We start from the raw sequence: 115343 nt of genomic DNA on the forward strand, positions 1-115343 counted from the left end.
CGTGCAACCTCGTCAGCACTGGCCCAGCGAGGAAGACCGCCCACAGCCAAACCGGCCACGGCAGCACCGAGTACATTACGACGGGATAGATAGAAAGATTCAGGCGTAATGTCCGACTCATGGCAGTCGGACGTTTTGGGGACTTTGATCAGCATGGCTACTCCGCAGCATTGGAGAACAGATGCACCAACAGACTGCGGAGTATGAGGGAAATTACATCACTCGGCGTTTTTGTGCCGACGAAGACGCAACAGATACTGAACCGGGCCCGAGGCTGCATAGCCGAGGAACACCAGCAACAGAATGCGCGGCGGATCACTGAAGACCACGGCAAACACCAGCACGACGGCCAGGATCGCTACAAAAGGAACGCGCCCTTTCAAGTCCAGCTCCTTAAAGCTGTTGTACTTGATGTTGCTGACCATCAGCATGCCGGCCGCCGCTACCATCAACGCCACCAGGAACGACATCTTGGAGCCCTGGATGCCGTAATCACTGAACGCCCAGACAATCCCCGCGACCACACCGGCAGCCGCCGGACTCGCCAGGCCAATGAAGTAGCGTTTGTCCGCTGTACCAACTTGAGTGTTGAACCGCGCCAGGCGCAACGCCGCGCCCGCGACATAGATGAAGGCAACCATCCAGCCGACCTTGCCCATGTCACCCAACGCCCAACCGAACGCCAGCAACGCCGGCGCCACACCAAAGGCAACCATGTCCGACAGCGAGTCGTACTCGGCACCGAAGGCGCTCTGGGTATTGGTCATGCGCGCAACGCGGCCGTCGAGACCGTCAAGCACCATGGCCACGAAAATGGCGATGGCAGCAAACGCAAAGTACTTGCTCGCACCGACCGAGTCACCGGCGCTCAAGGCAGCCTGGGCACTCATCGAGTTGATGATGGAATAGAACCCTGCGAACAGGTTCGCAGTAGTGAACAGATTCGGCAGAAGATAGATACCACGATGCCGGACTTTACGACCTTCAGCGTCATGCCCTTCTTCGATGTGCTCATCGATGGGCAGCAGACTTTCGGCGTCAGGAGCCTGGTTTGGCTCTTCGGGACGTTCGCTCATGGACATTACCTTGCAACAGGGTGGAAAGTTTCGACAGGTGTCTGGGACGACGGTTCGGCCGCAAACGATGCAGCTTTATACCAGAACCGGCGATCCAAACGAAAAAACGCGGCCTAGGCCGCGTTTTCCGTACAAGACAGCGACTTAGTTTTTGGCTTTGTCGACGATCTTGTTGGCACCGATCCACGGCATCATGGAGCGCAGTTGCTCGCCGATGATTTCGATACCGTGAGCGGCGTTGTTACGACGCTTGGCGGTCATCGAAGGATAGCCGGTCGCGCCTTCGCTGATGAACATCTTGGCGTATTCGCCGTCCTGAATACGTTTCAGGGCGTTGCGCATAGCCTGACGGGATTCGGCGTTGATGACTTCCGGGCCGGTCACGTACTCGCCGTATTCAGCGTTGTTGGAGATCGAGTAGTTCATGTTGGCGATGCCGCCTTCGTACATGAGGTCAACGATCAGCTTCAGTTCGTGCAGGCATTCGAAGTAGGCCATTTCCGGCGCGTAGCCAGCTTCAACCAGGGTTTCGAAACCGGCTTTTACCAGCTCAACGGTACCACCACACAGAACGGCTTGTTCGCCGAACAGGTCGGTTTCGGTCTCGTCCTTGAAGGTGGTTTCGATGATGCCGGTACGACCGCCACCAACGCCAGCAGCGTAGGACAGTGCAACGTTCTTGGCGTTGCCCGACGCATCCTGGTAGATAGCGATCAGGTCAGGGATACCGCCGCCTTTGACGAACTCGGAACGCACGGTGTGACCCGGTGCTTTCGGCGCGATCATGATCACGTCGAGGTCGGAACGCGGAACAACCTGGTTGTAGTGGATCGCGAAGCCGTGGGAGAAGGCCAGGGTGGCGCCTTTCTTGATGTTCGGCTCGATTTCGTTCTTGTACAAAGCAGACTGGAACTCGTCCGGGGTCAGGATCATGACCAGGTCGGCAGCAGCAACAGCGGAAGCAACGTCAGTCACTTTCAGGCCGTGGGCTTCGGCCTTGGCAACAGTGGCCGAACCTTTACGCAGGCCGACGGTAACGTCAACGCCGGAGTCTTTCAGGTTGCACGCTTGAGCGTGACCCTGGGAACCGTAACCGATGATGGCAACTTTCTTGCCCTGGATGATCGACAGGTCGCAGTCTTTTTCGTAATAAACTTTCATGAAATTCCCCTATATATCCAGGCCGTTCAGGCCATTCGCTAATTTGGTTTAGATGCTGAGTACTTTGTCGCCGCGAGCAATACCGGTTACGCCGCTACGGACGGTTTCCAGGATCGACGCAGTGCCGATGGACTGAATGAAGCTGTCGAGCTTGTCGCTGGTACCGGTCAGTTGAACGGTATACACGCTGGCGCTGACATCGACGATCTGCCCACGGTAAATATCGGTAGTGCGCTTGATCTCGGCGCGCTGGGCGCCGGTGGCCTTGACCTTGACCAGCATCAGTTCGCGCTCGATGTGAGCACTCTCCGACAGGTCGACCAATTTGACCACTTCGATCAGTTTGTTCAGGTTCTTGGTGATCTGCTCGATCACTTCGTCATGACCAACAGTGGTCAACGTCAGTCGCGACAGAGTCGGGTCTTCGGTCGGGGCCACGGTCAGGCTTTCGATGTTGTAGTTGCGCTGCGAGAACAGGCCGACTACGCGAGACAGAGCGCCGGGTTCGTTTTCCAGAAGCAAGGAAATAATGTGCCGCATGATTAAGTACGCTCCGTCTTGCTCAGCCACATATCGCGCATGGAGCCGTCTTTGATCTGCATCGGGTAGACGTGCTCGCTGGTGTCGACCGAAACATCGATGATCACCAGACGATCCTTCATGGCGAACGCCTCTTCCATCTTCGTCTTCAAATCTTTCGATTCGGTGATGCGCACGCCGACGTGACCATAGGCCTCTGCCAACTTGACAAAATCAGGCAACGATTCCATGTAGGAATGCGAGTGACGGCTGCCGTAGCTCATGTCTTGCCACTGGCGAACCATCCCCAGAACACCGTTGTTCAGGATGACGATTTTCACCGGCAAGCCATATTGCAGACAGGTGGACAGTTCCTGGATGTTCATCTGGATGCTGCCCTCACCCGTTACACAGACGACGTCGGCATCCGGGAAGCTCAACTTGATGCCCATGGCCGCCGGAAAACCGAAGCCCATGGTGCCCAGTCCGCCGGAGTTGATCCAACGGTTCGGCTTGTTGAACCTGTAGTACTGCGCGGCGAACATCTGGTGCTGGCCCACGTCCGATGCGACATAGGCATCGCCCTTGGTCACTTCGCACAGGGTTTCGATCACGGTCTGCGGCTTGATGACGCTGCCGTCGCCCTTGTCGTAAGGGAACAGGCCGCGATCACCGCGCCACTCATCCACCTGCTTCCACCAACTGGCCACGGACTCCTTGTTCGGGGTCTCGCCGATTTCCTTGAGGATCGCGACCATTTCGGTCAGGACACTCTCCACCGGACCGACGATAGGCACGTCGGCCTTGATGGTCTTGGAAATCGAAGCCGGGTCGATGTCGATGTGGATGATCTTGGCATTCGGGCAGAACTTCGCCGGGCCGTTGATCACGCGGTCATCGAAACGCGCACCGACGGCGAGGATCACGTCCGCATGGTGCATCGCCAGGTTGGCGGTGTAGCTGCCGTGCATGCCGAGCATGCCGATGAACTGACGGTCGGTGCCAGGGTAGGCACCCAGGCCCATCAGGGTATTAGTCACTGGCAGGTTGAGCATCTTCGCCAATTCGGTCAGCGGCGCGGAGCCACCACCGAGGATCACGCCGCCGCCGGCGTACATCACCGGACGCTTGGCCGCCAGGAGCATTTCGGCTGCCTTGCGGATTTGCCCGGAGTGACCGCGAACGGCCGGGCTGTAGGAACGCAGCTTGGCTTTTTTCGGGAAGACGTATTCGAACTTCTCGGCCGGGTTGGTCATGTCTTTCGGGATATCGACCACGACCGGGCCCGGACGACCGGATTGCGCCAGGTAGAACGCTTTCTTCATGACTTCCGGGATTTCCGAAGCGTGCTTGATCATGAAGCTGTGCTTCACAATCGGCCGGGAGATACCGATCATGTCGGTTTCCTGGAACGCGTCGGTACCTACCATGGTGCTAGGCACCTGGCCGGAAATGACCACCATTGGAATGGAGTCCATATAGGCGGTGGCGATCCCGGTGATGGCGTTTGTTGCGCCAGGACCGGAAGTCACCAGTACCACGCCGGCTTTACCGGTGGCACGGGCATAGCCGTCAGCCATATGGGTCGCCGCTTGTTCGTGACGAACCAGGATGTGGGTCACTTCCGGTTCTTTGAACAGGGCATCGTAGACATGAAGAAGAGCACCACCCGGGTACCCGTAGATATATTTGACGCCTTCGTCACGCAAAAAGCGGACGAGCATCTCACCGCCAGATAAAAGCTCCACGTTGTTCACCTCTAAAACGCCAGAATACCGTCCACTCACAAGAGGACGGGTCTTAATAGGTTTACTTCTCGGCAGAGCATGAGCGACGGTGGTCGCCGACTACGTCAGCACTGACTGAGCAAGTATTGGGATCGTCCCAAGTGTTGCGGGCCTTTCCCACCCAGCGCGAGGTAACGCGTTGCGGGTGTAACAGGTCGGCGCGGGTATGCGCCTCATGATCTACCGAGTGGGTCTGCTTCTGGCAGTCCCTCTACAGCGGACTTTGGATTCTTCTGTTTCGTCCCCTGCAAGTCAAGTCGTCTATGTGCTTTATTGTGAGTAAGCACATGAGAACGCAAGAAAAAACCCGTAAACCGCGTGTGTGTTAGCTTCAATTGCGCAACTTTTGACAAGGAAATGGCATGCGTACCTTCTTCTTCACCGCCGGTCTGCTGATCGTCCTGAGCCCTTTGTGCATGGCCGCGCAGATTTACAAGTGGGTCGACGCCCAGGGCGTGACTCACTTCGATGCCCAGCCGCCCCAAGACCAGCAAGCGACCACCGTGGTGACGCCCGCCCCGTCCACCGGCAAATCGCCCGCGCCGGAACGCAGCAATGTGCTGGGTGATCAACAGGCCATCGATAAGAACGTGAAAAAGCAGGTCGCCGAGCAGCAGGCCCAGCTCAAGGTGTTCTGTGAGCAGGCACGAACCAACCTTGCCAAACTGCAGAACAATCCGCGACTACGGGAAGAAATTGACGGTGAGATGCGCCGCCTGACTGACCAGACGCGTCAGGAGCGCATGACCGAAGCACAGAAACAAATCGCCGATAACTGCCAATAGAAACCTGTAGGAGCGAAGCTTGCTCGCGAAGGCGGCATAACATCCAACAAATGTGCTGAATGTTATGCAGCCTTCGCGAGCAAGCTTCGCGCCTACACGGGGACGGTGTCAGCGGGAGGCGGTGATCAGCAGGTCGAACTCTTTGAGTAAGACCTGAAGCTGCCGATCCTTGCCCTGGACATTGCGCGCGGCGAAGACCATCTCGGCCATCTCCTGAATGCCCGACGCATTGGGCAAAGGCAGATCCTGTTCGAGGATCGCCTTCATGCGCGGCAGGAAGATCCATTGCAGCCATTGCTCGAAGTCCAGGGTGTCGACCGAAAACGGCTCGACACTGGACAACGCTTCAGCACTCGGCGAAACCTCGTCCCACCAGCCCTGAATCCGCAGCTCACGCTCGATCAGCAGCAACTGCTCGGCAATCTTTGGGAAACGTGCATCCATCACAGCGAAACCTTGGCCTTCTGACGGGCCAGTGCGGCGCCGGCGGAGTCGCCCTGTTTCTCACGAGCCTGAGCGATCAGTTCCCACAGGCTGGCTTGAAGGTCCGGACGGCCATTGGCGAACGTCAGACCACGCCGGGCAAACTGCTCGGCCTGCGGCGCGTCGCCTTGGGCCATGCGCACCTGCGCCAGGCGATAAAGCACTTGCGGCTCACGGGGTGCAACACGCTGGGCACGCTCCAAGCTCGAAGACGCGCCGTTAAGGTCGCCACCGGACTGTTGCTGTTGCGCGGTGGTCAGCAACGCCAACACGGGACCGTCCAGTTGCTCGTCGGCAGACAAACCACCGCCGGTACTGGCGGATGGAATCCCGGTCGGCGCCGACGGCATGCTGTAGCTGCCTTGATTGATCGGCGCGGACTGGACCGGCGACGTATCAATCGGACCCGGGGTAATCGGGCCAGGCGTGATCGGCGAAGTGCTGATCGGTGCCGAGCTCACGGCGCCACCACCTGGCACCATCACTACCACGCCGGTATCACCTTGCGGGATCGCCTGAGGCTGGCCTTGTGCAGGACGTTTCACAGTCGTCTGGCGGAAACCACCATTCGCCTGAATCCGTTCACTGTTCGACACCGCGCTGCCGGAATCCACAACCGGGATCGAACCGCGCTGTACGGAGGAACAACCGCTGAGCAAAGCTACGGCGGTAACCGCTGGAATCAACCACTTGTTCACGTGAAACCCTCTTTGCTTAATTCATCCAGCCCTTGACCCAATCCATCACCGTTTCGCCGGAAGCAGGGGTTTCCCCACCGCAAGCGGCGCCGGGAGGCGGTTCGCTGCCGCGAATATACGGCATCTGCACCGCACCTGGGCAGTTGGCGTCAGAGCCTTGCCCGGTGCGCGAATCAACCCAGGCCTGGACGATGTTGTCTGGCTGCGGCATGTCCAACGGCAGCGGGTCAGCCTTGCGCATGAAACTGGTCCAGACCTGCAACGCGCCGGTGGCACCGGTGAACGGTGTCTTGCCGTTATCGTCGCGCCCCAGCCAGACCACCGCCAGCAAATCCTGGCTGAAACCGGCGAACCAGCTGTCACGGGAATCGTTACTGGTCCCGGTCTTGCCCGCCAGCGTCAGGGTTTTCGGCAGCACGTTGTAGACCGAGCTGCCGGTACCTTCACGCATGACCCGCTGCATCGCGCTCTGGATCAGGAAAATAGACGCCGGATCGAACCGCTGCTGAATCTGGAACGGATAACGCTTCAGTGGCTCGCCCTCGGCCGTCAGCACGCTGCGAATCCCGCGCATCGGCGTATTGAAACCGCCATTGGCCAGGGTCTGGTACATGGTCGCCACTTCCATCGGCGTCAGGCCACCCGCCCCCAACAGCATCGACGGGAACGCCGGAAACTCACGAGTCACGCCCAGCCGCGCCAGGGTCTTGAGGACATTCGGCACGCCCAGTTCCAACCCGAGACGCGCCGTCGACAAGTTGTAGGAATGCGCCAGCCCTTGATACAGGAACACCGTGCCATGGGAGCGGCGATCATAGTTCTGCGGTTTCCAGACCTGACCGTCCGCGCCCTTCACCGAGAAGGGTTCGTCCGACAGCCAACTGGTCAAGCTGTACTGGCTTGGCTTCTCAAGTGCGGTCAGGTACACCGCCGGCTTGATCAACGAGCCGATCGGCCGCACCGCGTCCAGCGCCCGGTTGAAACCGGCAAAACTCGCCTGGCGACTGCCGATCATGGCCTGGACTTCGCCGGTTTCCGGGTTGGTCACGACCATGGCCGCTTCGACGTCATCCGAACCCTTGCGTCCGGCCAGGCGTTTAAAGGTGTCGTTGACCGACGCTTCGGCTTTCATCTGCAGGATCGGGTCGAAACTGGTGAAGATCCGCAGGCCTTCTTCGGTCAAGTCTTCGTCGCGATAGTCTTCGCGCAGTTGACGTTTAACCAGATCGATAAAGCCCGGGAACGAGCTGTCAGCCAGTTTGCCGCGAGTGGTCACGCCCAACGGCATGGCCTTCGCCGCAGCAACTTGCTCGGCCGTGGCAACGCCCTGTTGCTCAAGCACATCGAGTACCAGGTTGCGCCGCTCCAGCGCACGCTCAGGATTGCGGCGCGGGTTGTAATAGGACGGCCCCTTGACCATGCCCACCAGCAAGGCGACTTGATGCAGTTTCAACTCGGACAACGGCTGGCCGAAGAAGAACTGACTGGCCAGACCAAAACCGTGCACGGCGCGCTGGCCATCCTGACCGACGAATACTTCATTGAGGTAAGCCTCAAGAATTTCCCGTTTGTCGTAATGCAGTTCCAGCAACATCGCCATCATGGCTTCGGTGAGCTTGCGGGTCAGGCTGCGTTCGCTGGTCAGGTAGAAGTTCTTGACCAATTGTTGCGTCAGCGTACTGCCACCCTGGGTCATCTTGCCGCCAGAGGTGTTGACGTAGACGGCCCGGGCAATCGACTTCGGCGATACGCCCCAGTGGTGATAGAAGTCCCGGTCCTCAACGGCAACCAGGGTTTCCAGCAGGTACGGCGGAACCTGATCGATCTTGATCAGGATGCGGTCTTCGAGGTTTTTCGGGTAAATCCCGCCGATCATCAGCGGCTCAAGGCGCACCACGGACAGCTTCGAACCGTTGGTCGCCGAGAGTTCGGCCACATAGTCGCCGGAGAACCGAACCCGCACGGGCTGGGGCTTCTCCATGCCTTCATAGAACTGGAAGCCGCGGGTATTCAGGTCGACGGTATTGCCGTTGACCGCCGCAGCGCCGGGGCCGTTGCTCACGGCTTCGCGTCGATAGCCCAAGGCATCGAGTTCGGTGAGGAAGTCGTCCTTGCTCAGCTTCTGGCCGGTAAACAGCTCAAGCGGGCGGGCGTACACCTTGGCCGGAATGGTCCAGCGCTTGCCGGAGAACTTCTCCTGGACAATCGCGTCGAGGTAAACCGCGAACCCGGCGAGCACGACGAGGCCGACCAGGCTGAGTTTAATGGCCCAGCTCAACCACGGGCTAAGGCCCTTGGAAGGTGGTTTTTTTTTGCTGCGAGGGGATCGAGTACGAGTCATGGCGGCGGATTATACGCACTTTATTCATACTCAACAGGCGCTCGCCGAGGTTTGCGTCAGCCGGACTTGCGGCCATAATGGCGGCCGTGAATTTTCCCCAGACTCTGAAGGATCGCCTGTGAGCCAGTCCCTGATCGCCGCCCTGCAAAACCCGGCCCTCTACCCGCATCCCGTCGAAGGGTTCCGGGTCATCGAGACTCATATCTCCTGGGTCATCCTCACGGGTCCCTTTGCTTATAAAGTGAAGAAACCGGTGAATTTCGGCTTCCTCGACTTCACCAGCCTCGATGCGCGTGAACATTTCTGCGGCGAAGAGCTGCGCCTGAACCAGCGTCTGACTAACGATTTGTATCTGGAAGTGTTGCCAATTACCGGTAGCGTCGAAGCCCCGCAACTGGGCGGTGACGGCCCGGTCGTCGATTTCGCCCTGAAAATGCGCCAGTTCCCGCAAAGCCAGTTGCTCAGCACCCTGCAAGCCAACGGTGAACTGACCACTGCGCACATCGATGAGATGGCCGCGCAAATCGCGCAATTCCACCTCACCGCGCCGAAAGTACCGGCCGAACACGAAGCCGGCACCCCGGACGCCGTGATGGCACCAGTGCGCCAAAACTTCGAGCAGATTCGTCCGTTCCTCAGCGACAAGGCCGACCTGCTGCAACTCGACGCCCTGCAAGCCTGGGCCGAAAGCAGCTTCGAACGCCTGAAGCCGCTGTTTGCCCAACGCAAGTCCGAAGGCTTCATCCGCGAATGCCATGGTGACATTCACCTGGGCAACGCCACCGTGATCGACGACAAGGTCGTGATCTTCGACTGCATCGAATTCAACGAGCCGTTCCGCTTCACCGACGTCTATGCCGACACTGGCTTCCTGGCGATGGACTTGGAAGATCGCGGCCTGAAAAGCCTGGCGCGCCGTTTTATCAGTCAATACCTGGAACTGACCGGCGATTACCAGGGCCTTGAGCTGCTGAACTTCTATAAAGCCTACCGCGCATTGGTTCGCGCCAAGGTCAGCCTGTTCAGCATGCCGGCCGAGGCCGATCCAGTGCAGCGCGCCACCACGCTGCGCCAGTACCGCAACTACGCCAACCTGGCGGAAAGCTACAGCACCATTCCTTCGCGTTTCCTGGCCATCACCCACGGTGTTTCCGCGGTCGGCAAGAGCCGCGTGGCCATGCGTCTGGTGGAAGCACTGGGCGCCGTGCGCCTGCGCTCGGATGTGGAACGCAAACGCCTGTTCGGCGAGCAAACCGTGCAGAACGATCCCCATGCCGGCATCTATAGCGCTGACGCCAGCGCTGCGACCTACACCCGCCTGCATGACATCGCCTCGGTAATCCTGCGCGCCGGTTTCCCGGTGGTGATCGATGCCACCTATCTCAAGCGTGACCAGCGTGACGGCGCGGCGAAAATTGCCGAAGCCACCGGTGCACCGTTCCTGATTCTGGACTGCAATGCGCCGCAAGCCGTGATCGAAACCTGGCTGGCCCTGCGTCAGGCAGATAAAACGGATCCGTCCGACGCCAACCTGGCCGTTATCGCCGACCAGCAAGCCAGTCGCGAAGCGCTGACGCCCGCCGAGATTCTCTGCAGCAAGCGCGTTCAGACCAATGAAAGCGGGACCCTCGACACGGTGGTGGCGCAGATTCGCCAACGCATGCCAGGCCTGTAAGAAACTATTTCAGCCGTGGAGCCTTCGCCGGCTTCACGGCTGTCAAATAGTGGCACTATACTGGCGTCATAAAACCAACAGGTGATGTGACATGAGCCAGCCGAAACTTCTCGACACCCCGCTTTATGCCTTGCTGCACAAAGATGACATCACAGGTTTCAACAAGGAACGCCCGGTGGACGGCCCGATCGACATGGTCGGTGGCGACTTCCGAGGTCTCGACCTGCGTGAGTTGAATGCCGATGGCGTCGACTTTACCGATGCGTACTTCCGTTCCGCCGACCTGCGCGGTATCGACTTTCGCAATGCGTCCCTGGAAGGTGCGAGCCTGGCCCATGCGCAGATCTCCGGCGCTTACTTTCCGCCAGAGCTGAGTGCCGACGAGATCCTGATGTCGATGAACTTCGGTACACGCCTGCGTTACCGCACCCGCTAAAAACGACCGTCACCTGACAAGTCCAGCGCTCTCGCCTTGCGCTGGACGCCGCGCGTTATCTGCCGTAATCACTGCTTCCCTGCACCTTCTCCTACTGCGTCCGCAGACCATTCTTGCGCGCCAAGCGCTTTCCTCTTAGAAGCTTTTGCCTCGAAACCGACCAAACAATCACGCTTTTCCTACTGATGGCTACACTCCTCAAAGGCTCGCCCACGCACCGTTCGGCTGTCGCAAGGAGGCTTGATGAATGATGAACTGCAACACCTGAAGAATCTTGGCAAGACGTCGGCACAGTGGCTGCATGCCGTGGGCATCCACAGCGCCTCGGACTTGCGTCGCCTGGGGGCGGTCGATGCTTATCGGGCCGTGCGCACACGCGGGTTCCGGGCGTCGAAGGTGTTGCTGTATGCAATCGAAGGCGCCCTGATGGACGTGCACTGGAACGACATTCCCGCTGAACGCAAGGAAGCCTTGAACAAACAACTGGAAGCCATCTCTTCACGCCACAAGAATTGAACAGGCGCCATCGCCATGTATCTGCTCGGGGAACAACCGGTTTACGCCGACACGCTGATCAATCGACTGCAAAACATGCCCGCGCGGTTGCTGGAGGGGTTATCACCCTGCGGCCCGGCGCTGGAGTTTGCTGCCGTCGACGACCTCGCGACGCTGCTGCCCGGCAATCAGCTGTTTTTGCTCGACAACGGCCTGTTACATGGCTGCGTCGACCATCGCCCCTTGTTCTATTTGCATGAAGGCGATCTGGTTGGTCTGCGCCAGGATGTTGCGCTGCCGCATTGCCGCTTGCGCAGCGATGGCCCGCTGTCCTTGATGCCTTATCTGCGCGTCGAGGTGTTTCAGCATATTTATGCCGAGCCGCAGCGCTCGGAGCTATTGCTGCAATACCTGGTCGGCCAGACCGCCCTGCTGTACGACGCGGTCGCCCGCCTGAAACAACCCGAGTACCGCAGCACCCACGGCTTTCAGCGCGTGCCCAGCGGCGAAGTGCTGATCCGGCAGGGCGATGAGGCCGACCATGTGTTCGTCATCATCGAAGGCCACGCAGAAGCATTTGTCGACGGCCATAAAGTCGGCGATGTGCCCAAGGATGAGATTTTCGGCGCCATGGCGGTGTTCACCGGCGAGAAACGCAACGCCAGCGTGATCACCAATGAACCTTGCACATTGATGCTGATTCCCAAGGACCAGTTTCTGAGCCTGACGCAAAACAATCCGAAGATCGCCCACAGCCTGATCGAGAGCATGGCGCGGCGCATTGATCTGTTGAACAAGCAGGTCACCCAACTGAGCGCAGTTAAAGCTTCAGGCTGAAGCCCAATGATTTCGGGGCCTACAGGCTAATTTGGAATAAATGAGAAATCAGCGGTTGACTTGGTAATGAGAATCGCTATGATTATCACAACTGGTCGCGAGACTGGTCGATATTCTGAAAAGCCCTTGGTTCGGACTCTCAGATTATCTCCTCATCAGGCTAATCACGGTTATTTGACCCGGCTCTTGCCGGGTCTTTTTTTGCCTGTGGAAAAGTGCTTACTGGCTCATCTGCTTGCGCATCTCTGCGCAATAATCCGGCGTCGGCATGGCAGGTGTGTACCAGACGTAATCGGCCATGCCCGCCGTGACCTCACTGCCCTGCTGCGCCAGCATCAACACCGTGGGGGCTTCGGATTCGCCCAGGTCCAGCACATGCAGCGGCACGCCGACATCCTTGCGCGCATGGTAGGCACCGGCCAACAGCATTGACGGTGCGGGTGCCGCGATCAGCAGCTCGGCGATGCGTCGGTCACGCTGCTGCTGCACCGCCAGCATCGCCGGCATTTGCGATTGGGGCAGCAGGCCGCAATGGGAGCCGCTGATTTGCTCCAGCAGCTCTTTCTTGACCGATGGGGCATTGCTGCGCGAACCGCTCACGGCCGTAGGCTGGGTGTAGAAACCCCGAACTTCGCTGTTGTCGAGGTTGGCCGCCAGCAATGGATAAGGCTGGCCGAGGACGAAACGCACAATCGGCCCGTACATTTCCCAATCCCAGCCCGATGGCCAGGCCAATGCGCCGGGCAGGTCAGTTGGAAGCGTCGAGGCATGGCGTGCGTTATCAACGCGCGGTTGTTGATCGGGCGTGAGCATCTCCAGCAGCAGGCTGCCTTGAGGCCGCTGCTGCCCCAGCGCCTGGAGCAACCACAATTGCAGTTGATGGTGATCGCGGTTGTCGTGCTGTTCACCAACAATCAGCCGTGACGGCTTGGCCAAGCGTATGACCAGTTCTTGCGCCGTCAACGACTGACCGCTGCGTAAATCGCGGATATCCCCGGTGATCGGTGGCGGCGCCGCCACATGCTGACAAGCACTCAGCAACAACGCCGCCAGCAGCAGAATCCCTCGCATGTTCTCACCTCGATGAATGACTCAGCGGGCGATGATCAGCGGATGCCCACGCTCCGGGTGCGGTTGCACCAGCACTTCCAGGCCGAACACCGCTTTGAGCGGTTCCGGCCGCAGCACCTGCTCCGGTGTATCCAACGCCACCGGGCGCCCGCCTTCGAGCAGCAAGATGCGGTCACAATAACGCGCCGCCAGATTCAGATCATGCAGGATCACCAACACCGCCGCACCGCGATCAGCAAATTCGCGCACCGCTTGCAACGTGGTGTGTTGATGCAGCGGATCAAGCATCGAAGTCGGCTCATCCAACAGCAGCGTCTGCCCCACCTCCCCCGGCCAGAGTTGCGCCAGCACCCGCGCCAGATGCACCCTCTGACGTTCGCCACCGGACAGCGCCAGATAACTGCGACCGCTCAGATGCCCGGCATCGGCGGCGCCCAATGCCGCGGCGATGATTTCATCATCGCGCACCCGGCCACTCTGATAAGGCAAGCGGCCCATGCCGACCACTTCCTCGACGCGAAAGGCGAAGTCCAGGGTCGACACTTGCGGTAACACTGCCAGTCGTTGGGCACGCTGGATACCGGTGCAGTGCCGCAACTCCTGTTGGTCGAGCCAGACACGCCCCTCATCCGGATGCAGTTCACCGCACAAAGCGCCGAGCAACGTACTCTTGCCGGCGCCGTTCGGTCCCAGCACACCAAGGACTTCGCCCGGTTTGAGTTCGAGATTGATGTCCGCCAGCACGGTTTTGCTGCCGCGACGGATCGACAGATTTTCCGTGCGCAGCATCAGGCAGGCCTCCTGAGCAGCAGGAACAGGAAGAACGGCGCGCCAATGAACGCTGTGACGATACCGATCGGCAATTCGGCCGGCGCCAGGGCCAGGCGCGCCACCAGATCGGCGAACAACAGCAGACTCGCACCGGCCAACACTGAGGCCGGCAGCAACACTCGATGATCAGGCCCGGCCAGCAGCCGCACCAGATGCGGCACCACCAACCCGACAAACCCGATCATCCCCGCCGCCGCCACCGCTGCGCCGACACCCAACGCGGTGCAAAACACCAGTTCACGCTTGAGCCCTTCGACATCAATGCCCAAGTGACCCGCTTCCGATTCCCCGAGCAGCAACGCATTCAAAGCGTTGGCCCGGCGCGGCAACCACAGTGCCACCCCGACCGTGACCAGCAGCAACGGCCAGAGCCGCGCATAACTGGCGCCATTGAGACTGCCCAGGTTCCAGAACGTCAGCGTGCGCAGGGTCGCGTCGTCCGCCAGATACGTGAACAAACCCACGGCCGAGCCGGCCAATGCAGTCAGTGCGATCCCGGCCAGCAACATGGTTGCGACATTGGTTTGCCCATTGCGCCGCCCCAGTCGGTACACCAGCGCCGTCACACCGAGGCCACCGAGAAATGCACACAACGATAAAAGATAAGGCCCGAACGCCTCCGGCAAACCGCCAAACGCCGAGCCGCCGACAATCGCAATCGCCGCGCCCAACGCCGCACCACTGGACACCCCGACCAACCCCGGATCCGCCAATGGGTTGCGAAACAAACCCTGCATCGCGACGCCTGACAACGCCAACACACCGCCGACCGCCAAACCCAGCAGAGTTCGCGGCAGACGAATCTGCCCAAGAATCAATTCAGCCTGCTCCAACCCATCCGGGGCAATCGGCACACCGAGCAGCCGCAACGCCGCGCGCAAGGTGTCGAGCAGCGGCAGGCTCACGGGCCCAAGGGCCAGCGACAACCAGATCGCCAGCAAACACAGCAGGCTCAAGCCAATAAACAGTGTGCGAGGTTTAACCAGCGTGGTCATTGGCCATTCGCGCCGGGATAGAAACCGTCAGACAGTTTTTTCAGCGCCTCGGGCAAGCGCGGCCCCAGACCGCCCACCAACAAGGTCGGATCAAGCTCCATGACCCGTCCGTCCTTGGCTGCACGGGTCGAGGACAGGATCGGATTTTCCTTGAACAACGCCGCACGGGCCGCGTCGCCGGTCAGTGCACGATCGGCGAACACCAGCACTTCGGGATTCAGACTGGCCAGGGATTCATTGGAAAACGGTTTGTAGCCGGTATGGGTCGCCAGGTTGTGGCCGCCGGCCTGTTGCAGCAGCCAATCGGCGGCGGTGTCCTTGCCGGCGATCATCGGCTTGCCGCCCATATGGCCGAGCAACAACAGCACGCCTGGCGCCTTCTGCTTGAGCTGCGCCTCGCTGACCCGCGCCTTCTGCTGATCCAGTTGCTGGTGATACGTCTGCAAAGCTTTCGAAGCCTGATCTTCCGCGCCAAGCAGCTTGCCCAGATGCTCCAGGTTACTTTGCAGCGCCGGCAAATCCGGCTGGGCCGAGAACAATTCAACCTGAACGCCAGCACTGCGAATCTGCGACAGCACCGGCGGCGGCCCCATTTCCTCGGTGCCGACCAGTATCTGCGGGCGCAGGCTCAAGACGCCTTCGGCCGACAATTGCCGCTGATAGCCGATGCTCGGCAACGCCTTGAGGGATTCGGGATGCTGGCTGGTGGTATCGACGCCGACCAGTTTCGACTCACCGCCCAACGCACTCACCCACTCCGTCAAGGCGCCACCGGCACTGACCCAACGTTGCGGCAATTCGACGGCGCTGGCCTCGTGACTGACCAGCAGTCCGACACACAGCGCGACAACGCGGGTACTCAGGCGCATAAACAGCTTCCTTGAAGGGTTTTCCCGGGCATCCGGCGGACAGGCCAAGTATCCTCGGCAGACCGCACGCGCCCCATGGGCGGGTGGCCATTTGATAATTGTTTGCATTTGCGCGTCAAGCCCGGACATATCTCGTCACGCGCCGCGACACTAGAGGATAGACATGAAGTTTCTTTGCCAAGGCTCAGAATTGGCCGACGCCAGCAGTCGCGGTTTCGACATCGACGGCCAGAAGCTCTTCGCCGTGCGCCGGGCGGGTCAGGTTTACGTCTATATCAACCGCTGCCCGCACCGGGGCGTCGGCCTGGAATGGAAGCCCGACCAGTTCCTGGACCCCAGCAACAGCCTGATCCAGTGCGCCACCCACGGCGCACTGTTTCTGATAGAGGACGGCGAATGCGTCGCCGGCCCCTGCGCCGGGCAATCCCTGACCGCTGTCGACTGCCGCGAAGACGCGCAAGGGATCTGGGTCAGCCTTTAACCGTTGAGCAGCACGTCCAGACGTCGATCCACCACCATCCCTTCGTGGCTAAGTTGCACGCCATAAGCCAGCACCTCAACGCCGCACGCCACCGCCTCACGCAATGCGGCGGCGTAGGCCGAATCGATTTCTTCTGCAGGACGCACGGCCTCGATACCGCTGAGATTGACGCAATACAACTGCACCGCACGAATCCCGTCCCGCGCCAGATGCGCCAGTTCCCGTAAATGCTTGGCCCCGCGCTGGGTCACCGCATCGGGAAACGCCGCCACCGCTGTCCCGTCATAACCCAGGGTGACGCTTTTGACTTCCACGTACGCCGGCCCGCTCGGGTAATCGAGGCGAAAATCGATACGGCTGCTTTCCTGACCGTAGGCCACTTCCCGTTTCAGTTCGGTAAAGCCGTTCAGCTCGCTGATCACACCTGCGCGCAGCGCTTCTTCGATCAAACCGTTGGCGCGCCCGGTGTTCACGCAAAACAGCCGGCCTTGCGGGGTTTCGCCGATTTCCCAGGTGCCGGGCAACTTACGCTTGGGGTCGTTGGAACGACTGAACCAGACCTTCCCGCCCTCGACCTGACAATTAAGCATCGAGCCAGTATTAGGGCAGTGAATAGTCAGCAACTCGCCGGTAACGGTTTCGATGTCGGCGAGAAAACGCTTGTAACGGCGGATCAAACGACCTTCTTCGAGGGGAGGATGAAAACGCATCAGCCTTGCCAGCTCTTCAAGCCGCGCGCGATGCGCTCCACCGCTTCTTGCAAGCGCGGCAGGCTTTGGGTGTAGGCAAACCGCACGTGATGCCCGGCCTGATACCGCCCGAAGTCCAGGCCCGGGGTGATCGCCACATGCTCGGTTTCGAGGAAGTGTCGGCAGAACGCGAAGGCATCGCCGCCGAATTGGCTGATATCGGCGTACAAGTAGAACGCGCCTTCAGGTTCCACGGCGATACCGAAACCGAGTTCACGCAGGGCCGGCAGCAGGAAATCGCGACGACGACCGAATTCGGCGCGACGCTCTTCCAGGATGGCGATGGTGGCGGGCTCGAAGCAGGCCAGCGCGGCGTGCTGGGCCATGCTCGGCGCGCTGATGTAGAGGTTTTGCGCGAGTTTTTCCAATTCGCCGACCGCCGCTTCCGGCGCCACCAGCCAGCCGAGGCGCCAACCGGTCATGCCGAAATACTTGGAAAAACTATTCAGGACGAAGGCGCTGTCATCGACTTCCAGCACACTGGCCGCGTCAGTGCCGTAGGTCAGGCCGTGGTAAATCTCGTCGACCACCAGATGGCCGTGGCGCTGCTTGATCGCCGCCGACAGCCCGGCCAGCTCATCGCGGGTCAGGATGGTCCCGGTCGGATTGGCTGGCGAGGCCACCAGGGCGCCGACGCTGTCGTGATCCCAATGCCGCGCCACCAGGTCCGGGGTCAGTTGATAGCGCACGTCCGGGCCGACCGGCACCAGCTGCGCCGCGCCTTCCACCAGGCGCAGGAAGTGTCGGTTACACGGGTAGCCAGGGTCCGCCAGCAGCCAGTGTTTGCCGGGGTCGACTAGCAAGGCGCTGGCCAGCAACAATGCACCGGAACCGCCCGGCGTCACCAGAATTCGCTGTGGATCAATGTTCAGCCCGTACCGCTGCTGGTAAAAGCCGGAAATGGCCTCGCGCAGTTCAGGAATGCCCCGGGCCGCTGTGTAACGGGTCTTGCCCGCAGTCAGCGCAGCCTGGCCGGCCTGGATGATCGGCTCGGCGGTGGTGAAGTCCGGTTCGCCGATCTCCAGGTGAATCACATCGTGGCCGGCGGCTTGCAGTTCATTGGCCCGCGCCAGCAGCGCCATGACATGGAATGGTTCGATCGCACGACTGCGCGCACTGTAGGACTGAGCCATTAGCCTTCCTTCAACGGGGAAAAGAATCGATTCTACCTATCCGCTGGAACGAGGGAGAACCTAAAGCGGTCAGAGCCGTATAACCGGGGCTGCAAACGACTCAAGCGAGTGTCTCAGCTTTGACTAAAATCAATATTTGATCAGGCCTCCAACACCACCAGACAAGGCTTTGCAATCATTTGCAAGCACCCTGGGCCACTACCTCGACATCCGGGAGTAGCGCGGCCCGTTTTGATCTGGTAAGTTCGCCCGCTTGCAGCCGCAGGGCCGGCAGGTGTCGGTGATGGAGCAATCCTGCGCAATGGATTACAAGAGTAGAGGCGGTCCATTTCATGCCCACCCAAGCAAAGCAGCAAAACCAGTCGATCAGCGGCTTCGAACCCTACGTAGAAGTAAAGGGCGAGGAGTACATGGGCAAGCCCATGCGCGCTCACTTCACCAAGATCCTGAATAAGTGGAAACAGGACTTGATGCAGGAAGTCGACCGTACGGTTGATCACATGAAAGACGAAGCGGCCAACTTCCCTGACCCGGCAGATCGTGCCAGCCAGGAAGAAGAATTCAGCCTTGAATTGCGCGCCCGCGACCGTGAGCGCAAGTTGATCAAGAAGATCGACAAGACGCTGCAATTGATCGAAGACGAAGAATATGGCTGGTGCGAGTCCTGCGGCGTCGAGATTGGCGTCAAGCGACTGGAAGCCCGCCCTACCGCCGACATGTGCGTTGACTGCAAGACCCTGGCGGAAATCAAGGAAAAGCAAGTCGGCAAGTAATCTCGACTTGAATTAAAAACGGAGCGTGCGAACGCTCCGTTTTTGTTTCTGACATTTGCTGGCGCCTATGGCGAATTCGAAATCGCTTTCGCGAGCAAGCTTCGCTCCTACACAGGCTTGCGCCGCCCTTTGTAGGAGCGAAGCTTGCTCGCGAAGGCGGCTTCAAGCCGTGCCCAAAACGATTGAACAGCCTAATATCGGCCCTTATGACTGCCTCCGCCCCCTACATCGGCCGCTTCGCCCCCACGCCCAGCGGCCACCTGCACTTCGGTTCGCTGGTCGCCGCGCTGGCCTCGTACCTCGACGCCCGCTCCGTGGGGGGGCGCTGGCTGATGCGCATGGAAGACCTCGACCCGCCCCGGGAAGAACCTGGCGCTCAGGCTGCGATTCTCAACGCGCTGGAAAGCTACGGTTTCGAGTGGGACGGCGAGCTGGTGCGCCAGAGCGATCGTCACGACGCCTACGCCGAAGTGCTCAATCGCCTGTTCAATCATGGCCTGGCCTACGCCTGCACCTGTTCGCGCAAACAACTGGAGCCGTATCACGGCATTTACCCGGGCCTGTGCCGCAATGCCGGGCATGGCACCGAAGACGCCGCGATTCGCCTGCGCGTGCCGGAGCTGGAATATCACTTTATCGACCGGGTACAAGGCGAATTCCGTCAGCACTTGGGCCGGGAGGTCGGCGATTTCGTGATTCGTCGCCGCGACGGGCTCTACGCCTATCAATTGGCCGTGGTCCTCGATGACGCCTGGCAGGGCATCACCGATATCGTGCGCGGCGCCGACTTGCTCGACTCCACGCCACGCCAGCTCTATCTGCAAGAACTGCTCGGCCTGCGCCAACCGCGCTACCTGCATGTGCCGCTGATTATCCAGCCCGATGGCAACAAGCTCGGAAAATCCTACCGTTCGCCGCCGTTGGCGGAAGATCAGGCCACGCCGCTGTTGCTGCGGGCCTTGCGGGCGCTGGGGCAGAATCCGGGGGCTGAACTGGCCTACGCCACGCCCCGGGAAGTGCTGGATTGGGGCATTGCCCACTGGGATGCGGCACAGATCCCGCGCACACTGACCCTGCCCGAAGCGCAACTGCAGTGATGGCACTTGCAGTCGCGCTGCCATCCGTTACCATCGCCGCACGTTTTCGGGCACGCGCATAAAAAAGAGAGGCCGGGATGTACATCTATCGCTTGGTCCTGCTTTTGGTAGTGGGGATTTACCTGTTCTCCCCGGCCATCATGGATTGGTGGATCGACGCCACGGGTGCCTGGTATCGGCCGTATCTGCTCTGGTTGATCCTGATTGTCGTGACCTTCATCCTGCAGAGCCAAAAAGATGCCGATGAGCTTTAGCCTGACCCAGATGATCCTGATCAGCGCCGCGTACCTGGCGGTGCTGTTCGGCGTCGCCTGGATCAGCGAACGGGGCATGATCCCGCGCGCGATCATTCGCCACCCGCTGACCTACACCCTGTCGCTGGGGGTTTACGCCAGTGCCTGGGCGTTCTACGGCACGGTCGGCCTGGCCTATCAGTACGGCTACGGCTTTCTCTCCAGCTATCTAGGTGTCTCCGGTGCATTCCTGCTGGCGCCGGTGTTGCTGTACCCGATCCTGAAAATCACCCGCACCTATCAACTGTCGTCGCTGGCGGACTTGTTCGCCTTCCGCTTCCGCAGCACCTGGGCCGGCGCGCTGACCACGATTTTCATGCTGATCGGCGTGCTGCCGCTGCTGGCGTTGCAGATTCAAGCGGTGGCCGACTCCATCGGCATCCTCACCCGCGAACCGGTGCAGCACCGCGTGGCCCTGAGCTTCTGCGCGCTGATTACCCTGTTCACGATTTTCTTCGGCTCTCGGCACATTGCGACGCGGGAGAAACACGAAGGCCTGGTGTTCGCGATTGCCTTTGAATCGGTAATCAAGCTGATCGCCATCGGCGGCGTTGGCCTGTACGCGTTGTATGGTGTGTTCGATGGCCCGCAACAGCTGGAACTGTGGCTGCTGCAAAACCAGACCGCCCTCGCCGCCCTGCACACGCCGCTGCAGGAAGGCCCGTGGCGCACGTTGTTGCTGGTGTTCTTCGCCTCGGCGATCGTGATGCCGCACATGTACCACATGACCTTTACCGAAAACCTCAACCCGCGCTCGCTGGTCAGTGCGAGCTGGGGCTTGCCGCTGTTCCTGTTGCTGATGAGTCTGGCGGTGCCGCTGATTCTCTGGGCCGGGCTGAAACTCGGCGCCACGACGAATCCGGAATACTTCACGCTGGGCATCGGCATCGCCGCCAACAACAAGGCGTTGGCGCTATTGGCCTATGTCGGCGGTTTGTCGGCGGCCAGCGGCTTGATCATCGTCACCACCCTGGCGCTGTCCGGGATGGCGCTCAACCATTTGGTGCTGCCGCTGTATCAGCCGCCGGCCGAAGGCAATATCTACCGTTGGCTGAAGTGGACCCGCCGGGCGCTGATCGTCGCGATCATCATGGCCGGCTACGGCTTCTACCTGCTGCTGGGCGCCGAGCAAGACCTGGCCAACCTCGGCATCGTCGCTTTCGTCGCCACCCTGCAATTCTTGCCGGGCGTTCTTTCGGTCCTGTACTGGCCGACCGCCAACCGTCGCGGCTTCATCGCCGGTTTGCTCGCCGGGATCCTGGTGTGGATGGTGACCATGTTGATGCCGCTGGTGGGCAATCTGCAGGGTTTCTACATTCCGCTGCTGAACATGATCTACGTGCTCGACGACACCAGTTGGCACATGGCGGCGATTGCCTCGCTGGCCGCCAACGTGCTGATGTTCACCCTGATCTCGCTGTTCACCAACGCCAGCCCGGAAGAGGCCAGCGCCGCCGAAGCGTGTGCGGTGGACAACGTCCGTCGCCCGCAACGCCGGGAACTGCACGCCGCCTCGCCCCAGGAATTCGCCACCCAACTGGCCAAACCCCTGGGCGCCAAGGCTGCACAGAAGGAAGTCGAACAAGCCCTGCGCGATCTCTATCTGCCCTTCGACGAGCGCCGGCCGTATGCCTTGCGTCGTTTGCGTGACCGCATCGAAGCCAACCTCTCCGGCCTGATGGGACCGAGCGTCGCCCAGGACATGGTGGAAACCTTCCTGCCTTATAAGGCCGGCGGCGAAAACTATGTGACCGAAGACATTCACTTCATCGAAAGCCGTCTCGAGGATTACCACTCGCGCCTTACCGGCCTGGCGGCTGAACTCGATGCCCTGCGCCGTTACCACCGCCAGACCTTGCAGGAACTGCCGATGGGCGTCTGCTCCCTGGCCAAGGATCAAGAGATCCTGATGTGGAACAAAGCCATGGAAGAGCTGACCGGGATCGCCGCGCAGCGCGTGGTCGGTTCGCGCCTGAGCACCATTGGCGATCCGTGGAAAGAATTGCTCCAAGGCTTTATCAACCTGCCCGACGAGCACTTGCACAAACAGCACCTGGCCCTCGATGGCCAGACCCGTTGGCTGAACCTGCACAAAGCGGCCATCGATGAACCGCTGGCGCCGGGCAACAGCGGCCTGGTGTTGCTGGTGGAAGACCTGACCGAAACCCAGATGCTCGAAGACAAACTGGTGCACTCCGAGCGCCTGGCGAGCATTGGCCGGTTGGCGGCGGGCGTGGCCCATGAAATCGGCAACCCGATCACCGGCATCGCCTGCCTGGCGCAGAACCTGCGCGAAGAGCGCGAGGAAGATGCCGAGCTAACGGAAATCAGCGGACAGATTCTGGAGCAGACCAAACGCGTGTCGCGCATCGTCCAGTCGTTGATGAGCTTCGCCCACGCCGGTAGTCATCAGCACAGCGACGAGCCCGTCTGTCTGGCGGAAGTGGCCCAGGATGCCATCGGCTTGCTGGCCCTGAACCGGCGCAATTTCGAAGTCCAGTTCTATAACCTGTGCGACCCCGATCACTGGGTCGAAGGCGATCCCCAGCGGCTGGCCCAGGTGTTGATCAACCTGCTCTCCAACGCCCGCGACGCCTCACCGCCGCACAGTGCGGTACGGGTCAAAAGCGAAGCCGGCGAACACACGGTCGACCTGATCGTGGAAGACGAAGGCAGCGGTATTCCGAAGAACATCATGGATAGATTGTTCGAACCTTTCTTCACCACCAAGGATCCTGGCGAAGGCACCGGTCTGGGCCTTGCACTGGTCTATTCCATCGTTGAAGAGCATTATGGACAAATCACCATCGACAGCCCGGCTGATGTTCAAAGCCAACGCGGTACCCGTATCCGGGTGACTTTGCCGCGTCATGTCGAAGCGACGTCCGCTGTGAACTGAGACCGTCGAGAGTATCGAATCAATGCCGCACATTTTGATCGTCGAAGACGAAACAATTATCCGCTCCGCCTTGCGCCGTCTGCTGGAACGTAATCAGTACCAGGTCAGCGAAGCCGGATCCGTGCAGGAAGCACAAGAGCGTTTCAGCATTCCCTCGTTTGACCTGATCGTCAGTGACCTGCGCCTGCCTGGCGCACCGGGCACTGAACTGATCAAGCTCGGTCAGGGCACTCCGGTGCTGATCATGACCAGCTACGCCAGCCTGCGTTCGGCCGTCGATTCCATGAAGATGGGCGCGGTGGATTACATCGCCAAGCCTTTCGATCACGATGAGATGCTCCAGGCCGTTGCGCGCATCCTGCGTGATCGCCAGTCGTCCCCCGCCGCTGGTGAACCCGTGGTCGGCAAAGCTGCCAATGGCGCGGCGAAACCGGGCGTCGATAACAGCAATGGCGAGATCGGCATCATCGGCTCCTGTCCGCCGATGCAAGACCTGTACAGCAAGATCCGCAAAGTCGCCCCCACCGATTCCAATGTCCTGATCCAGGGCGAGTCCGGTACTGGTAAAGAACTGGTGGCCCGCGCCCTGCACAATCTGTCGAAACGCGCCAAGGCGCCGATGATTTCGGTGAACTGCGCGGCCATCCCGGAAAGCCTGATCGAGTCCGAACTGTTCGGCCACGAAAAAGGTGCGTTCACTGGCGCCAGCGCCGGGCGTGCCGGGCTGGTGGAAGCGGCGGACGGCGGCACCCTGTTCCTCGATGAAATCGGCGAACTGCCCCTCGAAGCCCAGGCCCGCCTGCTGCGCGTGTTGCAGGAAGGTGAAATCCGCCGGGTCGGTTCGGTGCAGTCGCAGAAGGTCGATGTGCGCCTGATCGCCGCCACCCACCGGGACCTCAAGAGCTTGGCGAAGATCGGCCAGTTCCGTGAAGACCTTTATTACCGTCTGCACGTGATTGCCCTGAAACTGCCGGCCCTGCGCGAGCGCGGTGCCGACGTCAACGAAATCGCCGAGGCCTTCCTGAAGCGGCAGAGCGCGCGAGTCAACCGCACCGATCTGAAGTTTGCCCCGGATGCCGAGCAGGCAATTCGTCACTACACCTGGCCGGGGAACGTGCGCGAACTGGAAAACGCGGTCGAACGCGCGGTGATCCTGTGCGAGAGCCCGGAAATCTCCGCCGAGTTGCTGGGCATCGACATCGAACTGAGCGATCTGGGCGATGACGATTTCATTGGGCTGCCCCCACAACAGGGCAACGCCGCCGGTAACAACAGCCATGAGCCGACCGAAGACCTGTCGCTGGAAGACTACTTCCAGCACTTCGTCCTCGAGCATCAGGACCACATGACCGAAACCGAACTGGCCCGCAAACTCGGGGTCAGCCGCAAATGCCTGTGGGAACGGCGCCAGCGCCTGGGCATTCCACGGCGCAAGACCGGTGTCGCCAGCGAGAGCTGAACGTCACCTGTCAGGTGTGCGGGTAACACGTGATTGTGTGAAAAAACTGTTACCCCAGTCTTTTCACGTAACAGAAGCCGGGGCTTACGGTAACGAAGCCCCGGTTTTTTTTGGCCCCGAAAAACCTTGTTACCTGGCCTAACCCCTTGTTTTGCTGGGCTTCACAAAAGTTGGCACGCACCCTGCTATATGTTTAGTACAAGAACAATAACAAGCAATGCACAAGACAATAAAAATAAGACGAATCGACTCACGCACAATAAAAACAAGACGGCGAGAGGCGCAGCTAACTGATTCTTTTGGAGAGGCGTTGTATTTGGGGCTTGCCCCACGACCAGGCCGAGAACAACAAAAACTGTCCTAAGACAGAGCCTGAACTGGTTGGATCGCAAGATCACTGCAACACAGCGACCAAAGCAATCCGTTTGCTCTTGGCTCCCGATTGGGAGGGTCATGAAGGAAAAACTTCATGACGAGGGCACTTAACAAAAACAAAAAGCCCGAAACCAATAATAAAAATAGAGCATGCAACTACTTCTTGGGGAGCTTCGGCTCCCCTTGTAGTTTCTGCGATTTGATAAAAACGCCCCAAGCGCCCGTCGCTGGCAGCTTAAAGCTTGCGGCTTACAGCTCATATTTGCTGTGTCCTACACCATCCCCCGACTAAATGCTAGAATCCCGGCCCATCATGCGGTCATTCTTCGTTATGGCCGAACATTCCTTCAAACAGTGCATCCCATGCTGAAGAAGCTGTTCCAGTCATTCCGTTCTCCCAAGCGTCATACGCAACACATCCGCAGCACGCCTGAAGTGCTTAACAGCGGCCAACATTCGCTGCAGAAGGCGCAATTCAGCCGTTACGCGGTGAATATCGTCGAACGCCTGCAGAACGCCGGTTACCAGGCTTACCTGGTCGGCGGTTGTGTGCGTGACATGATGCTCGGCATCACGCCGAAGGATTTCGACGTCGCTACCAGTGCCACCCCTGAACAAGTCAGGGCCGAATTCCGCAATGCGCGGATCATCGGTCGTCGCTTCAAACTGGTGCACATCCACTTCGGTCGCGAAATCATTGAAGTCGCGACGTTCCGCGCCAATCACCCGCAAAACGATGAAGAGGAAGACAGCAACCAGTCTTCCCGCAACGAGAGCGGGCGCATCCTGCGTGACAACGTCTACGGCACCCTGGAAGAAGACGCGCAACGCCGCGACTTCACCATCAACGCCTTGTATTACGATCCGGTCAGCGAGCGCATTCTCGACTACGCCAACGGCGTACACGACATCCGCAATCACCTGATCCGCCTGATCGGCGATCCAAAGCAACGCTATCAGGAAGACCCGGTACGGATGCTGCGGGCCGTGCGTTTCGCCGCCAAGTTGAATTTCGGTATCGAAAAACACAGCGCCGCGCCGATCCGCGACCTGGCGCCGATGCTGCGCGAGATTCCGTCAGCACGCCTGTTCGAAGAAGTGCTCAAGCTGTTCCTCTCCGGCCATGCCGCAGACACTTTCGAGATGCTGGTCGACTTGCAGCTGTTCGATCCCCTGTTCCCGGCGAGTGCCGAGGCGTTGGAATACAACCCGACGTACACGCACACGCTGATCAGTGAAGCGCTGATCAACACCGACCTGCGGATCAAGCAGAACAAACCGGTGACCCCGGCGTTCCTGTTTGCAGCCTTGTTGTGGCCTGCCCTGCCGGCTCGTGTGTTGCGTCTGCAAGAGCGTGGCATGCCGCCAATCCCTGCGATGCAGGAAGCGGCCCACGAGCTGATCGCCGAACAGTGCCAGCGCATCGCAATCCCGAAACGCTTCACCATGCCGATCCGCGAGATCTGGGACATGCAGGAGCGTCTGCCACGTCGCAGCGGCAAACGCGCCGACCTGTTGCTCGACAACCCACGGTTCCGTGCCGGTTACGACTTCCTGCTGTTGCGCGAAAGCGCCGGCGAGCAGACCGATGGCCTGGGCGAATGGTGGACCGACTATCAGGACGCCAACGACAGCGAACGTCGCGACATGATCCGCGACCTCAGCGGCAAGGATGAAGGCACCGGCGCCCCGCGCAAGCGTCGTCGCAGCGGTGGCGCCAAGCGCAAACGCACGGCCGGCGCCCCGAGCACCACGGGCGAGTAAGTCATGGAACGCATCTACATCGGCATGGGCAGCAATCTGGCTGACCCCGCCGAACAGTTGCGCAGCGCCGTCGAGGCGCTGGCGCGGTTGCCGAAAACCGAACTGGTCGGCGTCTCCGCGTTTTACCAAAGCGATTCGCTGCTGCCCGGCCAACCCCGCTACACCAACGCCGTCGCCGCCCTCGACAGTGACCTCGCGCCACTGGAACTGCTCGATGCGCTGCAAGCCATCGAGAACGAACAGGGCCGCGAACGTCTTGAACGTTGGGGGCCACGCACGCTGGACCTCGACATCGTGTTGTTCGGTGATCGCCTGATCGACGAGCCTCGGCTCAAGGTGCCGCATTACCACCTGCAGGAACGTGCCTTCGTGCTGTATCCGCTGGCCGAACTGGCGCCTGTGGATTTGCGCCTGGCGGATGGCCGGACTCTCAGCGAATTGCTCGCCGCCTGCCCGTTCATCGGGTTGGAGCGCCTTTCCCAAAACTGACGCAAATCCCCCGTAGGAGCAAAGCTTGCTCGCGATTGCGGCCTGACATTCAGCCCCCAGGCCGACTGACCGAACGCCATCGCGAGCACGCTTTGCTCCTGCAAGCGTCTATTTCCCCCGGTAACACCCCCACCGTAACAACGCGGTAACACACACAATTGACTTCCCGAGTCCTCCTCACGACTATAGGCGTCCCGCTGCCGCCAACGCGGCGCTAAAGGGCGCAATCCAGGCCTTATAAGCACGACAAAAGACCGTGCGCCTGAGTAAATGAAGAATCACGCGCGTTACTCGCAGTAGTTTCCATAGCGCCTGAACGAGGATTTTTTACATGCCAGCCATCACCCTGACCACGCTCCAGAGCCTCAAGCAGAAAGGTGAAAAAATCACCATGCTGACCTGCTATGACGCGACCTTTGCCCACGCCTGCAACGAGGCCGGTGTTGAAGTGCTGCTGGTGGGCGACTCCCTCGGCATGGTTCTGCAAGGTCACGACAGCACCCTGCCCGTTACCACCGCGGAAATGGCCTACCACGTGGCCTCCGTTAAACGCGGCAACAGCGACGCCCTGATCCTCGCCGACCTGCCGTTCATGGCCAACGCCACCCTCGATCAGACCATGATCAACAGCGCCACGTTGATGCAGGCCGGCGCGCACATGATCAAGGTTGAAGGCGCCCTGTGGCTGGCGGACTCGATCCGCCTGCTGGCCGAACGTGGTGTGCCGGTGTGCGCGCACATGGGCCTGACCCCACAAGCGGTCAACATCCTGGGCGGCTACAAAGTCCAGGGTCGTAGCGAAAACCAGGCCCGGCAGATGCGCGCCGACGCCATCGCCCTGGAACAGGCCGGTGCTTCCATGCTGCTGCTCGAATGCGTACCGAGCGAGTTGGCGCTTGAAATCACTCAGGCCGTGGGCATTCCGGTGATCGGCATTGGCGCTGGCAGCGGCACCGACGGCCAGGTCCTGGTGCTGCACGACATGCTCGGCCTGTCCATCACTGGGCGCGTGCCGAAGTTCGTGAAGAACTTCATGAATGGCCAGGCCAGCATTCACGCAGCCTTGAGCGCTTATGTCGCTGAAGTCAAAGCCGTCTCTTTCCCAGGTATCGAACACGGATTCTCTGCATGAACACCGTCAAAACCGTCCGCGAACTGCGGGCTGCCATCGCCCGTGCCCGCGGTGAAGGCAAGCGAATCGCCTTCGTCCCGACCATGGGCAACCTGCACAGCGGCCACGTCGCGCTGATTACCAAAGCCGCGCAACGGGCGGATTTCGTGGTCGCGAGCATCTTCGTCAACCCGCTGCAATTCGGCGCCGGCGAAGACCTCGACAAGTACCCGCGAACCCTGACGGCCGACCAGGAAAAACTGCTCCAGGCCGGTTGCCACTTGCTGTTTGCCCCCACTGTCGAAGAAATGTACCCCGACGGCATGGCCGGCCAGACCCGGGTCAGCGTGCCGCAATTGTCCGAAGGCCTGTGCGGCGCCAGCCGTCCGGGGCATTTCGAAGGCGTGGCGACCGTAGTCAGCAAGCTGTTCAACATGGTCCAGCCGGACCTGGCGATCTTCGGCCAGAAAGATTTCCAGCAACTGGCGGTGATTCGCGCGCTGGTGCATGACTTGAACATGCCAATCCAGATCATCGGCGAACCGACCGTACGGGCCGCCGATGGCCTGGCGCTGTCGTCGCGCAATGGCTTCCTCAGCGAAGAACAACGTGCGACCGCGCCGGTGGTGTACCGCACGCTGGCGACGATTGCCGAGGCCATTAAACAGGGTGAGCGCGATTATCCGGCGCTGATCGACGGGCAGGTTAAACAGCTCGAAGCGGCGGGTTTGCGTAGCGACTACCTGGAAATCCGCCATGCCGTGACCTTGCGTCCGGCGACCCCGGAAGATCGGGACCTGGTGATTCTGGTGGCGGCGTTCCTCGGGACGACGCGGTTGATCGACAACCTGCACCTGAACCTCGACGCGTCCTGACACCGCAGAAACCTGTAGGAGCGAAGCTTGCTCGCGAAGGCGTCCTATCCGTCGATGAAGATGTCGAACGTGACGGCCTCTTCGCGGGCAAGCCTCGCTCCTGCACGCTCCCGCGCGGCTTCGCCCTGTATTGCCGCCCCTCAAGCCTTCGGGCAATATGCCCGCCGTTCGATTCCGACCTGGGAAACCACTCATGCACGCCATCATGCTCAAGGCCAAGCTTCACCGCGCCGAAGTCACCCACGCAGTTCTCGATTACGAAGGTTCTTGCGCCATCGACGGCGATTGGCTGGACTTGTCCGGCATCCGTGAATACGAACAGATCCAGATTTATAACGTCGACAACGGTGAACGCTTCACCACCTACGCGATTCGTGGCGAAGCAGGCTCGCGCATGATCTCGGTGAACGGCGCTGCGGCGCACAAAGCCAAGGTGGGCGACCGGGTGATCATCTGTGCCTACGCGCATTACAGCGAGGCCGAACTGCTCAACTTCAAGCCGCGCATGTTGTACATGGCGCCGGGCAATGAGCTGAGCCACACCAGCAACGCCATCCCGGTTCAGGTGGCCTGATCGCAGCCTCCGTCCGTCTGTCGGGGGATTTGCGGTTTGAATGTTAAAAAAGTACAGAAAACCAGTCATACAAAGCGAAGACAGATCCACACGCGAGGTTTACTGTTACCGCCCTGCGCTATTTAATCGTGTCCACGCAGATTGACCGGACGTAGCCCTCCCAATGGACGGGACATTCCGGGATCTTCAGTGTCTTAAAGGCAGTTCAAGTAAAAGGAAAATCGCAGCGATGGCGTACTACCGCACTCCTCACGACGTTACCGCTCTGCCCGCCTGGCAAGCGTTGAAAGACCACCGCCAAGCCATGCAGGATTTCAGCATGCGCGAAGCCTTCAATGCCGACCCGCAGCGCTTTACCCAATTCACCCTCAGCAGCTGCGGTCTGTTTCTCGATTATTCGAAGAACCTGATCAACGCCGAGACCCGCAACCTGTTGGTGGGCCTGGCCAACGAAGTCGACCTCAAGGGCGCAATCAAAGCGCTGTTCGACGGCGAAATCGTCAACTCCTCCGAAGGCCGCCCGGCGCTGCACACTGCATTGCGTCGTCCGGTGGGCGACAAGTTGTCGGTCAACGGCGTCAACGTGATGCCGGAAGTGCACAAGGTACTGAACCAGATCACCGACCTCGTGGGCCGTATCCACGACGGTCTGTGGCGCGGCTACACCGAGAAGCCAATCACTGACGTGGTGAACATCGGCATCGGTGGCTCGTTCCTCGGCCCTGAGCTGGTGTCCGAAGCACTGCTGTCCTACGCCCAGAAAGGCGTGCGTTGCCATTACCTGGCGAACATCGACGGCAGCGAGTTCCACGAGCTGACCATGAAGCTGCGCGCCGAGACCACGCTGTTCATCGTCTCGTCGAAATCCTTCAACACCCTCGAAACCCTGAAGAATGCCCAGGCCGCACGTGCCTGGTACCTGGCCCAGGGTGGTTCGGAAGCCGAGCTGTATCGCCACTTCATCGCGGTATCGAGCAACAACGCCGCAGCCGTGGCGTTCGGTATCCGTGAAGAGAACATCTTCCCGATGTGGGACTGGGTCGGCGGGCGTTACTCGCTGTGGTCGGCCATCGGTTTGCCGATTGCCCTGGCCATCGGCATGTCGAACTTCAAAGAACTGCTGTCCGGTGCCTACACCATGGACCAGCATTTCCAGAGCGCGCCATTCGAACAGAACATGCCGGTGCTGCTGGCGTTGCTCGGTGTCTGGTACGGCAACTTCTGGGGCGCGCAAAGCCACGCGATCCTGCCGTACGACCACTACCTGCGCAACATCACCAAGCACTTGCAACAGCTGGACATGGAATCCAACGGCAAGAGCGTGCGCCAGGACGGCACGCCCGTGTCCACCGATACCGGTCCGGTGATTTGGGGTGGTGTGGGCTGCAACGGTCAGCACGCCTACCACCAGTTGCTGCACCAGGGCACCCAGCTGATTCCAGCGGACTTCATCGTGCCGATCGTCAGCTTCAACCCGGTGTCCGACCACCATCAGTGGCTGTACGCCAACTGCCTGTCCCAAAGCCAGGCCCTGATGCTCGGCAAGACCCTCGCCGAAGCCGAAACCGAGCTGCGCGACAAGGGCCTGAGCGAAGAAGAAGTGCACAAACTCGCACCGCACAAGGTGATCCCGGGCAACCGCCCGAGCAACACCCTGGTGGTCGAGCGCATCAGCCCGCGTCGTCTCGGCGCATTGGTGGCGTTGTATGAGCACAAAGTCTTCGTGCAAAGCGTGGTCTGGGGCATCAACGCCTTCGACCAGTGGGGCGTGGAGCTGGGCAAAGAACTGGGCAAAGGCGTTTACAACCGCCTGGTCGGCAGCGAAGAAACCCCGGCTGACGATGCTTCGACCCAAGGCCTGATCAACTACTTCCGTGGGCGTCACCGCGGATGATTCTGTAGGAGCGAAGCTTGCTCGCGAAGAACGATGACGCGGTGTACCTGATACACCGCGTCGCCTGCTTCGCGAGCAAGCTTGGCTCCTACACGGCTCGCTTGTCTGCGCTCTTGAACCCATTCGTCACTCGGCGCATCTTAATCTTGTCGCAAAACAAGAATAAGGAACCGTCATGTTCGATATCAGCACGTTCCCCAAAGCCGATGCCGTGCGCCGGGCTGCCAATCTGAGTCAGGACGACTACCATCGCCTGTACCGACAATCCATCGAACACCCCAGCACCTTCTGGGCCGAACAGGCCACGCGCTTTCTCGACTGGAGCACGCCGTGGCAAACCGTCCAGCGCTATAACCTGAAAACCGGCGAAGCCAGCTGGTTTGCCGGGGGCAAGCTGAACGTCAGTTACAACTGCATTGACCGTCACCTGGAAAAACGTGGCGATCAGATCGCAATCATCTGGGAAGGCGATGACCCCGTCGAATCCGCCCAGATCACCTACAAAAAACTCCATCACAACGTCTGCCGCCTGGCCAACGTGCTGAAAAGCCGTGGCGTGAAGAAAGGCGATCGGGTGTGCATCTACATGCCGATGATCCCCGAAGCCGCCTACGCCATGCTCGCTTGTGCGCGGATCGGCGCGATTCATTCGGTGGTGTTTGGCGGATTTTCCCCGGACTCCGTGCGCGACCGCATCCTCGACGCCGACTGCCGCACCGTGATCACCGCCGATGAAGGCGTGCGCGGCGGCAAGTTCGTGCCGCTCAAGGAGAAGGTCGACAAAGCGCTCGAGAGCTGCCCGAACGTCAGCACGGTGATTGTGGTCGAGCGCACCCAGGGCGAAGTGAACTGGGTCGAAGGCCGGGACATCTGGTATCACCAGGCCCTGCGCGATGTCAGCGACGATTGCCCGCCGGAACCGATGGACGCCGAAGACCCGCTGTTCATCCTCTACACCTCCGGCAGCACCGGCAAACCCAAAGGCGTGCTGCACACCACCGGCGGTTACCTGCTGCAAGCGGCGATGACCTTCAAATACGTGCTCGACTACCGCGACGACGAAGTGTTCTGGTGCACCGCCGACGTCGGCTGGGTCACCGGCCACAGCTACATCGTCTACGGGCCATTGGCCAACGGCGCGACCACGCTGATCTTCGAAGGCGTGCCGAGTTACCCCACCAGTTCACGCTTCTGGCAGGTCATCGACAAACACCACGTCAACATCTTCTACACCGCCCCCACCGCCCTGCGCTCGCTGATGCGCGAAGGCGCCGAGCCGTTGAAGGAAACGTCGCGCGCGAGCCTCAGATTACTCGGCAGCGTCGGTGAGCCGATCAACCCGGAAGCGTGGGATTGGTACTTCAACGTCGTGGGCGAGCAGCGTTGCCCCATCGTCGATACCTGGTGGCAGACCGAAACCGGCGGGATCATGCTCAGCCCGCTGGTCAGTGCCCAACGGATCAAACCGGGTTGCGCCACACAACCGATGTTCGGCGTGCAACCGGTATTGCTCGATGAAACGGGCAAGGAAATCAAAGGCGCCGGCAGCGGCGTACTGGCGATCAAATCCAGCTGGCCGGCGCAGATCCGCAGCGTCTACGGCGATCCGCAGCGCATGGTCGACACCTACTTCAAGCCCTACCCCGGCTACTACTTCACCGGCGACGGCGCACGGCGCGACGAGGATGGCGACTACTGGATCACCGGGCGCATCGACGATGTGATCAATGTTTCCGGACATCGCATCGGCACCGCCGAAGTGGAAAGCGCCCTGGTACTGCACGACAGCATCGCCGAGGCTGCCGTGGTCGGTTACCCCCATGACGTCAAGGGCCAGGGCATCTATGCCTTTGTTACGCCCATGAACGGCGCCGAACCCAGCGACGAACTGAAGAAAGAGCTGCTGGCCCACGTCAGCAAGGAAATCGGCAGCTTCGCCAAACCGGACCTGATTCAATGGGCGCCGGCCTTGCCTAAAACCCGTTCGGGCAAGATCATGCGCCGGATTCTGCGCAAGATCGCCTGCAACGAACTGGACAGCCTGGGCGACACCTCGACCCTGGCCGATCCGAGCGTGGTTCAGGACCTGGTTGATAAACGCCTGAACCAATAACACGCGGACTTGGAACGCCTACAGAGGCATTCCAGGCCCGCCTTTTTTTCACCACTGAGTCGCCATGGAATTCATTCGCAGCCGCATCGAAACCCAGCTCATGAGCCTGACCGGCCTGTCCTTGGGCAAGCTTGACCTGGAGAACCCCAAGGGCGATCCCGGCCTGTTCGGGCCCGATTCGGTGAGTTGGCAGGTCCATGGCGATTTCAGCAGCATGCTGATCGGCGGCATCAGTGCGCTGATGCTACAAGCCCTGCACCCACTGGCCCTGGCCGGGGTCTGGGATCACTCGAATTTTCGCGAAGACATGCTCGGCCGCTTGCGCCGCACCAGTCAGTTCATTTCCGGGACCACGTTCGGTTCGCGCAAGGACGCCGACTGGCTGATCGAAAAGGTCCGCACCATTCACCTGCAGGTGATCGGCACCGCGCCGGATGGCCGACCTTATGCCGCCAGCGATCCGGACTTGCTGACCTGGGTGCATGTGGCCGAAGTCAGCAACTTCCTCGCCGCGCACCTGCGGTATCGCAATCCGCAGTTATCCGTGGCGGATCAGGACCGTTACTACGCTGAAATCGCGGTGATCGCCGAGCGCCTGGGCGCCCGTGATGTGCCGCGCAGCCGTCAGGAAATCGCTGATTACCTTGAGCGAATCCGTCCACAGTTGCTGTGCGATGCCCGCAGTCGCGAGGTGTTGCGCCTGCTGCTCAACGCGCCCGCCCCCAGCCGTATGGCCAAGCCGTTTGGCGGTTTGATGATGCAGGCCGGGATCGACCTGCTGCCGGACTGGGCCAGCGACATGCTCGGCGTCCGCCAGAACCCGCTGCAACGCCAGTTGATCCGCGCCAGCGTCAAACGCAGCGCGCCGATGCTGCGCTGGGCGATGAGGAATGGCTCGGTGCAACGGGCGCAGCGGCGGATGGGGTTATTGGAATAGAGCTTCAAGCTTCAAGCTGCAAGCTGCAAGCTGCAAGCTGCAAGCTGCAAGCTGCAAGCTGCAAGCTTAGAGCTTCAAGCTTGCGGCTTGCAGCTCAGTAACTGCTAAACTCCCGCGCCAAATTCCCTCCTCCTGCAAGGCGCCCAGCATGTCTTCCTTGAATCAGGCGCTGCGCGCCGCCCTCGATCATCGCCAGGACCTGCTTGCCGAACTGCATCAGCAGGGCACCGATTGCTATCGCCTGTTCCACGGCAGCCAGGAAGGCGCCGGCGGCTTGACCATCGACCGCTACGGCCCGCAACTGCTGGTGCAAAGCTTTCACCAAGCCCTGGAACGGGATGCCCTGCTGGAACTGCACGGCCTCATCAATCAACACTTGGGCTTCGACACGCTGCTGGTCTACAACGACCGCTCCCGGGGCAATTCGCGCATTGACCGTGAAGACACCGTCTACCGCGCCGACGACGCCGCGTTGCAAGACCTGATCGGCCACGAATGGGGCCTCAACTACCGGGTTCGCGGCCGTCACGCCGGGCAAGACCCGCTGCTGTTCCTCGACCTGCGCAACACCCGCGGCTGGGTCAAGGCCCATAGCCAGAACAAAAGCGTGCTCAACCTGTTCGCCTACACCTGCGGCGTCGGCCTGAGTGCGGCGGCCGGTGGCGCCAGTGAGGTGTGCAACCTGGACTTCGCCGAAGGCAACCTGGCCGTCGGCCGCGAAAACGGCCTGCTCAACCCGCAGTTGCCGACGATGGAATTCATCCAGTCCGATTACTTCCCGGCGATCCGCCAATTGGCGGGCCTGCCGATCAGTCAGCGTCGCGGGCAGAAACTGCCGAGCTATGAGCGCCTGGAACAACGTCAATACGACCTGGTGCTGCTCGACCCACCGGCCTGGGCCAAGAGCGCCTTCGGCACCGTCGACCTGCTGCGCGACTATCAGAGCCTGCTCAAGCCGGCACTGCTGACCACCGCCGACAACGGCGTGCTGATCTGCTGCAACAACCTGGCGAAAGTCAGCATGGACGACTGGCGCGAGCAGGTTTTGCGCTGCGCCGAAAAGGCCGGACGGCCGGTGCGGGAATGGTCGGTGATGACCCCGGGCGCGGATTTTCCGTCGATGGATCAGCAGCCACCGCTGAAAACCCTGATCCTGCAACTTTGATCACGCGGGAAATTTCCTACACTTTTTTCTGAACAATCCTTAACAGGGCGTGTACTTCGGAACCGAAAACGCGTGCCATACTCCAAGGCACTCCGATCAGACAAATGAAGCCGCACATGCCCAAAGGATTGATCCGCGCTATCGGCGCTCTGTTGACTGCTCTGGCCCTCTACAGCCTGCTGGGTTTTCTGATATTGCCGGGCATCGCCTTGCGGGTCGCCAACCAGCAGTTGGCCAACTACGCCACGACGCCCGCCCATATCCAGCGGATCGAACTCAATCCGTTCAGTCTTGAAGTGACCCTGTGGGGCCTGATCATCGGTGAACCGGGCAAGGAACAGGTCGGCTTCGAACGTCTTTACGCCAACCTGCAGATCGACAGCCTGTGGACCAAGGCCCTGCACTTGTCCGATATCGAACTGGACAAGCCCAAGACCGAAATCCTCTTTGGCAAGGACGGCAAGCTCAACTTGCTCGGCCTGTTCAAGATCCCCGCCAGCGAACCGACCCCGGCCGACCCGAACGCCAAACCGTTCCCCCTGCGGGTCGAGCGGATCAAACTGGCCGGCGGCTATGTGCACTTCCAGGATGCGCGCCCCAGCGAGCCCATCGAATTCCTTTACGACAAACTCGATTTCGAGCTGAAGAACCTCAGCACCCTGCCCGATGACAACGCCGACATGACCCTGGTCGCGGCCGGTCCGTCGGGCGGGCAGATCGACTGGACCGGCAACTTCAGCCTGATCCCGATCGCCTCCGAAGGTAAGTTGAAAGTCACCGACGGCCAGATGAAAGTCTGGTGGCCGTACGTGCGCGATGCGCTGCCGCTGGCCCTGGAAAACGGCGTGCTGAACCTGAGCACCGACTACAAGCTCAACCTGGCCAAGGAAACCGAACTGCTGCTGAGCAACGTCGCAGTCAGCGTCGCACCGTTTGCTATCAATGCACCGGACGGTCGGCCATTGGTGCGGCTTGAACGCCTGGATGTCAGCGACACCAGCATCGACCTGGCCAAGCAGCAAGTGGTGGTCGGCAAGATCCGCAGCAACAAACTGGAAACCTGGGCCGCCCTCGAAGCGGATGGCCAACTGGACTGGCAGAAACTGTTCGCCAGCCAACCGTCCAAGGCAACGGTGAAGGCCAATAAAGAACCCGCCACGGCCCCAGCCGCAGCGGATTCACCGCCTCCGGCACCCGCCGCGCCAAGCAAACCGTGGCAAGTGCTGCTCAAAGACGTGCAACTGCGCAATTACCAGGTGCACCTGGCGGACCGCAAGGCACAACCGCCCGTGGCCCTGGAAGTCGGCCCGTTGAACGTTGACCTGCAGAACTTCGACAGCCTCAACGGCTCGCCTTTCAACCTCAAGCTCGACACCGGCCTGGGCAAGCAAGGCAAGATCACGGCGGACGGCCAGGTCAATCTGGCCCCGGTCAGCGCCAAGCTGAAAGTGCAGACCAAGGACATCGACCTGCGCGTCGCCCAGTCCTACATCACCCCGTTCATTCGCCTGGAACTGCGCAGCGGCATGCTCGGCAGTGACCTCGCGGTGGACCTGAAAAGCACCGATCCGCTGGCGTTCAGCGTGACCGGCCGCGCCCAGGTCGATCAGCTGCACACCCTCGACACCCTGAAAACCCGCGACTTCCTCAAGTGGCAGCAACTGGTGCTCGAAGGCCTGAACTATCAGCACGGTGACAGCCTGTCGATCGACAAGGTCAACCTGTTCCAGCCCTATGCGCGCTTCATGATCAACGATGACCGCACCACCAACATCGATGACCTGCTGGTGCCGCAACCGCCTGACGCCGGCGCCAAGACCGCCGCCGCCAAACCAGCGGCCGGCAAGGACAAACCGCTGGGCATTCACGTGGGCGGCATTGCGATCAATGATGGCTCGGCCAACTTTGCCGACTTCAGCCTGACCCCGAACTTCGCCACCGCCGTGCAAGAACTCAACGGTGCAATCGGCACCATCGACAGCCGCCAGGCGAAACCGGCCAGTGTCGACATCAAGGGCAAGGTCGACCGCTATGCGCCGGTGACGATCAAGGGCGCGGTCAACCCGTTCGACCCGATGGCCAGCCTCGACATTGCCACCAGTTTCAAACGTGTCGAGCTGACGACGCTTACGCCCTACTCCGGCAAGTTCGCCGGTTACCGCATCCGCAAGGGCCGCCTCAATCTCGACCTGCATTACCTGATCACCAAGGGCCAGTTGAAGGCTGAAAACAAAGTGGTGGTCGAGCAACTGCAACTCGGCGAAAAAGTCGACAGCCCGGACGCCACAAGCCTGCCGCTGAAGTTGGCGATCGCCCTGCTCAAGGACGTCGACGGCAAGATTTCCATCGAGCTGCCGGTGACCGGCGACTTGAACAACCCGCAGTTCAGCGTCATGCCGATTGTCTGGCAGACCCTGCGCAACCTGATCGTCAAGGCTGCCGCCGCGCCGTTCAAAATGATTGGCGGGCTGATCAGTGGTGGCGGTTCGGAAGATCTGGGCACCGTGTCGTTCGCACCGGGTTCGAGTGACCTGACCAAAGACGCCGAAGCGTCGCTGATCAAACTCTCCAGCGCGCTCAAGGAACGCCCGGCCCTGCGCCTGGAAATCGAAGGCACGGCGGCGCAAAGCAGCGATGGCCCCTTGATCGCCGAGCAACGCCTGGAGCGCGAATACCAGTACAACTACTACAAGATGCTCCAGCGCCGTGGCGACAAGGTCCCGGCCCAAGCGTCCCTGCTGCAAGTGCCGGAGGGCGAGAAAGGTCCGCTGCTGGAAGGGATTTATCGCACGCGCCTCAAGACCCAGCCACCGGCCGAATGGAAGGATCTGGGCAAGGAAGAACGCACCGCCAAAATGCGTGCGGACGTGATCAAGTTCTGGAGTTCCAGCGACGTGCTGTTGCGTCAACTGGGCCAGGAACGGGCCAGCAGCATCAAGGACTTCCTGGTGGACAAGACGCAAATGGCCGATGACCGCGTGTACTTTGTCGACGCCAACCTTGGCGAAGCGCAAAGCGACGGTCGGGTGGTTACCCCGATGCACCTGGACGCCGAGTGATGGGCGCGCGCTGGTTGCTCAGCCTGGCCCTGGCACTCGCGGCGGGCCAGGCCGCAGCTGCCGATACCCTGCGCTGTGGCAGCCAGTTGATCAGCGTCGGCGACAGGTCCAGCGAAGTACTGCAGAAATGTGGACAACCCGTGGCCCGGGATGCGCTGGGCTACAAGCGCAGCGCCAACCGCCGGGAAGAATTCCAGGTCGAGGAATGGACCTACGGCCCCAACAGCGGGATGTACCAATACCTGCGGTTTGAAGGGAATCGGCTAGTGCAGATCACCAGCAAACGCGGCAATTAAAGAGCAAAAGATCGCAACCTTCGGCAGCGCCTACGGGGTGAATACATCACTTGTGCAGGAGCTGTCGAAGGCTGCGATCTTTTGCTTTTAAGGCCCGAAATAAAACAGGCCCCCGACACGAATGTCGGAGGCCTGTAATGGCCACATCCTTGTGGCCTTCGCATGAACTCTCCAGAGGCGGCAGACGTATGGCTCGGCTCGTCTGCCACGCCTTCTCCCGGTTCAAGCGGAGAAGTCTTGCCTTACTCGGCTTTCAGGCCGTCAGCGGAAACCGCTTTAACGCCTTTGATTTTCTTGGTGATCGCAACAGCGGTGGCTTTCTGAGCGTCGGTAATGGCTACAGTCGACGACAGGGATACAACACCTTTGTTGGTTTCTACTTTGATGTCAGTGCCTGGAATGCCTTTCTCGGTTACCAGGTCGCTTTTGACTTTGGTAGTGATCCAGGTATCGGAAGTGGTTTCCTTGGCCTTGGTCATTTCACCGGCCGCCAGAGTCATCGGGGCTTGGGTGGTGGTAGTGGTCTGTGCAAAAGCTGCACCGGCCATGGTCAGGGTCAGCGCGGCAGCAGTAGCAATAGCGAACTTCTTCATACGAGTAACTCCTGTTTTTCTATAAAGTCTGCTGCGTGTCTTCTCAGCAGGGTTACTGGGTATATTGCGAACGCTGTGCCAACTTTGAGACGAACGATAAATCTTTATAAAACAACGAGTTATGAAATATGGAAAACCCCGGAATCATGCAAATTGCATGACTTGCTGATTATCTACATGCAAGTTGCAGGTTTTAGCGTGGGCCTAAGGCCATGAATTTACGAAGGTTTTATTTCACGTACCAGCACACATCGAATCCTCAAAACAACAGCAAAAAAAGCCCCACCTCTTTGAGAGGCGGGGCTAGGTCGTTTTCCAATAATTAGCTGCCATTAGCCATGAGGGCAACCCGCTGGGGCGAAATCGGCGGCGGCGCTGGTTTTACACGACCAACCCGAAGTGGCATCACGAGTCAACGTAATAGTCGCAGCGGACACCTGTGCTGGCGCACCTACGAGCGTACAGACAATGCCAGTAGGACTTGCCGAGACGGTAATTGTGCAATTTTGCGTGGTGGCAACCGAAGTGATGTCAGCAACTGCTGGGGTAGCCGTACCCGAGTTGACCTTGTCCTCATAATTCACTTTAAGCGCCGAAAGCTCCGCCACCCCCGCCGTCACCTTCGCCCGCGCCTGATATTTCGAGTAAGCCGGAATCGCAAACGTCGCCAGAATCCCGATGATCGCCACCACGATCAACAGCTCGATCAACGTAAAACCTTTCTGAATATTCATAGACAAGCTCCATGCATGAGTCGGAATCTCATGATCTGAATAAGCCCCAGCAGGGTCCGTGCCAAGCCTCGCATGCCCTGTACACAGGGCGCCGCGCAAAGAAGCGCCCTTTCCTACTCCCTGAATCCGCACTATCTGACACTTTTTGTCACCTCAACACCGCTGGTTTGGTTCCTCGCCTTGACTAGGCTATAAGTCATGAACTGTCTGCGTCCGGTATCCCCATGAACGACATCGCCCTTAGTGGCCTGGCCAAGCAATTGGTGCTGGCCGAACTGCTCACTGAAAAAAGCGCGCAACAGGCGTATCAGCAAGCCCAACGCAATCGCATCTCCCTGGTCAGCTACCTGGTGCAGAACAAACTGGTGCGAAGCCGGCAGGTGGCGGAGATTGCCTCGGAGCACTTCGGCATGGCCTTGCTGGACCTCAATTGCCTGGACAAGGAAACCCAGCCCAAAGGGCTGGTCAGCGAGAAACTGGTTCGCCTGCACCACGCCCTGCCCCTCTGGCGACGCGGCAACAAGCTGTTCGTCGGCGTGTCTGACCCGACCAATCATCAAGCGATCAACGACATCCAGTTCAGCACCGGGCTGAGCACCGAAGCCATTCTGGTGGAGGACGACAAGCTCAGCGACGCCATCGAAAAATTCTTCGACACCCACACCACCGGCCTGGAAGAAATGGCCGACGTTGACCTGGATGGCCTGGACATCGAGTCGCCCGACGACAAAAACCACGATTCCATCGCCGGGCAGGATGCCGACGACGCGCCCGTGGTGCGGTTCGTCCACAAGATGCTGCTCGACGCGATCAAAAGCGGCTCGTCCGACCTGCACTTCGAGCCCTACGAAAAAACCTACCGCGTGCGTATGCGCACCGACGGCATGCTGCGCGAAGTGGCCAAGCCACCGATTCAACTGGCCGGACGGATTGCCGCCCGCCTCAAGGTCATGGCCAGCCTCGACATTTCCGAGCGACGCAAACCTCAGGATGGGCGGATCAAGATGCGCCTGTCCAAGAGCAAGTCCATCGACTTCCGGGTCAACACCCTGCCGACACTGTGGGGCGAGAAAGTGGTGATCCGGATCCTCGACCCGTCCAGCGCGCAAATGGGCATCGACGCCCTCGGCTACGAGCCGGACCAGAAAGCCCTGTTCATGGCCGCGCTCAAGCAGCCGCAGGGGATGATTCTGGTCACCGGCCCCACCGGTTCGGGTAAAACCGTGTCCCTGTATACCGGGCTGAATATTCTCAACACCGTGGACATCAACATCTCCACCGCCGAAGACCCGGTGGAGATCAACATGGAAGGCATCAACCAGGTCAACGTCAATCCCAGGCAGGGCCTGGATTTCGCCCAGGCCTTGCGCTCGTTCCTGCGTCAGGACCCGGACGTGATCATGGTCGGCGAGATCCGCGACCTGGAAACCGCAGAAATCGCGATCAAGGCCGCCCAGACCGGGCACCTGGTGCTGTCGACCCTGCACACCAACAGCGCCGCCGAAACCCTGACCCGCCTGCACAACATGGGCATCCCCGGCTTCAACATCGCCACCTCGGTCAGCCTGATCATCGCCCAGCGCCTGGCGCGCAAATTGTGCAGTCATTGCAAGACGCCGATCGAGATTCCCCGGGAGGCCCTGATCAAGGAAGGCTTCCCCGAGGAGCGCATCGGTTCTTTCACGATCTATGAGCCCGTCGGTTGCGATCAGTGCAACAACGGTTACAAAGGGCGAATCGGGATATATGAAGTGGTGAAGAACACCCCGGACCTGCAACGGCTGATCATGGCCGAGGGTAACTCTCTGGAAATCGACATCCAGATGCGCAAGGACGGCTTCAACGATCTGCGTACGTCGGGGCTGATCAAGGCCATGCAAGGCATCACCAGCCTTGAAGAAATCAACCGGGTCACCAAGGACTGAACATGGCGGTCAAGGCAGCAAAAATCAGCGTCTACGCCTGGGAAGGCATGGACAAGAAAGGCACGAAGATGAGCGGCGAGTTGAGCGGTCAGAACCCGGCGCTGATCAAGGCGCAGTTGCGCAAGCAGGGGATCAACCCGGGCAAGGTGCGCAAGAAATCCGCGTCGATTTTCAGCCTGGGCAAACGCATCAAGGCCCAGGACATCTCCCTGTTCACCCGGCAGATGGCGACCATGATGAAGGCCGGTGTGCCGCTGCTGCAGTCATTCGACATCATTGGCGAAGGCTTCGACAACCCGGCCATGCGCAAGCTGGTGGATGAGGTGAAACAGGAGGTCGCAGCGGGTAACAGCTTCGCCGCCTCCCTGCGCAAGAAGCCGCAATATTTTGATGAGTTGTACTGCAATCTGGTGGACGCCGGTGAACAGGCCGGCGCCCTGGATACGCTGCTGGATCGGGTCGCGACCTATAAGGAAAAGAGCGAGAGCCTCAAGGCCAAGATCAAGAAAGCCATGACCTACCCGCTGGCCGTGGTGTTCGTCGCGATCATCGTCACCGGGATTTTGCTGGTCAAGGTGGTGCCGCAGTTCAAGACTGTGTTCGCCGGGTTTGGCGCCGAACTGCCGGGCTTCACCTTGATGGTGATCAACCTGTCGGAGTTCATGCAGGAATGGTGGTGGGTGATGCTCGGCGTCATGGCTGCGGCGATCTACGGTGTGCGTCGCGCCTTCAAAAAATCCCAGGTCTTTCGCGATCGGGTGGACACCTGGCTGTTAAAACTGCCCTTGGTGGGCACGCTGATGTACAAGTCCGCCGTGGCCCGCTACGCCCGCACGCTGTCGACCACCTTCGCCGCCGGGGTGCCGCTGGTGGATGCCCTGGAATCGGTGGCCGGCGCCACCGGCAATATCGTGTTCAAACGCGCGGTGCTGCGCATCAAGCAGGACGTGTCGACCGGCATGCAGCTGAACTTTGCCATGCGCACTTCGGGCGTGTTCCCGAACATGGCGATCCAGATGGCAGCCATCGGCGAGGAGTCCGGCGCCCTCGACGACATGCTCGACAAGGTCGCCAGCTTCTACGAGGACGAAGTCGACAACATGGTCGACAACCTGACCAGCCTGATGGAACCGTTCATCATGGTGGTGCTGGGCGTCGTCGTCGGCGGTCTGGTGGTTGCCATGTACCTCCCCATTTTCCAACTCGGCTCAGCGATCTGACATGCCCTTGATCGACTACTTGACCCTCTATCCGCTGGCCTTCGTGATCTTTGCGCTGGTGCTCGGCCTGGTGATCGGCAGCTTCCTCAACGTGGTGGTCTGGCGCCTGCCGAAGATGCTCGAACGGGAATGGCGCGTGCAGGCCCACGATGTCTTGGGCTTACCCGGTGAGACGCCCCTGCCGACCTATAACCTGATGCTGCCCCATTCCCAATGCCCGCACTGCGCCCACCGGATCCGAGCCTGGGAAAACATCCCGCTGCTCAGTTACCTGTTGCTGCGCGGGCGCTGTTCGAGCTGCGCCGCACCGATCAGCAAGCGTTACCCACTGACCGAACTGGCCTGCGGCTTGCTCTCGGCGTTCGTCGCCTGGCATTTCGGTTTCGGCTGGCCTGGCGGCCTGATGCTGGTGTTGAGCTGGGGCCTGTTGGCCATGAGCCTGATCGATGCCGAGCATCAACTGTTGCCCGACGTGCTGGTGCTGCCGTTGTTGTGGCTGGGGCTGATCGTCAACAGCTTCGAGCTGTTCGTGCCCTTGCACGATGCCTTGTGGGGCGCGGTGGCCGGCTACATGGCGCTGTGGTCGGTGTTCTGGCTGTTCAAGCTGATCACCGGCAAGGACGGCATCGGCCATGGCGACTTCAAGCTGTTGGCGATGCTGGGGGCCTGGGGCGGTTGGCAGATTCTGCCGCTGACCATCCTCCTGTCATCGCTGGTGGGGGCGATTCTCGGGGTAATTTTGCTGCGCTTGCGCGACGCGAAAACCTCGACGCCCATCCCCTTCGGTCCCTATCTGGCGATTGCTGGCTGGATTGCATTGCTCTGGGGTGGTCAAATAACCGGCTTCTATTGGCAGTTTGTCGGTTTGAAATGAATACCCCTGTGGAAAAACCCTGGATTCTCGGCCTGACCGGCGGCATCGGCAGCGGCAAAAGCGCGGCGGCCCAGCACTTCATCGACCTCGGTGTGCATGTGGTGGACGCCGATCACGCGGCACGCTGGGTGGTGGAACCGGGGCGTCCGGCGCTCGCGAAGATCGCCGAGCACTTCGGCCCCGGCGTACTGCAAGCCGATGGCCAACTCGATCGCGCGGCGCTGCGCAAACTGATCTTCGAAGTCCCGGAGGAACGCCGCTGGCTCGAAGCGTTGCTGCATCCGCTGATCGCCGAGGAAATCGTTACTCACTTGGCCAAGGCACAATCGCCTTACGCGATTCTGGTGTCGCCGCTGTTGATCGAGTCCGGGCAGTACGCCATGACCCAACGGGTGCTGGTGATCGACGCGCCGGAACAACTACAGATCGAACGCACCCTGCAGCGTGACCAGACCAGCGAGCAACAGGTCCAGGCGATCCTCAAGGCCCAGTCCAGCCGCCAGGATCGCGTGAGCCATGCCGACGATGTGGTGGTCAACGACCGCGACCTCGCCTGGCTGCACAGCGAGGTCGAACGCCTGCATCACTTTTACCTTACTTTGCGTGGAGGCCAGTCATGAGCCCAATCTCGACCGTCGAATGCCCGACTTGCGGCGCACCTGTGGAATGGAAACCGGAAAACGTCTTCCGGCCCTTCTGTTCGGACCGTTGCAAACTGATCGACCTGGGCGCCTGGGCGTCGGAAGAACACAAGATCCCGGTGAGCCCGGATGCCGAGGACGACCTGTTCAGCGAAGACTTCGAGCCGCGTCACTGATCACTAACATCAGGGCCGCATGAAACCGTAGTCCTGCCCGTCATCGAGGTTCTCGGCGAGAAACTGCAACTCATCCGCCAGGTCCTCGACACTGCGCACCGCCTTGCTCTGTTGCACCACCGCACTGAGCAAGGCGCGCAGGCTCAACCCCGGATCAAACCCGACTTCCTGCGCCGCATCCAGGCTGTGACGCAACTCCTGCCTTGCCCACTCGTAAACGCTCATATCGGTGCTCCTGAAAGTTTCGCCGAGCATGAGTTCGCGAGCACCTGACCGATTTGATGTGGATCAAGACTTGGGATCGTCGTCTTTCCAGGGCGCCGAAAGGTAGCGGGTGCGGTTGAAAGTCTCCAGCCACTCAGGACTGAACACCACCAGCGCACTGATGATCATGCCGTTGATAAACGCCTCGGGGAAAATCAGCAGCCACAAGTAACCGACAAAATCTTCCAGCCAGTACGGCATCGCAAAGCGTTCGTCCCACCACAGCAACGTGAGCGCCAGCAACAGGCACAACAACGCCGACAGCGCCGCCGCAAAGAAACCGGAAACGAAGATATACACAAAGGGATTACGCGGCTGGGCCCGCTCGACGAGGATCGCGCAGCATTCCGTCACCAGCACCGGCAGCAGAATCAACAGCGAGCCATTCACCCCGACGGCCATCAGGTCCTGTCGCCCAAGCAGTACCAACCCCATCTGCGCGATCAAGCCACCGACAATCGCCAGCGGCCAGTCCAGCAGCAACGTCACCGCGGTCATGCCGATAAAGTGATACGACACGCCGGTATCGAAATCCCGTCGCACCAGCCACAACATGAACAGCGCGAACACCGTGCCGAACAACAGATGCTGGCGACGACTGTCGGTGAACAGCTCGACCCAGGGCCCACGGCAGATCGCCCAGATCAGCACGGGCAAGTAAATCACCCAGCCGACTATCAGGCTCTCCGGTGACAGGAGCTCGGCACCGATCATGGCCGGGCTTTCTCCAACGCCTCTCGCAATTGCGCTGCCGTGGCGTACTCGTGCTGCTCAACCAAGCGACCCTCCTTGAGCTGCAGCCACAGCACGTTGTCCACAGCCCCGGGATAGCGCGGCGCTACGCGGCCATCGCGGTCGAGCATGACCCGGTAGGCATAGTCACGCATCTTGGGTACAGCGAACATTTTTGCAATCAGCCGGGGCATGCGCTGGATGTCCGCGACAAATACCGCCTGTCGCGACTCCAGATAGCCCTTGGGCTGGCCATGCAACGCGGCATCGACCAGCTTCGCGGCGTCCATGCTGCGCGCCACCAGCAACGTCTGCGTCTGGTTGTCGAGGCTGTAGGCCTGATCGAATTGATCCAGCAAGGTCCAGGGCGCCAGGCGCTCGCCCACCTCCAACGCCTGGGCCCACAAGGGCAGAAGACTGAGCAACAACACCGGCCAATATTTCACATTCAACTCCTCGATAGCGGATACGCACGATGGATATCAGTCTACACCGCCGGTTCTGGCCGCCCAGTAACGTCGTTTACCGGTAAAGGCTTTCTGCTTGTCGCATTTGAACGCTAAGCTTGGGCCTATGGATGACTCAGATTATTTACGCCTGCTGACCATCGCGGCCGAGCAAGCCAACGCGTTCCTGTCCAATGCCCGCAAATGGGAGCGTGAGCGTTGGGTCTGCCAGCGCCTGCTGCAAGGCCTGAACATTCCCTACCGCGCCGACGAATTCGCCCCCGCCGGGGAGCCGCCGGACGTGCTGTTCCGCGACGCCAGTTTCGAGGTGTTCTTTGTGCTCGACGAAGGCCGACGCCTCAACGACGAATGGCGCGACGAACTGCAACGAAGGCGCAGCGCGTTTTCCCTCAGTTCCCTGGTACGTCGCGAGGCCAAGCCCCGACGCATCCCGGCCAATGAATTCCTGCTGCGACTGGCGCCGACCCTGCGCAAAAAAGCCCACAACTACAAAGAACGCGGCATGGACCTGGGCGAGCTGGACATCATCGCCTTCGCCAGCCTCAAGCGCGAAGTGCTGGACCTCAACAGCCATTTCCCGCCGCCTACCGAGTACTTGCGCCAGGGTTGGCGCTCGTTGTCGCTGGTCGGGCCGACCTTCGCCCGGGTGCTGTTCGCCCATCCGGATGCGCCAGACTTTTTGCGCAGCAACCTCGGTCGCAGCATCGTCTTCGATGTCGGGATCAGCCTGTGAGCCCTTTGCAGGAATTGATGGCCGAAGTCCCGCAAGTTGGCCGCGTGCGCTGGATTGGCGTGCGCCCGGCGTCCCATGTGCCGATGATTGAACTGGACGTCGTGGAAGCGCGACTCGAGGCCGGTTTGACCGGTGACAAGGCCCGCCCCGGCGTACGCAATGCGCGGCAGGTGACGCTGATCCAGTGGGAACACTTGGCCGTGATCAGCTCGCTGATGGGCCGCCCGGATGATCAACCGGTGCTGCCGGGTGAATTGCGGCGCAATCTGGTGATCAGCGGGATCAACCTGTTCAGCCTCAAGGGCCGGCGCTTCAAGATCGGCCAGGCGATTTTCGAAACCACCGGCTGGTGCCAGCCCTGCGCACGCCTGCAAAACAACCTCGGCCCCGGGACGTTTCAGGCCGTGCGCGGACATGGCGGAATCACCGCCCGAGTGTTACAAAGTGGAATCATTCGCCTGGACGATACGGTGAGCGTCGAGCCCATTCCCGACACCGGCTATGCTCCGTTCAACATTCGTTAAATCAGCCTGTAGCTTCTACACATTCAGCAACGTCTACCCCTGACGAGGCCCAATATGACCAGCCGCCTGAACCCCGACGACCAGAAGCATGTCGAAGAGTACCTGCACTTGTCCCAACACCGAGTCGAGCGCCGGCCCTTCCGGCCGTGGATGCTCCTGGTGCTGGTGCTGGCAGTGACCATTGGTTTGGGCTTGCTCAGCCGCCTTATCGGTTACCTGACGCTATGAGCTGCCTTGCGCTCGCTCGGGTAATCGCACCGATTTCTTTTAGCCTTGCGAGATATCCCCATGACTCACCGTATTGTTATCGTTGGCGGCGGCGCCGGCGGTCTGGAGTTGGCTACCCGTCTGGGTAAGACTCTGGGCAAGCGCGGCACGGCCAGTGTGATGCTGGTCGACGCGAACCTGACCCACATCTGGAAACCGCTGTTGCACGAAGTGGCGGCCGGGTCGCTGAACTCTTCCGAAGACGAACTCAACTATGTTGCCCAGGCCAAATGGAACCACTTCGAGTTCCAGCTAGGGCGCATGAGCGGGCTCGACCGCACGCAGAAAAAAATCCAGTTGGCGGCGACCTACGACGAAGCCGGCATTGAACTGGTCCCGGCGCGCGAGGTGGGTTACGACTCGCTGGTGATCGCGGTCGGCAGCACCACCAACGATTTCGGCACCCAGGGCGCGGCACAGCATTGTCTGTTCCTCGACACCCGCAAACAGGCCGAGCGCTTCCATCAGCAATTGCTCAACCACTATCTGCGCGCCCATGCCGGGCAAACCGATGTCTTGGAGCAGATCAGCGTGGCCATCGTCGGCGCCGGTGCCACCGGTGTGGAGCTGGCGGCAGAACTGCACAACGCGGCCCATGAACTGGCGGCGTATGGTCTGGACCGGATTAAACCGGAAAACATGCACATCACCCTGATCGAAGCCGGGCCACGGGTGCTGCCTGCCCTGCCGGAACGTATCGGCGGGCCTGTGCATAAAACCCTGGAGAAGCTCGGGGTCAACGTCATGACCAATGCGGCGGTCAGTGAAGTGACGGCCGAGAGCCTGATCACCGCCGACGGCAAGGTGATCAACGCGAGCCTGAAAGTCTGGGCGGCCGGGATTCGTGCGCCGGGGTTCCTCAAGGACATCGACGGCCTGGAAACCAACCGCATCAATCAACTGCAAGTGCTGCCGACGCTGCAAACCACCCGCGACGAGAACATCTTCGCCTTCGGTGACTGCGCCGCCTGCCCGCAACCGGGCACCGACCGCAACGTGCCGCCGCGCGCCCAGGCTGCGCATCAGCAGGCGTCGTTGCTGGCTAAATCGCTGAAGCTGCGGATCGAAGGCAAGCCCCTGCCGGAGTACAAGTACACCGACTACGGCTCGCTGATCTCGCTGTCGCGTTTTTCGGCTGTGGGTAACTTGATGGGCAACCTCACGGGCAGCGTGATGCTGGAAGGCTGGCTGGCGCGGATGTTCTATGTGTCGCTGTACCGAATGCACCAGATGGCGTTGTATGGCGCGTTTCGCACGGCGATGTTGATGCTCGGGAGCAAGATCGGGCGTGGGACTGAGCCGCGGCTCAAGCTGCATTAAGATCTTTAGCGCCGGTTAGGGCCTCATCGCGGGCAAGCCTCGCTCCTGCAGGAGCGAGGCTTGCCCGCGAATGGGGCAACGCGGTCCAACATGTTCATTCATATGTGTCCCACTGTATCCCGCCCCACCTTTTCCCCCCTTCGCTTACAAACTCCCCCCTTGCACGACACAGAAGCGATACACCCGCCCCGTTAAATGGCCACACCCGAGCAAGGCACCGCCTGCTTCGGTTAACGCCGCAATCACGCGGCATCCTTTATCGAGCGGTTGTGTCGTGCAACCCAGGAGAGTTGAAATGTCCCGTACCACTAAAAACACTATTGGTCTGTTCGGCGCTGTTTTGGCTGGCGGCATGATGTTGACCGGCTCCGTATTCGCTTCCCAGCCACTGACCCAAGGCTACCTGCTGGCCTCCGCCGAACAGGTTGTGAAAACCCCGGAAGGCAAGTGTGGCGAAGGTAAATGCGGCGATGCGTCGATGGCCAAGACCGACACCGATGGCGACGGCAAGGTCTCCCGCGCCGAGTTCCAGGCTGTCGCGCCGAAGTCCAATTTCGACAAGATCGACAAAAACCACGATGGCTTCATCGACGAACAAGAGGCTTTCGACAACGTGAAAGCCAACTTCGAGGCCAACGGCAAGAAAATGCCAAAAGGCCTGTTCGAACACCTGAAAGACCAAGACGGCGCCTAAGCCTCAGCACAACAAGCCGCGTATTCTCAAGGGAGGCGCGGCTTTTTTGTGTCTGGCGGATTTACACCCGAAAGCGCCGCACCATGCCTTGCAGGGCACTGGCCAGTTTGGTCAGTTCATGGCTGGAGGCGCTGGTCTGATCGGCGCCCGCGGCAGAACGCACTGACAGGTCGCGGATGTTCACCAGGTTGCGGTCGACTTCCCGCGCCACTTGCGCCTGTTCTTCAGCGGCGCTGGCGATCACCAGGTTGCGTTCGTGAATCTCGTGTACCGACGCAGTGATGGTCTGCAACGCTTCGCCGGCGCGTTCGGCCAGGACCAGCGTACTGGCGGCACGAGAAGCGCTGGCGTGCATGGAGTCCAGTGCCAGGGTCGAGCCGCTGCGCATGCCCTGGACCATCTGCTCGATTTCCTGGGTCGATTGCTGGGTGCGATGGGCCAGCGCCCGCACTTCATCGGCCACCACGGCGAATCCGCGACCGCTCTCCCCCGCCCGCGCCGCTTCAATGGCGGCGTTGAGCGCCAACAGGTTGGTTTGCTCGGCGATGGCGCGAATCACGTCCAGCACCTTGCCGATGTCCTGGGATTGATTGGCCAGGGACTGCACCAACTCGCCGGTGTGTTGCACATCGTTGGCGAGGGCGCTGATGGCGCTGGCGGTTTCGCTGACCCGTTCCTGGCCCTGGTGCGCCGATTCGCTGGACTGGCGCGTGGCGTCGGACGTCGACACCGCGTTGCGTGCGACTTCTTCCACAGCGGTGGTCATCTCGTTGACGGCTGTGGCGGCCTGCTCGATCTCGTTGTTTTGCTGTTGCAGGCCTTGGGTGCTGTCGAGGGTGACGGCGTTCAGTTCATCGGCGGCGGTGGCCAGTTGCGTGGCCGAGCCGCTGATGCCCTGCAGGGTTTCGCGCAAATTCTGCTGCATGGTCGCCAGGGCTTTGAGCAGGCGACTGACTTCGTCGCTGCCGTGGGTTTCGATGGGGTTGGTGAGATCGCCACGGGCCACGTTTTCTGCGGCATTCAAGGCTTCATTCAGCGGACGTACGATGCTGCGGGTCAGCAGCATCGCCAGGCCGACGGTGGCCAGCGCCGCCAGGGCGATGAACAGACCGACAATCGTGCGCGATGTTTCATAGTGCGCGGCGGACTTCTGGCTTTCGGCGGCGACTTGTTTGGCAAACATATCTGCCAGGTCAGTGAGCTGTTTGCCGGAGCCATCGACCACGGTCTTCATGTCGATCAGCAGCAATTTGGTCAGCTCGTCGCGACGGCCCTGTTCGGCCAGGATGAACGACTGAGCGATGCCCGTGCGATAAGCGGCGAAGGTGCTTTTGAACTGGTCATACAACTGCTGGCCTTCAACGGTGTTGACCAGCTTGTCATAGGCGGCAATCTTGTCGCTCAGCTCCTTGTCCCGTGTGTCCATCTGGCTGCGGTACTGCGCGATGTTCTTCGGGTCCTGGTCCAGGGCCATGCGCAGGGAAATGGTGCGGATGCGCAACATGATCTCGCGGATCTCGTCGCCGCCACGGATGCTCGGCAGCCATTGGCTTTCAACCGCTACCTCGCTGTCACGAATACTCGACATCTGCCCCAGCGCAAACACCCCGAGCAACGCCACCAACACCGCAATCAGGGCAAAACCCAGCGCAGCACGGGGGGCAATATTCAGCTGACGAAGAAACATAACGAGCGCCTTTTGTTTTTATGGGCGGGAGGGAGACGCGGCTTTGCGCTCCGATGGCTCGTTATCGGCAAGTTGTACGATGACTTGAAGCTAGACTGCACTTTTTCAAAGACAAAAAAAATCCCCGTATCTTTCGATACGAGGATTTTTAATATGGTCGGGGTAAGGGGATTCGAACTCCTGACATCCTGCTCCCAAAGCAGGCGCGCTACCGGACTGCGCTATACCCCGGTAAAAAAAAGGCGACCTTTCAGTCGCCTTCTTCTTCGATCAGCGCTTTTGGCCTCTGATCTTAAGATCTGATCCCAGCGTTAACTGGTTTCAAAAATGGTGGGTCGTGTGGGATTCGAACCTACGACCAATTGGTTAAAAGCCAACTGCTCTACCAACTGAGCTAACGACCCAAAAATGGTCGGGGTAAGGGGATTCGAACTCCTGACATCCTGCTCCCAAAGCAGGCGCGCTACCGGACTGCGCTATACCCCGGTTTGAAATTGGCTCCGTGACCAGGACTCGAACCTGGGACCCAATGATTAACAGTCATTTGCTCTACCGACTGAGCTATCACGGAACTACATATTTCAATTTACAACGGTGAAACTTGCTGCATCTCTTGACCCGTTCGCATCGCTGCGTTCGTGTGTCTGAGGCGCGCTATTCTACAATCTTAAGCACCTCTGTCAACCCCCTAATTTGCATTCAAGTTAATGATTTGCAACTTATTTCAGATTTCTACTTGGGGAGTAGAAACCCTGACGGGTGACTTACTGCGGGGCGCACTTTACAAGCCTTTTCCTTTCAGTTCAACAGCCTGGCGAAAAAAAGGCCTCGCAATGCGAGGCCTTGTTTATTTCACAGGCATTACGGCTCAGCCAAAAACGATTTCGTCGTTTTCCACCTTGCCGAAAGCGGTCTCGCCCGGCAGGAAACGACCGGACAGAATCAGCTGCGCCAATGGGTTCTCGATCCAGCGCTGGATCGCTCGTTTGAGCGGCCTTGCGCCATACACCGGGTCGTAACCCACCGCGATCAACTTATCCATCGCCTCGGGACTGAGTTCCAGCTTCAGCTCGCGCTCGGTCAGGCGACTGCGCAGGCGACCCAACTGGATCTCGGTGATGCCCGCGATCTGATCCCGCGCCAATGGCTCGAAGATCACCACTTCGTCTACCCGGTTGATGAACTCCGGACGGAAGTGGGTGGAAATCGCATCCATCACTGCCGCCCGTTGCGCTTCACGATCACCGACCAGTTCCTGGATCTGTACCGAACCGAGGTTGGAAGTCATGACAATCACGGTGTTCTTGAAATCCACCGTGCGGCCATGGCTGTCGGTCAACCGGCCATCTTCCAGCACTTGCAGCAAAATGTTGAACACGTCCGGGTGGGCCTTCTCGACCTCATCCAGGAGGATCACCGAGTAAGGCTTGCGACGCACCGCCTCGGTCAGATAACCGCCCTCTTCATAGCCTACGTAGCCTGGTGGCGCGCCGATCAAGCGAGCCACGGAATGTTTCTCCATGAATTCGGACATGTCGATCCGCACCATTGCCTCTTCGGTATCAAAGAGGAACTCGGCCAGGGCCTTGCACAGCTCGGTTTTACCGACGCCGGTCGGGCCGAGGAACATGAACGAACCGCTCGGGCGATTCGGGTCGGACAACCCGGCACGGGAACGCCGCACCGCATTGGAGACCGCGATCACCGCTTCGTCCTGGCCGATCACACGCTGGTGCAACAAGCTTTCCATCTTCATCAACTTGTCGCGCTCGCCTTCGAGCATTTTCGACACGGGGATGCCGGTCCACTTCGACACGACTTCCGCAATCTCTTCTTCCGTCACTTTGCTGCGCAGCAACTGGTTTTCGCTCTTGCCATGCTGGTCGACCATTTGCAGGCTGCGCTCCAGGTCCGGGATGATCCCGTATTGCAGCTCGGCCATGCGGTTCAAGTCACCTTTACGGCGTGCGGCTTCCAGTTCCTGACGGGACTGTTCGATTTTCTGCTGGATCTGGGCCGAACCCTGGACTTCGGCTTTTTCCGCGTTCCAGATTTCTTCGAGGTCCGAGTACTCCCGCTCGTGGCGGACGATTTCTTCCTGGAGTTTTTCCAGGCGTTTCTTCGCCGCGTCGTCGCTTTCTTTCTTGAGCGCCTGGGATTCCACTTTCAGTTGAATCAGGCGTCGCTCCAGACGATCCAGCACTTCCGGCTTGGAGTCGATTTCCATGCGGATACGGCTGGCGGCTTCGTCGATCAGGTCGATGGCCTTATCCGGCAATTGACGGTCCGTGATGTAGCGATGGCTCAGTTTGGCCGCCGCAATGATCGCGCCGTCGGTGATCGCCACCTTGTGGTGCACCTCGTAACGCTCCTTGAGGCCGCGCAGGATGGCGATGGTGTCTTCTTCGCTCGGTTCTTCCACCAACACTTTCTGGAAGCGCCGCTCGAGGGCCGCGTCCTTCTCTATATATTGGCGGTACTCGTTGAGCGTGGTTGCGCCGACGCAGTGCAACTCGCCACGGGCCAGGGCTGGCTTGAGCATGTTGCCCGCATCCATCGAGCCTTCGCCTTTACCGGCGCCGACCATGGTGTGCAGTTCGTCGATGAACAGAATGATCTGCCCTTCCTGCTTGGACAGTTCGTTGAGCAGGGATTTCAGGCGTTCTTCGAACTCGCCGCGATACTTGGCGCCGGCAATCAGCGCGCCCATGTCCAGGGACAACAGGCGCTTGCCCTTGAGGCCATCCGGCACTTCGCCGTTGATGATGCGCTGGGCCAGCCCTTCGGCGATCGCGGTTTTACCCACGCCAGGCTCGCCGATCAGCACCGGGTTGTTCTTGGTACGGCGTTGCAGGACTTGAATGGTCCGGCGAATTTCGTCGTCACGGCCGATCACGGGGTCAAGCTTGCCTTCTTCAGCGCGCTTGGTCAGGTCGACGGTGTACTTATCCAGAGCCTGACGCGACTCTTCGTGGTTGGCATCATTGACGGCTTCGCCGCCGCGCAGGTTATTGATCGCGTTTTCCAGGGCTTTCTTGCTGACGCCCTGGCCGAGCAGCAACTTGCCGAGCTTGCTGTTCTCGTCCATGGCAGCGAGCAACACCAGCTCGCTGGAGATGAACTGGTCGCCCTTCTGCTGGGCCAGGCGATCGGCCTGGTTGAGCAAGCGCGCCAAATCCTGCGACATGTTCACGTCGCCGGTCGGGTTCTGGATTTTCGGTAGTTGGTCGAGCTCTTTGGTCAGCTCTTTGCGCAGGCTGTTGACGTCAAAGCCGACTTGCATCAACAGGGGTTTGATCGAACCACCCTGTTGTTCAAGCATGGCTTGCATCAAGTGCGCCGGTTCAATGCCCGGATGATCGAGGCCGACGGCCAGGGATTGGGCATCGGATAGGGCTAACTGCAATTTGCTGGTTAAACGGTCTATACGCATGGGTCACCTTCCTTTTGAGCAGGCCGGACCTAAAAAACCATCCTGAGTGAAGAAACCTGCCAGATACCTCACTAGATGCGGTCGATTCTGGGAGTTTCAAGCGTCATACAGTTGATGTAGATCAGGGAAGCTTAGTCTTCGAGCCAGACCAGGGAGGCAAACCGACCAGTGCGCGGACTGCGGCGGTAAGAAAAGAAGCGCGGATCGGTCACGGTGCAGAAACCACCACCATAAACAGCGGTGACACCGCGAGCGGCCAGACGCAAACGCGCCAGCTCATAGATGTCGGCCATGAACTTGCCGGCGTTCTGGCTCGGCACGAAGGCTTTAGTGGCTTCCGGCAATTGCCGGATGAAGACTTCCCGGACTTCCGGGCCGACTTCGAAGGCCTGCGGGCCAATTGCCGGGCCGAGCCAGACCAGCACGTCGGCGGGCGGTACGGCCAGGCTATCGAGGGTCGCTTCCAGCACGCCCGCCGCCAACCCGCGCCAACCGGCATGGGCCGCGGCAACGCGCGTGCCGGCACGGTCGCAAAACAATGCAGGCAGGCAGTCGGCCGTCATCGCCGCGCAGGCGACACCGGGTGTTTGCGTCCAACTGGCGTCGGCAGTGGCCACCTGACTTGGGTCTGCATCGGCCACGACAATGCCGTGAACCTGTTGCAGCCAGGCCGGTTGAATAGAGAAATGATCGGTAAGGCGCCGGCGATTTTCGGCGACGGCTTCAGGGCTGTCGTCGACGTGATCGCCGAGGTTGAGGCTGTCGAACGGCGTCAGACTGACGCCGCCCGCACGGGTGGTCACACAGGCTTTCACCCCGGCAGGCGCAGGCCAGTCGGGAATCAGCCAGTCACTCATCCGATGAACGCCTCACGGTCTTGCTTGAGCAGGGTCAGCAACCAGACGAAATCGTCCGGCAGCGGCGATTCCCAGCTCATGCGTTTACCGGTGGTCGGATGATCCAGCTCCAGGAACCGCGCATGCAGGGCCTGACGCGGGAACGCCTTCAACGATTCGACCATGGTCACACTGGCTGCCGGCGGGATGCGGAAGCGACCGCCGTAGGCAGGGTCTCCGACCAACGGGTAGTTGATGTGGGCCATGTGCACGCGAATCTGGTGCGTACGACCGGTTTCCAGCTTCACCCGCACGTGAGTGTGGGAGCGGAAACGCTCGAGCACGCGGTAGTGGGAGACGGCCTGCTTGCCACCTTCCATCACCGCCATGCGCTGGCGCTGCTGGCCGTGACGACCGATCGGCGCATTGATCTTGCCACCGGCAGTCACTACGCCAATCACGATGCACTCGTAGATCCGGCTGACGCTGCGGCTCTGCAACTGTGTAACCAGTTGCGTCTGCGCTTGAATGGTCTTGGCCACCACCATCAGACCGGTGGTGTCCTTGTCCAGACGATGCACGATACCGGCGCGGGGCACATTGATGATGTCCGGCACGTGATGCAGCAAGGCGTTGAGCAGGGTGCCATCAGCGTGACCGGCAGCCGGATGCACCACCAGACCCGCAGGTTTGTTGATCACCAGGATGTCGTCGTCTTCATAGACGATGTCCAGCTCGATGTCCTGAGCGATCCATTCGCCCTGAGCTTCCTGCTCGGCAGTGAGTTCAAGAATGGCACCACCATGAACGATGTCTCGCGGGCGGATAACCGCCCCATCCACAGTCAGGCGGCCGTCTTTGATCCAGGCGGAAAGGCGCGAGCGCGAGTGCTCAGCGAATAATTGTGCGGCGACTTGATCGAGGCGTTGGCCGCCCAATTCGGACGGCACCTCTGCGCGAAGTTCAATTTTATCGGACATGCTCAGACTAGGCGTCGGCACAGCCTTTGGTTTCGGCTGCGCGCTTGTGGTTAAATACGGCGTCTTTTGCCCCGAGGCTATTCAACGGGGCGCTCATCATAACAGGACGGCCCCGCCCAAGACAGCGGCCGTCATAGGGACGCAAGCCGCCATGCAAGTGAAACACCTGCTGCTGATCGCCATCCTCGCATTGACCGCTGCTTGCTCATCGAAGGAAGTCGTAGACGAAAACCTTAGCGAAGTCGAGCTGTACCAGCAGGCTCAGACCGACCTGGACAACAACAGCTACACCAGCGCCACAGCCAAGCTGAAGGCCCTGGAGTCGCGTTATCCGTTCGGGCGCTACGCTGATCAGGCTCAACTCGAGCTTATCTACGCCAACTACAAGAACGCCGAGCCTGAGGCTGCCAAGTCTGCCGCCGAGCGTTTCATTCGTTTGCACCCACAGCATCCGAACGTGGATTACGCGTATTACCTCAAGGGTCTGACCTCCTTCGACCAGGACGTCGGCCTGCTGGCGCGCTTCCTGCCGCTGGACATGACCAAGCGTGACCCGGGCGCTGCCCGCGACTCGTACAACGAGTTCGCCCAGCTGACCAGCCGCTACCCGAACAGCCGCTACTCGCCGGATGCCAAGCAGCGCATGATTTACCTGCGCAACCTGCTGGCTTCCTACGAGATTCACGTTGCCGACTACTACCTGACCCGTCAGGCCTACGTTGCCGCCGCGAACCGTGGTCGTTATGTGGTGGAAAACTTCCAGGAAACCCCTTCGGTCGGTGACGGCCTGGCGGTGATGGTCGAGTCCTATCAGCGTCTGCACCTGGACGAACTGGCCAACACCAGCCTCGAAACCCTGAAGCTCAACTACCCGAACCACCCAAGCCTGGTGGACGGTCAGTTCAAGCCATCGGTCGACGAAGCGGACAACCGTTCGTGGCTGAGCAAGGCCACCCTGGGCCTGATCGAATCCCGTCCACCGCTGCCGCCGGGCGAAACCCGCGCCAACCAGGACGTGCAGAAGCAGTTCCAGGACGCGAAAGATTCGATTCCGAACGATCTCAAGCCTAAAGATGAAAACGGCGACGTGATCGAGGAAGAGCAACACGAAGCGGAAGGCAACAACAGCGACCGTTCGTGGTTCAGCTACATGACCTTTGGTGTGTTCGACTGACACCCAAGGCTGTGCAAAAAGGGAGACCCTCGGGTCTCCCTTTTTCATGGCGGCGATTTATTACGCTGTGCGCCCGTCATGTCCTTGGCTAAACTGCCGGCTCATCATTCATAAAGCAGCCCGCCATGATCGGTAAATTGTTCTGGATCGCCCTGATTGTCGCGGCGATATGGTTCTGGCGTAAAAACAAGCGTCAGGCGGCGGCCGCCCGGCCCAGTGCCGAACTGGAAGCAGCACCGATGGTGCGCTGCGCCCATTGCGGCGTGCACCTGCCCCGCGATCGCGCGTTGAGCCTTCAACAACAGTGGTATTGCAGCCAGGCTCACCTCGAGCAAGGCCCGGGCTCCAGTGATCGCTGAGGCTTCCGGCCCCGGCAGCAAACAGGCCCAGCGACTGCTGCGCCTCTACCATCTATACCGTTTAAGTGTCGGCATCACCTTGGTGCTGCTGATCTCCAGCAACATGGACAACCAGTTGCTGACGCTCGCCAATAACGATCTGCTGCGCAGTGGCAGCTGGTTGTATCTGGTGCTGAACATCCTGCTGGTGGTGTTCCTGGAGAACACCCGGCGCCCGGCGCAGCTGTTCAGTTTGACCCTGGTCGACGTCTTGCTGTTATGCGGCCTGTTCTACGCCGCCGGCGGTGTAGCCAGCGCCATCGGCAATTTGCTGATCGTGTCGGTGGCGATCGGCAACACCTTGCTGCGCGGGCGTATCGGCCTGTTGATTGCGGCGGTCGCGGCCCTTGGTATCGTCGGCTCAAGCTTCCTGCTGAGCTTCAGCCACCCCACCAGCCCCAGCGACTATCTGCAAGCCGGCACCCTTGGCGCGCTGTGCTTTGCCGCCGCGTTGCTGGTACAAGGCTTGATCCGGCGCCTGGAAGTCAGCGAACACCTCGCCGAACAGCGGGCCAGCGAAGTGGTCGGCCTTGAGGCCCTCAACGCATTGATCCTGCAACGCATGCGCACCGGCATCCTTGTGCTCGACGACCAGCGCCGCGTGCAACTGGCCAACCACAGCGCCCTGTCCTTGCTGGGGCAGGAACGTCTGGATGGGGAACTGATCGATGATTACTCGCCAACCCTGGTCGAACGCCTGCAACTGTGGCTGAACAACCCGACCTTGCGCCCCCAGAGCCTGAAAGTCGCCCATTCCGGCCTGGAGTTGCAGCCGAGTTTTATTGCCCTGGACCAAAGCCCGCACCATCAGACCCTGATCTTTCTCGAAGACCTCGCCCAGATTGCCCAACAAGCCCAACAACTGAAGCTCGCCGCCCTCGGTCGCCTGACCGCCGGTATCGCCCACGAAATCCGCAATCCGTTGGGCGCCGTTAGTCACGCCGCGCAGTTGCTGCAGGAATCCGAGGAACTGAACGGCGCGGATCGACGTCTGACCCAGATTATTCAAGACCACTCTCAGCGAATGAATCGGGTTATCGAAAACGTCCTGCAACTGTCCCGCCGCCAGCAAACCGCACCGCAACGGCTCGACCTGAAGCCTTGGCTAATGCAGTTCGTCGAAGAGACCCGTGAAGCCGCGAGCGAACGCCAGCACATTCACCTGCGCATCGGCCTGGGCCACTTCACAACGCTGATGGACCCGAACCAATTGACGCAAATTCTCGACAACCTGTTGCGCAACGCCTGGCGGCACAGCGCCTTGACCCATGACAGGGCCGAGGTCTGGCTTGAGCTGTTTATCGACGCCGACAGCCAGTTACCGGTGCTCGAAGTGCTGGACAACGGTCCCGGTGTGGCGCCGGACCAGCAAGTGCACCTGTTCGAACCGTTCTTTACCACCAGCACCCAAGGCACCGGCCTTGGGCTCTATCTGTCCCGTGAGCTGTGCGAAAGCAACCAGGCCCGCCTAGACTTCAAACCACGCCAAGGCGGCGGCTGCTTTCGCATCACCTTTGCACACGGACGGAAACAACGTTGAACATGAGCCCACAGCAGAAAGTCCTGATCGTCGACGACGAGCCGGATATCCGCGAACTCCTGGAAATCACCCTGGGACGGATGAAACTCGACACCTTCAGTGCCCGTAACCTCGGCGAAGCCCAGGCCCTGCTGGGCCGGGAGACGTTCGATCTGTGCCTGACCGACATGCGCCTGCCCGATGGCACTGGCCTGGAGCTGGTGCAACACATCCAGCAACGTTACCCCCAAGTGCCGGTGGCGATGATCACGGCCTACGGCAGCCTGGAAACGGCGATCAACGCCCTCAAGGCCGGCGCCTTCGACTTCCTGACTAAACCGGTGGACCTCACCCGACTGCGAGAGCTGGTCACCAGCGCCCTGCGCCTGCCCGCACCGGGTGGCGCCAGCACCGCGATTGATCGCCGCTTGCTCGGCGATTCACTGCCGATGCGCAGCCTGCGTAAACAGATCGATAAACTGGCCCGCAGCCAGGCCCCGGTGTACATCAGCGGCGAATCCGGCAGCGGCAAGGAACTGGTCGCCCGCCTGATCCATGAACAAGGCCCACGCGCCAGCCGACCTTTCGTCCCGGTCAATTGCGGGGCGATACCGTCGGAACTGATGGAAAGTGAATTCTTCGGCCATCGCAAGGGCAGTTTCAGCGGTGCCATCGAAGACAAGCCCGGACTGTTCCAGGCGGCCCATGGCGGCACCCTGTTTCTCGACGAAGTGGCTGATCTGCCACTGGCCATGCAGGTCAAGCTGCTGCGGGCGATTCAGGAAAAAGCGGTGCGCAGCGTCGGCGGGCAACAGGAAACCGTGGTCGATGTGCGCATCCTCTGCGCCACCCATAAAGACCTCGACGCCGAAGTCAGTGCCGAACGTTTTCGCCAGGATTTGTACTATCGCCTGAACGTGATCGAGCTGCGGGTCCCGCCCTTGCGCGAACGCCGGGACGATATCGAGACCCTGGCCAGCCACGTGCTCAAGCGCCTGGCGGCCGGCACCGGCCAACCCGCCGCCAAGCTGCACCCGCAAGCCGTCGAAGCGCTGAAAAGCTACCGCTTCCCGGGCAATGTGCGGGAGTTGGAGAACATGCTCGAACGCGCCCACACCTTGTGCGAGAACAAACAGATCGAAGCCGCCGACCTGCGCCTGGCCGAAGGTAACTGCGCCGCCGAGGCCGGCGTGCCGGACCTGACGCGGATCGACAATCTGGAGGACTATCTGGAAAACGTCGAACGCAAACTCATCCTCCAGGCGCTGGAGGAAACCCGCTGGAACCGCACGGCGGCGGCACAGCGGTTGAATCTGTCGTTTCGGTCGATGCGCTATCGGCTCAAGAAGCTGGGATTGGATTGACCGCTTAAAAGATCGCAGCCTTCGCCAGCTCCAGGAGCACAGGTTTCCCCCGATGGCTGCGATCCTGTGATGACGCCTTCGCGGGCAAGCCTCGCTCCTACCAGGTTTGTGGCGTCCGCGGTATTTTGCTCTTCGCCTTAAATCCGCCCTACCGGCGCATACGGCGCCGGATCAATGATCGGCGCCCTGCCCAGCATCACATCCGCAAACAACTGGCACGACGCTGGCGCCAGCACCAATCCGTTGCGGTAATGCCCGCAGTTGAGCCACAGCCCGGCAAACCCCGGCACCCGGCCAATATACGGAATACCTTCCGGCGAACCCGGCCGCAGCCCGGCCCAATGCCCCACCACCTCGGCCTCCGCCAACGCCGGGATCAACTCCACGGCCGAGGCCTTCAGGCTTTCCAGCGCCGACTCGGTCGGGGTCTTGTCGAATCCCTCGTGCTCCAGCGTGCTGCCGATCAGGATATGCCCGTCGCGGCGCGGAATCGCATAACGGCCCTTGGCCAAGACCATGCTCGGCAAAAAGTCAGCCGCGCACTTGTAGAGAATCATCTGGCCTTTGACTGGCTCGACCGGCAGTTCCAAACCGAGACTCTTGAGCAGATCACCGCTCCAGGCGCCCGCCGTCAGCACCACCTGGTCGCCATGAATAGCGCCCGAGGACGTCTGTACCCCGACCACCGCGTCGCCGTCACGGATAAACCCGCTGACTTCGCACTGTTCATGGATCGTCACGTTCGGCAGCGCCAACAGGGCTGCCTTCAGGGATTTCACCAGCCGCGGGTTGCGCACGTTGGCGACATCGGCCATGTAGATGGCCCGGGAGAAACCGCCGCCCAGAACCGGCACTGCGTCATGGGCCGCCGAGATATCCACAGCCCGCAGCGGCCGGTTCTCGCGCTTGGCCCACGCCAACGCCTCGGCTTCATCATCGAGGTCGAGCCAGTACAGGCCGGTGGTGTGCACTTCGGGGTCGACGCCGGTGGCGGCAAACAGCCGCTCACCCAGCTGTGGATAAAAGTCCTGGGACCAGTGAGCCAGCGCGGTGACCGCCGGGCTATAGCGCCACGGGTACAGCGGCGAAACAATGCCGCCGCCGGCCCAGGACGATTCCTGGCCGACGTTCGAGCGATCCAGCAGCACAACGCTCTGCACTTCGGACGCGAGATTGAACGCGGTCAGCAGGCCAATCACCCCGCCGCCGACAATCACCACTTGCTGTTGCCTGCTCATGTTCTGATCCAACCGTTCAATAGACAGGGGACGCAAAAGGCGCCCGAAAAGGAAACTCAGCGGCCCCAGCAATCCTTGGTGGTGGCCGTGGCGTTGAGCATGCTTCTGACGCCGGTGTTGGTGATCGTGAAATCCCCACACTTGTCGGTCGCCATGCTCGTACCCGACTTGCGCACCGCCGTCAGCGTAAAGGCCTGATCGGTAAGGGTCGGGGTGATAGTGTAAAAGTCGTTGCCGGCGCTCAGGCCGGTGGCGCCGGTATAGACATTGCTCTTGGAATAGAACCGCTCAAGAATTTGCGCCTGTTCGGACAGCAGCCCGGTCATCTCGGCGCGCCGGCCCTTTTTCATGTACTCGGTGAAGCTCGGGTAGCCAATGGTGATAATGATTCCGATGATCGCAATCACGATCATGATTTCGATCAGGGTAAAACCTCGGTTGGATCTGCGCATTGCCTCAACTCTCACTTACTGTATTTGTCGCCACATGATGCGACGGCTGCCGCCACCGCCGGGTTTTTCCACCAGGGAGGTAATGCCACCACTGGAGTCGTTCACAATTTTGCGGGACGCATTGTTGACGATCGCGTTCAGCGTCGGAATACCGCCGGTGAAAATCACCCCGCTGGAAATCGAGTCAGTGCTGTCGACCAGCCCGTCGCCATTGGTGTCGAGCACCGCGTAGTTGAGCATCTTACCGCTGAATGCATCCAGCTCGACCAGCTTGCCGGTGCCGAAACTGGCGCAAGGGTCGGTGGTGTCGACGCTGGCCGTGGTGAACACGACCCGACCGGCCACCAGGCTGGCCTGATTGATCACCCGCTCACCGGTCAGCACGTTGTTGTACACCAATGGCAGATACCAACCCTTCTCTGCCGGGTAGGTCGTGTCATTCTGGCTGGTGGTAATGAATTGCCCGCCAGTGCTGCCGCTGGTAACACCGGTCACGGCCTGGGCCTGCAGGCTCGACACGGTCAACTGACCCGATCCGCCATCGGCGTCCCATACCGAATAAAACGCCTGAAGATCCTTGTTGGTCTTGTCGATGGCCTCATTGAACTTCCCGGTGCCGAAAAACACTTGCTTGCCACCCAGAGAGTTGTCGGCCAGCAACGGTTGCGCGGTAATCGGCTGCGTGGCACCACCCGGCGCCGTGAACAACGGCTTGCCGGAAAAGGCGACGCCCCAGGTGTCCGTCGTGGCGCCGCTCAGGTCGAACTTCCACAGACGTCCTTTCAGGTCGCCGCCATACGCGGCCTGCACTACGTTCTGCGAGTTGACCCTGAGCTTCACCGAAGACAGACCATTGGTGGTTTCCGTGCTGTCGATAACGATTTTCCTGATCAGCGAGCCGTCGCGCACATCCACCACATACAATGCCGCCACCCCCGAATTGCTCCCGTAGCCATTGGAGATGAAGGCCGCCCAGCGCCCATCGGCCAAGCGTGCCACTTCCGGGCGCGCATAGGCATAACCCAGGTCATTGAAAGCGTTCGCCGTGTTCGCCGTGGCCGGTGCGCTGATTTCCCACAATGCCTTGAAGACGTTGCCCGCCGACGCATCGAACAACTGCACCGCGTAGAACGTCTTGCCGCCCGCCCCTACCCCGCCCAGGGCCAGGGTTTTCCAGGTGCTACTCAATTGCGCATCGAACACCCCGACCTGACCGTCCACCAGAAACTTGTGGCTCACGCCGTTGATGTAGGTGGGATCGGCGATGTAGCGCAACGACGGCAGCACGCTGGACGGCATGTAGGCATACCGCCGGGCACCGTTGGCGGCGTTGATGACATTGAGGAAGCCATCATTGGCGTTGACCACCAGACTGGGGCTCATGTTGGCGGCTTTGGTCGCCAGGTAGGTGGTGTAGGTGGAATCGCCCACCAGGTCCGACGCGGTCTGATCCGTGGGAGAAGCCAGCGCCAGCGGCGAGTTGATGATGTCGCCGAGTAAAACCGAGCGTACTTTCAAGCCAGTCTTGTTGGTGCCCTTGCTCCACTCCACCAGGTCATTGCCGACAATCCCGGTCGGCAGGCTCTGGCTGAGTGTAGTTTGCTGGGCCGGGGAAAAGTTGCTGTAGGCCAGGGTTATCGCGGCGTTGGTCAGGGTGTTCCAGGACTGGTAGGTCGGCGCCGTGGCACCGGGCACGATGGCGGTGTCGGTGGTCCATAACACCGAGGCGGTGTTGACCGAACCGTTGGCCGTGAAGCCGTAGGACTTGATAGTCCCGCGCCAGTCCTTTGGATCGTAGCTGGTCTGGAAGTAACTCGAACCACTGGCCACCGTAGTGCCGCTGGTGACACCGCTACCGCCCGATCCGGCCTTGGAGGTGATGTTGCTCAGGGCGGAAGACAACGCCGTGTTCAGGCCGGCGGCATCGTTAGCCTGGTAATACAGGCCCTGGCCGTAAGCGGCGGCATCCGACAGCATCGGGTTGGCCGCGGTGAAACCCACGGTGTACGTGTTCATGTACTGCTTGGGAAAATCCGCCGCCGTCCAGCTTTTGCCGGCCAGGTCGGTGCCGGTCGAACGCATGTCGATATCGAAGGCGAACTTGGCGATGTCGTCCAGGTACAGGGTATCGCCCTCATCATCGCCTGCGATGTTATTGCCGTCGTTGTTGATTCCGTCCCAGTTGGGCAAGCGAGTACCACCCAGTGGATCGGTGGTGGGGAACGTGCGGTCGTAGGTCGGCAAACCGTCGGTGACGACCACGCCGTAGTTCTTCTGGCAGCGGTACTGGATCGGGCTGGTGTAGGTCGCCGGCGTCGAGTTGTAGAACGGCGCCATGCCGCGAAAGTAGCGGGTGATTTCGTAATAGGTTTCGGCCAGCGGCGTGTTGGCCACGGCGCCGAGGCCGTTGATCGCGCTGATCAGGGCGTTGTAGTTGGTGTCCGCCTGGGCCTGGGTGACGCTGCCGGTGACGACCGCCAGGTCACTGACGGCACGGGCGATGTAACCACCGTTTCCGGAGTTGGTGCTGGTGGGCGGGTTGAACGTGGCCAAGCCAATCCGCAAGCCGCGGTTACTCGTCACCAAGGCCCTGGAGACGTTGCGCGCCACGTTGATGCGGTAATCGTTGGGAATCGAGCCGTTAGTGAAATCCCGGTTACTGCCGTTTGCCAGTCCCACCAGGTACGAGAGGTAGTCGTCGGTGTAGCGGGTATTTTCATTGCCGACAGGATCCGGAAGCTTGATGCATTGCGGGGTCAGGCTGTTGTTGTAGAACGCGTAGCCCCCCCCGGAACAGCCGGAGGTCGGCAGGCTGGAGAGGAAGATCGAGTTGCCGACGATGTCCGAGGAGCTCAGGCACAGGCCGATAAACGCATTACATTGCCGGGCCGGCGTGCGATTGACGGTCGGATCGAACCCCGCCGCGAAGATGATGGTGTTCATGCTCCCCGAATCGTCGATCAACAACATGACGTTCGGTGGTACCGCCGCCGCGCTCAACAACGGTGAGTCCGAGGGCGTGAAAGCGTAGGCCGGCGCCGTCAGATAGAGGCTCAGCAACGCGCCGAAAAGCACCTGCGCCCACCCTCGGCGCCAGCCACCGCGAGCATCAATACTTGGCATAGATGCTCTCCACCACACTGCGAATGTTATTACCGACGATGCCGACGGCGGTGACCCGATACAGCGTCGCCGAGGAGTTGCTTGGAATGTTGACGGCGCCCGTGGTGGTGCCGATGTTCTGTACCCCATAAAAACCGCCGCCCGCGGCAATCCAGGTGACCCCGGACGTGGAATTGAGCCCGGCACCGGTCACGGTCGAGGATTCCGCCGGCGGCGCGCATTGCGCCGTGGTGCCGCACACCGCCAGGGTGTAGGTCGCCAGTTGCACCGCGCTTTCACCCATACGCAAGGCCGCCTCAGCCAGTTGGAAGGACTGATTGCGCAGGGTCACGCTACCGGCCATTTTTTCCTGGAGGGTCGCGTTCTGCATCGACGAAATGCCGATCACCGTCAGCAGCAACAGAAATACCAGGCTGACCAGCAAGGCCATGCCTTGTTGGCGTGTTTGCATGTTTGTCGGGGCTCTCATCCTGCGCTCACTTACTGCAGCCGGTTGCGCAAAGCGGCAACGGCGGTGAAGGTCTGGTTGTGCACGCGATTGTTCGGATCGAATAACGTCAGGGTCAGGCGCACACTGCGGATCAGCGCGGGATTGGTCGGGTTGGCGGTGTAACTGGAGGCGGCCACATCCGTGGTGCTCGTGGCGACGCCGAACAACAAACTGAATGCACTGACGTTATTGATCAAAACGGCTTGGGTCGGCGTGCCGTGCCCAGAGCCCATCAACAGCTGATTGGCTGTGAAGCTGTAAATCAATCGACGTATCGGGAACGCCATCTGCCCGGTAGCCGGGGTTCGCAAGTCCGTGTACGCCGTGGCGCTGGTTTTACAGTCAGTGAGCACGGTCCAGGTTGGCGTACCGCCACCGCTCCCGACGTCAGCCGTGATCAGCGTCAGCTTGAGATTGGCGTTATCCCAACTGATCGGCGCCAGCTGACTGGCGTTGAAGTCACCTGCGGTACTGGCATCCGTCACCGTCCCCAGGCAGCCAAACATCCCGACCATGCGGATTTCCTGAATCATCTTGCTCAACACGAACCGCGCGTCTTCCTGCATCCCGGCGGAGATATTCTGGCTGACGTAGGTATTCTTGGCCGAGATGAACACCTGCGCCACGCCCAGCACCACGATCAGGCTCAGCGCCAGGGCGATCAACAATTCGATCAGGCCGAAACCTCGGCTGGACGGCCTCATGGTGTCGCCACTGGATCGGCTACAGCACGACTGGTCAGGACAAAAACACGACGCGTGTTGGCGACATTGGCGGCTCGCGAGTCATCCCAGGTAATAGTGATGGTGTACACCCGCTGGTTCAGCGCCACGCTGCCGGTGGCAGTCGCCCCGCCAAAATTGGCGATATTGGTGGTGAAATCGAAGAGGTCCTGATCCCGGGCGACGCTCAGGTTGCCCGAGGTCGGAGGCGTGACGGTGTAATCGGCGCCGGAGTTGGCACGGATGCGATCCATCATGTCATAGGCGATAAAGCTCGCCTGAGTGGTCATTCGCGCGCTGTCGGTGTACTTGAGCGCATTGAGCTGAATCGCCGCCGCCCCCAACAGCCCCACGGTCAGAATCAACAACGCGACCAATACCTCGATCAGCGTCATGCCCTCCTGTGCTCCCTTGCTCCGTTCCCTCATCCGCAACTTCCACCCAATAGAATCCGTCCGTTCAAGCACACGTTCAGCGTCCTGCTTTGCGCCCCCAACCCATAAGTGATCACCACCGCCGTGGACGGTGCCGACAAACCGCCCAGATTGTTGAAGTCGATGGCGGTCACTCCTGAGGTTAGCGCCAGAGTGGCGCCGCCGCTCATCGCTGGAACAACCCGTAATATATTGGCCGGAGTGCCAGTACTGTCGTAGACCGCCAGTTCGCCGGTCCAGACGCTGCCACCCGCCGTCGGCCGCAGTCGCGTGGTCACGCCACGGTCGATGGCCTCCAGCCGTGCGTAATTGAGCGCGCGCTGCAAGTCGCCAATGTCGGTATCAGCCCGGGTGCCCTGTATCGAACGGGTAAACATCGGCACCGCCATCGTGATCAGGATCAGAAAAACCGCGAGGGTGACCAGCACCTCGACCAGCGTGAAACCTTTTGTACGATGATCCATCGGTGCCCTCCGTTGCCGTCGGCTATACCTGCTTCTACACGCTAGAACATTCGACCGGCAGATGTACGGTTGTTTTGCCATTACTCGCGCACGGATGGCGCGAACCGCACCGCTCCACGGAGGGAAATGCATGCATCAACGAGGCTTCAGCCTGATCGAACTGCTTATGGGACTGGCAATTGCCGGGATTGTTCTGCTGTTGGTCAGTCCGGCGTTCGGAGCGCTGGTGGAATCCAATGATCGAGAGGTGGCCGCTCAGTCACTGATCAGTGGCATTCGCAACGCCAGGACGGCGGCCCTCACGCACAACCAGAACGTGGTGATCCATGGCATCAATGGCGATTGGAGCCAGGGTTGGCGGATTATTCTGGATATCAGTGGCAAGGGGCCTGAAGACAGCAGCAATCCTCTGCTGATGGAGCACGGGAGTGGCGCTCAAGTGCCGATTGTCGGCAATTGGCATGTCCAGCGCTTTGTACGCTTCAGCCATCTAGGCCAACCGTTGATGCCCGGCCGGGCCTTTCAAGCAGGGACATTGCACCTGTGCGCGGCCCGGGAGCCGGTCAGTCACCTGCGGGTGGTGCTGGCCGCGACGGGCCGCGTGCGCCTGGACAGCAAAAAGACTGAGCAGGCGCTGTGTGCGCAGGAGAAAAGGCTTAAAGCAAAGAACGCACGCGCAACTCTTTAGGCATGGAGAAGGTGATGTTCTCCTCGCGACCGGACAGTTCATCGGCACCGGTAGCGCCCCAGGCCTGCAACTGCTGGATCACGCCACGCACCAGTACTTCCGGTGCGGAGGCGCCAGCGGTGATGCCGATACGCTCGACGCCATCGAACCAGCTCTTTTGCAGGTCTTCGGCACCGTCGATCAGGTACGCCGGCGTAGCCATGCGTTCGGCCAGTTCACGCAGGCGATTGGAGTTGGAGCTGTTCGGGCTGCCGACCACCAGCACCACGTCGCATTCGTCGGCCAGTTGCTTGACCGCGTCCTGACGGTTTTGCGTGGCGTAGCAAATGTCGTCCTTGCGCGGGCCACCGATGGCCGGGAAGCGCGCACGCAGGGCGTCGATCACGCGGCTGGTGTCGTCCATGGACAGGGTCGTCTGGGTCACGAACGCCAGTTTGTCGGGGTTGTGCACTTGCAGCGTGGCGACGTCTTTTTCGTCTTCGACCAGGTAGATCGCGCCGCCATTGCTGCCATCGTACTGGCCCATGGTGCCTTCGACTTCCGGGTGACCGGCGTGGCCGATGAGGATGCATTCACGACCGTCACGGCTGTAGCGCGCGACTTCGATGTGCACTTTGGTCACCAGCGGGCAGGTGGCGTCGAACACTTTCAAGCCACGGCCGGCCGCTTCGGTACGCACAGCCTGGGAAACGCCGTGGGCACTGAAGATCACGATGACGTCGTCCGGCACCTGATCCAGTTCCTCGACGAAGATCGCCCCGCGGGAACGCAGGTCTTCGACGACGAATTTGTTGTGGACCACTTCGTGGCGCACGTAGATCGGCGGCCCGAAGACTTCCAGGGCGCGGTTGACGATTTCGATCGCCCGGTCCACGCCGGCGCAGAAGCCACGGGGGTTGGCGAGTTTGATTTGCATGCTGTGCCTCGTGTCTTGCGCGCAAGAAATAGCGAAACAATGAAAAACCACTGTGGCAACCGGCTTGTTGTGGCGAGGGGGCTTGCCCCCGTTCGATTGCGCAGCAATCGTAAATCAGTCATCGCAAGCTCATTCAAGATTGCGGCGGCTGGTTTTAGGGGCGCTTCGCACCCCAACGGGGGCAAGCCCCCTCGCCACACAAGCCCGCTCCTACAGTTGACCGTGTTGGGTCAGTTACAGCGATTTGACGTCGATGATCTCGACGTCAAAGGTCAATGTCTTGCCCGCCAGCGGGTGATTGAAGTCGATGGTGACCTGGTCGTCATCGAATTCTTTCACGATACCGGGCAATTCAGTATTGGCCGCATCGTTGAAGATCACCAGTAAACCCGGGGACAGGTCCATGTCCTTGAACTGCGAACGCGGGATGACCTGCACGTTTTGCGGGTTGGGCTGGCCAAACGCGTTTTCCGGCGCAATGGCCAGAGTACGTTTGTCGCCTGCCTTGAAGCCGAACAGTGCCGCTTCGAAACCTGGCAACAGGTTGCCGTCACCGACCTTGAAGGTCGCCGGGGCTTTATCGAAGGTGCTGTCGACCGTGTCGCCGTTCTCCAGGCGCAATGCAAAGTGCAAGGTGACTTCCGTGTTCTGGCGGATGCGTTGCTCAGCCAATACCTGTTCAGTCATGAACGGTTTCTCCGGTTTTCTTGCTTTTGAACATATCCAGCGCAAGCATTACCGCACCGACGCTGATGGCGCTGTCGGCAAAGTTGAACGCCGGGAAATACCAGCGGTTCTGCCAATGCACAAGAATGAAATCGATCACATGGCCCAGGGCGATGCGGTCATACAGATTGCCCAGCGCCCCGCCCAGCACCAGCGCCAAAGCGATGGCCAGCCAGGTTTCGTTGCGGCCCAGGCGTTTAAGCCAGACCACCAGCACCGCACTGACCACTACCGCGATCAACGCAAACAACCAGCGCTGCCAGCCGGAGCTGTCGGCCAGGAAGCTGAACGCCGCGCCGGTGTTGTAGGCCAGGGTCCAACTGAACAAATCGGGGATCACCACGATTTGCTGGTACATCTCGAGCTTGCCTTCGAAGTAGAACTTGCTGGCCTGGTCAATGACCAGGACCAGCACGCTCAACCAAAGCCAGCTCAGCCGTCCGAAACGGCCCGCCGCGTTAGGCATAGTGACGAACCTCGCCCGCGCCGCTGATGTTGTCGACGCAACGACCGCAGATTTCCGGATGCTCCGGGTTCACGCCGACGTCTTCACGGCAGTGCCAGCAACGGGCGCACTTGGCGAAGGCCGACTTGACGATCTTCAGCTTCAGGCCGCTGACTTCGGTGACTACGGCATCGGCCGGAGCCTGTACGAATGGCGCAACGCTGGCGGTCGAAGTGATCAGGACAAAGCGCAGTTCGTTGCTCAGCTTGGCCAGGTCGGCGCTCAGCGCCTCTTCGGCGAACAGCGTCACTTCGGCTTGCAGGTTGCCACCGACGGCCTTGGCCGCGCGCTGGATTTCCATTTCCTTGTTGACCGCGACCTTCACCGCCATGATCCGCTCCCAGTAGGCGCGGCCCAGCTCGACGTTGTCCGGCAGTTCGGTCAGGCCTTCGTACCAGGTGTTGAGCATCACCGATTCGTTGCGCTCGCCCGGCAGGTATTCCCACAGTTCGTCAGCGGTGAAGGCGAGGATCGGCGCGATCCAGCGCACCAGCGCTTCACTGATGTGATACAGCGCGGTTTGCGCCGAACGACGGGCCTTGCTGTTGGCGCCAGTGGTGTACTGGCGGTCCTTGATGATGTCGAGGTAGAAACCGCCCAGCTCCTGCACGCAGAAGTTGTGGATCTTGGAGTAGACGTTCCAGAAGCGGTATTCGCCGTAGTGCTCTTGCAACTCGCGTTGCAGCAGCAGGGTGCGGTCCACGGCCCAACGGTCCAGGGCGAGCATTTCTTCGGCCGGCAGGATGTCGGTGGCCGGGTTGAAACCGGTCAGGTTCGAGAGCAGGAAGCGCGCGGTGTTACGGATCCGCCGATAGGCGTCCGCACTGCGCTGCAGGATCTGGTCGGAAACCGCCATCTCGCCCGAGTAATCGGTGGAAGCGACCCACAGACGCATGATGTCGGCGCCGAGTGTGTCATTGACCTTTTGCGGCGCGATCACGTTGCCCAGGGACTTGGACATCTTGCGACCGGACTCGTCCACGGTGAAACCGTGGGTCAGCAGTTCGCGGTACGGCGCGTGGTTGTCGATGGCGCAACCGGTCAGCAACGACGAGTGGAACCAGCCACGGTGTTGGTCCGAGCCTTCCAGATACAGGTCGGCACGCGGGCCGGTCTCGTGGCCCATCGGGTGCGAGCCGCGCAGGACGTGCCAATGCGTGGTGCCCGAATCGAACCAGACGTCGAGGGTGTCGCTGATCTTGTCGTACAGCGGCGCTTCGTCACCGAGCAGCTCGGCCGCGTCCATCTTGAACCAGGCTTCGATGCCTTCGACTTCGACGCGTTTGGCGACTTCTTCCATCAGCTCGGCGGTGCGCGGGTGCAACTCGCCGCTTTCCTTGTTCAGGAAAAACGGGATCGGCACGCCCCAGTTGCGCTGGCGGGAGATGCACCAGTCCGGACGGTTGGCGATCATCGAATGCAGGCGCGCCTGGCCCCAGGCCGGGACGAACTTGGTTTCTTCGATGGCTTTGATCGCGCGCTTGCGCAGGGTTTCACCCGACGTCGGCTCTTTGTCCATGCCGATGAACCACTGCGCGGTGGCGCGGTAGATCAGCGCGGACTTGTGGCGCCAGCAGTGCATGTAGCTGTGGCTGATGATGGCGGTGTGCAGCAGCGCACCGACTTCGGTCAGTTTGTCGACGATGACCGGGTTGGCCTTCCAGATGAACTGGCCGCCAAAGAATTCCAGCGACGGCACATACACACCGTTGCTTTGCACTGGATTGAGGATGTCATCGTTGACCATGCCATAAGCTTTGCAGGTCACGAAGTCGTCCACGCCATAGGCCGGGGCGGAGTGAACCACGCCAGTGCCAGCGCCCAGTTCGACGTACTCGGCCAGGTAAACCGGCGACAGGCGATCGTAGAACGGGTGACGGAAGTTGATCAGCTCCAGCGCTTTACCGGTGGTGGTCGCAATGACCGAACCTTCCAGGTTGTAGCGGGCCAGGCATGACTCGACCAGCTCTTCAGCCAGCACCAGCAGTTTGTCGCCGACATCGACCAGGGCGTAGTTGAATTCCGGGTGGACGTTCAGCGCCTGGTTGGCCGGGATGGTCCACGGGGTGGTGGTCCAGATCACGATCGACGCCGGTTTGGCCAGGGACGACAGACCGAAAGCGGCAGCCAGCTTGGCTTCGTCGGCGATCGGGAACGCCACGTCGATGGTCGAGGAGTCTTTGTTCTCGTATTCGACTTCCGCTTCAGCCAGGGCCGAGCCGCAGTCGAAGCACCAGTTCACAGGCTTGAGACCCTTGAACACGAAACCGCCCTTGACGATTTCGGCCAAGGCACGGATTTCACCGGCCTCGTTCTTGAAGTCCATGGTCTTGTACGGGTTGGCGAAATCGCCCAACACGCCCAGACGGATGAATTCGGATTTCTGGCCTTCGATCTGCTCGGTGGCGTAGGCACGGCACAGTTCGCGGGTTTTATCCGCGCCCAGGTTCTTACCGTGGGTCACTTCGACTTTGTGCTCGATCGGCAGGCCGTGGCAGTCCCAGCCCGGAACATAAGGCGCATCGAAACCCGACAGGGTCTTCGAGCGGATGATCATGTCCTTGAGAATCTTGTTCAGTGCGTGACCGATGTGGATCGTGCCGTTGGCGTACGGAGGGCCGTCGTGCAGAACGAACTTCGGACGATCCTTGCCAATCTCGCGCAACTTACCGTACAGGCCAATACTGTCCCAGCGCTGCAGAATCTGCGGTTCGCGCTGTGGCAGGCCGGCCTTCATTGGGAAGGCGGTGTCCGGAAGGTTTAGCGTGGCTTTATAGTCGGTCATTTAAGGCTCTTCATTAGCGATTGGCGCTAGGTGCGACAGGGCACGGGCGGCGGCGACATCCGCATTGATCGCCGTCTTAAGCGCCTCCAGAGAGGCGAAACGCTGCTCTTCACGCAGCTTGTGGTGGAAAACCACCGTCAAACGCCGGTCATACAGATCGCCGGCAAAATCTAAAAGATGTACTTCGAGGTGGGCCTTGCCATCCCCCTGGACCGTGGGCCGTACGCCGATATTGGCAACGCCGGGCCAGGTCTTGCCGTCGATGTCGACATTGACCAGGTACACCCCGGACAACGGCACGCGACGACGCTTGAGCTGGATGTTGGCGGTCGGTGTTCCGAGCTGGCGCGCCAGCTTCTGGCCATGCAGCACCCGCCCGGTTATCTGGAACGGCCGCCCCAGCAGGCGCTCGGCCAAGGCAAAGTCGGCAGCGGCCAAGGCATTCCGCACTTGGGTGCTGCTGACGCGAATACCGTCCAGCTCGACGGTTTGCGCCGCTTCGACGGTAAAACCCTGGAGGACGCCGGCCTGTTGCAGGAAATCGAAATCCCCGACACGGTCGCAACCGAAACGGAAATCGTCACCGACCTCCAGATGCTGCACGCCCAGGCCATCCACCAGAATCGTATCGACGAATTCCGCGGCGCTGAGTTTGCTCAGACGATGGTTGAACGCCAGGCACAGGACCCGGTCGACGCCTTCGTCGGCCAGCAGCTGCAGTTTGTCCCGCAGCCGGGCCAGACGAGCCGGCGCCGTGTCGGGCGCAAAAAACTCCCGCGGCTGTGGCTCGAAAATCACCACGCAGCTGGGCACGCCCAACTCGAGCGCACGCTCACGCAGCCTGACCAGGATTGCCTGGTGACCACGGTGAACACCGTCAAAGTTGCCAATAGTGGCGACACAGCCCCGATGCTGGGGGCGCAGATTGTGGAGGCCTCGAACCAGCTGCATAACGCGCTTCTTGCTCATAAAGTGGTCGATTATAACCACACCCGGCGGCCGACGACAGGCAACACCGTAACCCAAAGTGATCGAGCCGACAAAACTGCCGGCCCGCCCGTGTTTATTCAGGCTTGCGCCTCAGCTCAACGCCTTGCGATTGAAGTCGCGCAAACGGAAGCCCATCAGCAGCAGCATGCCGAAATACGCCACCACGCCAGCCACCACCAAGGCGCCCAGGCGCAGGAAACGCTCAAGCATGTGCCCCTGATCCCAGGCCGGCATGAAATGCATCCCGGCGAGCAACACCGCCGACATCACCAACACCGCAACGACAAGCTTGAGCCCGAACTTCCCCCAGCCCGGTTGCGGCTGGTACATCTGCTGTTTGCGCAGTTGATAGAACAACAGCCCGGCATTGATGCAGGCGCCGATGCTGATGGCCAGGGCCAGACCGGCATGGGCCAGCGGGCCGATCAGCACCAGGTTGAACAATTGCGTGACGATCAGGGTGAAGATCGCGATTTTTACCGGCGTGCGGATGTTTTGTTGCGCATAAAAGCCCGGCGCCAGCACTTTGATCACGATAATCCCGAGCAAACCGACCGAATAAGCGATCAATGCCCGCTGGGTCATAGAGGCGTCAAGCGCGCTGAATGCGCCGTACTGGAACAGCGAAACCGTCAGAGGCTCGGCCAGAATCCCCAACGCAAGCGAGCACGGCAGCACCAGCACGAAGCACAGGCGCAGGCCCCAATCGAGGATGCGTGAGTATTCCTGGCGATCCTTGCCGGCGTAGGTCTTGGCCAGGGTCGGCAGCAAAATCGTGCCCAGCGCCACGCCCAGCACGCCGGACGGCAATTCCATCAGGCGATCGGCGTAATACATCCAGGACACGGAGCCGGCCACCAGGTACGAGGCAAAGATCGTGTTGATGATCAGGGAAATCTGACTCACCGAAACACCGAGGATCGCCGGCAACATCTGCTTCATCACCCGCCAGACGCCCGTATCGCGCAGGTTCAGGCGCGGCAGCACCAGCATGCCGATCTTTTTCAGGTGTGGCAGCTGATACAGCAATTGCGCCAGGCCACCGGCCAGAACGGCCCAGCCAAGCGCCATCACCGGCGGATTGAAGTACGGCGTCAGGAACAGCGCAAAAATAATCATGCTGACGTTCAGCAGCGTCGGCACAAAGGCCGGCACCGAGAATCGGTTATAGGTATTGAGGATCGCCCCGGCCAATGAAGACAGGGAGATCAGCAATATATAAGGGAACGTCACCCGCAACAGGCTGGACGTCAGCTCGAATTTCTCCGGGGTATCGGTAAAACCCGGCGCTGTGGCCCAGATCACCCAGGGCGCGGCGATCATCCCCAGCGCCGTGACCAAGGCCAGCACCAGGGTCAGCAGGCCCGAGACGTAGGCAATGAACGTTCGCGTCGCCTCCTCGCCCTTCTGGCTTTTATATTCGGCAAGAATCGGCACGAAGGCCTGGGAAAAGGCGCCCTCGGCGAAGATCCGCCGCAGCAGATTGGGCAGTTTAAAGGCGATAAAGAAGGCGTCGGTCGCCATCCCCGCACCAAATGTACGTGCGATAAGCGTGTCACGAACGAACCCCAGAATCCGGGAAAGCATCGTGATAGAGCTGACGGCGGCCAACGATTTGAGCAGATTCATTGAAAGAGTTTGTGCCTGTCGATAAACAGCAGGCGAACAAAGCGCCTACTTATGCGATACTCCGCGCCGCAGCAGCACAGAGCCAAAGCTCGCGAGTTTACAGGTCAAGCGCCGGAAATAAATATCCCGCCTCTTTATACCTACCACTTAGCGGAACGTCTCAACCGCCCTTGACAAGACATCAACTCATCGGCATGATTCGCGGCCTATTTTGTTTGCTATTTCCTAAAAAGTCTTTCGAGGAGCTCGACGGTGGCCAACACACCTTCCGCCAAAAAACGTGCAAAACAGGCTGAGAAGCGTCGCAGCCACAACGCCAGCCTGCGTTCCATGGTTCGTACCTACATCAAGAATGTAGTTAAAGCCATCGACGCAAAAGACGCTGAAAAAGCTCAAGCTGCTTACGTTCTGGCCGTGCCAGTTATCGACCGTATGGCCGATAAAGGCATCATCCACAAGAACAAGGCTGCTCGTCATAAGAGCCGCCTGAACGGTCACGTCAAGGCTCTGAACCTTGCTGTTGCCGCTTAAGCTACAAGCTTGTTAAAAAACCGACCTCAGGGTCGGTTTTTTATTGCCTGCGATTTGGCTTTTATTTCAGTGAGTATTGCGGCGGCCGACCTGACGCTTTCGCGGGCAAGCCTCGCTCCTACAGGGTTGTGTCGCATATCCCGTAGGAGCGAAGGCGATTTTCAGATCACTGATGAGGCCACGGCAGAATCGGAATCGCCGTCACCGCATTCTGCGGACTGCCTTCAATCAAGCGGTCGCTGTAGACCAGATACACCAGCGTATTGCGCTTCTTGTCCAGGAAACGCACCACCTGCATGGTCTTGAACACCAGCGAAGTGCGCTCCTTGAACACCTCATCGCCATCCTTCAGCTCGCCCTTGAAGTTGATCGGCCCCACCTGACGACACGCCAGGGATGCCTCGGCACGATCTTCAGCCAGACCCAAACCACCCTTCACGCCGCCGGTCTTGGCCCGCGACAGGTAGCAAGTCACGCCTTCGACTTTCGGATCGTCAAACGCCTCCACCACAATCCGGTCATTCGGGCCGACAAATTTGAACACTGTCGACACCTGACCGATCTCTTCTGCCGAAGCCAGCAACGGCATCGCCAGCAACAAGCCCAATAATCCCTTTGCAACGCGCATTCAGTTTTCCTTCAGACCAGGATCAGGTTATCGCGGTGAACCAGTTCCGGTTCCGCCATATAACCCAACAGACCGACAATCGCCTCAGACGACTGCCCGATGATTTTTTGTGCTTCCAGAGCGCTGTAATTGGCCAGACCCCGGGCGATTTCCCGACCGTCCGGCGCCACGCACACCACCATTTCGCCACGACGGAAGCTGCCCTGAACCAATTTGACGCCGACCGGCAGCAAACTTTTATTGCCCTTGGACAATGCCGTGACAGCGCCCGCATCCAGCACCAGGGTGCCACGGGTTTGCAGGTGCCCGGCCAGCCATTGCTTGCGCGCCGCCAACAGGCCGCGCTCAGGCGACAATAACGTGCCGATGCGCTCGCCCGCTTTGAGGCGATCAAGCACACGCTCCAGACGCCCACCGACGATGATGGTGTGCGCCCCGGAACGCGCTGCCAGCCGCGCCGCGCGCAACTTGGTCTGCATCCCGCCACGACCCAGCGCACCACCGGTGCCACCGGCCACCGCGTCCAGCGCCGGATCATCGGCACGGGCTTCGTAAATCAGGTTGGCGTCGGGGTTGTTGCGCGGATCAGCATCGAACATGCCGTCGCGATCGGTCAGGATCACCAGCAAATCAGCCTCGACCAGGTTGGCCACCAGCGCCGCCAACGTGTCGTTGTCGCCGAAACGGATTTCATCGGTGACCACGGTGTCGTTTTCGTTGATCACCGGGATGACCTTGAGCTCGACCAGCGCGCGCAAGGTGCTGCGGGCGTTCAGGTAGCGCTTGCGGTCGGACAGGTCGTCGTGGGTCAGGAGAATCTGCGCGGTATGCCGGCCATGCTCGGCAAAGCTCGATTCCCAGGCCTGCACCAGGCCCATCTGACCAATGGCGGCAGCCGCCTGCAACTCATGCATTGCACTGGGTCGTAAGGTCCAGCCCAGACGGCTCATACCGGCCGCCACGGCCCCGGAAGACACCAGCACCAGCTCGACGCCCGCCTCATGCAAGGCCACCATCTGTTCAACCCAGACACCCATTGCCGCGCGATCCAGGCCCTTGCCGTCCGCCGTCAGCAAAGCGCTGCCGATCTTCACGACCCAACGCTGCGCACCTGTCACCTTGCTCCGCATCATCTTCAACCTTAGTTTGAGGGCAGTGCGACCTGGCACTGCCCGTAACGTTATTCGTGGTTATTCGTGACCAACTATCGATTTCCAGATACTAAAACGCCGCTCGATTGAGCGGCGCTTAAGTTTATCGCAACGGATCAGTCACGCACGTAAATGATTTCCGGACCGTCTTCGTCATCCACATCTTCTTCATCCCAATCATCGTCGCCGATGTCATGGACCGACTTCACGCCGCTACGGCGCAGGGCACGCTGGTCATCCAGGGCCTGCAGCTGAGCACGGGCTTCGTCTTCGATGCGCTGATCGAGCTCGGCCAGCTCTTCCTTGTAGGCCGGGTCGGCTGCCAGGCGATCGGCACGATCTTCCAGATAACGCATGATGTCGTGGCACAGACGCTCGGTGCCGAGCTTGGAGATCGCGGAGATCACATAGACCGGACCGGTCCATTCCAGGCGATCAACGATTTCCTTGACGCGCTCATCGTGCTCTTCTTCAAGGATCTGGTCGCACTTGTTCAGTACCAACCAACGATCGCGCTCGGCCAGGGACGGACTGAACTTGGTCAGCTCGCTGACAATCACTTCCGCCGCATCCGGGGCGCTGGTGTCATCCAGTGGCGCCATGTCCACGAGATGAAGCAGCAGGCGGGTACGGGACAAGTGCTTGAGGAAGCGAATCCCCAGGCCGGCGCCGTCGGAAGCGCCTTCGATCAGGCCCGGAATGTCCGCGACCACGAAGCTTTTCCAGCGATCGACACTGACCACACCCAGGTTCGGCACCAGGGTAGTGAACGGGTAGTCGGCAACTTTTGGCTTGGCGGCCGAAACAGCGCGGATCAGCGTGCTTTTGCCGGCGTTCGGCAAACCGAGCAGGCCGACGTCAGCCAATACTTTCATCTCCAGCTTGAGATCACGCGCCTCACCCGGCTTGCCCGGAGTGGTCTGACGTGGAGCCCGGTTGGTACTGGATTTGAAACGGGTGTTGCCCAGACCGTGCCAGCCGCCATGGGCCACCAGCAGACGCTGACCAGCCTTGGTCAGGTCGCCGATGATTTCCTGGGTAGCGGAGTCGATCACCGTGGTGCCGACCGGCACGCGCAGCACCAGCTCTTCACCTTTCTTGCCGGTGCAGTCGGTGCTGCCGCCGTTGGAACCGCGCTCGGCATCGAAGTGCCGGGTGTAACGGTAATCCACCAGGGTGTTGAGGTTTTCGTCGGCAACCATGTAGACCGAGCCGCCATCACCGCCATCACCGCCGTTCGGGCCGCCGTTTTCAATAAACTTTTCGCGACGGAAGCTCATGCAACCGTTGCCGCCGTCGCCGGCCTTTACTCGAATCGATACTTCATCAACAAACTTCATAACAAAACGCCTCTCGCCATACGGACGAGCCGAAAAAACCAAGACATAAGACTCTTGCAAAAATGAGCGCAGCGACCTCAAGCAACAACCTCAAACCCAGCTGCTTTCGCCCATCACAAACAGCTTTGCAAGAGACTCACCCCACAAACGAAAAAGCCCCGTCGCGAGACAGGGCTTTTCCAGCAACTACGTAATTATGCCGCGACGACGTCAGTCTTCGGAACAATGCTTACGTAACGACGACCGAAGGCGCCTTTTACTTCGAACTTGATCACGCCGTCGATTTTAGCGAACAGAGTGTGATCTTTGCCCATACCAACGCCGTAGCCAGCGTGGAATTGGGTGCCGCGCTGACGCACGATGATGTTGCCCGGAATGATAACCTGGCCGCCATACATCTTCACGCCAAGGCGTTTGGCTTCTGAGTCGCGACCGTTACGGGTACTACCACCAGCTTTTTTGTGTGCCATGAGTCAATTCTCCTAGTGAGGAATTAGGCTGAAATTAAGCCTGAATACCTGTGATTTTGATCTCGGTGTACCACTGGCGGTGGCCCATACGCTTCATGTGGTGCTTACGACGACGGAACTTGATGATGCGGACTTTATCGTGACGACCTTGGGAGATCACTTCAGCCACAACGGTAGCGCCAGCAACAACTGGAGCGCCGATGTTCACGTCATCGCCATTGGCGACCAACAGAACGCGATCAAAAGTAACGGATTCGCCGGTAGCGATTTCCAGTTTTTCGATCTTCAGGTATTCACCTGGGGCGACCTTGTATTGCTTGCCACCAGTAACAATTACTGCGTACGACATGGTATTTCTCCGATAATCCTGCTCACCCAGCTCTTTATAAGAAGAGGTATTGGCTGGCATGGCTGCATAAGGCTGGAAGGCCTGATTGCAATTGCGTAAGGCAGGTGCTGCCCAGGAAGTTCAGGGTGCGCGATTGTACGCAAGCTGCCGGAGTGATGCAAGAGGCCGTCCATCGCGCCTTGACAGGTCCGGACGTGGGTCCTAGCATGCCGCGCAACCCTTCTGGAGCAACTGTCGCTGATGCAACCCCAAGCTTTCTACCGCGCGGTGGCGGACGATTTTAGTGCCGTCGACGGCATCATCAAGAAGCAGCTGACTTCTCGAGTGCCGCTGGTATCGAAAATCGGCGACTACATTACCTCGGCCGGCGGTAAACGCCTGCGTCCTCTATTAGTGTTGCTGTGTGGCAAGGCCCTGGGGCGCGAAGGCGATGACCTGCGCCTGCTGGCTGCCACCATCGAGTTCCTGCACACCGCCACCCTGCTGCATGACGACGTGGTCGACATGTCCGGCATGCGCCGTGGCCGTTCGACGGCCAATGCGATGTGGGGCAACGCGCCAAGCGTGCTGGTCGGCGACTTCCTGTATTCGCGTTCTTTCGAAATGATGGTCGAACTGGGTTCCATGCCGGTGATGAAGATCCTTTCGCAAGCCACGCGCATCATTGCCGAAGGCGAAGTGCTGCAACTGTCGAAGGTTCGTGACGCCAGCACCACTGAAGAAACCTACATGGAAGTCATCCGCGGCAAGACCGCGATGCTCTTCGAAGCCTCGACCCACAGCGCCGCGGCCCTGTGCGAAGCCTCGCCGGAACAGAGTGAAGCGCTGCGTACGTTCGGCGATCACCTGGGCGTGGCCTTCCAACTGGTCGACGACCTGCTGGATTACAAAGGCGACGCGGAAACCCTGGGCAAGAACGTCGGTGACGATCTGGCCGAAGGCAAGCCAACCCTGCCGCTGATCTACACCATGCGCGAAGGCACCCCTGAGCAGGCCGCATTGGTACGCCAGGCGATCCAGAAGGGTGGCATCGAAGACCTGGAAAGCATCCGCGAGGCCGTTGAAGCGTCCGGTTCGCTGGAGTACACCGCGCAACTGGCCCGTGACTACGTGGCTCGCGCGATCAAGTGCCTCGACGCATTGCCAGCCAGCGAATATCGCGATGCGCTGGTGGAGTTGAGTGAGTTTGCGGTAGCCCGCACGCACTAAAACGCTACCTGTGTAGGAGCGTGGCTTGCCCGCGAAGGCGATCTATCAGCCGACATTTGTCTCGACTGACACGACGCCTTCGCGGGCAAGCCTCGCTCCTACAAAGTCACGTGTCGCCCCTCTCCCGTATAAACCCTATATAATGTGCGACTTTTAGTGATCCTCAATCCAAGGAGCTTTAGTGAGCACGTTGCCACCCTGCCCGAAATGCAATTCCGAATACACCTACGAAGACGGCGCACAGCTGATCTGCCCTGAGTGCGCCCATGAGTGGTCCGCCAGCGGCGAAGCTGAAGCGGCGTCCGATGACACCGTGAAGAAGGATTCGGTGGGCAACGTCCTGCAAGACGGCGATACCATCACCGTGATCAAGGACCTCAAGGTCAAGGGCACGTCCCTGGTGGTCAAGGTCGGCACCAAGGTCAAGAACATCCGCCTGTGCGATGGCGATCACGACATCGACTGCAAGATCGACGGTATCGGCCCGATGAAGCTCAAATCCGAGTTCGTCAGAAAAGTCTGAACCTGCTGTCCTCCATCCTGCGCCCGGCGTGGGATGGTGCTTCGCCCTCCCCCGCTTCGCCCCGTAATCCCGCGCAGTAGCCAAACGCCAGCCGTTTTGACCTTACGCAACCTTTACCCTGAAAAAAACACAAACAGCCAATAGGTCCTTGCTATTTGATGAATAAGAATTATTCTCATTGAAACCCATCAATGGAGATGAGACCCATGACTTATTTGATCGATGCCTGGCTGGACCGCCCACACCCTTACCTCAGGATCCTGCATCGGGAAACCGGGGAAGTCTGTGCGGTGCTTGAAGAAGAAGCCTTGAACGAGCTGCAGGATCAGGGTGACCTGGACGTCAGCGGCTTGAGTTCCAGCGAGCCGGTGGTGCTCAAGGAATTGGTGCGCAATCTGTTTCTGTTCTGCTATGCCCGGGCGTTGCGCCCGACCAGCGATCTGAACCATAAGATCGAACTATGAAACACGCCGCAAAACCCTGTAGGAGCGAGGTTTGCCCGCGAAGAGGCCATCACATTCAACATCATCGTTGACTGACGCACCGTCTTCGCGAGCAAGCTTCGCTCCTACAGGATCACGTTAATCACGCGACCGCAGGATCACGCGATCACGGTCTTACAGAACGTCAAGCAGCTCAACGTCGAACACCAGTACGCTGTGTGGCGGAATGCTGCCAACGCCTTGAGCGCCGTAAGCCAGTTCGCTCGGCACGTACAGGCGCCATTTGCTGCCGGCATTCATCAGTTGCAGGGCTTCGGTCCAGCCAGCGATCACGCCGCCAACCGGGAATTCTGCAGGCTCGCCGCGCTCGTAGGAGCTGTCGAACACAGTGCCGTCGATCAGGGTGCCGTGGTAGTGAGTGCGCACTTGATCTTCACGGGTCGGCTTGGCGCCTTCACCTTGAGTCAGTACTTCGAATTGCAGGCCGGACGCCAGGGTAGTGATGCCATCACGCTTGGCGTTTTCAGCCAGGAAGGCCAGGCCTTCGCCAGCAGCGGCTTCAGCTTTGGCAGCCGCTTCGGCTTGCATGATCTCGCGGATCACCTTGAAGCTGGCGGACATTTCTTCCTGACCCACACGGCTCGGCTTGCCGGCGAATGCGTCAGTCAGGCCAGCCAGGATCGCATCCAGGTTAACGCCCGGTGGCGGGTTGTCGCGCAGTTGGTCGCCCAACTGACGGCCGATACCGTAGCTGACGCGGGTTTCGTCGGTGGACAGATTTACTTCGGACATGACACTGCTCCGCTGTGCGGACGGCCCTGGAACTTGCCGTGCGGACACAGCGCATCCCGGAGCGCCCGGAATCAAAAGGGCGAGCAGACTAGCACAGAAGCCATGGTGTTGATCAGGGGCTCAGCTCTGCCAGGTTGAGCGGAACGCGATCGGCACCTTCAGGGTTTCTTCCTCAATGGCGCCGAGCCCGCACATCTCGTCATGCACCGAGGTATGCACCAGATTGAATTGCAGCTTGGGGAAAGCGTGCAGGACTTCACGGGCATGCTCGACCGAGCGCAGATGAAACGACTGGCCATGGGTATCGTTCAGTGGATAAGCCGCCCCATGCATCCGCGCTTCCAGCAGATAGATCCCGCCTTCCAGCGAAATCAGGTTCAGTTCATCGATCTTCCCGGCGATGGCGTAGGCATTGAGCTCTTGCAGGTTCATCAGCGCACCTCAGACAGTGGCGGACCAAGACCCTTACAGGCATATGCCTCGACGCTGCAAAGCACAACCCACAAACCCAACCGCCCGTCTGTTTCACATCAATCCCAACACAATCTGTAGGAGCAAAGCTTGCTCGCGATAGCGGACTTATAAACACCCGGGATACCGAGTCGCTGCAATCGCGGTCAAGCCTTTCTCCTACAAGTTTCTGCTTTAGTGCTTAGTGAGCTTATCCAGATAGCCCATCGCAAACGCCGAGATCACGAAGGTCATGTGGATGATCACGTACCACTTCAAATGCTCGGGATCGACGTTCTTGGCGTCCATGAAGATGCGCAGCAAGTGGATCGACGAAATCGCCACGATCGACGCCGCGACTTTCATCTTCAACGAAGACGAATCCATGGTCCCCAGCCAATGCAGCTTCTCTTTGTCCTCGTCGATGTCCAGTTGCGAGACGAAGTTCTCGTAGCCGGAGATCATCACCATCACCAGCAGGCCGCCCACCAGCGCCATGTCGATCAGCGACAGCAGCACCAGGATCAGGTCCGATTCCGCCATCGAGAAGACGTTGGGAATGACATGAAAGACTTCCTGGAAAAACTTCAACGCCAGCGCCAGTAGGCCCAAGGACAGACCGAAGTAGATCGGCGCCAGCAGCCAGCGGGAGGCGTACATTGCATTTTCGATAAAGCGTTCCATTGAATCTCACACAAGGGCTGGTAAATGGCGGCGAGTATATCAGCCGCTTGTAACACCCAGAAACCGCCCGCAAATCCGCAACCTGCGTGTGTGTGACAAAGTTTTTCTGCTAGTGTCCAAACCATTGACAGGTTAGCGACACCGGACAGGAAGACAGGAAATGGATGTGCGATTGCCTTTAACGAGTGCCGGACTTTGCCTCGCGTTGCTGCTCGGCGGTTGTTCACCCAGCGATGAGAAGCGCCAGGTCAGCCTCGAAGAAAAAACCGCGCAGTTTGAAAAGTCCCTCGATGCCATTGCGGACCCGAAACTCAAGGACGCCGTCGCCGAACTGGGCGGCTCGCTGCTGTTGCTCGAACGGGCGCAGCTCAAGCTCGACAGCAAGCCGCTGCAAACCGAATACAGCGAAGACGCCCTGGCGGTGCTCAAGCACTACCCCACGCCCCAGGCGCTGGTGGATACCTACATCAACGGTCTGTTTGTGCTGCACAAGGATTCCAGCTCCGACTACCTGACCGACCTGCAACCGGTGTTCCCCTTCAACTTCAGCATTCCCGCCGCCTTCCTCTTTCCCCACGGCCTGGAATGGCAATCGGTGACCCTGAGCAACAAGCGCGTCATCCCGTTCCAGCCGGAATGGTCGGAAACCGATCCGGGCATTCAACTCAGCCCTTCCAGCTCAAACCTGACCAACCCCGATGACCTGACGGTGACCTACCCGTTCATCGATGGCCTTGACGTTGAAAACAAAAACCAGCCGCAACCGGTAAGCCTGCAAGGCAAGGTCGAGGTCATCGCGCCGCGGCGGCTGTACAGCTTTGACCTGACCAAAAAGGACGTCGGCCAGACGCGCACCAACGACAACCTCAGCGTCACCCTCTTGAGCCTGACGAACAACCACGCCGAGGTCGAGTTCACCAACAGCCTGCCCATGGCCGCCGAAGTCAGCGAGACGCCGCTCAACCCGCTGATCGTGCAGGCCAAAGACAACACCGGACAATTCCTCTCGCGCTCGGGTTCGATCAACGAAACCGCAGCGCAAATCGCCTTCTATCAAAAACAACTGGCGCAGATGCAACAGCAGAAAGTCTGGAGCGAGGCGTTCGAAAAGCAGCTGGATGAAGACCAGCGAGCGTTCGAGAAACAGCAGACCCGGCATTACACCAAGGTGTATTTCAACGGCCCGATCGAGACACTCGAAGTCAGCGTGCTGGACTTTTCTTCCGCCACCGTGACCCGCAAGGATCTGGACCTGCCGGTCCGCCGCTTTGATCACAACACCACCGAGAAGGCCATCCAGCCACTGAGCTTGCCGGTGGTGGTGTACGACGACCAGGCACCGATCTGGCTCAAAGGCGCGACACTCGGTGAAGAACAACTGAAAAAGAGCGTCAACATCACGCAATCGGTGGATGACCCCAGTGCGGCGCGCATCGAGTTCGATCATCCGCGCGGCTTCAACGACGAACTGCTCGGCTCCTCCTTCAGCCCTGGCGACAGCCCGGTAACGTTCTTTACCGCAGGCGATAACGGCAAGCGTGATGAGCCGATCGAACTACCGCCGGAGGCTTATCAGGTCGACCCGTTGCGCGGCGTCATCACTTACGATTTGAACCTGTTTCCGGAAACACCGGCCTTCGCGGTGGGCTCCATGCCGCTGTTCCTGGCCACGGTCGAACACAAAACCCTCGACACGCACCAACTGCCCAAGGGCCTGGAACTCAAAGGCAACGCGCTGGTGGTCGATCTGAAGCTGTTTCCCGCCCAGGACTGGCGTTTTTTCGCCAAGGACGACAGCGGCAACTATCTGAAAGAGATTCTTTCGGTCAGTCATGACGCGAGCGCAGAAGGTCCTGCGCTATTTGGCGTGCATTACTTCTATGGCCAGCCGACCCGGCTGGAAACCTACCAACGAACCGACCTCGTCACCGTGCAATATGGCTTCGAGGTCAAACTCGACAAAGCCGATGTGCCCGACCCGACTCAGTGATCGGGGCGAAACTCGAAGCCACCCAGGCTTCGAACACGGCCACCGTTGATTTCCCGCAGCTGGGCTTGCAGGTGCAGGCTCCAGATTTGCGGGTCATCGGCCAGCTCGTAACCGTGCAAGGTCAGGCTTTCAACAATGGTGTCGAGGATCGATTCAGCCACGAAGGGGCCATGGAACGGGCCTTGGGCCTTGATGGCCGAAGGTTGCTCGCCGGCCATTCCGGCGGCGAAGAGTAAGGTCCACATGCCCGTATCTCCCGCCAATGGGCGGATGGCGCACTCGATACGGGTCACAAGACCCAGGCATTGACGGGTGAGGCAGAGGTTGCGCGACATGGCGGCGACCCTCGGTAGATCCGGTATTCAGCCCTCATGGGAAGGCTGTTTCGATCCAGTGATTGCTGTCCCTATCCTTGAGCTGAGAATAGAAGAAAAGTTCGCCTCGCAAGCAATGCGAGACCAGAAGGCGCCGAGCGGTCATTGTGTGAATATTGACGTCAGACTGATGGCACTTTTTCCCGCGAATGTCGATTTCGCCAATACCCAAAACCCGTGTAGGAGCGAGGCTTGCCCGCGAAAGCGGTGTATCAGCCAACATCAATGCCGGCTGACAGATTGCATTCGCGGGCAAGCCTCGCTCCTACAGGGGTTTGAGATCGTTCCCACGCTCTGCGTGGGAATGCAGCCCGGGACGCTCCGCTCCCATAACGACGTGACGCGGAGCGTCACAGGAGGCATTCCCACGCAGTAGCGTGGGAACGATCATCACCTCAGGTCAGGCCGGTTTGGCCTCGACCAACGCTTCCAGCGCCATCTCCTTCTCGGCTTCCTTGAGATCTTCTTCGCTGATCATTTCCGCGATCACCCGCAAGCGCTCCACCACCCGCGCATTGACACTGCCTTCCGGGAACTGGCCATCGGCATCCGGCGAACCGGCGGGCTCGCCCACCAGCAGGCTCAGGGCCTCGTCAGCCTGGCGCACGGCGTAGACATGGAACTGCCCCGCCCGCACCGCCGACAGCACTTTCTCGTCGAGCATCAACGTCGCGACGTTGGCCTGAGGAATGATCGCCCCCTGCTCGCCGGTCAACCCACGGGCTTCACAGAGACGGAAGAAGCCTTCGATCTTCTCGTTGACCCCGCCCACCGCCTGCACTTCGCCGAACTGGTTGATCGAGCCGGTGATCGCAAAGCACTGCTTGAGTGGCGTCTTCGACAACGCCGAGATCAGCGTGCACGCCTCGCCCAGCGACGCACTGTCGCCATCGACGTAACCGTAGGATTGCTCCAGCGCGATGCTCGCAGAAATCGCCAGCGGGAATTCCTGGGCGTAACGGCTGCCCAGATACCCGGTGAGAATCATCACACCCTTGGAGTGAATCGGCTGGCCGAGGTTAACTTCACGCTCGATGTCGACGATGCCGCTGCCGCCCGGATACACCGTGGCGGAAATCCGCGCCGGCACACCGAATGCCGAGTCACCGACCTCCAGCACCGTCAGCCCGTTGCACTTGCCGACCGCCGCGCCATCGGTGTCGATCAGGATGATCCCCGCCAGCATGTCGTCGAGAATCCGCGCCGATACGCGTCCGGTGCGGGTGGCCTTGGCCTTGAGCGCACGTTCGATGTGGCCGGCGTCGGTCATCTCGTCACCCGCCAGGTGACGAATGAAATCCGCCTCGCTCACCAGTTGGAACAGATCACCGATCCGCGCCGACAAACGCCCCTGGTGTTCCGCCAGGCGAGCGCTGTAGGTCGCCAGACGCGCTACCGCATCGGCAGTCAGTGGCGCCATGCCTTCTTCCGAGGTGCGGGTTTTGAGCAACTGGGCGAACTGCTCCAGGCTCTCCTCGACCATCGGGATGTCTTCGTCGAAGTCCACCAGGACGCGGAACATCTCCTGGAAGTCCGGATCGAGGTCTTGCAGCGTGTAGTAGAGCTGCCGGGCGCCGATGATGATGACTTTGACCTGCAACGGAATGTGTTGCGGGGTCAGGGTCACGGTGGCCAGACGGCCCAGTTCACCCAGCGGCGATTCCATTTTCAGTTTGCGCGATTGCAGGGCGCGTTTGAGCGCATCCCACACGAACGGCTCGCTGAGCATTTTTTCCGCTTCAAGGATCAGGAAGCCGCCGTTGGCCCGATGCAACGCACCCGGACGCAGCTGCCGGTAAGTGGTGTAGAGCGCGCCCTGATCGGTGCTGTATTCGATACGGCCAAACAGGTTTTCGTAAGTCGGGTGCGGTTCAAACACCACCGGCGCACCGCCGCTGGCCGAATGACCGACCACCAGGCTTGGCGCGTATTGCTCTTCGAGCATCTTGCGCGCAACGGCGTCGACCTTGCTGTCGTCGACCAGTTGCTCGACCACGGTTTTCAGCAAGTACACCTGCATCGCTTGCAGGTAACCGCACACGGCGGCGTTCTCGGCGTATTTCTCCGACAACGGCGACAGCAACGGCTGCAAGGCCAGGGTGATGGTTTCTTCGTTGAGCTGGCGCAGTTGATTGCTCGACTCGCGCTTCCACTGCGGCAGGCTGGCAAGTTCTTCGTTCAGGCGCTCTTCGAGGCCAGAGATGTCTTCGTGAAAGCGCTCGCGATCGGCTTCTGGCAATTGTGCGAACTCGGCCTCGTCCAGCGCCTTGCCGTCAGCCATTGGGGTGAAGGCGATGTTGCTGGCGTCGCGGTACAGCGCGACTTCTTTCTCCAGCGCCAGGCGCTCGATGATGTCCAGCGCCTTGTCATAGCGCTGGTTGAAGGCGCGGTCGATCGCGCTTTTCTTCTGCTGGTAGGACGGGTGTTCGAACACTGCCGGAAACGTCGCCAGCAGATTGTCGATCAAACCGTTGATATCGCCGATGAACGCCCCGGCGGTGCCCGATGGCAATTCCAGGGCGCGCGGTTCGCGGGGCTCATCGAAATTATTGACGTAGACCCAGTCCGCCGGGGTCTGCAGGCGTTTGCCTTCGGCCTTCAGGTAGCGTTTGACGAACGAGAAGCGGCCAGTGCCCGGCTCGCCCATGACAAAGACGTTGTAACCGGGACGTGGCATCGCCACACCGAATTGCAGGGCTTCAACAGCACGTTCCTGGCCAAGCACACCGCGGAAAGGCTCCAGATCATTGGTGGTAGAGAAGCTGAACTGTTCAGCGGAAAACGGACGGGTCAGCGCGTCGGGCGCTAGACGCAAGCTGGCAGCAACAGGATCAGGCATCGGGCTTCCTTACATCAGGCGGGGCAGATAGCGGCATTCTGGCGCTGCCCATACCCGACTGGCAAGGCGCGCCTCAAGCCAAAGCATAGACAAACCGCTATCTCCACGCGGGGCGGGGCCAAATCAATGTTTTGCGCGAATGTTTTGCAAAAAATCACGGAACCCTTGGAACGTGCCTAAACTCCAAACTGCGCGGCTGGAACTAATAACCGGCCCGATGGCGTCGAGACGACGCTAAACCCCTTGTCCATTGGTATGCACACAAAGAGAACAAAGCTATGAAACGGATTCTTCTCGGTACTCTCTTCACCGTTGTATCCCTCAATGCCATGGCTCAGGCGCCAGGCGGCCCGGATTGTGGTTGGGGCAACATGCTGTTCGAAGGACAGCGCGGCACCCCGGCTCACTTCCTGGCATCCACCACTAACGGCACCTCCGGCAACGCCACATTCGGTATGACTTCCGGCACCAACGGTTGCTCGACCAATGCAGCGCTGACCTATGGCGGTAAATCCTGGATTGCCATGAATGGCATGATGAACGAGCTGTCCGAAGACATGGCCAAAGGTAATGGCGAAGCGCTGACTACCTATGCCGTGGTACTGGGCGTGGCGCCGGAAGACCGTGCGCACTTCGCCGCCGTGACTCACGAGCACTTCCAGCAGATCTTCAGCAAGGCTGACGTGACCGCTGACGACGTGCATACCAACACCCTGGCCGTCCTGAAGAGCGATCCTCGTCTGGCCAAGTACGCCACTCAAGCTTAAGCTCGACCCAACCGCTCCTTTCGGGGAGCGGCTTTTGTTTTTTGGACCTAACCCTCTTTGGGTCTTTGTTTATTCCGACTTAAGTTGCCCACTATGCTCAAACGCCTTGCCTGGCTGGCGCTCTGTGTCTGCGCCCCGCTGTCCGCCGCGCCACACATCGACGATCAACGTTTGCAGCAACTGGCCAACGACCCCTTCTGGATTTCCCTGGGCCATTACGAAACCGCCAAGCTCGGCGGCTGGCGCAGCTATGTCAGCGACAAGAAATTCTTCCTCGCCCCCGATGGCAATGAACACCCGGACCGTGAACTGGCGGCGACCGTGCAAGCGCTGTACGCCCCGGCCAGCGCTGGCGAAAAGCATGCGCAATGTGTCTACCCGGCCCGTACTCGCTGGCTCAAGGCGCAACTGAACCTCACCGACCTGCCGAAGCTGGATTGCGCCGAATTCACCCAGTGGTTCAAGGATGTCGCGCCCCACAGTGCGGTGATGATCTTCCCGGCGGCGTACCTGAACAGCCCGTCATCGATGTTCGGCCACACGCTGCTGCGCATCGATCAGGCCAATGTGCAAAGCGACCAGACCGCACTGCTCAGCTACGCGATCAACTTCGGCGCCTACATCGAAGGTTCGGACAACAGCATCCTCTACGCCTGGAAAGGCTTGATGGGCGGTTATCCGGGCCTGTTCGCCCTCGTGCCCTATCAGGAAAAACTCTCGGAATACCGCAGCCTGGAAAACCGCGATCTGTGGGAATACCGGCTGAACCTGACCCAGCAGGAAACCGAGCGCATGGTCGAGCACGTCTGGGAACTCAAGCAGATCCAGTTCGACTACTTCTTCTTCGACGAAAACTGCTCCTATCGCCTGCTGGAACTGCTGCAAGTGGCGCGGCCGAGTCTGCGGCTGACCGAGCAATTCCCGCTGACAGCGATCCCCACCGACACGGTCAAAGCGGTGAAAGAAGCCGGGCTGGTGGAATCGATCCAGTATCGCCCGTCCCGCGAGCGTGAACTGCTGAGCCGCGCCGAGCCGTTGAATCCTGAAGAGCAGCAATGGGTGCTGAAAGTCAGCGCCGATCAGAAGCAATTGCAGGCACCTGAATTCAAAGCCCAGCCACGCGACCGGCAAGCACTGATCGTCGACGCTGCTTACCGCCTGGAACGCTACCGCGCCAACGGCCAGGAGCGCGATCCGGCCCGAGCCCAGCGCAGTTTCGAACTGTTGCGGGCGATCAATCAGAACCCGCCGCCGGAGCTGGATATCCCGCGTCCGGGCTTGCCCGAGGACGGTCACGAATCCCGCACCTGGCAGGCCGGCCTCGGCACCCGGGGCGACAAGGCGTTCGGCGAGTACGGCTTGCGCATGGCCTATCACGACCTCAACGACAACGCCGAGAGCTTCCCGCTGGGTGCGCAGATCGAAATCCTGCAAATGAAACTGCGCCAATACGAAGGCAATCACTGGCAATTGCAGCAATTGGACCTGGCGACCATCCGCTCCCTGACCCCGCGCAATGAGCTGTTGCAGCCGCTGTCGTGGCAAGTCACCGGCGGCCTGGAGCGGGTGCCGGGCAAGCATGACGATGAAACCCTGGTCAGCCATGTCAACGGCGGTGCCGGCGGGACCTGGGCGTTGGGCGAGGATGTGCTCGGTTTTGCTCTGGGCACCGTGCGTATCGAACACAACAACGACTTCGCCGGGTTCGTCGCCCCGGCAGCCGGGTTCAACAGCGGCGTGTTGTGGAAAAACCCGCTGGGCAATTTCAGCCTGGAAACCAAGGGCGATTTCTTCACCAACGGCGAAGTACGCCGCAGCGTGAGCCTGAACCAGCAGTGGGAGTTGTCGCGCAACCTCGGCCTGCGCTTGAGCGCCCAGCGCGAATTCAGCCACCTCGCCTCCCCCGAGAATGAAGTGATGCTTGAGGTGAAGTGGTATCACTACTGACCAACACACGCCCCGTAGGAGCAAAGCTTGCTCGCGAAGGCATCACCTCGGTCTTCCTGAATAACCGCGGTGATGCCTTCGCGAGCAAGCTTTGCTCCTACGGATCTTTTGATCTTTCTTTCACATCCCGACAACGAATCGACTTCTAGACTTGCTACATAGGCCGTCAACCGGCCGGGAGTCTGAGATGTGGCGTTGCGTGGGTGTGTTGGGGTTGCTGCTGTTGTGCGCGGGTTGCCAGTCGACCCACGAAGATCTGATCGCCAAGGGTTACCCACCGGCGTTCGCCGACGGTTTCGACGACGGCTGCGTCAGTGGTCGTCAAGCCGCCGGGGCAATGACCGGTGAATTCCGCAAGAACGTGCCGCGCTACCTCAAAGACAAGCAATACGCCGAGGGCTGGGGCGATGGCTTCCGCCAGTGCCAGGCAATGCTGGAAAACCGCGACCGCGAGGACTATCGCAGCCACCATTGGGATGATCGCGACAGAGCGTGGCAACAGCAGAAAGACCAGGACGCTGCCCGGGCGTTTCGCTCGCCATAGGTCGCTGCCAGACATCCATCGAAACTAATCCCCTGCGACCATGGCCCAAACCCTATAACGGGAGAAAACCATGAGCCGTGCCTTCGTCAATGAAGATAACGCCGCCGCGCAAGCCGACCAGCCCGTCGAACGGCAGGTCAGCGCGCAGCCCAACTACGTCACCCCGACCGGTCTTGCCCAGTTGCAGGCGAAACTGGCCGAGGTGCAAAACCTGCTCAATGAACAGAGCGCCAACGGTGAACTGGCGGACAAACAACGCCAGGCTGACCTGGAGCGTGACTGGCGGTATTTCAATCAGCGATTGCAAAGCGCCCAGGTCGTCACTCCCGCCTCCTCGACCGACAAGGTGCAGATTGGCGCCTGGGTGACGTTTGCCGATGAACAGGGCAATGAGCAGCGGGTGCAGTTGGTCGGCGAGGATCAGGCGGAGGCTGCCAGCGGGTTGATCAATTGGGGTTCACCGCTGGGTCGGGCCTTGTTGGGCGCGCAGGTCGGGGATGAGGTGTTGTGGAAGCGGCCGGCGGGGGATTGGGTGATTGAGGTGCTGAGCATCGATATTCAGTGACCATACGGACGCTTTCGCGGGCAAGCCTTGCTCCTACGGGGGCAGGGTCGGGCGCAATATGTCGGCACACCACAACATCGCCATCGCCATCGCCATCGCGGGCAAGCCTTGCTCCTACGTGGGCAGGGTCGGGCGCAATATGTCGGCACACCACAACATCGCCATCGCCATCGCCATCGCCATCGCGGGCAAGCCTTGCTCCTACGTGGGCGGGGGCGGGCGCAATATGTCGGCACACCACCATACTGTAGGAGCGAGGCTTGCCCGCGAAGGCCACACCGCGGTCTACCTGAATAACACCCATAAAAAAAACGGAGCCCCGAAAGGCTCCGTTTTTTCATGCAACCAACCCGATATCAGGCCAGTTTCTTGTGCCGTACACGGTGCGGCTGGGAAGCCGCTTCGCCGAGACGCTTTTTACGATCAGCTTCGTACTCGGTGTAGTTGCCTTCAAAGAAGATCGCTTGCGAGTCGTCTTCGTACGCCAGGATGTGGGTCGCCACGCGGTCAAGGAACCACCGATCGTGAGAGATCACAATGGCGGCGCCCGGGAAGTCCAGCAGGGCTTCTTCCAGGGAACGCAGGGTTTCAACGTCGAGGTCGTTGGACGGTTCGTCGAGCAGCAGGACGTTGCCGCCCTCTTTCAGGGTCAGCGCCAGGTGCAAGCGACCGCGCTCACCACCGGACAGGTCCTTGACGAACTTCTGCTGATCGCCGCCCTTGAAGTTGAAGCGACCGACGTAGGTCCGCGACGGGATCTCGTAGTTGCCGATGCGAATCTGATCGGAACCGTCGGAGATTTGCTGGAACACCGTCTTGCTGCCGTCCAGGTCTTCGCGGCTCTGATCCACACAAGCCAGTTGCACGGTTTCGCCGACTTCGATGCTGCCTGAATCCGGCTGTTCCTTGCCCATCAGCATGCGAAACAGGGTCGATTTACCGGCACCGTTACCGCCGATCACGCCAACAATGGCGCCTTTCGGCATGGAGAACGACAGGTTGTCGATCAACACGCGATCGCCGTAGCCCTTGGAAACGTTCTTGAACTCGATGACCTTGTCACCCAGGCGCGGACCGGCCGGGATGTAGATCTCGTTGGTTTCGCTGCGCTTCTGGAATTCCTGCGATTGCATTTCTTCGAAGCGTTGCAGACGAGCCTTGGATTTGGACTGGCGGGCCTTGGCGCCTTTGCGCACCCACTCCAGTTCTTCCTTCATGGCTTTTTCATGGGCCGACTGCTGCTTGGATTCGGCAGCCAGACGATCGGACTTGGCTTCGAGCCAACCCGAGTAGTTGCCCTCGTACGGGATACCGGCGCCGCGGTCGAGCTCGAGGATCCAGCCGGCGACGTTGTCCAGGAAGTAACGGTCGTGCGTGATCGCAACCACGGTGCCCGGGAAATCGTGCAGGAAGTGCTCCAGCCAGGCGACGGAATCGGCGTCCAGGTGGTTGGTCGGTTCGTCGAGCAGCAGCATGTCGGGGGCAGACAGCAGCAGGCGGCACAGGGCCACGCGACGCTTTTCACCACCGGACAGGAATTCGACCTTGGCATCCCACGCCGGCAGACGCAGTGCATCGGCGGCGACTTCCAGTTGGCGATCCAGGTTGTGACCGTCGCTGGCTTGCAGGATGGCTTCGAGCTTGGCCTGTTCAGCAGCCAGTTTGTCGAAGTCGGCGTCTTCATCGGCGTAGGCCGCGTAGACCTCGTCCAGGCGCGCCTGGGCGTTCTTGATCACGCTGACCGCTTCCTCGACCACTTCACGCACGGTCTTGGTCGGGTCCAGGATCGGTTCCTGCGGCAGGTAGCCGATGTTCAGCTCCGGCATCGGTCGGGCTTCGCCCTCGAACTCGGTGTCGACGCCGGCCATGATTTTCAACAGCGTGGACTTACCCGAACCGTTGAGGCCGAGTACGCCGATCTTGGCGCCGGGGAAGAACGACAGCGAAATGTTTTTCAGGATTTCCCGCTTCGGCGGAACAACTTTGCCCAGCCGATGCATGGTGAAGACGTATTGAGCCATGGAGAACCTTGGGTCAGTGACAGATGAATGATTGGAGCGCAGGCGATGCCCGGGCCAGGCTGTGCGCGTCGTCCGCCGGACGTATCAGGCGTGCACGCTAAAAAAGCCTAGGAGCTGGAACGCTCCCACGTAACCGGCAAAGCTACCTGAATGACCGATGGCAGTCCAGCCGTCAGGGGCTGGCACTTCGCCACAACTCAAGGCATGCTAGCCGCCCTCCGGGCGTCCGGCTTATAGTGCACGTCGCGCCAGTCCAGCCAAACCGCAGGATTTCAGTTTGTCTAATGTCACGCCGCCTCTTTCTACCCGTGCACCGGCTGCCGCGCTCGGCTCCCCCCTGCGCGGAACCCTGAAGGGCGCACTGGCGACACTCGTGCTGTTGCTGCTCGCGCTGCTGTTTTGGCAACTGCTGGATCAACTGAGCGAAACCCAGAAAAACCAGCGCCAGTACACCATCGACTACACCGCCGACCTGGCCTCCCAAGTCAGCCTGAACATGGCGCTCAACGCGCAGATCGCCCTGAACCTGCTACCGATCGTCGAGCAACCGCAATCCGCCGACGAACAGCAGGTGCTGTTGCGCAAGTTGCAGCAATCGCTGCCCGACCTGCGCAGCCTGGCGTTACTCAGCCCATCCGGCAAAATCCTCAGCGACAGCGCCGCCGACAGCCATGACGCCGACTACCTGGTCGATCTGGTGCGCCGCAGCCGTTCGCAAGCCCACTATTTCAGCAACGCCGACGATGGCTCTGTGGTGCACTTGCTGCTGCATCAGGCCAGCGGCAGCACGCGTGGCTATTGGGCGTTGCGCCTGACCCCGACGTTTTTCTCCTCCCTGACCAAACAGAGCGAAGCTGGCATCCGCCCGCTGTGGCTGGTGGAAAACCGCGTCAATCATCAAATCGTCAGCCGCGATGAAGCCCTGCCCGCCGTCAAGCCGGGCACGCTGAGCGAGGATGACCTGGCCAACAGCGTGCTGACCGTGCCCCTGAGCAGCAGCGACTGGCAACTGCGCGGGCTGTTCGACCGCCAACAGGTGCTCGAACAACTGCTGCCGGCGTTCATCGGCAAATGCCTGCTGGGTCTGGCCTTCTCCCTGCTGCCGTTTATTGCGCTGCTGAGCATGCGCCGCCGTCAGCGCCAGCTGCATGAGGGGCGTCGGCGCTATCAGGACATTTTCGAAGGCACCGGCGTCGCGCTGTGCGTGCTCGACCTGTCCGGGCTGAAAGGCTTCTTCGACAAGGCTCAGCTCCACAGCAGCGAACAACTGAAAACCTGGCTTGAAGTGCCTGAGCAACGCCAGCAACTGCTGCAAGAATTGCGCATCACCGAGGTCAATCAGGTCGCCCTGCAACTGCTCAACGTCAATTCATGCGAGCAGGCCTGGAAGTTGCTGATCGAGGGTTGTCCCCTGGAATGCACCGCCATCGGCAACCAGATACTGGAGGCCGTGCTCAACCAGCAGAAACAACTCGAACTGGAAATCAAGCTCCAGGACACCAACGGTCGCGACCAACACCTGTGGCTGGTGCTGCGCCTGCCGCAAGAGCAGCACGACTACAAAGCGGTGATCCTGAGCATCAACGACATCACCAGCCGCAAGCTGATCGAACTGTCGCTGCTGGAGCGTGAAGGCTTCTGGTCTGATGTGGTGCGCACCGTACCGGATCACCTGTACGTGCAGGACGTGATCAGCCAGCGCATGATTTTCAGCAACCATCACCTGGGGCAGACGCTGGGCTACAACCGCTCCGAACTGCACCAGATGGGCGAGTACTTCTGGGAAATCCTGCTGCACCCCGAAGACGCCGACTATTACCACCGCTCGCGCCAGACCCAGCGCCAGGCCGGCTACTCGCAATTGCTGCAATGCCAACTGCGGTTCCGTCATCGCGATGGCAACTGGCGGCGCTTCGAAATTCGTGAACAGGCCCTGGCCCGGGACAGGAATGATCAGGTCACGCGGATCATCGGCGTAGCCAAAGACATCACCGAACAGATCGAGGCCAGCGAATCCCTGCGCGACAGCGAGCAGCGCTACCGCATGCTCGCCGAAAGCATCAGCGACGTGATTTTCTCCACCGACAACAAGCTCTCGCTCAACTACGTCAGCCCCTCGGTGCAAGCCGTGCTGGGTTATGACGTTGACTGGATTTTCCAGAACGGCTGGCAATCGACCATCGCCAACCCGCAGCAACTGAGCGGCATCTACGGTTTGATGGACCGGGTCAGCAAAGCCCTGGATAAACCCGATCAACTGGCGTTGTTGCGCAGCCAGGTGCAGACCCAGTTGTTCCTGTTCGATTGCCTGCGGGCCGACGGGCGCAAGATCCCGATCGAACTGCGGCTGGTGCTGGTGTGGGACGAACACGGGGCTTTCGAAGGCGTGCTCGGGGTCGGTCGCGACATCAGCCAGCAACGCCGCGCCGAGAAAGACCTGCGCATGGCCGCCACGGTATTCGAGCATTCGACGTCGGCGATCCTGATCACCGACCCGGCGGGCTACATCGTCCAGGCCAACGAGGCGTTCAGTCGCGTCAGCGGTTATGCGGTATCGCAAGTTCTCGACCAGTTGCCGAACATGCTCACCGTCGATGAGCAGCAGGAAGCGCATCTGCGTTATGTACTCAAGCAATTGCACCAGCACAGCACCTGGGAAGGCGAAGTCTGGCTCAAGCGCCGCAATGGCGAGCATTACCCGGCGTGGGTCGGCATCACCGCGGTGCTCGACGATGAAGGCGACTTGGCCAGCTACGTGTGCTTCTTCAGCGACATCAGCGAGCGCAAGGCCAGTGAACAACGGATTCACCGTCTCGCCTACTACGACGCCCTGACTCACCTGCCCAACCGCACGCTGTTCCAGGACCGCCTGCACACCGCGCTGCAATCGGCTGAACGGCAGAAGTCGTGGGTGGTGCTGATGTTCCTCGACCTCGACCGCTTCAAGCCGATCAACGACTCCCTGGGCCACGCCGCCGGCGACCGCATGCTCAAGGAAATGGCCACGCGCCTGCTCGGTTGCGTCGACGATGACGACACCGTGGCGCGCATGGGCGGCGATGAGTTCACCTTGCTCCTGCAACCGCGCATCAACCGTGAAGTGGCGCTGAACCGGGCGATTCACGTGGCGGAACAGATTCTCGCCAGCCTGGTGAAGCCGTTTGTGCTGGAAGGCCGCGAGTTCTTCGTCACGGCCAGTATCGGCATCGCCCTGAGCCCCCAGGACGGCAACGAACTCAGCCAGTTGATGAAAAACGCCGACACCGCGATGTACCACGCCAAGGAGCGCGGCAAGAACAACTTCCAGTTCTATCAGGCCGACATGAACGCCAGCGCCCTCGAGCGTCTGGAGCTGGAAAGCGACCTGCGCCATGCCCTGGAGCAGAACGAATTCGTGCTGTATTACCAGCCGCAGTTCAGCGGCGACGGCAAACGCCTGACCGGCGCCGAAGCCCTGCTGCGCTGGCGCCATCCCCGTCGCGGGCTGGTGCCGCCGGGGGATTTCATTCCAGTGCTCGAAGAGCTCGGGCTGGTGGTGGACGTTGGCGACTGGGTGATCAGCGAGGCCTGTCGGCAGCTCAAGACCTGGCACCAGGCCAAGGTCCGGGTGCCGAAGGTGTCGGTGAACATCTCGGCGCGGCAGTTCTCCGACGGTCAGCTCGGCACGCGCATCGCCAACATCCTCAAGGACACCGGCCTGCCGCCGGCGTGCCTGGAGCTGGAACTGACCGAAAGTATCCTGATGCGCGAAGTCAGCGAGGCGATGCAGATCCTCGCCGGGTTGAAAAACCTCGGCCTGAGCATCGCGGTCGACGACTTCGGCACCGGTTACTCATCGCTCAACTACCTCAAGCAATTCCCGATTGATGTACTGAAAATCGACCGCACCTTTGTCGATGGCCTGCCGTCCGGCGAGCAGGATGCGCAGATTGCCCGGGCCATTATCGCCATGGCCCACAGCCTCAATCTGGCGGTGATCGCCGAAGGCGTGGAAACCCACGAGCAACTCGACTTCCTGCGTGAGCATGGCTGTGATGAGGTTCAGGGGTATCTGTTCGGGCGGCCGATGCCGGCGAGCCGGTTTGAGGCGCAGTTCAGCAATGATGCGCTGTTCATGTTCGACTGATCGGAGCTGTTGGCTCCAATCAATCGAACATGTACAGAGCTGCAAGCTTCAAGTGGCAAGCTACAAGTAAGAGCAAATCGGCTTTTGCTTGCCGCTTGGGGCTTGCTGCTTGAAGCCCGCTTATCCACAACCTGACTGCGTTTCATATCCCTTCTAAAAGCGGTTGGGTTAGAATGCCCCCCTTTTCTGCCCCGATCCTTGAGGACCGCCATGTTCAGCCGTGATTTGACTATTGCCAAGTACGACGCCGATCTCTTTGCCGCCATGGAGCAAGAAGCTCAGCGCCAGGAAGAACACATTGAGCTGATCGCTTCGGAAAACTACACCAGCCCTGCGGTGATGGAAGCTCAAGGCTCGGTACTGACCAACAAGTACGCCGAAGGCTACCCGGGCAAGCGCTACTACGGTGGTTGCGAGTTCGTCGACGTGGTTGAGCAGCTTGCAATTGATCGAGCCAAAGAACTGTTCGGCGCCGATTACGCCAACGTTCAGCCGCACGCCGGTTCCCAAGCCAACAGCGCCGTTTACCTGGCCCTGCTGCAAGCCGGTGACACCATCCTGGGCATGAGCCTGGCCCACGGCGGTCACCTGACCCACGGTGCCAGCGTTTCGTCCTCCGGCAAGCTGTACAACGCCGTTCAGTACGGTATCGACGCCAATGGCCTGATCGACTACGACGAAGTCGAGCGCCTGGCCGTTGAGCACAAGCCGAAAATGATCGTGGCCGGTTTCTCTGCCTACTCGCAGATTCTGGACTTCCCGCGCTTCCGCGAAATCGCCGACAAGGTTGGCGCCTACCTGTTCGTCGACATGGCCCACGTGGCCGGTCTGGTCGCCGCTGGCGTCTACCCGAACCCGGTTCCATTCGCTGACGTCGTGACCACCACCACCCACAAAACCCTGCGCGGTCCACGTGGTGGTCTGATCCTGGCGCGCGCCAACGCCGACATCGAGAAGAAACTGAACTCCGCCGTTTTCCCGGGCGCCCAGGGTGGTCCGCTGGAGCACGTGATCGCCGCCAAAGCGATCTGCTTCAAGGAAGCGCTGCAGCCTGAGTTCAAGACTTACCAGCAACAAGTGGTGAAGAACGCCCAGGCCATGGCCGAAGTGTTCATCGCGCGCGGCTTCGACGTGGTGTCCGGCGGTACCAAGAACCACCTGTTCCTGCTGTCGCTGATCAAGCAGGACATCTCCGGTAAAGACGCCGACGCCGCTCTGGGCAAAGCGTTCATCACCGTGAACAAGAACTCCGTGCCAAACGACCCACGCTCCCCGTTCGTCACCTCCGGCCTGCGCTTCGGCACCCCGGCTGTGACCACTCGTGGCTTTAAAGAAGCCGAGTGCAAAGAGCTGGCTGGCTGGATCTGCGACATCCTGGCTGACCTGAACAACGAAGCGGTGATCGACGCCGTTCGTGAGAAGGTCAAGGCCATCTGCAAGAAGCTGCCGGTGTACGGCGCTTAATTGCACCGCTAAATCGCAGCGATAAAAAAACCGGTCAGTGATGGCCGGTTTTTTTTCGCCTGCACTTTTTCATCGCATTTTTTCAAATCAGGAAAGGCTCAAGGTCGGGGCATTGCGCCCAACTGGTAAGACCGGTCATGCCAATAGATGAATTTTCACTTGCGATCAATGAAAAACAGCGCCTAGACTGCGCCTGCACTGGACATACCGGTAAGACCACAATAATTAAGTCCTGAATCTGATGCGCTCAGCGCACGGCAGCCAGGACACCGACCAGGATTCCTCCCATGCTCAGATGGTGCTCGCGTTCAATCTTCCTTCAAGTGGTTCTCGGACTGGTGCTCGGCATCGTCTGCGGGCTGACCCTTCCCGAATACTCCGCACAGCTCAAACCCTTGGGCGATGGCTTTATCAAACTGATCAAGATGCTCATCGGCCTCATCGTGTTCTGCGTGGTGGTCAGCGGCATCAGCGGCGCCGGCGATCTGAAGAAGGTCGGGCGCATCGGCCTCAAGTCGGTGATCTACTTCGAAGTGTTGACCACCATCGCCCTGGTGATCGGCCTGGTGTTCGCGTTCAGCACCGGGATTGGCAGCGGCGCGAATATTCATCTGGAGCAACTGTCCACGGCCGACATCGGCGATATCGCCCAGCGTGGGCAACATATGCACACCACCACGCAATTCCTGATGGACCTGATCCCGACCTCGGTGATCGGTGCCTTTGCCGACAACAACATCCTGCAAGTGCTGCTGTTTTCGGTGCTGTTCGGCAGCGCGCTGAACCTGGTGGGCGAAGCGGCTTCGGGCATCTCGCGGCTGATCAACGAACTCAGCCATGTGATCTTCCGCATCATGGGCATGATCGTGCGCCTGGCGCCGATTGGCGTGTTCGGCGCCATCGCGTTCACCACCAGCAAATATGGCCTGGACTCCCTGCAACACCTGGGCAGTCTGGTGGGCCTGTTCTACCTGACCTGCGCCGCGTTTGTGTCGCTGATTCTCGGCCTGGTGATGCGCCTGTCCGGCCTGCGCATGTGGCCATTGCTCAAGTACCTGCGTGAAGAGTTGCTGATCGTGATGGGCACCGCCTCTTCCGACGCCGTGCTGCCACAGATCATGCGCAAGCTGGAACACCTGGGCATCGGCAGTTCCACGGTCGGGCTGGTGATTCCAACCGGGTATTCCTTCAACCTTGACGGGTTCTCGATCTACCTGACCCTGGCCATCGTCTTTATCGCCAACGCCACCGGCACGCCGCTGGCCATGACCGATTTGCTGACGATTCTGCTGGTGTCGCTGATCACCTCCAAAGGTGCCCACGGCATCCCCGGCTCGGCGCTGGTGATTCTGGCGGCCACCCTGACCGCGATCCCGGCGATTCCGGTGGTCGGCCTGGTGCTGGTGTTGGCGGTGGACTGGTTCATGGGCATCGGCCGGGCGCTGACCAACCTGATTGGCAACTGCGTCGCCACCGTGGCCATTGCGCGCTGGGAAAAAGACATCGATATCCAACGGGCGAACAAGGTGCTTTCCGGCCAGGTGGGGTATACCTTCCAGCCGAGAAAACCGGTGGCGCCGGCCCATCAACAGGAATTTTGAAGCATGCGGAGCCTGCCATAGGGCAGGCTCCCGGCCTTATCCATGGAGCAAACCGTGATTACCACTTCAACGGTCGTCAACTCAGTCGTAGAAAAACTCCGGGCCGCGCTGGCCCGTGGCCAGTGGCGCTCCGGCGAAATGCTACCGGGCCAGCGCGAACTGGCCGAACAACTGGGCATCAGCCGCCCGAGCCTGCGCGAAGCCGTGATCGTCCTCGAAACCCTCGGGCTGGTGCGCTCGATGCCGGGCAAAGGCGTGGTGGTGCTGGAGGCCAACCTCAGCGACAGCCAACATCACGACAGCGCAGTGGCCGGCGCCAGCCTGGAAGACGTGCTGCAACTGCGCTACACCCTCGAGCCGTTCATCGTCGGGCTGGTGGCGCAATCGATCAGCAGCAAGGAAGTCGGGCAACTGCGCCTGACCCTGATGGACATGCGCGAAGCCCTGGAGGCCAACGACGCCGAAGCTGGGGTCAACGCCTACATCGCGTTCCACGAAGAACTGTTCACCCTGACCTCGAACCCGATTTTCCAGAGCGTGGTGCAGCAGACCAGCAACGCCCTCAAGCAAAGCGCCGAAGTGCTGCGCAATTCGCCGGAGCACCTGGCCGAACGCCTGGAAGAAAACGAAGCCGTGGTGCGGGCGATCCGCAGCAAGAACAGCGCCCAGGCCAGCGCCGAAATGCGTCGGCACATCCTGCGTGAAGGCCAACGGATGGGCATCGAACTGAATATTCCGGACGACCACCTCGGCAGTTGAACTGCTTCGAACTGGAGACAGGCCATGAACAGCTTCGCCCCAGCGCCACCCCCCAGCGCCCTGCCCTTTCCCCGGCGGGCGGATGACCTTTATTCGCGGGTCTTCGACGCAATTCTGGAACAGCGCATCGATGCGGCCAGTCGTTTTACCGAAGAAAGCCTGGCGCAGATGTTCAGCGCCCGGCGCAGTGACATTCGCGGTGTGCTGACGCAATTGTCCCATCAGCAGATCATCGTCCTGCGGGCCAACCACCGTCCCCGCGTCGCCGCGCTCGACCGCGAGCAGACCCGGCAGATGCTGCATGCACGGCGGCTGACGGAAATCACCCTGGTACGCCTGGCCTGCCAATCATCTAGCCTGCAAGACTTGCAGCCGCTGCAAGCCTTGATCGACAGCGAGCGCCAATGCACCGCCCGTGGACCGGCGATCCGGTTATCGGGGGATTTTCATTTGCGGCTGGCTGCAATCGCTGGGAATGCACCGCTGACGCATTTTCTGGGCAGTCTGGTGCCGCTGACCTCATTGGCGATTGCGCAGTTTGAGGTGGAATTAGAGGGTTATTGCGTTTGGAAAAAGCACCAGGCGATTCTGGAGGCTGTGGAACGCCGGGATGCGGGGATGGCTGAGCGCTTGCTGGGCCGGCATCTGGATTATTTGGAAGAGACGTTGCTCAATGCTGGACCGACATTCAGCGAGAATCGTGTTGCCGGTTAGATCGCTTTCGCGGGCAAGCCTCGCTCCTACAACGGCAACCCCATACCTGTAGGAGCGAGGCTTGCCCGCGAAGGCGTCATCACTGACGAACGCAACAATTCAATCCGCCGCCACCCGCGCAAACCCCTCGCGAATCTTCTCTTCCGGCAAATCATCGGCAATAAACACCATCACACTTTCCCGCGTCTCGCCCTCGGCCCATTCGGTGTCCCAATCGAAGCCGTACAACTTCAACACACCCTGAAACACCATGCGTCGCGCCTCGCCCACGATGTTCAACACCCCCTTGTAGCGCAGCAGTTGCTTGCCGTGGTCTTCCAGCAGTTCGTTCATGAATTCGCTGAGCTTGTCGAGATCCAGCGGCTTATCGGTGCGCAGCACCAGGCTGGAAATGCGGTCGATGGACGGCGCCTTGCTCACCGGCCGCAAACTCATGCCACCGCCGAGGTCGGCATTGAGGTTGAAACCGCGTACGTCGAGCAATTCCGCCAGGTCGATCTCGCCGTGCTTGACCACGCGGATCGGTGCGCGACGGTTGATGCGGGTCAGGCGTTCACTCAACGCGGTGAAGGTCGGCTCGTCCACCAGATCGCGCTTGCTCACCAGCAAGCGGTCGGCGAAACCGATCTGCGCCTGGGCGATGGTCTGGGTCAGGTGCGTCTCGGCATGGGCCGCGTCCACCAGGGTGATGATGCCGTCGAGGATGTAACGCTCGCGCAGTTCTTCATCGATGAAGAAGGTTTGCGCCACCGGGGCCGGGTCGGCCAGGCCGGTGCATTCGATCACCAGACGGTCGAAGGCGATCTCACCGCTGTCCAGGCGTTCGAGCAGCAGGTACAGGGCCTTGGTCAGGTCGGTGTGAATGGTGCAGCAGACGCAGCCGTTGGACAGCGTCATCACTTGCACCGGTTCGTCGCCCAACAGTTGGGTGTCGATACCGGCATCACTGAATTCGTTTTCGATCACGGCGATTTTCAGGCCGTGCTCGGCTTTGAGCAGGTGGCGCAACAGCGTGGTTTTACCCGCGCCGAGGAAGCCGCTGAGGATGGTGACAGGGATAGGGGCTAACAAAATAAGGTCTCCCGGACGCAAAAAAAAACCGTAGGAGCAAGGCTTGCCCGCGATGGCGTCCGAAGATCACCATCGCGGCCAAGCCATGTTCCTACAGTGCGGTGTTGCCTAGACCGCGTGCCTCAACAGCACTTCGGCCCACCCTTGCCACCGTAACGCGCCTCCTGACGTTCCCGGAAGAACATCTCGTAGGTCATCACCGGTTTGTCCGGGTGCTTGGTTTGCATATGCTCGACGTAGTTGTCGTAGTCGGGCATGCCGACCATCAGGCGCGCGGCCTGACCGAGGTATTTACCGAGGCGACTCAGGTCATTGAACATCTTTGCAATCCTCAGTTACGCGTCCGGCACAGCCTGGAATGGCGCTTCTTTATCCGTACGTTCCTTGCTGCCCCAGGCCGAGATACCGACCTTGAGCGCATAGAACAGGATGCTGAACACCACGAACAGGAACAGCGCCGTCAGCGTTGCGTTGGTGTAGGCGTTGAAGATCACGTGTTGCATCTGCGTAATGTCCTTGGCCGGGGCGAGGATCTGGCCGTTGGCCAGGGCATCGCTGTATTTTTTCGCCAGGGACAGGAAGCCGATCGCAGGATTCGCGTCGAACAGCTTGATGAAACCGGCAGTGGTGGTGCAGATCAGCAGCCACACAGCTGGCAGCATGGTCACCCAGATGTAACGTTGGCGTTTCATTTTGATCAGCACCACCGTGGCAAGCATCAGCGCGATGCCGGCGAGCATCTGGTTGGAGATGCCGAACAGCGGCCACAAGGTGTTGATCCCGCCCAACGGGTCGATCACGCCCTGGTACAGCAACCAGCCCCACATCGCCACACAACCGGCGGTGGCGATCAGGTTGGCGGTCCAGGATTCCGTGCGTTTGAGCGACGGCACGAAGGAGCCGAGCAAGTCCTGGAGCATGAAACGTCCGGCCCGGGTACCGGCATCGACGGCGGTCAGGATGAACAGCGCTTCAAACAGGATCGCGAAGTGGTACCAGAACGCCATGGTGTTTTCACCTGGCAACACGCTGTGCAGGATCTGCGCGATACCGACCGCCAGGGTCGGGGCGCCGCCAGCGCGGGCGAGGATGGTGGTTTCACCAATGTCATGGGCCACCGCTTGCAGGGCTTCCGGGGTAATTGCAAAACCCCAGCTGCTGACGGTTTGCGCCACGGCCACCACGTCACCGCCGACGACTGCCGCCGGGCTGTTCATGGCGAAGTACACGCCTGGCTCGATCACCGAAGCGGCAACCATGGCCATGATGGCGACGAAGGATTCCATCAACATCGCGCCGTAGCCGATGTAGCGGGCATTGACTTCGTTATCCAGCAGCTTCGGCGTGGTGCCGGAAGAGATCAGCGCGTGGAAACCCGAAACCGCGCCACAAGCGATGGTAATGAACAGGAACGGGAACAGACCGCCCTTCCACACCGGACCGGTGCCGTCGATGAACTGGGTCAGCGCCGGCATTTTCAGCTCGGGCATGGTGACCAGAATGCCGATCGCCAGGGCGATGATGGTGCCGATTTTCAGGAAGGTAGAGAGGTAGTCGCGCGGCGCCAGGATCAGCCACACCGGTAACGAGGCGGCGACGAAACCGTAACCGACCAGCATCCAGGTAATCTGCACGCCCGTGAAACTGAACGCCTTGGCCCAGTACGGGTCGGCGGCAATCTGCCCGCCCAGCCAGATCGAACCCAGCAGCAGCAACACGCCGACCACCGAGATTTCACCAATGCGACCCGGGCGGATGTAGCGCATGTAAATGCCCATGAACATCGCGATCGGGATGGTCGCCATCACCGTGAAGATACCCCACGGACTTTCGGCCAGGGCTTTGACCACGATCAGCGCCAGCACCGCGAGGATGATGATCATGATCAGGAAGCAACCGAACAGCGCGATGGTACCGGGAACGCGGCCCATTTCTTCCCGGACCATATCGCCCAGGGAGCGGCCATTACGGCGGGTGGAAAGGAACAGGACCATGAAGTCCTGCACCGCACCGGCCAGCACCACGCCGGCGATCAGCCACAGCGTACCGGGCAGATAACCCATCTGCGCCGCCAATACCGGACCGACCAGAGGCCCCGCGCCAGCGATGGCCGCGAAGTGGTGACCGAAGAGGATGTGTTTGTTGGTCGGGACGTAGTCCAGGCCATCATTGTTGAGCACGGCGGGGGTGGCCCGGCGCGGGTCGAGCTGCATCACATTGTTGGCGATAAACAGACTGTAGTAACGATAGGCAACCAGATAAATGGCCACGGCCGCGACCACAATCCACAAGGCGTTGATCGCCTCGCCTCGACGCAATGCCACTACGCCAAGGGCGCACGCTCCTACGATTGCCAGCAGCAGCCAGGGTAGATGGCGTAGCAGGCTATTATTATTTTTCATTTTTTTAATCCAGCCAGGGTGGACAAGAAAGACAGCCACCCCGAGTTTAGCTCTACTGGCGACAAAGACCATAGTCCGACATTGGTCGAGCGCCATCACTGTGCTGGCAGCCTTTATCAATGCGGGTCTATAGTCAGCCAACCTTCACGAGGATTGCGCCATGAGCGACCAACCTGCAGATCGCCGCCGCTTCAAACGTTTTGCGTTCGACGCCCGAACCGAGCTGAGCCAGGACGGACTCACCTGGCCGGTGAAGCTGATCGACCTCTCGCTCAAGGGGGCGCTGATCGAAAAACCCGAGCCGTGGCTGGGCAATCCGGATTGGCATTTCCTGCTCGATATTCATCTCAATACAGACGTCGAGATCAAGATGGATGTGCTGCTGACCCACGACGATCATGGCCAGCTCGGCTTCGTCTGCAAACACATCAGCCTGGAATCCATCGAGCGCTTGCGGCGGTTGATCGAGTTCAACCTGGGGGATCCCGAGGAACTGGAACGCGAGCTGGGTGCCTTGATCCAGGTCTAAAGTACTTGCGCAAACGAGCTTGTGTGGCGAGGGAGCTTGCTCCCGCTGGGCTGCGAAGCAGGCCCAAAATCTTGTGAGCGCTTCGCGCTCAAGCGGGAGCAAGCTCCCTCGCCACAACAAGCCCGCTCCCACAGGGGAATTGTGGTTTATTCGAATAAGGCATCGAGGGCCTGTTCCAGCCGGGTGACCGCAATGATCTGCAACCCCGGCGGTGCTTCTTTCGGCGCGTTGCCCTTGGGCACGATGGCGCGTTTGAAGCCGTGCTTGGCCGCTTCCTTCAGGCGCTCCTGACCACTCGGCACCGGGCGCACTTCACCGGACAACCCGACTTCGCCAAACACCAGCAGATCATGGGGCAGCGGTTTGTTGCGCAAGCTCGACATCACGGCCGCCATCAGCGCCAGGTCCGACGCTGTTTCCAGTACCTTGACCCCGCCGACCACGTTGAGGAACACGTCCTGGTCGTGGGTCGGAATGCCACCGTGGCGGTGCAACACCGCCAGCAACATGGCCAGCCGATTCTGATCCAGCCCCAGCGTCACCCGGCGCGGGTTGGCCAGGTGACTGTCATCCACCAGCGCCTGCACTTCGACCAACATCGGTCGCGTGCCTTCCCACGTCGCCATCACCACACTGCCCGGGACTTCTTCCTGAGCACGCGTGAGAAAAATCGCCGAAGGGTTGGAGACTTCTTTCAGGCCCTTGTCGGTCATGCCGAACACGCCCAGTTCATTCACCGCGCCGAAGCGGTTTTTCACCGCCCGCAACAGCCGCAAACGCCCATCGGATTCGCCTTCGAAATACAGCACGGTGTCGACCATGTGCTCCAGAACACGCGGGCCGGCCAACGCGCCTTCCTTGGTCACGTGGCCCACCAGGAAAATCGCCGTGCCGCTCTGCTTGGCATAACGCACCAGCAACGCCGCACTTTCGCGCACCTGGGACACGCCGCCCGGCGCCGATTGCAGTTGTTCGGTGAAAATCGTCTGGATCGAGTCGATCACCATGACCTTGGGCTTTTCCTGCCGGGCCGTGGCGATGATGGTTTCGATGCAGGTTTCGGTCATCACCCGCAGCTTGTCCTGGGGCAAACCGAGACGACGGGCGCGCATGGCCACTTGTTGCTGGGATTCTTCGCCGGTGACGTACAGCGCCGGCATGCTCTTGGCGAGGTTGCACAAGGTTTGCAACAAAATGGTCGACTTGCCGATGCCGGGATCACCGCCGATCAACACCACCGAGCCGTCCACCAGGCCGCCGCCCAGCACGCGATCGAGTTCACTGGAGGCCGTGGAGAACCGTGGAATCTCTTCGACACTGACTTCGGCCAGGGTCCTGATCTGGGCCTGCTGGCCGGTCCAGCCGGTGCGACCGCTGGGCGCCGCCGCCCCGCCGCTCTCGACCATGGTTTCGGTCAGCGTGTTCCAGGCCCCGCACTCGCCGCACTGGCCGGCCCACTTGGGGAAGGTGGAGCCGCACTCGGTGCAGCCGTACATGCGCTTGGCCTTGGCCATCTGAACTCCCGGCAAAAACCGCGATGATAGCGCAGCCGGACCGGATCAGCGCGGCGTGGCGTTACGGATTTCGCCACTGGCCAGACGCGCGGCGCTGTTGCCCAGCGGATCCTCGGCATTCAGGTCGGCGCCCTTGGCCTTGAGCGCATCCAGCAATTCCACGCGATGAAACAATCCGGCGTACATCGCTGCCGTCTGCCCGGCCCCGTTACGTTGGTCGGGGCTGCAATTGGCGGCCAGCAGGGTTCGGGCGATCTGCACTTCGCCTTTGAAAATCGCGCCCATCAACGCTGTGTTGCCCCGCTGATCCTGGGCGCAGGCATCGGCGCCAGCGGCGAGCAGACGGTCCACAGCAGCGCTTTGGCCGTGATACGCCGCCAGAATCAGCGCGGTGTAACCCTTGCTGTCGCGGGTATCGAGGGCGTAACCGGCCTCGATGAAAGTCTCGAGCATCGGCACATCGCCACGGCGGGCGGCATCGAAGTAGTAATCCTGCAATTGCGCTTTGAGCGCGGCGGGGTCTTGCGCGACGTGTGCCGCAGGTTCAGCAAACGCACTGGACGACAGTGCCGCCAGCAACAGGAAGAAATAGAAACGCATGGGAGGGTTCCTTGGTCAGACGGGACCCCGAACGAGGCCCCGCGTTTCAGGCAAACGGGATCAGTCGACCAGTTTGGCCGCCAGCGCTTTCACCCGCGCCAGATCACCCTTGGCGACCTTGGTCACCCCGGTGCCGTATTCCGGGTCGGCCTTATAAAGGAACGACAGCATGATGTGCTTGCTCTCGTCGTCGGTGTCGGCCAGGGAGCCGCCGAAGTTGTCGATCAGGTCCTGGCGTTCCTTCGGGCTGAACGAGCGATACAGGTCGCCCGCCTGCTTGAAGTTCTGCTCACGCTGGATCTTCGCCTGCTGGGTGCTGCCCGACAGCGCCGATTGGCTGTAGCGTGCGGTTTGCGGCTCCTCACGCGCCAGCAAACGGCTTGGCTGATAATTCACGCCGCTGCTACTGGCGCCGCTGTTCATGGCGCCATCCTGGTTACCGTTATTCACCGCCACCTTGGGCGCGTTGATCGGCAGTTGCAGGGCATTGGCACCCAGGCGATACATTTGAGTATCGGCATAAGAGAACACTCGACCTTGTAACAGGCGATCTTCCGAAGGCTCGATTCCGGGAACCAGATTGGCCGGCGCCATGGCGACTTGTTCGGTCTCCTGGAATACATTCGCCGGATTACGGTTCAACACCATTTGTCCAACTTTGCGTTCAGGTATACCTGGCCAAATCTTCGTTGCATCCAAAGGATCGAAATCAAACTTGTACAAGTCTTGAGGATCTACAACTTGCACGTACAAGTCCCACTTCGGGAAGTCGCCTTTGTTTATATGAGTCACCAAATCGTTGGTCATATGACTGTAGTCCTGACCTTGAACGTGGGTGACTTGCTTTGGATCGAGGTTTTTAATGCCCTGCAAACTCTTCCAATGAAACTTCACGTAATGCACTTCGCCTTTGGCATTCACCAACTTATAGGCATGCACGCCATTACCATCCATCTCCCGATAACTGGCCGGGGTCCCGGAGTTGGAATACAACTCGGTCAGGGTGCGGGTGGCTTCCGGTACGTGGGAAAAGAAATCGAAGCGACGGGAATCGTCGTCGAGGTTGGTGCGCGGGTCAGGCTTGAAGGCGTGGACCATGTCCGGGAACTTGATGGCGTCGCGGATGAAGAAGGTCGGGAAATTGTTGCCGACCAGGTCCCAGTTGCCGTCCGCGGTGTAGAACTTGGTGGCGAAGCCGCGGGGGTCACGCAGGGTTTCCGGGGAGTGGTTGCCATGCACCACCGCTGAGAAGCGCACAAACACCGGCGTGCTCTGGCCGCCGGCGAACACCTTGGCCTTGGTCAGGTCGCTGAGGTCGTCGGTCACCGTGAAAGAGCCATGGGCCCCGGTACCACGGGCATGCACCACCCGTTCAGGAATGCGTTCGCGGTCGAAACGCTGGAGTTTCTGGATCAGTTGCACGTCTTGCAACAACACCGGGCCCGTGGCGCCGGCGGTTTGCGAGTTCTGGTTATCGCCGACGGCGGCACCGTTATCGCGGGTCAGGGTGGCTGCATTCACGGAAAAGGACAGCAGGCCGGCGCTCAAGACGCCCAGGGCGCGGCGATGGGGAAAAGCCCCGAGGCCAAGGGAAGTAGTCATAGGAGTTTCCTCTGATTTTATAAAGCGCATCCAGGTGCGCTCAGCAGAGGCTAGTGACCGACAGCGCAAAACCTAAATAGAAATGCCACACCGGGCCGATAGGCAAAAGATGCTGGAAGGGCCGGTCTAGAGGGGGTAACCGCGCGCGAATGCTGGCCTTTTGTAAACTTTCCGGCGCCGGGCCGGTCGATAGCAGGCAAGCGATGTAAGCAGTTGTGTCGAGCGAGATGCGTTTTGCTGATTTACACTGCCTTCACCAACCTCATCTGTAACAAGGAAATAACCTATGGGCGTGCTTAACGAGTTCAAGGCCTTCGCGGTCAAAGGCAATGTGGTCGATATGGCCGTCGGTATCATCATCGGCGCCGCGTTCGGCAAGATCGTCTCGTCGTTTGTCGGCGATGTGGTCATGCCGCCGATTGGCCTGCTGATCGGTGGGGTGGATTTCAGCGACCTGGCCATTACGCTAAAAGCCGCGAATGGCAACATCCCGGCGGTGGTGCTGGCGTATGGCAAGTTCATCCAGAGCATGATCGACTTCATCATCGTCGCGTTTGCGATCTTCATGGGCGTCAAGGCCATCAACCGCCTGAAGCGCGAAGAGGCCGTGGCACCGACCCTTCCACCGGTTCCAACCAAGGAAGAAGAGCTGCTGAGCGAGATCCGTGATCTGCTCAAGGCCCAGAACGACCGGCCTTAAGGGCTATGTGGCTATGAAAACGGCGCCTTCGGGGCGCCGTTTTTTTACCAGTAGTTTTCCACCGCCACTTGCCCGGGCCGGCGGCTGAGGCTCAGGTTCATGTCCCGTTGCTTGAGCAACTGGCGGGTGTCATCGATCATCTGCGGGTTGCCGCAGATCATCACCCGCGAATGCTCGGGCGTCAGCGCCAGCCCGGCCGCGCGCTCCAGCTCGCCATTTTCAATCAGATCGGTGATCCGTCCCTTCAGGACGCCGGGCACCTGCTCGCGCGTGACCGTGGGGATGAACTGCAGCTTGTGGGCGTACTGCGCCAGGTAATCACGCTGCGCCAGCCCCGCAATCAAGTCCTGATAGGCCAGCTCCCGACCTTCGCGGGCGCTGTAGACCAGGATGATCCGTTCGAATTTTTCCCACACCTCGAAATCCTGCAGGATCGACAGGAACGGTGCCACCCCGGTACCGGTGGATAACAACCACAGATCGCGGCCATCGACGAAACGGTCCAGAGTCAGGTAGCCCGTGGCCTGCCGCTCGATCAGCAACGTATCCCCCACCTCCAGGCGGCTCAACTCACTGGTGAACTCGCCACCCGGCACGACAATGGAGAAGAACTCGAGAAACTCGTCATACGGCGAAGAGACCATGGAGTAGGCGCGCCACACCGTGCTGCCATCGGGTTTGGTCACCCCCAGCCGAGCAAATTGCCCCGCACGAAAACGGAAGCCCGAATCCCGGGTAGTGCGCAAGGTAAACAGGCTCGGGGTCAGTGGCTGGACGTCGAGCAGGGTCTGGCGGGTGAATTTTTCTGCACTGGCGGTCATGGGGCACTCCATCGGACAGGTGAGCCCAGTGTCCCGCAAAGCAGGCGACTTAAACACCGGTGGTTTGTAGTGGCTTTAGCGACGGTTACTGTTCATTAGTTGTTCTTATTTAATATCGGCGGTCGGTGACATTAATTAGCCAGTAAGCATTTGTGAAAAAATTGTCAGTTAATTATCCATGAGCGTGTTACTCAACAGTGACACTCCTTATAAACCGACCTCGCACTTCCAACAGTTATAAAGAGCAAAAAAATCGGAGCACCTGCGTAGGATTCGTCCTACACTCGTGACGTGCCGGATCTTGGATCCAATGGGCACCCCAAAGGAACACGCATATGGAGAACGGCAATGGAAATATGGAAGGAGTCTCAGCTAACGCAACTGTCTTATGCCAAGGAAATGGATACCGCCTACCAGATCTCACTTAACTTCGTAAAAAATCTCGGCTTCAAATTCTGTGCTTTTTCAATAACTTCAAATACGCCAGGTACTCATGACACCACCCACAACC

At 60.2% G+C, this 115343-nt stretch carries 108 protein-coding genes, 4 tRNA genes and 1 pseudogene (2 of these 113 only partly in view); 54 read left to right on the forward strand and 59 right to left on the reverse strand.

Annotated elements, in window-relative coordinates:
• From msrP to ACY4LX_RS28720, 5 genes are all read right to left on the reverse strand, one after another.
• Positions 1-155, reverse strand: partial view of a protein-methionine-sulfoxide reductase catalytic subunit MsrP gene (gene msrP, locus ACY4LX_RS28700; RefSeq protein WP_463258480.1) — the start only. 859 nt of this gene lie to the left of the window's left edge; the window shows 155 of its 1014 coding nt (coding positions 1-155); its start codon is at positions 153-155; its stop codon lies beyond the left edge, outside the window.
• Between the two features lie 63 nt (positions 156-218).
• Positions 219-1076: a CDP-diacylglycerol--serine O-phosphatidyltransferase gene (gene pssA, locus ACY4LX_RS28705; protein WP_133837741.1), complete on the reverse strand. Its 858-nt coding sequence runs from the start codon at positions 1074-1076 to the stop codon at positions 219-221.
• Positions 1077-1220: 144 nt separating this feature from the next.
• Positions 1221-2237, reverse strand: a complete 1017-nt coding sequence (gene ilvC / locus ACY4LX_RS28710) for a ketol-acid reductoisomerase (protein WP_123404988.1) — start codon at positions 2235-2237, stop codon at positions 1221-1223.
• Between the two features lie 48 nt (positions 2238-2285).
• The gene (gene ilvN, locus ACY4LX_RS28715) at positions 2286-2777 is read right to left on the reverse strand and encodes an acetolactate synthase small subunit (protein ID WP_003176102.1); all 492 of its coding nucleotides are present in this window, start codon (positions 2775-2777) and stop codon (positions 2286-2288) included.
• A gap of 2 nt (positions 2778-2779) precedes the next feature.
• Complete coding sequence (locus ACY4LX_RS28720) at positions 2780-4504, reverse strand: acetolactate synthase 3 large subunit (RefSeq protein ID WP_429512486.1); 1725 nt, start codon at positions 4502-4504, stop codon at positions 2780-2782.
• Positions 4505-4905: 401 nt separating this feature from the next.
• Here ACY4LX_RS28720 and ACY4LX_RS28725 point away from each other — a divergent pair, with 401 nt between their 5' ends.
• Complete coding sequence (locus tag ACY4LX_RS28725; protein WP_463258481.1) at positions 4906-5328, forward strand: DUF4124 domain-containing protein; 423 nt, start codon at positions 4906-4908, stop codon at positions 5326-5328.
• A gap of 108 nt (positions 5329-5436) precedes the next feature.
• Here ACY4LX_RS28725 and ACY4LX_RS28730 read toward each other — a convergent pair whose 3' ends face one another.
• The 3 genes from ACY4LX_RS28730 to mrcB are packed head-to-tail and all read right to left on the reverse strand — an operon-like array spanning position 5437 to position 8850.
• Positions 5437-5772 carry a YqcC family protein gene (locus tag ACY4LX_RS28730; protein ID WP_149418325.1) on the reverse strand — a complete coding sequence of 112 codons (336 nt, stop codon included), beginning with the start codon at positions 5770-5772 and terminating at the stop codon, positions 5437-5439.
• Entirely contained in the window at positions 5772-6509 is a 738-nt protein-coding gene (locus ACY4LX_RS28735) for a tetratricopeptide repeat protein (protein WP_463258482.1), read from the reverse strand. Before ACY4LX_RS28735 ends, ACY4LX_RS28730 begins: the two co-directional genes overlap by 1 nt.
• Positions 6510-6525: 16 nt before the next feature.
• The gene (mrcB, locus tag ACY4LX_RS28740) at positions 6526-8850 is read right to left on the reverse strand and encodes a penicillin-binding protein 1B (protein WP_463258483.1); all 2325 of its coding nucleotides are present in this window, start codon (positions 8848-8850) and stop codon (positions 6526-6528) included.
• 118 nt (positions 8851-8968) lie between these two features.
• Between mrcB and ACY4LX_RS28745 the strand changes: the two genes are divergently transcribed.
• From ACY4LX_RS28745 to ACY4LX_RS28760, 4 genes are all read left to right on the forward strand, one after another.
• A complete protein-coding gene (locus ACY4LX_RS28745; RefSeq protein ID WP_463258484.1) occupies positions 8969-10525 on the forward strand; it encodes a bifunctional aminoglycoside phosphotransferase/ATP-binding protein in 1557 nt (518 codons plus the stop codon).
• A gap of 91 nt (positions 10526-10616) precedes the next feature.
• On the forward strand, positions 10617-10961 hold the full coding sequence (locus ACY4LX_RS28750) for a pentapeptide repeat-containing protein (protein ID WP_149661078.1): 345 nt from the start codon (positions 10617-10619) through the stop codon (positions 10959-10961).
• Between the two features lie 243 nt (positions 10962-11204).
• On the forward strand, positions 11205-11477 hold the full coding sequence (locus ACY4LX_RS28755; protein WP_007971093.1) for a TfoX/Sxy family protein: 273 nt from the start codon (positions 11205-11207) through the stop codon (positions 11475-11477).
• A gap of 15 nt (positions 11478-11492) precedes the next feature.
• On the forward strand, positions 11493-12293 hold the full coding sequence (locus ACY4LX_RS28760; RefSeq protein ID WP_463258485.1) for a Crp/Fnr family transcriptional regulator: 801 nt from the start codon (positions 11493-11495) through the stop codon (positions 12291-12293).
• A gap of 219 nt (positions 12294-12512) precedes the next feature.
• Here the strand turns inward: ACY4LX_RS28760 and ACY4LX_RS28765 are convergent, their stop codons facing one another.
• Genes ACY4LX_RS28765 through ACY4LX_RS28780 form a run of 4 tightly spaced genes read right to left on the reverse strand, consistent with a single transcriptional unit; the run spans position 12513 to position 16059 of the window.
• Complete coding sequence (locus ACY4LX_RS28765) at positions 12513-13364, reverse strand: ChaN family lipoprotein (protein ID WP_463258486.1); 852 nt, start codon at positions 13362-13364, stop codon at positions 12513-12515.
• A gap of 21 nt (positions 13365-13385) precedes the next feature.
• Positions 13386-14153 carry a heme ABC transporter ATP-binding protein gene (locus ACY4LX_RS28770; protein ID WP_463258487.1) on the reverse strand — a complete coding sequence of 256 codons (768 nt, stop codon included), beginning with the start codon at positions 14151-14153 and terminating at the stop codon, positions 13386-13388.
• The gene (locus ACY4LX_RS28775) at positions 14153-15136 is read right to left on the reverse strand and encodes a FecCD family ABC transporter permease (protein WP_178129235.1); all 984 of its coding nucleotides are present in this window, start codon (positions 15134-15136) and stop codon (positions 14153-14155) included. Before ACY4LX_RS28775 ends, ACY4LX_RS28770 begins: the two co-directional genes overlap by 1 nt.
• A 50-nt stretch (positions 15137-15186) precedes the next feature.
• Positions 15187-16059: a heme/hemin ABC transporter substrate-binding protein gene (locus ACY4LX_RS28780; RefSeq protein WP_463258488.1), complete on the reverse strand. Its 873-nt coding sequence runs from the start codon at positions 16057-16059 to the stop codon at positions 15187-15189.
• 163 nt (positions 16060-16222) lie between these two features.
• Between ACY4LX_RS28780 and ACY4LX_RS28785 the strand changes: the two genes are divergently transcribed.
• Positions 16223-16540: a Rieske (2Fe-2S) protein gene (locus tag ACY4LX_RS28785; RefSeq protein WP_149661072.1), complete on the forward strand. Its 318-nt coding sequence runs from the start codon at positions 16223-16225 to the stop codon at positions 16538-16540.
• On the opposite strand, the gene sfsA is transcribed toward ACY4LX_RS28785, so the two are convergent.
• The gene (gene sfsA, locus ACY4LX_RS28790) at positions 16537-17250 is read right to left on the reverse strand and encodes a DNA/RNA nuclease SfsA (protein ID WP_463258489.1); all 714 of its coding nucleotides are present in this window, start codon (positions 17248-17250) and stop codon (positions 16537-16539) included. The genes ACY4LX_RS28785 and sfsA overlap by 4 nt on opposite strands.
• Positions 17250-18422, reverse strand: a complete 1173-nt coding sequence (locus ACY4LX_RS28795) for a pyridoxal phosphate-dependent aminotransferase (RefSeq protein ID WP_133837726.1) — start codon at positions 18420-18422, stop codon at positions 17250-17252. Before ACY4LX_RS28795 ends, sfsA begins: the two co-directional genes overlap by 1 nt.
• A 332-nt stretch (positions 18423-18754) precedes the next feature.
• On the opposite strand from ACY4LX_RS28795, the gene dksA reads away from it, so the two are divergent.
• From dksA to ACY4LX_RS28875, 16 genes are all read left to right on the forward strand, one after another.
• Entirely contained in the window at positions 18755-19195 is a 441-nt protein-coding gene (dksA, locus tag ACY4LX_RS28800) for an RNA polymerase-binding protein DksA (RefSeq protein ID WP_149661070.1), read from the forward strand.
• A 206-nt stretch (positions 19196-19401) separates the two neighbouring features.
• Complete coding sequence (gluQRS, locus tag ACY4LX_RS28805; protein ID WP_463258490.1) at positions 19402-20292, forward strand: tRNA glutamyl-Q(34) synthetase GluQRS; 891 nt, start codon at positions 19402-19404, stop codon at positions 20290-20292.
• 77 nt (positions 20293-20369) lie between these two features.
• Complete coding sequence (locus ACY4LX_RS28810; protein ID WP_003176118.1) at positions 20370-20546, forward strand: hypothetical protein; 177 nt, start codon at positions 20370-20372, stop codon at positions 20544-20546.
• On the forward strand, positions 20530-23484 hold the full coding sequence (locus ACY4LX_RS28815) for a sensor histidine kinase (RefSeq protein WP_185058163.1): 2955 nt from the start codon (positions 20530-20532) through the stop codon (positions 23482-23484). Before ACY4LX_RS28810 ends, ACY4LX_RS28815 begins: the two co-directional genes overlap by 17 nt.
• Before the next feature lie 22 nt (positions 23485-23506).
• A complete protein-coding gene (locus ACY4LX_RS28820; protein ID WP_463258491.1) occupies positions 23507-24943 on the forward strand; it encodes a sigma-54-dependent transcriptional regulator in 1437 nt (478 codons plus the stop codon).
• Positions 24944-25681: 738 nt separating this feature from the next.
• Positions 25682-27082: a polynucleotide adenylyltransferase PcnB gene (locus tag ACY4LX_RS28825; protein WP_149661065.1), complete on the forward strand. Its 1401-nt coding sequence runs from the start codon at positions 25682-25684 to the stop codon at positions 27080-27082.
• Between the two features lie 3 nt (positions 27083-27085).
• Positions 27086-27571, forward strand: coding sequence for a 2-amino-4-hydroxy-6-hydroxymethyldihydropteridine diphosphokinase (folK, locus tag ACY4LX_RS28830; protein ID WP_149661064.1), 486 nt, complete (start codon positions 27086-27088; stop codon positions 27569-27571).
• A gap of 331 nt (positions 27572-27902) precedes the next feature.
• Positions 27903-28703: a 3-methyl-2-oxobutanoate hydroxymethyltransferase gene (panB, locus tag ACY4LX_RS28835; RefSeq protein ID WP_463258492.1), complete on the forward strand. Its 801-nt coding sequence runs from the start codon at positions 27903-27905 to the stop codon at positions 28701-28703.
• On the forward strand, positions 28700-29557 hold the full coding sequence (gene panC / locus ACY4LX_RS28840) for a pantoate--beta-alanine ligase (protein WP_463258493.1): 858 nt from the start codon (positions 28700-28702) through the stop codon (positions 29555-29557). Before panB ends, panC begins: the two co-directional genes overlap by 4 nt.
• Before the next feature lie 193 nt (positions 29558-29750).
• The gene (panD, locus tag ACY4LX_RS28845; RefSeq protein ID WP_253432033.1) at positions 29751-30131 is read left to right on the forward strand and encodes an aspartate 1-decarboxylase; all 381 of its coding nucleotides are present in this window, start codon (positions 29751-29753) and stop codon (positions 30129-30131) included.
• Between the two features lie 229 nt (positions 30132-30360).
• A complete protein-coding gene (pgi, locus tag ACY4LX_RS28850) occupies positions 30361-32025 on the forward strand; it encodes a glucose-6-phosphate isomerase (protein ID WP_149661061.1) in 1665 nt (554 codons plus the stop codon).
• 175 nt (positions 32026-32200) lie between these two features.
• Positions 32201-34138: an acetate--CoA ligase gene (gene acs / locus ACY4LX_RS28855; protein WP_463258494.1), complete on the forward strand. Its 1938-nt coding sequence runs from the start codon at positions 32201-32203 to the stop codon at positions 34136-34138.
• A gap of 64 nt (positions 34139-34202) precedes the next feature.
• On the forward strand, positions 34203-35075 hold the full coding sequence (locus ACY4LX_RS28860; RefSeq protein ID WP_463258495.1) for an oxygenase MpaB family protein: 873 nt from the start codon (positions 34203-34205) through the stop codon (positions 35073-35075).
• Between the two features lie 148 nt (positions 35076-35223).
• Positions 35224-36240, forward strand: a complete 1017-nt coding sequence (locus tag ACY4LX_RS28865; protein WP_149661057.1) for a class I SAM-dependent rRNA methyltransferase — start codon at positions 35224-35226, stop codon at positions 36238-36240.
• Between the two features lie 116 nt (positions 36241-36356).
• Entirely contained in the window at positions 36357-39299 is a 2943-nt protein-coding gene (locus ACY4LX_RS28870) for a DUF748 domain-containing protein (RefSeq protein WP_149661056.1), read from the forward strand.
• Complete coding sequence (locus ACY4LX_RS28875) at positions 39299-39595, forward strand: DUF2845 domain-containing protein (protein ID WP_149661055.1); 297 nt, start codon at positions 39299-39301, stop codon at positions 39593-39595. The genes ACY4LX_RS28870 and ACY4LX_RS28875 overlap by 1 nt, the downstream gene beginning before the upstream one ends.
• A 242-nt stretch (positions 39596-39837) precedes the next feature.
• Here the strand turns inward: ACY4LX_RS28875 and ACY4LX_RS28880 are convergent, their stop codons facing one another.
• Together ACY4LX_RS28880 and ACY4LX_RS28885 are read right to left on the reverse strand one after the other, a co-directional pair.
• Complete coding sequence (locus ACY4LX_RS28880) at positions 39838-40188, reverse strand: BON domain-containing protein (protein WP_054616649.1); 351 nt, start codon at positions 40186-40188, stop codon at positions 39838-39840.
• Between the two features lie 332 nt (positions 40189-40520).
• Positions 40521-40922 (reverse strand): pilin, encoded by a 402-nt coding sequence (locus ACY4LX_RS28885; RefSeq protein WP_463258496.1) that lies wholly within the window; start codon positions 40920-40922, stop codon positions 40521-40523.
• A 224-nt stretch (positions 40923-41146) separates the two neighbouring features.
• On the opposite strand from ACY4LX_RS28885, the gene pilB reads away from it, so the two are divergent.
• Genes pilB through yacG form a run of 5 tightly spaced genes read left to right on the forward strand, consistent with a single transcriptional unit; the run spans position 41147 to position 45758 of the window.
• Entirely contained in the window at positions 41147-42847 is a 1701-nt protein-coding gene (pilB, locus tag ACY4LX_RS28890; protein ID WP_463258497.1) for a type IV-A pilus assembly ATPase PilB, read from the forward strand.
• Positions 42848-42849: 2 nt separating this feature from the next.
• A complete protein-coding gene (locus ACY4LX_RS28895) occupies positions 42850-44067 on the forward strand; it encodes a type II secretion system F family protein (protein ID WP_149661051.1) in 1218 nt (405 codons plus the stop codon).
• 1 nt (position 44068) lies between these two features.
• Entirely contained in the window at positions 44069-44941 is an 873-nt protein-coding gene (locus tag ACY4LX_RS28900; RefSeq protein ID WP_463258498.1) for a prepilin peptidase, read from the forward strand.
• Positions 44938-45561: a dephospho-CoA kinase gene (coaE, locus tag ACY4LX_RS28905; protein WP_429512516.1), complete on the forward strand. Its 624-nt coding sequence runs from the start codon at positions 44938-44940 to the stop codon at positions 45559-45561. Before ACY4LX_RS28900 ends, coaE begins: the two co-directional genes overlap by 4 nt.
• Complete coding sequence (gene yacG / locus ACY4LX_RS28910) at positions 45558-45758, forward strand: DNA gyrase inhibitor YacG (protein ID WP_149661048.1); 201 nt, start codon at positions 45558-45560, stop codon at positions 45756-45758. The genes coaE and yacG overlap by 4 nt, the downstream gene beginning before the upstream one ends.
• Positions 45759-45767: 9 nt before the next feature.
• On the opposite strand, the gene ACY4LX_RS28915 is transcribed toward yacG, so the two are convergent.
• The 3 genes from ACY4LX_RS28915 to ACY4LX_RS28925 all read right to left on the reverse strand — a co-directional run bounded on the left by ACY4LX_RS28915 (position 45768) and on the right by ACY4LX_RS28925 (position 47200).
• Positions 45768-45983, reverse strand: a complete 216-nt coding sequence (locus ACY4LX_RS28915; protein WP_008033212.1) for a hypothetical protein — start codon at positions 45981-45983, stop codon at positions 45768-45770.
• Between the two features lie 63 nt (positions 45984-46046).
• Positions 46047-46736 (reverse strand): energy-coupling factor ABC transporter permease, encoded by a 690-nt coding sequence (locus tag ACY4LX_RS28920; RefSeq protein ID WP_463258499.1) that lies wholly within the window; start codon positions 46734-46736, stop codon positions 46047-46049.
• A complete protein-coding gene (locus ACY4LX_RS28925) occupies positions 46733-47200 on the reverse strand; it encodes an FAD/FMN-containing dehydrogenase (RefSeq protein WP_463258500.1) in 468 nt (155 codons plus the stop codon). Before ACY4LX_RS28925 ends, ACY4LX_RS28920 begins: the two co-directional genes overlap by 4 nt.
• A 127-nt stretch (positions 47201-47327) precedes the next feature.
• Here ACY4LX_RS28925 and ACY4LX_RS28930 point away from each other — a divergent pair, with 127 nt between their 5' ends.
• The 5 genes from ACY4LX_RS28930 (at position 47328) to ACY4LX_RS28950 (ending at position 50759) form a co-directional block, all read left to right on the forward strand.
• Positions 47328-47954, forward strand: coding sequence for a DUF1780 domain-containing protein (locus ACY4LX_RS28930; RefSeq protein WP_008154887.1), 627 nt, complete (start codon positions 47328-47330; stop codon positions 47952-47954).
• The gene (locus ACY4LX_RS28935) at positions 47951-48478 is read left to right on the forward strand and encodes an MOSC domain-containing protein (protein ID WP_463258501.1); all 528 of its coding nucleotides are present in this window, start codon (positions 47951-47953) and stop codon (positions 48476-48478) included. The genes ACY4LX_RS28930 and ACY4LX_RS28935 overlap by 4 nt, the downstream gene beginning before the upstream one ends.
• Before the next feature lie 54 nt (positions 48479-48532).
• Positions 48533-48706 (forward strand): DUF3094 family protein, encoded by a 174-nt coding sequence (locus tag ACY4LX_RS28940; RefSeq protein ID WP_054051322.1) that lies wholly within the window; start codon positions 48533-48535, stop codon positions 48704-48706.
• 60 nt (positions 48707-48766) lie between these two features.
• A complete protein-coding gene (locus tag ACY4LX_RS28945; RefSeq protein WP_463258502.1) occupies positions 48767-50065 on the forward strand; it encodes an NAD(P)/FAD-dependent oxidoreductase in 1299 nt (432 codons plus the stop codon).
• A gap of 295 nt (positions 50066-50360) precedes the next feature.
• Positions 50361-50759 (forward strand): HvfA family oxazolone/thioamide-modified RiPP metallophore, encoded by a 399-nt coding sequence (locus tag ACY4LX_RS28950; protein WP_149661043.1) that lies wholly within the window; start codon positions 50361-50363, stop codon positions 50757-50759.
• A gap of 61 nt (positions 50760-50820) precedes the next feature.
• Here the strand turns inward: ACY4LX_RS28950 and ACY4LX_RS28955 are convergent, their stop codons facing one another.
• From ACY4LX_RS28955 to rluD, 9 genes and pseudogenes are all read right to left on the reverse strand, one after another.
• Complete coding sequence (locus ACY4LX_RS28955) at positions 50821-51684, reverse strand: methyl-accepting chemotaxis protein (RefSeq protein WP_372242363.1); 864 nt, start codon at positions 51682-51684, stop codon at positions 50821-50823.
• Positions 51676-52446 (reverse strand): annotated as a pseudogene (locus ACY4LX_RS28960) (MCP four helix bundle domain-containing protein); the annotation flags it as partial. The pseudogene ACY4LX_RS28960 and the gene ACY4LX_RS28955, both read right to left, overlap by 9 nt.
• 154 nt (positions 52447-52600) lie before the next feature.
• A tRNA-Pro gene (locus tag ACY4LX_RS28965) sits at positions 52601-52677 on the reverse strand.
• 97 nt (positions 52678-52774) lie between these two features.
• Positions 52775-52850: transfer RNA gene (locus ACY4LX_RS28970), tRNA-Lys, on the reverse strand.
• Positions 52851-52855: 5 nt separating this feature from the next.
• Positions 52856-52932: transfer RNA gene (locus ACY4LX_RS28975), tRNA-Pro, on the reverse strand.
• 9 nt (positions 52933-52941) lie between these two features.
• Positions 52942-53017 (reverse strand) — tRNA-Asn (locus ACY4LX_RS28980).
• A gap of 297 nt (positions 53018-53314) precedes the next feature.
• Complete coding sequence (gene clpB / locus ACY4LX_RS28985) at positions 53315-55879, reverse strand: ATP-dependent chaperone ClpB (protein ID WP_463258503.1); 2565 nt, start codon at positions 55877-55879, stop codon at positions 53315-53317.
• A 131-nt stretch (positions 55880-56010) separates the two neighbouring features.
• Entirely contained in the window at positions 56011-56736 is a 726-nt protein-coding gene (pgeF, locus tag ACY4LX_RS28990) for a peptidoglycan editing factor PgeF (protein ID WP_149661040.1), read from the reverse strand.
• Positions 56733-57695, reverse strand: a complete 963-nt coding sequence (gene rluD, locus ACY4LX_RS28995) for a 23S rRNA pseudouridine(1911/1915/1917) synthase RluD (protein WP_007942311.1) — start codon at positions 57693-57695, stop codon at positions 56733-56735. The genes pgeF and rluD overlap by 4 nt, the downstream gene beginning before the upstream one ends.
• Positions 57696-57846: 151 nt before the next feature.
• Between rluD and ACY4LX_RS29000 the strand changes: the two genes are divergently transcribed.
• The 4 genes from ACY4LX_RS29000 (at position 57847) to ACY4LX_RS29015 (ending at position 62150) form a co-directional block, all read left to right on the forward strand.
• Positions 57847-58869, forward strand: coding sequence for an outer membrane protein assembly factor BamD (locus ACY4LX_RS29000; RefSeq protein ID WP_149661039.1), 1023 nt, complete (start codon positions 57847-57849; stop codon positions 58867-58869).
• 125 nt (positions 58870-58994) lie between these two features.
• Positions 58995-59228 (forward strand): PP0621 family protein, encoded by a 234-nt coding sequence (locus ACY4LX_RS29005; RefSeq protein ID WP_463258504.1) that lies wholly within the window; start codon positions 58995-58997, stop codon positions 59226-59228.
• Positions 59218-60807: a sensor histidine kinase gene (locus ACY4LX_RS29010; protein WP_463258505.1), complete on the forward strand. Its 1590-nt coding sequence runs from the start codon at positions 59218-59220 to the stop codon at positions 60805-60807. The genes ACY4LX_RS29005 and ACY4LX_RS29010 overlap by 11 nt, the downstream gene beginning before the upstream one ends.
• A 2-nt stretch (positions 60808-60809) precedes the next feature.
• On the forward strand, positions 60810-62150 hold the full coding sequence (locus ACY4LX_RS29015) for a sigma-54-dependent transcriptional regulator (RefSeq protein WP_463258506.1): 1341 nt from the start codon (positions 60810-60812) through the stop codon (positions 62148-62150).
• 137 nt (positions 62151-62287) lie between these two features.
• On the opposite strand, the gene thiO is transcribed toward ACY4LX_RS29015, so the two are convergent.
• The 7 genes from thiO to ACY4LX_RS29050 are packed head-to-tail and all read right to left on the reverse strand — an operon-like array spanning position 62288 to position 69073.
• A complete protein-coding gene (thiO, locus tag ACY4LX_RS29020) occupies positions 62288-63388 on the reverse strand; it encodes a glycine oxidase ThiO (protein ID WP_463258507.1) in 1101 nt (366 codons plus the stop codon).
• Positions 63389-63444: 56 nt separating this feature from the next.
• Positions 63445-63840 carry a type IV pilin protein gene (locus tag ACY4LX_RS29025; protein WP_463258508.1) on the reverse strand — a complete coding sequence of 132 codons (396 nt, stop codon included), beginning with the start codon at positions 63838-63840 and terminating at the stop codon, positions 63445-63447.
• Positions 63841-63855: 15 nt separating this feature from the next.
• Complete coding sequence (locus ACY4LX_RS29030) at positions 63856-66963, reverse strand: pilus assembly protein (protein WP_463258509.1); 3108 nt, start codon at positions 66961-66963, stop codon at positions 63856-63858.
• Positions 66950-67414 (reverse strand): pilus assembly PilX family protein, encoded by a 465-nt coding sequence (locus ACY4LX_RS29035; RefSeq protein WP_256672371.1) that lies wholly within the window; start codon positions 67412-67414, stop codon positions 66950-66952. Before ACY4LX_RS29035 ends, ACY4LX_RS29030 begins: the two co-directional genes overlap by 14 nt.
• A gap of 29 nt (positions 67415-67443) precedes the next feature.
• Entirely contained in the window at positions 67444-68157 is a 714-nt protein-coding gene (locus tag ACY4LX_RS29040; RefSeq protein WP_463258510.1) for a PilW family protein, read from the reverse strand.
• Entirely contained in the window at positions 68154-68603 is a 450-nt protein-coding gene (gene pilV / locus ACY4LX_RS29045; RefSeq protein ID WP_463258511.1) for a type IV pilus modification protein PilV, read from the reverse strand. The genes ACY4LX_RS29040 and pilV overlap by 4 nt, the downstream gene beginning before the upstream one ends.
• Positions 68600-69073, reverse strand: coding sequence for a GspH/FimT family pseudopilin (locus ACY4LX_RS29050; protein ID WP_463258512.1), 474 nt, complete (start codon positions 69071-69073; stop codon positions 68600-68602). The genes pilV and ACY4LX_RS29050 overlap by 4 nt, the downstream gene beginning before the upstream one ends.
• Positions 69074-69203: 130 nt before the next feature.
• Here ACY4LX_RS29050 and ACY4LX_RS29055 point away from each other — a divergent pair, with 130 nt between their 5' ends.
• Positions 69204-69761 (forward strand): GspH/FimT family pseudopilin, encoded by a 558-nt coding sequence (locus tag ACY4LX_RS29055; RefSeq protein ID WP_463258513.1) that lies wholly within the window; start codon positions 69204-69206, stop codon positions 69759-69761.
• Here the strand turns inward: ACY4LX_RS29055 and ispH are convergent.
• The 6 genes from ispH to murJ form a co-directional block, all read right to left on the reverse strand.
• The gene (ispH, locus tag ACY4LX_RS29060) at positions 69730-70677 is read right to left on the reverse strand and encodes a 4-hydroxy-3-methylbut-2-enyl diphosphate reductase (RefSeq protein ID WP_149661028.1); all 948 of its coding nucleotides are present in this window, start codon (positions 70675-70677) and stop codon (positions 69730-69732) included. The two genes, ACY4LX_RS29055 and ispH, sit on opposite strands and share 32 nt — an antisense overlap.
• A 234-nt stretch (positions 70678-70911) precedes the next feature.
• Positions 70912-71349 carry an FKBP-type peptidyl-prolyl cis-trans isomerase gene (gene fkpB / locus ACY4LX_RS29065; RefSeq protein ID WP_178129233.1) on the reverse strand — a complete coding sequence of 146 codons (438 nt, stop codon included), beginning with the start codon at positions 71347-71349 and terminating at the stop codon, positions 70912-70914.
• A gap of 7 nt (positions 71350-71356) precedes the next feature.
• Positions 71357-71869 (reverse strand): signal peptidase II, encoded by a 513-nt coding sequence (lspA, locus tag ACY4LX_RS29070; RefSeq protein ID WP_149661026.1) that lies wholly within the window; start codon positions 71867-71869, stop codon positions 71357-71359.
• Entirely contained in the window at positions 71862-74693 is a 2832-nt protein-coding gene (ileS, locus tag ACY4LX_RS29075) for an isoleucine--tRNA ligase (RefSeq protein WP_463258514.1), read from the reverse strand. The genes lspA and ileS overlap by 8 nt, the downstream gene beginning before the upstream one ends.
• Complete coding sequence (gene ribF, locus ACY4LX_RS29080; protein WP_149661024.1) at positions 74694-75644, reverse strand: bifunctional riboflavin kinase/FAD synthetase; 951 nt, start codon at positions 75642-75644, stop codon at positions 74694-74696. It abuts the gene before it with no gap.
• Between the two features lie 129 nt (positions 75645-75773).
• A complete protein-coding gene (murJ, locus tag ACY4LX_RS29085; protein WP_149661023.1) occupies positions 75774-77312 on the reverse strand; it encodes a murein biosynthesis integral membrane protein MurJ in 1539 nt (512 codons plus the stop codon).
• Between the two features lie 252 nt (positions 77313-77564).
• Here murJ and rpsT point away from each other — a divergent pair, with 252 nt between their 5' ends.
• The gene (rpsT, locus tag ACY4LX_RS29090) at positions 77565-77843 is read left to right on the forward strand and encodes a 30S ribosomal protein S20 (protein WP_008154937.1); all 279 of its coding nucleotides are present in this window, start codon (positions 77565-77567) and stop codon (positions 77841-77843) included.
• A gap of 166 nt (positions 77844-78009) precedes the next feature.
• On the opposite strand, the gene ACY4LX_RS29095 is transcribed toward rpsT, so the two are convergent.
• The 5 genes from ACY4LX_RS29095 to rplU form a co-directional block, all read right to left on the reverse strand.
• A complete protein-coding gene (locus ACY4LX_RS29095) occupies positions 78010-78471 on the reverse strand; it encodes a CreA family protein (RefSeq protein WP_149661022.1) in 462 nt (153 codons plus the stop codon).
• An 11-nt stretch (positions 78472-78482) separates the two neighbouring features.
• Entirely contained in the window at positions 78483-79601 is a 1119-nt protein-coding gene (gene proB / locus ACY4LX_RS29100; RefSeq protein WP_463260652.1) for a glutamate 5-kinase, read from the reverse strand.
• Positions 79602-79738: 137 nt separating this feature from the next.
• The gene (gene cgtA, locus ACY4LX_RS29105; protein WP_123514524.1) at positions 79739-80962 is read right to left on the reverse strand and encodes an Obg family GTPase CgtA; all 1224 of its coding nucleotides are present in this window, start codon (positions 80960-80962) and stop codon (positions 79739-79741) included.
• A gap of 194 nt (positions 80963-81156) precedes the next feature.
• Positions 81157-81432 carry a 50S ribosomal protein L27 gene (rpmA, locus tag ACY4LX_RS29110; protein WP_007901871.1) on the reverse strand — a complete coding sequence of 92 codons (276 nt, stop codon included), beginning with the start codon at positions 81430-81432 and terminating at the stop codon, positions 81157-81159.
• 34 nt (positions 81433-81466) lie between these two features.
• Positions 81467-81781: a 50S ribosomal protein L21 gene (rplU, locus tag ACY4LX_RS29115; protein ID WP_003176051.1), complete on the reverse strand. Its 315-nt coding sequence runs from the start codon at positions 81779-81781 to the stop codon at positions 81467-81469.
• A gap of 240 nt (positions 81782-82021) precedes the next feature.
• Between rplU and ACY4LX_RS29120 the strand changes: the two genes are divergently transcribed.
• The 3 genes from ACY4LX_RS29120 (at position 82022) to ACY4LX_RS29130 (ending at position 83977) form a co-directional block, all read left to right on the forward strand.
• The gene (locus tag ACY4LX_RS29120; RefSeq protein WP_133837677.1) at positions 82022-82990 is read left to right on the forward strand and encodes a polyprenyl synthetase family protein; all 969 of its coding nucleotides are present in this window, start codon (positions 82022-82024) and stop codon (positions 82988-82990) included.
• A gap of 181 nt (positions 82991-83171) precedes the next feature.
• Positions 83172-83513, forward strand: a complete 342-nt coding sequence (locus ACY4LX_RS29125) for a zinc ribbon domain-containing protein YjdM (RefSeq protein ID WP_010467527.1) — start codon at positions 83172-83174, stop codon at positions 83511-83513.
• A gap of 206 nt (positions 83514-83719) precedes the next feature.
• On the forward strand, positions 83720-83977 hold the full coding sequence (locus ACY4LX_RS29130; RefSeq protein WP_163911706.1) for a PA4570 family protein: 258 nt from the start codon (positions 83720-83722) through the stop codon (positions 83975-83977).
• A gap of 153 nt (positions 83978-84130) precedes the next feature.
• On the opposite strand, the gene ACY4LX_RS29135 is transcribed toward ACY4LX_RS29130, so the two are convergent.
• The 3 genes from ACY4LX_RS29135 to ACY4LX_RS29145 form a co-directional block, all read right to left on the reverse strand.
• Positions 84131-84748 carry an FKBP-type peptidyl-prolyl cis-trans isomerase gene (locus tag ACY4LX_RS29135; RefSeq protein WP_149661019.1) on the reverse strand — a complete coding sequence of 206 codons (618 nt, stop codon included), beginning with the start codon at positions 84746-84748 and terminating at the stop codon, positions 84131-84133.
• A 120-nt stretch (positions 84749-84868) separates the two neighbouring features.
• On the reverse strand, positions 84869-85180 hold the full coding sequence (locus ACY4LX_RS29140; protein WP_463258515.1) for a DUF6482 family protein: 312 nt from the start codon (positions 85178-85180) through the stop codon (positions 84869-84871).
• A 213-nt stretch (positions 85181-85393) separates the two neighbouring features.
• Entirely contained in the window at positions 85394-85882 is a 489-nt protein-coding gene (locus ACY4LX_RS29145; RefSeq protein ID WP_133837673.1) for a TIGR00645 family protein, read from the reverse strand.
• A gap of 160 nt (positions 85883-86042) precedes the next feature.
• Between ACY4LX_RS29145 and ACY4LX_RS29150 the strand changes: the two genes are divergently transcribed.
• Positions 86043-87872: a hypothetical protein gene (locus ACY4LX_RS29150; protein WP_463258516.1), complete on the forward strand. Its 1830-nt coding sequence runs from the start codon at positions 86043-86045 to the stop codon at positions 87870-87872.
• Here the strand turns inward: ACY4LX_RS29150 and ACY4LX_RS29155 are convergent.
• Both ACY4LX_RS29155 and ACY4LX_RS29160 read right to left on the reverse strand, forming a co-directional pair.
• Positions 87866-88207, reverse strand: a complete 342-nt coding sequence (locus ACY4LX_RS29155) for a PA4575 family protein (RefSeq protein WP_133837671.1) — start codon at positions 88205-88207, stop codon at positions 87866-87868. The two genes, ACY4LX_RS29150 and ACY4LX_RS29155, sit on opposite strands and share 7 nt — an antisense overlap.
• 439 nt (positions 88208-88646) lie before the next feature.
• Entirely contained in the window at positions 88647-91085 is a 2439-nt protein-coding gene (locus tag ACY4LX_RS29160; RefSeq protein ID WP_149661015.1) for a Lon protease family protein, read from the reverse strand.
• Between the two features lie 278 nt (positions 91086-91363).
• Here ACY4LX_RS29160 and ACY4LX_RS29165 point away from each other — a divergent pair, with 278 nt between their 5' ends.
• The 4 genes from ACY4LX_RS29165 to ACY4LX_RS29180 all read left to right on the forward strand — a co-directional run bounded on the left by ACY4LX_RS29165 (position 91364) and on the right by ACY4LX_RS29180 (position 94908).
• Positions 91364-91852, forward strand: coding sequence for a DUF3015 domain-containing protein (locus ACY4LX_RS29165; RefSeq protein WP_054051400.1), 489 nt, complete (start codon positions 91364-91366; stop codon positions 91850-91852).
• A gap of 93 nt (positions 91853-91945) precedes the next feature.
• A complete protein-coding gene (locus tag ACY4LX_RS29170) occupies positions 91946-93799 on the forward strand; it encodes an Lnb N-terminal periplasmic domain-containing protein (protein WP_149661014.1) in 1854 nt (617 codons plus the stop codon).
• Positions 93800-93986: 187 nt separating this feature from the next.
• Positions 93987-94343, forward strand: coding sequence for a hypothetical protein (locus tag ACY4LX_RS29175; protein WP_463258517.1), 357 nt, complete (start codon positions 93987-93989; stop codon positions 94341-94343).
• A 70-nt stretch (positions 94344-94413) separates the two neighbouring features.
• A complete protein-coding gene (locus ACY4LX_RS29180; protein WP_463258518.1) occupies positions 94414-94908 on the forward strand; it encodes a GreA/GreB family elongation factor in 495 nt (164 codons plus the stop codon).
• Between the two features lie 356 nt (positions 94909-95264).
• Here the strand turns inward: ACY4LX_RS29180 and ettA are convergent, their stop codons facing one another.
• Positions 95265-96929, reverse strand: coding sequence for an energy-dependent translational throttle protein EttA (gene ettA, locus ACY4LX_RS29185; protein ID WP_149661011.1), 1665 nt, complete (start codon positions 96927-96929; stop codon positions 95265-95267).
• Positions 96930-97206: 277 nt separating this feature from the next.
• Between ettA and ACY4LX_RS29190 the strand changes: the two genes are divergently transcribed.
• The 5 genes from ACY4LX_RS29190 (at position 97207) to ACY4LX_RS29210 (ending at position 105593) form a co-directional block, all read left to right on the forward strand.
• Positions 97207-101055, forward strand: a complete 3849-nt coding sequence (locus ACY4LX_RS29190) for a sensor domain-containing protein (protein ID WP_463258519.1) — start codon at positions 97207-97209, stop codon at positions 101053-101055.
• A gap of 210 nt (positions 101056-101265) precedes the next feature.
• Complete coding sequence (glyA, locus tag ACY4LX_RS29195) at positions 101266-102519, forward strand: serine hydroxymethyltransferase (RefSeq protein WP_123404839.1); 1254 nt, start codon at positions 101266-101268, stop codon at positions 102517-102519.
• A gap of 287 nt (positions 102520-102806) precedes the next feature.
• Positions 102807-104120, forward strand: coding sequence for a C4-dicarboxylate transporter DctA (locus ACY4LX_RS29200; protein ID WP_463258520.1), 1314 nt, complete (start codon positions 102807-102809; stop codon positions 104118-104120).
• A gap of 54 nt (positions 104121-104174) precedes the next feature.
• Positions 104175-104879 carry a FadR/GntR family transcriptional regulator gene (locus ACY4LX_RS29205; RefSeq protein WP_149661008.1) on the forward strand — a complete coding sequence of 235 codons (705 nt, stop codon included), beginning with the start codon at positions 104175-104177 and terminating at the stop codon, positions 104877-104879.
• Positions 104880-104903: 24 nt separating this feature from the next.
• Positions 104904-105593, forward strand: coding sequence for a GntR family transcriptional regulator (locus tag ACY4LX_RS29210; protein ID WP_463258521.1), 690 nt, complete (start codon positions 104904-104906; stop codon positions 105591-105593).
• Between the two features lie 99 nt (positions 105594-105692).
• Here ACY4LX_RS29210 and yjiA read toward each other — a convergent pair whose 3' ends face one another.
• The 3 genes from yjiA to ACY4LX_RS29225 form a co-directional block, all read right to left on the reverse strand.
• The gene (yjiA, locus tag ACY4LX_RS29215; protein WP_463258522.1) at positions 105693-106664 is read right to left on the reverse strand and encodes a GTPase; all 972 of its coding nucleotides are present in this window, start codon (positions 106662-106664) and stop codon (positions 105693-105695) included.
• Positions 106665-106786: 122 nt separating this feature from the next.
• Complete coding sequence (locus tag ACY4LX_RS29220; protein WP_008154232.1) at positions 106787-106984, reverse strand: YbdD/YjiX family protein; 198 nt, start codon at positions 106982-106984, stop codon at positions 106787-106789.
• 15 nt (positions 106985-106999) lie between these two features.
• Positions 107000-109066 carry a carbon starvation CstA family protein gene (locus ACY4LX_RS29225; protein WP_463258523.1) on the reverse strand — a complete coding sequence of 689 codons (2067 nt, stop codon included), beginning with the start codon at positions 109064-109066 and terminating at the stop codon, positions 107000-107002.
• 160 nt (positions 109067-109226) lie between these two features.
• On the opposite strand from ACY4LX_RS29225, the gene ACY4LX_RS29230 reads away from it, so the two are divergent.
• Positions 109227-109595 (forward strand): PilZ domain-containing protein, encoded by a 369-nt coding sequence (locus ACY4LX_RS29230; RefSeq protein ID WP_463258524.1) that lies wholly within the window; start codon positions 109227-109229, stop codon positions 109593-109595.
• Positions 109596-109741: 146 nt separating this feature from the next.
• Here ACY4LX_RS29230 and radA read toward each other — a convergent pair whose 3' ends face one another.
• Genes radA through ACY4LX_RS29245 form a run of 3 tightly spaced genes read right to left on the reverse strand, consistent with a single transcriptional unit; the run spans position 109742 to position 113311 of the window.
• Entirely contained in the window at positions 109742-111109 is a 1368-nt protein-coding gene (gene radA / locus ACY4LX_RS29235) for a DNA repair protein RadA (RefSeq protein ID WP_123404825.1), read from the reverse strand.
• Positions 111110-111154: 45 nt separating this feature from the next.
• Positions 111155-111709: an ankyrin repeat domain-containing protein gene (locus ACY4LX_RS29240; RefSeq protein WP_149661003.1), complete on the reverse strand. Its 555-nt coding sequence runs from the start codon at positions 111707-111709 to the stop codon at positions 111155-111157.
• 60 nt (positions 111710-111769) lie between these two features.
• Positions 111770-113311 (reverse strand): catalase, encoded by a 1542-nt coding sequence (locus tag ACY4LX_RS29245; protein ID WP_463258525.1) that lies wholly within the window; start codon positions 113309-113311, stop codon positions 111770-111772.
• A 286-nt stretch (positions 113312-113597) separates the two neighbouring features.
• Here ACY4LX_RS29245 and mscL point away from each other — a divergent pair, with 286 nt between their 5' ends.
• Entirely contained in the window at positions 113598-114011 is a 414-nt protein-coding gene (mscL, locus tag ACY4LX_RS29250; RefSeq protein ID WP_463258526.1) for a large-conductance mechanosensitive channel protein MscL, read from the forward strand.
• A gap of 44 nt (positions 114012-114055) precedes the next feature.
• On the opposite strand, the gene ACY4LX_RS29255 is transcribed toward mscL, so the two are convergent.
• A complete protein-coding gene (locus tag ACY4LX_RS29255) occupies positions 114056-114832 on the reverse strand; it encodes a ferredoxin--NADP reductase (RefSeq protein WP_463258527.1) in 777 nt (258 codons plus the stop codon).
• Positions 114833-115180: 348 nt separating this feature from the next.
• Here ACY4LX_RS29255 and ACY4LX_RS29260 point away from each other — a divergent pair, with 348 nt between their 5' ends.
• On the forward strand, positions 115181-115343 hold the 5' end (the start) of the coding sequence (locus ACY4LX_RS29260; protein ID WP_463258528.1) for an autoinducer binding domain-containing protein. The gene runs 551 nt beyond the window's last position; 163 of the gene's 714 nt are visible here — the first part of the coding sequence; it begins with the start codon at positions 115181-115183; its stop codon lies off the right edge, out of view.

The organism is Pseudomonas sp. Emmai, assembly GCF_055179735.1.

Coding starts and splice junctions, on each gene's coding strand:
- ACY4LX_RS29035 (WP_256672371.1), bottom strand. CDS start 67,414: ATGCAAACACGCCAACAAGGCATGGCCTTGCTGGTCAGCCTGGTATTT.
- proB (WP_463260652.1), bottom strand. CDS start 79,601: ATGCGGAGCAAGGTGACAGGTGCGCAGCGTTGGGTCGTGAAGATCGGC.
- ACY4LX_RS28765 (WP_463258486.1), bottom strand. CDS start 13,364: ATGCGAGGGATTCTGCTGCTGGCGGCGTTGTTGCTGAGTGCTTGTCAG.
- ACY4LX_RS28930 (WP_008154887.1), top strand. CDS start 47,328: ATGGATGACTCAGATTATTTACGCCTGCTGACCATCGCGGCCGAGCAA.
- pgeF (WP_149661040.1), bottom strand. CDS start 56,736: ATGAGTGACTGGCTGATTCCCGACTGGCCTGCGCCTGCCGGGGTGAAA.
- ACY4LX_RS28865 (WP_149661057.1), top strand. CDS start 35,224: ATGTCTTCCTTGAATCAGGCGCTGCGCGCCGCCCTCGATCATCGCCAG.
- ACY4LX_RS28795 (WP_133837726.1), bottom strand. CDS start 18,422: ATGGCTCAGTCCTACAGTGCGCGCAGTCGTGCGATCGAACCATTCCAT.
- ilvC (WP_123404988.1), bottom strand. CDS start 2,237: ATGAAAGTTTATTACGAAAAAGACTGCGACCTGTCGATCATCCAGGGC.
- radA (WP_123404825.1), bottom strand. CDS start 111,109: ATGGCCAAGGCCAAGCGCATGTACGGCTGCACCGAGTGCGGCTCCACC.
- rplU (WP_003176051.1), bottom strand. CDS start 81,781: ATGTCGTACGCAGTAATTGTTACTGGTGGCAAGCAATACAAGGTCGCC.
- ettA (WP_149661011.1), bottom strand. CDS start 96,929: ATGGCTCAATACGTCTTCACCATGCATCGGCTGGGCAAAGTTGTTCCG.
- ACY4LX_RS29140 (WP_463258515.1), bottom strand. CDS start 85,180: ATGAACCTGCAAGAGCTCAATGCCTACGCCATCGCCGGGAAGATCGAT.
- folK (WP_149661064.1), top strand. CDS start 27,086: ATGGAACGCATCTACATCGGCATGGGCAGCAATCTGGCTGACCCCGCC.
- ACY4LX_RS29170 (WP_149661014.1), top strand. CDS start 91,946: ATGCTCAAACGCCTTGCCTGGCTGGCGCTCTGTGTCTGCGCCCCGCTG.
- ACY4LX_RS28885 (WP_463258496.1), bottom strand. CDS start 40,922: ATGAATATTCAGAAAGGTTTTACGTTGATCGAGCTGTTGATCGTGGTG.
- ribF (WP_149661024.1), bottom strand. CDS start 75,644: ATGCAGCTGGTTCGAGGCCTCCACAATCTGCGCCCCCAGCATCGGGGC.
- panD (WP_253432033.1), top strand. CDS start 29,751: ATGCACGCCATCATGCTCAAGGCCAAGCTTCACCGCGCCGAAGTCACC.
- ACY4LX_RS29120 (WP_133837677.1), top strand. CDS start 82,022: ATGCAACCCCAAGCTTTCTACCGCGCGGTGGCGGACGATTTTAGTGCC.
- ACY4LX_RS29130 (WP_163911706.1), top strand. CDS start 83,720: ATGACTTATTTGATCGATGCCTGGCTGGACCGCCCACACCCTTACCTC.
- panC (WP_463258493.1), top strand. CDS start 28,700: ATGAACACCGTCAAAACCGTCCGCGAACTGCGGGCTGCCATCGCCCGT.
- ACY4LX_RS28760 (WP_463258485.1), top strand. CDS start 11,493: ATGTATCTGCTCGGGGAACAACCGGTTTACGCCGACACGCTGATCAAT.
- ACY4LX_RS28730 (WP_149418325.1), bottom strand. CDS start 5,772: ATGGATGCACGTTTCCCAAAGATTGCCGAGCAGTTGCTGCTGATCGAG.
- ilvN (WP_003176102.1), bottom strand. CDS start 2,777: ATGCGGCACATTATTTCCTTGCTTCTGGAAAACGAACCCGGCGCTCTG.
- ACY4LX_RS29150 (WP_463258516.1), top strand. CDS start 86,043: ATGGATGTGCGATTGCCTTTAACGAGTGCCGGACTTTGCCTCGCGTTG.
- pgi (WP_149661061.1), top strand. CDS start 30,361: ATGGCGTACTACCGCACTCCTCACGACGTTACCGCTCTGCCCGCCTGG.
- ACY4LX_RS29095 (WP_149661022.1), bottom strand. CDS start 78,471: ATGCGCGTTGCAAAGGGATTATTGGGCTTGTTGCTGGCGATGCCGTTG.
- ACY4LX_RS28860 (WP_463258495.1), top strand. CDS start 34,203: ATGGAATTCATTCGCAGCCGCATCGAAACCCAGCTCATGAGCCTGACC.
- ACY4LX_RS28880 (WP_054616649.1), bottom strand. CDS start 40,188: ATGAAGAAGTTCGCTATTGCTACTGCTGCCGCGCTGACCCTGACCATG.
- ACY4LX_RS28920 (WP_463258499.1), bottom strand. CDS start 46,736: ATGATCGGTGCCGAGCTCCTGTCACCGGAGAGCCTGATAGTCGGCTGG.
- ACY4LX_RS29000 (WP_149661039.1), top strand. CDS start 57,847: ATGCAAGTGAAACACCTGCTGCTGATCGCCATCCTCGCATTGACCGCT.
- ACY4LX_RS29240 (WP_149661003.1), bottom strand. CDS start 111,709: ATGCGTTTCTATTTCTTCCTGTTGCTGGCGGCACTGTCGTCCAGTGCG.
- ACY4LX_RS28770 (WP_463258487.1), bottom strand. CDS start 14,153: ATGCTGCGCACGGAAAATCTGTCGATCCGTCGCGGCAGCAAAACCGTG.
- ACY4LX_RS29200 (WP_463258520.1), top strand. CDS start 102,807: ATGCTCAGATGGTGCTCGCGTTCAATCTTCCTTCAAGTGGTTCTCGGA.
- murJ (WP_149661023.1), bottom strand. CDS start 77,312: ATGAATCTGCTCAAATCGTTGGCCGCCGTCAGCTCTATCACGATGCTT.
- ACY4LX_RS28820 (WP_463258491.1), top strand. CDS start 23,507: ATGCCGCACATTTTGATCGTCGAAGACGAAACAATTATCCGCTCCGCC.
- lspA (WP_149661026.1), bottom strand. CDS start 71,869: ATGCCTAACGCGGCGGGCCGTTTCGGACGGCTGAGCTGGCTTTGGTTG.
- sfsA (WP_463258489.1), bottom strand. CDS start 17,250: ATGCGTTTTCATCCTCCCCTCGAAGAAGGTCGTTTGATCCGCCGTTAC.
- ACY4LX_RS28955 (WP_372242363.1), bottom strand. CDS start 51,684: ATGCAGCAGAATTTGCGCGAAACCCTGCAGGGCATCAGCGGCTCGGCC.
- ACY4LX_RS29230 (WP_463258524.1), top strand. CDS start 109,227: ATGAGCGACCAACCTGCAGATCGCCGCCGCTTCAAACGTTTTGCGTTC.
- yacG (WP_149661048.1), top strand. CDS start 45,558: ATGAGCCCAATCTCGACCGTCGAATGCCCGACTTGCGGCGCACCTGTG.
- ACY4LX_RS28875 (WP_149661055.1), top strand. CDS start 39,299: ATGGGCGCGCGCTGGTTGCTCAGCCTGGCCCTGGCACTCGCGGCGGGC.
- ACY4LX_RS29175 (WP_463258517.1), top strand. CDS start 93,987: ATGTGGCGTTGCGTGGGTGTGTTGGGGTTGCTGCTGTTGTGCGCGGGT.
- coaE (WP_429512516.1), top strand. CDS start 44,938: ATGAATACCCCTGTGGAAAAACCCTGGATTCTCGGCCTGACCGGCGGC.
- rluD (WP_007942311.1), bottom strand. CDS start 57,695: ATGTCCGATAAAATTGAACTTCGCGCAGAGGTGCCGTCCGAATTGGGC.
- thiO (WP_463258507.1), bottom strand. CDS start 63,388: ATGAGCAGGCAACAGCAAGTGGTGATTGTCGGCGGCGGGGTGATTGGC.
- acs (WP_463258494.1), top strand. CDS start 32,201: ATGTTCGATATCAGCACGTTCCCCAAAGCCGATGCCGTGCGCCGGGCT.
- ACY4LX_RS29155 (WP_133837671.1), bottom strand. CDS start 88,207: ATGTCGCGCAACCTCTGCCTCACCCGTCAATGCCTGGGTCTTGTGACC.
- ACY4LX_RS28810 (WP_003176118.1), top strand. CDS start 20,370: ATGTACATCTATCGCTTGGTCCTGCTTTTGGTAGTGGGGATTTACCTG.
- ACY4LX_RS28915 (WP_008033212.1), bottom strand. CDS start 45,983: ATGAGCGTTTACGAGTGGGCAAGGCAGGAGTTGCGTCACAGCCTGGAT.
- ispH (WP_149661028.1), bottom strand. CDS start 70,677: ATGCAAATCAAACTCGCCAACCCCCGTGGCTTCTGCGCCGGCGTGGAC.
- ACY4LX_RS29050 (WP_463258512.1), bottom strand. CDS start 69,073: ATGGATCATCGTACAAAAGGTTTCACGCTGGTCGAGGTGCTGGTCACC.
- rpmA (WP_007901871.1), bottom strand. CDS start 81,432: ATGGCACACAAAAAAGCTGGTGGTAGTACCCGTAACGGTCGCGACTCA.
- ACY4LX_RS29160 (WP_149661015.1), bottom strand. CDS start 91,085: ATGCCTGATCCTGTTGCTGCCAGCTTGCGTCTAGCGCCCGACGCGCTG.
- ACY4LX_RS29225 (WP_463258523.1), bottom strand. CDS start 109,066: ATGAAAAATAATAATAGCCTGCTACGCCATCTACCCTGGCTGCTGCTG.
- pilB (WP_463258497.1), top strand. CDS start 41,147: ATGAACGACATCGCCCTTAGTGGCCTGGCCAAGCAATTGGTGCTGGCC.
- ACY4LX_RS29005 (WP_463258504.1), top strand. CDS start 58,995: ATGATCGGTAAATTGTTCTGGATCGCCCTGATTGTCGCGGCGATATGG.
- cgtA (WP_123514524.1), bottom strand. CDS start 80,962: ATGAAGTTTGTTGATGAAGTATCGATTCGAGTAAAGGCCGGCGACGGC.
- ACY4LX_RS28780 (WP_463258488.1), bottom strand. CDS start 16,059: ATGCGCCTGAGTACCCGCGTTGTCGCGCTGTGTGTCGGACTGCTGGTC.
- ACY4LX_RS28895 (WP_149661051.1), top strand. CDS start 42,850: ATGGCGGTCAAGGCAGCAAAAATCAGCGTCTACGCCTGGGAAGGCATG.
- ACY4LX_RS28750 (WP_149661078.1), top strand. CDS start 10,617: ATGAGCCAGCCGAAACTTCTCGACACCCCGCTTTATGCCTTGCTGCAC.
- ACY4LX_RS29055 (WP_463258513.1), top strand. CDS start 69,204: ATGCATCAACGAGGCTTCAGCCTGATCGAACTGCTTATGGGACTGGCA.
- clpB (WP_463258503.1), bottom strand. CDS start 55,879: ATGCGTATAGACCGTTTAACCAGCAAATTGCAGTTAGCCCTATCCGAT.
- gluQRS (WP_463258490.1), top strand. CDS start 19,402: ATGACTGCCTCCGCCCCCTACATCGGCCGCTTCGCCCCCACGCCCAGC.
- ACY4LX_RS29180 (WP_463258518.1), top strand. CDS start 94,414: ATGAGCCGTGCCTTCGTCAATGAAGATAACGCCGCCGCGCAAGCCGAC.
- ACY4LX_RS29245 (WP_463258525.1), bottom strand. CDS start 113,311: ATGACTACTTCCCTTGGCCTCGGGGCTTTTCCCCATCGCCGCGCCCTG.
- pilV (WP_463258511.1), bottom strand. CDS start 68,603: ATGAGGGAACGGAGCAAGGGAGCACAGGAGGGCATGACGCTGATCGAG.
- ACY4LX_RS29040 (WP_463258510.1), bottom strand. CDS start 68,157: ATGAGGCCGTCCAGCCGAGGTTTCGGCCTGATCGAATTGTTGATCGCC.
- ACY4LX_RS28755 (WP_007971093.1), top strand. CDS start 11,205: ATGAATGATGAACTGCAACACCTGAAGAATCTTGGCAAGACGTCGGCA.
- panB (WP_463258492.1), top strand. CDS start 27,903: ATGCCAGCCATCACCCTGACCACGCTCCAGAGCCTCAAGCAGAAAGGT.
- ACY4LX_RS29145 (WP_133837673.1), bottom strand. CDS start 85,882: ATGGAACGCTTTATCGAAAATGCAATGTACGCCTCCCGCTGGCTGCTG.
- ACY4LX_RS29135 (WP_149661019.1), bottom strand. CDS start 84,748: ATGTCCGAAGTAAATCTGTCCACCGACGAAACCCGCGTCAGCTACGGT.
- ACY4LX_RS29220 (WP_008154232.1), bottom strand. CDS start 106,984: ATGTTCAATGACCTGAGTCGCCTCGGTAAATACCTCGGTCAGGCCGCG.
- ACY4LX_RS29030 (WP_463258509.1), bottom strand. CDS start 66,963: ATGCCAAGTATTGATGCTCGCGGTGGCTGGCGCCGAGGGTGGGCGCAG.
- ACY4LX_RS29210 (WP_463258521.1), top strand. CDS start 104,904: ATGAACAGCTTCGCCCCAGCGCCACCCCCCAGCGCCCTGCCCTTTCCC.
- glyA (WP_123404839.1), top strand. CDS start 101,266: ATGTTCAGCCGTGATTTGACTATTGCCAAGTACGACGCCGATCTCTTT.
- ACY4LX_RS29025 (WP_463258508.1), bottom strand. CDS start 63,840: ATGCGCAGATCCAACCGAGGTTTTACCCTGATCGAAATCATGATCGTG.
- ACY4LX_RS28945 (WP_463258502.1), top strand. CDS start 48,767: ATGACTCACCGTATTGTTATCGTTGGCGGCGGCGCCGGCGGTCTGGAG.
- pssA (WP_133837741.1), bottom strand. CDS start 1,076: ATGAGCGAACGTCCCGAAGAGCCAAACCAGGCTCCTGACGCCGAAAGT.
- ACY4LX_RS28815 (WP_185058163.1), top strand. CDS start 20,530: ATGCCGATGAGCTTTAGCCTGACCCAGATGATCCTGATCAGCGCCGCG.
- ACY4LX_RS29255 (WP_463258527.1), bottom strand. CDS start 114,832: ATGACCGCCAGTGCAGAAAAATTCACCCGCCAGACCCTGCTCGACGTC.
- ileS (WP_463258514.1), bottom strand. CDS start 74,693: ATGACCGACTATAAAGCCACGCTAAACCTTCCGGACACCGCCTTCCCA.
- ACY4LX_RS28870 (WP_149661056.1), top strand. CDS start 36,357: ATGCCCAAAGGATTGATCCGCGCTATCGGCGCTCTGTTGACTGCTCTG.
- ACY4LX_RS28940 (WP_054051322.1), top strand. CDS start 48,533: ATGACCAGCCGCCTGAACCCCGACGACCAGAAGCATGTCGAAGAGTAC.
- ACY4LX_RS28825 (WP_149661065.1), top strand. CDS start 25,682: ATGCTGAAGAAGCTGTTCCAGTCATTCCGTTCTCCCAAGCGTCATACG.
- ACY4LX_RS28950 (WP_149661043.1), top strand. CDS start 50,361: ATGTCCCGTACCACTAAAAACACTATTGGTCTGTTCGGCGCTGTTTTG.
- ACY4LX_RS29165 (WP_054051400.1), top strand. CDS start 91,364: ATGAAACGGATTCTTCTCGGTACTCTCTTCACCGTTGTATCCCTCAAT.
- ACY4LX_RS28725 (WP_463258481.1), top strand. CDS start 4,906: ATGCGTACCTTCTTCTTCACCGCCGGTCTGCTGATCGTCCTGAGCCCT.
- mscL (WP_463258526.1), top strand. CDS start 113,598: ATGGGCGTGCTTAACGAGTTCAAGGCCTTCGCGGTCAAAGGCAATGTG.
- ACY4LX_RS28900 (WP_463258498.1), top strand. CDS start 44,069: ATGCCCTTGATCGACTACTTGACCCTCTATCCGCTGGCCTTCGTGATC.
- ACY4LX_RS28785 (WP_149661072.1), top strand. CDS start 16,223: ATGAAGTTTCTTTGCCAAGGCTCAGAATTGGCCGACGCCAGCAGTCGC.
- dksA (WP_149661070.1), top strand. CDS start 18,755: ATGCCCACCCAAGCAAAGCAGCAAAACCAGTCGATCAGCGGCTTCGAA.
- ACY4LX_RS29015 (WP_463258506.1), top strand. CDS start 60,810: ATGAGCCCACAGCAGAAAGTCCTGATCGTCGACGACGAGCCGGATATC.
- mrcB (WP_463258483.1), bottom strand. CDS start 8,850: ATGACTCGTACTCGATCCCCTCGCAGCAAAAAAAAACCACCTTCCAAG.